This window comes from Bacillus sp. z60-11 (assembly GCF_046464135.1).
GTDB classification, from domain to species: domain Bacteria; phylum Bacillota; class Bacilli; order Bacillales; family Bacillaceae; genus Bacillus; species Bacillus sonorensis_A.
Genome location: NZ_JBIYSN010000007.1, coordinates 1 through 115,343, shown reverse-complemented (window position 1 = coordinate 115,343; position 115,343 = coordinate 1). Strand labels below are relative to the sequence as shown.

Sequence of the window (115,343 nt, the reverse complement as noted above, 5' to 3'; positions counted from 1 at the left end):
TTGCTGGCACAGGTAGTGCGCAGATCCTTTGTGACGATATTATCCTTGATTCCGATCGGCATCCCGAAAAGAAGGCCGTGCTCGCCCCGTGTCTCAAGCGCTTCGTCCAATTCTTTGGCGTAGGCGCGGGCTTTTTCTTCATCAAGCTGCAAAAAGGCCTGTACCTTTCCGTCAACTTCCTGAATCCGTTTGTAAGATTCATCGACTAAATCTGATATGCTGATCTCTTTATTATGTATGAGACGTTTTAATTCAGATATTTTATGGTCAAACAATGACATGTTCTCTCGCTCCCTCCTTTATTTAGTCCAAGATTGACGGCACGCGGATATAGCCGTCTTTATGATCAGGCGCGTTTTTGACGACATCTTCAACCGGAAGGCCTTTATCAGGAACGTCTTCCCTCATGATATTCTTCATTTGCAATACATGCGTTGTTGGTTTAACATTCTCTGTATCGACTTCATTCAGCTCTTCTGCAAATGAAATAATGCTGTCCAGCTGTTCAGTAAACATCGCCGCTTCCTCGTCCGTAATCGCCAGTCTGGCAAGATGGGCGACATGTTTTACTTCTTCTATAGAAATACGTGACATAAAAAACACCTCCATGATGATTCTCGTTTAGTCATATAATACTGATCATATCAAATACCAGCCTGCTAAATCAACAAAACCGCGATTTCAGCCCTTTTTCATTGTATACGAAAATCCCGGACAAGACATCTCGTCCTAGTATTCAGAATATTTTTACTTTGAATAATAATTGTAAGCGCTTTCATTAGGATGCTTATCAGGCCCTTTGCTTCCTTTTGTCAAAAAATAATGGGCTTATAACGGTTGATTGATTTCCAATAGTTTGATAGGTTAGTTAACTAAGTACGATCATATTGGCAGCGCCTTAATTATTCCAATACTTGATCCTTAAAAAGAAGGCTCTGCAATCATTCTTCGTACGCATAAAATCAGTATTGTCGAAAATTCTAAAGAGGTGATGCCACATTATTTTTAAAGAGGAGAGATATGAAACGTGAGTGTTGAAATATTTATTTCGTTGGGGATTTATTTTGCCACTATGCTTTTAATCGGTTGGTATTCCTACAGAAAAACATCCAATCTGAACGACTATATGCTTGGCGGCAGAGGTCTCGGGCCCGCTGTTACGGCTTTATCGGCCGGCGCTTCTGACATGAGCGGATGGATGCTGATGGGACTCCCAGGGGCCATGTATGTATCAGGACTATCAAGCGCCTGGCTTGCAGTTGGTTTAACGATAGGAGCTTATGTGAACTATTTAGTCGTTGCTCCCCGTCTGCGCACATATACGGAAGTAGCGAACGACGCGATAACAATTCCGGACTTTTTTGAAAACCGGTTCAATGATACAACAAGAATCTTGCGCCTGGCATCGGCCATTGTCATCATCGTGTTTTTCACACTGTACACGTCAGCCGGTATGGTATCTGGAGGACGGCTGTTTGAAACGGCGTTTGGCCTTGATTACAAAGTCGGTTTATTTGTAACGGCCGCAGTCGTGATCGCTTATACGCTGTTTGGAGGATTTTTGGCTGTCAGTCTGACGGACTTTCTGCAAGGTTTGATTATGTTTATCGCTTTAGTGCTCGTGCCGATCGTTGCCTTTACTCAATTAGGCGGAGTTACGCCGACTTTAAATGTGATAGAAGAAATCGATCCGAGCTTGCTTGATTTCTTCAAAGGAACGACCGTCATTAGCATTATTTCCTTCCTTGCCTGGGGACTCGGCTACTTCGGGCAACCGCATATCATCGTCCGCTTTATGGCGATTTCATCCGTAAAAGAGCTGAAGCCAGCCCGACGCATTGCGATGGGCTGGATGATTATCTCTGTCATCGGCGCATTGCTTGTCGGACTGATCGGAGTGGCGTATATCCATGAGACGGGTGCAAGTCTGAAAGATCCTGAAACGATCTTCATCGTCTTTTCAAAGGTATTGTTCCATCCGTTGATTACAGGATTCCTGCTTTCCGCATTGCTTGCGGCTATCATGAGTACTGTATCGTCCCAGCTGTTGGTGACGTCTAGCGCCATGACGGAAGACTTTTACAGAACGTTCTTCCGCCGCAAAGCTACCGATAAAGAGCTTGTCTTTGTCGGCCGTCTGAGCGTTCTCCTGGTCGCTGTCATCGCCATTCTTCTGTCCATAAGCCCAAATGACACGATCTTGGATCTCGTCGGCTATGCTTGGGCAGGGTTTGGATCCGCCTTTGGACCCGCCATTCTTCTCAGCCTGTACTGGAAACGAATGAACCAGTGGGGCGCATTAGCGGGTATGATTACAGGGGCTGTCACCGTGTTGATTTGTATTATTTTCGGACTTCAAGAGGCAACCGGCGTATATGAAATGATCCCTGGATTCTTCCTGAGTCTGCTTGCCGTTATCGTTGTCAGTCTGACGACGAATAAGCCGGCTAAAGTCGCTTCTGACATGTTTGAGGAAATGGAACAGACGCACGAGGATAATCATTCTTAATCATCAACAAAAAAGCTGCCAGATATATGTCCTGGCAGCTTTTTTATTTTCATCATCGTCCCGGCTTTGCTTCTCTTTTTTTCTTCATGGAATTCTTTTGCGGTTTGTCCGGCAATATAATCAAAAGGGGTATAGTGGTTTTGAATGGTTTTTTTGCGGATCAACATATTGCAGGCAGCAGCCAAGATGATGACGGAAACCGCCAGTGGAAACATGAGTGATAAAAACATCAGCATGCAAAGTCCCGCCTTTCAAAAATGGTTGTCTGTCGGTCATGTCTGTGAGAAAATCATATCAATCAGCTCAGTGAGAAAGGAGGTCCGAAGGCATGGATTGGCATATCGACCTTGATACGGTCCTGAAGCTGGGAACAGCGACATTGATCGGCATGGTCATCGGTCTTGAAAGGGAATTGAAAAACAAGCCGCTCGGCTTGAAAACCTGTATTGTCATTGCGATCAGCTCATGCGTCCTGACATTGGTGAGCATTGATGCAGCCTATCATTTTCCGAAATCAAACAGGATTATGATGGACCCGTTGCGGCTGCCGGCGCAAATTATTTCCGGCATCGGCTTTATCGGGGCCGGCGTCATCTTAAGAAAAAGCAATGATGTCATATCCGGCCTGACCACCTCTGCGATGATCTGGGGTGCGGCAGGTCTCGGCGTTGCGATTGGCGCCGGTTTTTACAAAGAAGCATTTATCAGTCTGATCTTTATATTAGTGAGCGTCGAGTTTTTGCCATGGCTGATCGGGAAAATCGGTCCGGACCGTCTCCAGGAAAAAGAAATCCGCATTCGCATGTCGCTGTCTGATAAGGATAAAATGACCGATATCCTCAAGGAAATGAAAGCGAAAGACATCCGGATTCACTCCGTCCGGATCGATGATATGCGGGAAAAAGACTTCCCGATTATGGAAACGAAAATCATGGTCCATAAGAAGAGGTATGTCACTGATGTTTATTACGACATCAAAGCGATCGACGGTGTCGTCGGGGTGAAATGCGATACGCTTTAAGTGCGAAAAGAAGCAGCCTTATCCAGCTGCTTCTTCTTTTATGAATCATAAATATGAACGGTCGGTTCTTTGTCTCCCGGCTTTTTGAGGATGAGGGCTTCCTGTCCGTCAGATGACGTAATGTTGATTTCCACATTCAGTCCGCTCTTACCGTAGTAATCCATCACTTCACCGGTCAGAAATTGCGTAAAGGCAATGACTTCGCTTTTCCCGTAAAACTGCATCGGGATATTGATTTTCATCTCCTGCATTTCGCCGTCTTTATACAAGGCTGTGCCGACAACACCTGTGTAGTTCGGGAAATACGTATCGACTTTATTTTTAAACCGTTTAAAAAGCTCTGAGTCATCCGGGTGCTTTTCCTTCCCTTCATCTGATGGGAAGAAGGTGTATTCTTCATTGATATTGTCCCAGCCGCTGATTTCGCTTGAACCTGCTTTCACTTCGGTTTTTGCGATAAAGTTTCCAGGCACGATCGATGATTTCGGCGCCTGTTTGTATAGGACGATCGTCATCGGAATATTCTTCAGATCATCCATGTTGCGGATTCGTTTTGCGACTTCCTGCGCGATCTTTTCACCTTCTGTTTTCAATTTTTTATCGCTGATTGTCACTTCTTTTTGCGGATCGCCGACATTTTCGCGGTAATAGTAAACAGAATTGAGCGCCAGACCGATGACAACACCGCCCAGCTCGATCGTGTCTTTGTCTTTGCGGACAAGGTAATCGTGCTCAAGCATATGAGCGAGATAGATCGGGCTTTTCTCGTTTTGCTCTTCCTTTGACCCGCTTCCGGAAAGAGGCGGATTCAGCCCGAGATTTTCAAAATTCTTATCTTCTTTCTGCGCCTTCTTCAGGTCATCGCCCGTTTTTTTCCGTGCCAGCCAGCTTGTCACAGTATCTTCATCCAAATATTGACCTTCCTGAAAAAGGTAATCGTCCGTAGGGAAAGAATTCTGTGCGAGGCGCATCATGCCTGTTTCAAATTCATCGATGTCAAGCCTCGTATTCAGCCGCTCTGTCGTCAATCCCCGGGCTTTTCCGGCTTTAAAAGGAAGAACCATTTTATAATAAGAATCAGAGATGTTGTATTTCGGAATGATCGCTTTTTCTTTTGACTTTTCCGTCTTTTGGACCATCTCCTGTTCTTCTTCTCCCCCAAAATTCGGCGCACAGGCTGAGAGCATCAGCATACCCGCAGCAGCCGCCAAACATAATATCTTTTTCAATAGAACACACTCCTCTTATTTCTTTAGCTCACTGATCAGCCTTGCTTCATCCCAGACTTCGATGTTCAGCTCTTCAGCTTTGGCCAGTTTGCTGCCTGCCGCTTCGCCGGCAATGATAAGATCGGTTTTTTTGCTTACACTGCCTGTGATTTTTCCCCCGAGCGCTTCAATTTCCGCTTTCGCGTCGTTTCGCGACATCTCGCTGAGCTTACCGGTCAGCACGATCGTTTTTCCGGCAAAATAGGAATCGCTGTCTTCGGCGGCCGCTTTTTTCGGGCCTTTGTAAACCGTATTGACGCCGAGCTCTTCCAGCTCAGCCAACAGCTTCAGAATCTCTTCTTTTTCAAAATAAGTGACGAGGGCGTCCGCCATCTTATCGCCGATTTCTTCCACTTCGATTAATTCTTCTTTTGATGCTTTTTTAAGCCTGTCGAGCGTTTCGAAATGCATGGCGAGCGTTTTCGCCGCTTTCTCGCCGATAAAGCGGATGCCGAGGCCGAAAAGCAGCCGCTCCAATGAATTTTCCTTCGATTTGTCGATGGAGGCCAACAGGTTGTCGGTCGATTTTTCGCCCATCCGTTCAAGCTTGATCAGCTGATCCTTTGTCAGCTTGTAAAGGTCTGCGACATTGTGGACCAAATCCTCACGGAACAGCTGGGTGATGACACGCTCACCGAGCCCCTCTATATTCATGGCATTGCGGGAAACGAAATGAATCAGGCCTTCCCTGATCTGTGCCGGACATTCCGGATTGATGCAGCGAAGCGCGACTTCGCCTTCGATTCGGACGAGTTCGCTTCCGCATTCCGGACATTCCTCCGGCATATTGAACTCCTTTTCCTCACCGGTCCGCTGTTCAACAAGGACATTGACAACCTCAGGGATGATGTCGCCCGCTTTTTTGATGACGACTTTGTCCAAAAGCCGGATGTCCTTCTCCTTAATTAAATCTTCGTTGTGAAGGGAAGCTCTTTGGACCGTCGTTCCCGCCACTTTCACGGGCTCCAGGATCGCCGTCGGCGTCACAACGCCTGTGCGGCCGACGCTCAATTCAATATCCAACAGCTTTGTGACAACCTCTTCAGCCGGAAATTTGTAGGCGATCGCCCAGCGCGGGCTTTTCGCCGTATAGCCGAGCTCATCCTGTTGGTGAAGGGAATCGACTTTAATGACGATCCCGTCAATTTCATACGGGAGGTCGGCCCGTTTTGTCTTCAGCTCTTCAACGATTTCGATGACTTCTTCGATCGTGCTGCATTTTTTTCGTTCGTGATTCGTTTTAAAGCCGAGTTCATCGAGAAAATCGAGCCCCTGGCTCTGCCTTTCGACACCCATTTCGTCAAGCTCCGCTATACTGTAGACGAAGATATCAAGATTTCGTTTCGCGGCAATTTTCGGATCAAGCTGTCTTAAGGAGCCGGCAGCCGCATTGCGCGGGTTTGCAAACGGCTCTTCGCCCCTTTCATGCCGCGCTTCATTCAGCAATTCGAAGGAGCGTTTCGGCATGTAGGCTTCCCCGCGCACTTCAATCGAAAGGTCGCGCTTCATTTTGAGGGGAATGGTTCTGATCGTCTTCAAATTCTCTGTGATATCCTCGCCGGTCGTTCCGTCGCCCCTTGTCGCACCTCTGACAAATACGCCGTTTTCATACCGCAATGAAACGGCAAGACCGTCAATTTTGAATTCAACGTTATATTCAACGTCTCCGACCGCCTGGCGCACCCTGCGGTCAAAGTCGCGCAGATCTTCGTCGTTAAACGCGTTGCCGAGGCTCAGCATCGGCGTTTTGTGCTGCACTTTTTGAAAAGCGTCCAAAACGGCTCCGCCGACGCGCTGTGAAGGAGAGTCGGGCGTTTTCAGATCAGGGTGCTCCTCTTCTATTGAAATGAGCTCCTTCATCAGCTTGTCGTATTCGGAGTCGGGCACGCTCGGATCGTCAAGTGTGTGATATTCATAGTTGTATTGGTTGATCAGTGCACGCAGTTGTTCCACACGGCGTTTCGCTGCTTCTTTTTCCATTGATTTCGTCCTTTCATTTCAGGTCTTTTGCCATTATTGCTTTTCAATTGGCGCAAAGGCCGCGAGAAGACGCTTCACTCCGATCGGGCTCGGAAAGGCGATGTCAAGCTCTGTCGATTCGCCGGATCCTTTGACGCTGACGACCGTTCCGACACCCCACTTTTTATGGGAAGCTTTGTCGCCGACGGCCCAATTGACGCCGTCTCCGCCCGTTTTGCTGTAGGATGCGGCGGCTGGTCTCTTCACCGGTCCCCTCCGCTCAGGTCTTCTTGCGAACGGACTTTTCAGATCTTTCTTCTTCTCATTTAGATTGTCCAATAATTCTTCCGGTATTTCCGCGATGAACCTCGATTCCGGATTCATATTCGTTCTGCCGAATAACGTCCGCATTTTCGCGTTTGTCAAATAGAGCTCTTCCTCAGCCCTCGTAATGCCGACATAGGCGAGCCTGCGCTCCTCTTCCATTTCCGCTTCCTCCATCAGGGAGCGGCTGTGCGGGAAGACCCCTTCTTCAAGACCCATCAGGAAAACAACCGGAAATTCAAGCCCTTTTGCGGCATGGAGCGTCATTAAAATGACGGCGTCTTTATTTCCGGACTCTTCTTCTTTTTGATCAAGCTGGTCGATATCGGCGATGAGCGCCAAATCCGTCAAAAAGGCGACGAGCGATTTGTCTTCGCTTTGCTGCTCAAAGTTTTTCGTCACGGATAAAAACTCGTCGATATTTTCGAGACGGCTCTGGGCTTCCAGAGATTTTTCCGCTTTCAGCATTTCGCGGTATTCGGTTTTTTCAAGAATTTCTTCCGTCAGCTCTGTGACGGATAAGTATTCCTGCATATTCGTCAAGTTTTCGATCATCTGTCTGAACTCGTCAAGCGCGTTGGCTGCTCTGGCACTGAGGCCGATAAAATCAACCTGGCCGAGCGCTTCAAATAAAGACATCCCGTTCATATCGGCATACGCCGCGATTTTATCGACGGACGTCGCACCGACGCCGCGCTTCGGCACATTGACGATCCTTGCGAAGCTGATATCATCATCAGGATTTGCCACAAGGCGCAAATACGCGAGAATGTCTTTGATTTCTTTTCTGTCGTAGAATTTCGTGCCGCCGACAATATTATAGTTGATGTTCGCTTTCATCAACGTTTCCTCGATCACACGGGACTGGGCGTTCGTCCGGTACAAAATCGCGATGTCTGAAAGGGATCGTTTTCCGGAGCCGGCAAGCTCCCTGATTTTGCCCGCGACAAATTGGCCTTCGCCAAATTCATTGTCGCCTCTGAAGTAAGAGATTTTCGCACCTTCATCATTTTCCGTCCAAAGGTTTTTCGGCTTTCTGTTTGAATTGTGTTGGATCACTTCATTCGCCGCATGCAAAATCCGCTTCGTCGATCTGTAGTTTTGTTCAAGCAGAATGACGCTTGCGTTCGGATAGTCTTTTTCAAATGAAAGAATGTTGGCGATGTCCGCCCCGCGCCATCTGTAAATCGACTGGTCCGAATCCCCGACGACGCAGATGTTTTGGAAGCGCTGCGCCAGCTTTTTGACGAGCAGGTACTGCGCTCTGTTTGTATCCTGATACTCATCGACATGAATGTATTGAAATTTGCGCTGATAGTATTCGAGCACTTCGGGAACCCGGTCGAACAGACGGATCGTCGTCATGATCAAGTCGTCAAAATCGAGCGACTGATTTTTCCGCAGCTTTTTCTGATAATCCGTATACACGTCGCTGACGACCTGATCAAAGAAGCCGCCCGCCGTTTTCTCGTATTCCTCCGGTTCGATCAATTCGTTTTTCGCGCCGCTGATCGAACCGAGAATGCTCCGCGGGTCGAATTTTTTCGGATCGATGTTTCTCTCTTTTAAAATACCTTTAATCACGGAAAGCTGATCTGAGGTGTCCAAAATTGAGAAATTTCGGTTGATCCCGATCCGGTCGATATCTCTCCGCAAAATTCTGACGCACATGCTGTGGAATGTCGAAATCCAAATGTCATCGGCTCCCGGCCCAAGAATGCTTTCCACACGTTCTTTCATTTCTCTGGCCGCTTTGTTCGTAAAGGTAATCGCCAAAATATTCCAAGGCGCGACACGCTTTTCCGCCATCAGGTAGGCGATCCGATGTGTCAGCACCCTCGTCTTGCCGCTTCCCGCGCCGGCCATGATCAAAAGCGGCCCATCCGTTGTCCTGACCGCTTCCTGCTGCACTTTATTCAACCCATTTAATAATTGGTCGCTAATATAATTCAAAATCCGTTCACCGCCTATTCAAAACATATGTTCTATTATAAACCAATCCGATTCGTTTCGCCTTACTCTTTTACGGCTTTTACCGTTTTCAGCGCTTGTCCGAAATTTTCATAAACCGCGTTTCCGACGACGATCACATCGGCATGCTCAGCCATTTTCGCCGCTGTTTCCGGATCTTTAATCCCGCCGCCGTAAAACAATGTCGTACGTTGCAGCACAGACTTTGCTTCTTTAACCGCCTCGGCGTCTCCAAACATGCCGCTGTATTCCATGTAAAAGACGGGCAGCCGGAAAAGATGCTCAGCCATTCGCGCGTATGCTTTAATGTCTTCAAGATCAAGCGAAGCATCAGCATTTGTCAAAGCGGCCGCCTTGCAGTCTTGATTCAAAATACAGTAACCTTCAACAACGATTTCTTCAGGCGACATCAGTTCGCCGTACTCTTTCATCGCCTCTTTATGTAAACCGACAATCCAGTCGCGGTCCCTGCTGTTCAGCACCGTCGGGATAAAATACAGGTCAAATCCCGGAACGATCGCGCCAATCGTTGACACCTCAAGGATGCATGGGACTAAAAAACGGCGAACCTTTGACATCAGCCGCAGGACATTGTCCTCTGTGACATTGTCGCTTCCGCCGATCAAAATCGCATCTGTGCCGGATTCACACAGCTGTTCAAGCTGATCATCCGTTATCTCTTTATCGGGATCGAGTTTAAAGACGTGCTTCCACTCGGTAATATCGTACATGAAAAAAGCTCCTCCAATCGTTCTTACCATTTAAATATTATAACAAATTCATTCTCTTTGGAAAAACGGATCGTGCAGAAAGATGAAGGAGGAATCATACAACGGAGGCAAAAGTTGACGGACATGAAAAGACCGCCAAGCCAGGCGGTCCAAGTGTACATCACGAAGATGATTCAGATTCTTTTTCTTTTACACGGTCCAGGGCCATGATATAAGCGTCGTTTCCGTAGTTCAGGCAGCGCTTCACCCTGGAAATGGTCGCCGTGCTCGCTCCGGTTTCCGTCTCAATTTTGTGATACGTGTTGCCGTCGCGAAGCATCCTGGCCACTTCGAGCCGCTGAGCCAGTGACTGAATTTCATTTATCGTGCACAAATCATCGAAAAAGCGATAGCATTCTTCGAGATCTTTTAATGACAGAATGGATTGAAAAAGCTGGTCCAGCTCTCTCCCGCGCAATTTATCGATCTGCATCGTTAACACCTTCTCCTTTACTAATAGAAACCTTGCTGAGATCGGGAATGATATTGATCCATGTTTTACCCGGCACGAATGGAACGGTTTTTCCGTCATCAACAGGGATGATTCGGCCGTTTTCGTTTTTCCAGTTGATCTGACGGACTTCTCCGTTTTGCAAAAGCAGCCCTTTTCCGCCGGACATGAGGTCGATTTCCCTTCTCCCGTACGCATCCTTTTGATGATGTTCGGCTTCCGCTATTAGAATGTTTTGAAGAATAACCGGTTTGTCTGTTTCAAGATCTGTTGTGACAGCGCCGTTTGACGTTCTCACATAGCCGTCAGCCTTCTGATCATAACCGTATTCCACACGGTTTGCAACAGATGTTGTTCCATAATCCAACCGGATGGAATAAAGCGGCTTTGAAGGCTTTTTGCGGCTTTCTGTAAAAGGAAGCGAATCTGTGCGGGCTTTTAGGGCATATCCTTTTTCTTCAGCTGCTTGTTTGATGTTTTCGAATGACGTGTACGAATTATGCGGCGCTTGTCGAAAATCCGCTCTCCAAAACAGACTGCCGTCATAATCCATTCCATTGACATAATCGGCTTCACCGCTTTCAAGCCGGCTTTTCGCACCAGGACTCCAGCCGTGGTGCACAAATACGGCGTCAAAGCCGAGAGCCAAATCAATGAAATACTCCCGCGCGCTTCTGACAGGACCGACCGCTTCAGGCATTTCACTCTGGAAAATCGCCAGAAACCTGGTAATCCGTCCTTCAGCGAGCGCCTCAATCACAATGTCGGCTTTGCTTAAACCGGACTGCGGCCTTGCTTTCGAATGATTATTGACCACGACAGCAATCGGCCGCTTTTGGATGTCCCCGTCCGTTTTCATTCCCGAAAGCGGATATCGTTTCTCTCCAGACTCCTGCTTATTCTGCTGCTGGCATGATGCAAGCAAACATACACAGGCAAAACACAGCAGCACTCTTACATATCGATTGATCATCAAATAGCTCCCGCTCTTTTATATTTTAACGCATTATCGATGGAAAGAGTACAGTTTTTTTCATGACATCAAAGATCCCTTTCGGCGTCACTCTGATGTAAGGGAGATGCGTGCTTTGCAGAAAAAGAAGCGTGTAGACAGGATCGCTGAATGTATAGCCTCTTTCGAAAAGAAGTTCTTTTAATGTTTCTTCCCTTTCAAGCACCTTCTCATACGTCTCATTTGATGCGCCGCCGCTTAAATGCAGAGGAATCTCGTGCAGTATTTTTCCGTTTTCGGCTAAGACGATTCCCCCTCCGATTTCTTTCATCCGTTTAAAGGCAAGCAGCATGTCTTCCTTGTTTTTGCCGATTGCCACAATGTCCCCCGTTGTTGAGTATGAGCTGACAAACCCTTGAACCCGGGTCGCGAATCCTTTCAGCATCGTATTGACCCGCCATTTTCCGTTTTTGTCAAACATGGAAAGATAGCTTTCATCATGGTCAAAAGAGAGCTGATTGACGGAATTGTCAATCTCAATTGTATAAGGTTCCATAATGACCGAATTCCTCATTTTCAAGCCGAGCGGCATCGAAAACTGCAAATCATCCATCGTTAGATCATATGAAAGGTTGAGAGGGACAAGACCCCCTTTTTGCCAATCCGGCTCTGTAAACGCCTTCATATCAATGCCGTCCGCCTTCAAGATTCGCCCCTTCGCAAGAACCGTCACGGGATCGGGTTTTTCAGGACTCTCCAAAATGTTGAGTGTCGCGTATCTTCCCGGTGCGACAACGCCGAGAATGTCTTCCATATGATAATATTTGGCGATGTTAAATGAGGCCATATTATAAGCGTCAATCAACGGCACTCCTTCATCAATGGCAATTTCGATCAGCTTGTTCGTCATGCCTTCCTTATAAAAGTTCGGTGTGGCGCCGTCCGTCGTATAAAACAAATGGTCATAATGGCGAAAGCCTTCTTCATGAAGCTCGCGCAAAATCTTTCGCAGGTCAGGCCTGATGGAAGAATTCCTCAGCCCCACATGATACCCAAGCTCAAGCCGCTTGAGCACTTCCTTTCCCGTCATGGCTTCATGATCGGCGTCAGCGCCGAAAAGCTTCATTTTTGTTAATGTTTTTTCCGATGCGCCCGGAAAATGGCCTTCAATTCGCTTCCGCCTTCTTTTCGTGCACTGCATGCAATGCAGGATCAGATCATCGCCGTCCAAAAGGCGCGGCCAGCTTGTCATTTCTCCTCCCTGTATCACATCCGGATGTTCTCCCCAATGTTTTCGGTAATCGATCGATAAGATTTGATCTTCATTCAAGACTTCGGTCTGCAGGTCATACCTTGACCACCAGTAGTAGTGGACAGGCTGTTTTTTCAGTTCCTCCAATATAGAAAACGCTTTCTTTTTTCCGCAATGCAAAAGCAGAAATAAGTTGTCATTCACGAATGTCGTCGTGCCAAACTGTGACACATATTCAGCCAATGTTTGGGGATTATAAATTTGAAAAGGATGCACATGAGGCTCAATATACCCGGGTACAATGTATTTTCCTTCACAATCTATTGTAGTTTTAACAGCCGATTTAGGCAAATCTCGGCCGACATAGACGATTCTGTCATGATGAATCCATACGTTTGCTTTGATCCATTGCTTTAAAAACGGGTTCAGTACGGATGCATTTCGTAAAAGGAGCGTTGGGAGCAGCCTTGAACTTACAACATCAACTTGCGATCTGATGTGCTTGTTTTTCCAAATTAAGGTGCGTTCGAACATTCACATACTCTCCTTTACATGTAATGATCCTATGTTAACACATTTACTATAGTCACGCATTACCAACACGTTACAATTTTTCGAATAAACACTTTATTTAATTATTTTAATCGGAGGAATTGATCATGAAGCAAAACATCGGACTGTTTGACGCCGTATTTCGCATCGCCTGCGGACTGACGATCCTGTCGGCGGCAGCGGCAAAGTTTACGAGAAAACCGTGGTGCAGAATGACGCTTTTCTGCATGTTTATGGGCGCGCTGAAAGCCGCTTCCGGCATTTTACGATTTTGTCCCATGACATATGTTTGCCAAACTTATATGAAGCAACAGGGACAGACTGGCGAACAGCCGTAAAAAAGCACCCGGTTAGGGTGCTTTTTTCATGATTGAAAAGGCGCCGATTCTCCGGCGGGCTTCACGCGGAGGCGGAAATGTTTCAGACCGTACATGCTGGTGTTTGCCATCGGTGTAATCGAGAGCTTTTCCATTGAAGCATATTGTTTCAAAAGCGCCGTCAGCGCGATTTTGGCTTCCAGCCGTGCCAGCGGGGCGCCGAGGCAGAAGTGAATCCCGTGGCCAAATCCGATGTGCGGGTTCGGATGGCGGTGAATATCAAATTCGTGCGCCCTTGCAAATTTGGATTCATCCCGGTTGGCTGAAGCAAGAAAAGCGATGACACCTTCTCCCTTTTTCAACCGTGTCCCCCTGATCTCAATATCCTGCTTGACATAGCGGACGATCATCGGGGCGGGAGCGCGAAAGCGGACAGCTTCCTCGACAGCCTGCGGAATCAGATCGGGTTCATTGCCCAGCGCATCGTATGTACCCGGCTTTTCAAGAATGCTGTATACCGCATTTGAAATCAAATTCGTCGTCGTCTCATTGCCGGCCAGCAAAAGCAGATTGCAAAACGGCACAAGTTCATCTGGCGAAAGCTTTTCCCCTTCTTGTTCAGCTTGAATTAAGAGCGAAATGATATCGTCTCCTAGATTCTGTCTTTTCTCTTGAATGATGTCTTCAAAAAACGCACTCAGCTCTTTTTCTCCTTGATCTCTCGCATTTATCCACGCCAGCACGTCTTCCTGATGATCACTCTTTGGCAAACTGACCAACAAATCGGACCATTCCTTGAATTTCTCCTTATACTGAGCAGGAACGCCCAGCATTTCAGAAATGACGATGACGGGCAAGGGGTAAGAAAAATCCTGCACAAGATCGATTTCTTCCCGTCCGCGAGTCTCTTTCAGCAGTTCATCCGTCAGCTCCTGAATCCGCGGCTCCCAAGCTTTCATGACGCGCGGGGTAAAAGCCTTGTTGACGATCGACCTGATCCGGGTATGTTTTGGCGGGTCCATGCTGACCATTGTTTTGGCAAATGTATTGGTACCTTCAGTGTGGGGAAATTGATTGGAAAAGAAGTCTTTGTCACTGATCACCTTTTTGACATCCTCATACAAAAACACGCTCCACACTTCGCTGTCTTCATCATAGTGTACAGGCGATTCCTTGCGCATGCTTTCATACCATGGAAACGGATCATACGGGTCCTGGCTGTTCTTTCCGTTAAGCAGCGCTTTTTGAATGGGGTTCTGCTGTTTTGCTTGTTTCACTCGCTTCACTCCTTCTTTTGTTTAGCTGATTCATTTTTACAAATATGTTAGTTTAAAATTAAAAGAATCAGCTGGATGATTCAACCAACAGATGAGAAAGAAGTGTCGAAAAAGTTCGGAGGAGGAGGCTTGATGGACAGCTACCGCGGGGACAAGCGGGTGACGCAATCGAAAAACCGTTTAAAAATGGCCCTTTTTCACCTGCTTGCTGAAAAAGAATGGGAAAAGATATCCGTACAGGACATTACAAAACAGGCAAACTTGAATCGAACGACATTTTATCAGCATTACCAAGACAAATATGATTTGCTGCTCCAAAATGTGAGCGAGATGTTTGCAGCCATGCAAAAAGAGATTTTCTCGCCCCTTGATGCTGAGCTCTCCGGGGACAAGCCCGAAGCGTACTGGTATGTGCTGCGTTTCTATCAGCATTTAAAAAAGAACAGCCCTGATTTTACGATCATCATGAACAGACGGTATGAACTGAATATTAAGGAATTGCTTCAGGATTTTTGGAATGACAGCTTTTTGACGGGCATTAAAAAAGCTGCAGCCGGTGAAGTTGAACATACAGTGCCCTTGGACATTCAGCGGCAGTTCGTGATTTCCGCTTATGCGGGTACGGCGGCATGGTGGCTTGAAAACGGAATGCCTTATACACCGGAATTTATGGCGGAATCCATGATCAGCCTGATCCAAAAAAAGCCGATATAAAAAAAGAGACAAAATGCGCTTCCCATTTTGTCTCTCTTCATGTTTATTGTTGCGCGGCTTTCAAAGCGCGCGAACCGATATCCGTCCGGTAAAAGAGCCCCGGCTTGGCAATTTGTTTTACTGCTTTATAGGCTGTTTCCCTTGCGGCTTCAAACGTATCGGCAAACGCCGTGACATTGGCGACGCGGCCGCCGTTTGTCACAAACTGCCCGCCGCTTTTTTTCGTTCCTGCATGAAAGACGACCGTCTCTTCCTCAGCCGGTGTCAAGGCACCGATCGGTGTGCCTTTTTCATAGCTTTCCGGGTAGCCTTCGGATGCGAGGACGACGGTGACCGCCGCCGTGTCTTTCCACTTGAGCTCGACTTGGCGGTCTTCCAACAGATCAAGCATCACTTGCACAAGGTCTGATTCAAGGCGCGGGAGGACGACCTGTGTCTCCGGATCACCGAATCTGGCGTTGAATTCGATCACTTTTGTTCCTTTTTCGGTCAGCATTAAGCCGGCATATAAGATGCCCGTAAACGAACGTCCTTCATTGACCATCGCCTTGGCGGCGGGCTCAAGGATTGTTTTGACGGCATCCCCGACGACCGCGTCGGAAATCTGCGGCACAGGAGAATAGGCGCCCATCCCCCCTGTATTCGGGCCTTTGTCTCCGTCAAAAGCCCGCTTGTGATCCTGTGCGATTACCATCGGATACACTTTTTCACCTTTGACAAAAGCCATCAGTGAAAACTCTTCACCGCTTAAAAATTCTTCGATAACGACGGATGCGCTGGCTTCGCCGAATTTTTCGTCTTCGAGAAAGTCGTGCAAACACTGAATCGCATCTTCCTCTGTCATCGCGACTGTGACGCCTTTTCCGGCGGCAAGCCCGTCCGCTTTAATGACAATCGGCGCGCCTTTGGCTTCGACATAGGCTTTCGCTTGATCAAATGATGTAAATGTGTCGTATTCGGCTGTGGGAATCTGATATTTCTTCATCAGATCTTTCGCAAACTGTTTGCTGCCTTCGATCTCCGCGGCTTTGGCGGAAGGGCCGAATACCGGCAAGCCCGCTTTTTCAAATTCATCGACAAGACCTTCAATCAAAGGGACCTCAGGACCGACGATCGTCAGTCCGATGTTGTTTTCCTTTGCAAAAGCGATGAGTCCCTTGTGGTTTCCTTCATCAAGATCAACGAGTTCGGCCGTCCCGGCCATTCCGTCATTTCCGGGCGCCGCGTAGACGGTGCCGACAAGAGGGCTTTGCGCCGCTTTCCAGGCGAGTGTATGCTCTCTTCCACCTCTACCGATAATCAATACATTCACACTGGTCACTCCCCTTAATGTTTGAAATGGCGGATTCCGGTGAACACCATCGCAATTCCGTATTCATCCGCTTTTTGAATCGAATCTTCATCACGCACCGAACCGCCCGGCTGAATGATCGCCGTCACACCGGCTTTAGCCGCTTCTTCGACCGTATCAGGCATCGGGAAAAATGCGTCTGATCCGAGCGCGCTGCCCTTCGCTTTTTCGCCGGCCTGTTCGATCGCGATTTTTGCGGAGCCGACACGGTTCATTTGCCCGGCGCCGACGCCGATCGTCATGTCGTCTTTTGCGAGAACGATGGCGTTTGATTTGACGTGTTTGACGACTTTCCAGGCAAGCTTCAGATCGGCCCATTCCTGTTCGGTCGGCTCTCTTTTTGTCGGAATCGTAATCTCGGCGTCATCAAAACCGTGCATATCCAGATCCTGAATCAAAAGCCCGCCTTGAACAGATGTCAGCTGCTTTTCGTTTTTGACAGGCTGATTGACATCGAGTGTGAGCAGACGGAGGTTTTTCTTGGACGTTAAAATCTCAAGCGCTTCTTCGCTGAATGAAGGGGCAATGATGATCTCCAAGAAGATTTGCTGAAGCACTTCAGCCGTCGCTTTGTCGACTTCGCGGTTAAGGGCGATAATCCCGCCGAAAATCGATGTTTGATCAGCTGCATACGCTTTGTTGAACGCTTCTGCAATCGTTTCTCCTGTGCCTACGCCGCACGGGTTCATATGCTTGACGGCAGCGGCTGCCGGCTCTGAGAATTCACGGACGATTTGGACCGCGGCATCCGCGTCTTTAATGTTGTTGTAGGAAAGCTCTTTTCCGTGCAGCTGATTCGCTGAAGCGATCGATCCTTTCACAGGGATGGCGCTTTGATAAAAAACAGCTTCCTGATGCGGGTTTTCCCCGTAGCGGAGCGATTGTTTTTTCTCGAATGTCACGGTGAACTGCTCTGGCTCTTTTTCACCTGTCACATTTGTTAAATAGTCTGCGATCAAGGCGTCATATGCCGCCGTGTGGCGGAATACTTTCGCCGCAAGCTCGCGTTTTTTCTCAAGGGAGACGCCGCCTGATTCCTTAATGTCGTTCAATACAGGGCTATAGTCGCGGGGATCGACGATGACGGCCACATCCTGGTGGTTTTTCGCCGCGGCGCGAAGCATGCCCGGTCCGCCGATATCGATGTTTTCAATCGCTTCTTCGTAAGTGACGCCTTCTTTTGAGATCGTTTCTTTAAATGGATATAGGTTGACGACCACAAGGTCAATCGGCTTGATTCCTTGTTCATTCAGCTGAGCCATATGTTTTTCATTGCCGCGGACGGCAAGAAGCCCGCCGTGAATATTCGGATGAAGGGTTTTCAGACGGCCGTCCATGATTTCCGGAAAGCCCGTCACTTCAGAAATGCCGATGACATCAACACCGTTTTCCTGAAGAAGTTTGCTCGTGCCGCCTGTAGAAATTACCTCAACGCCAAGCTCTGTCAATTCTTTTACAAAAGGGACAATGTTTGTTTTATCAGATACGCTGATCAATGCGCGTTTGATCGTCATTCCTTCTCACCTCTGCCATTTAGTTCAAGAAGCTCTTTGATGACTTCCGGATAAAGTTCGTGTTCCAAATTGTGAATCTTTTCTTCCAGGGATTCCAATGTTTCGTCTTTTTCAAGCTCAAGGGCCCGCTGAGCGATGATCGGTCCTGTATCCATGCCTGCATCAACATAATGAACTGTGATTCCGGCTACTTTCACACCGGCTCTGTACGCTTGTCCGATCGCGTCAATTCCCGGAAAAGCCGGGAGGAGCGACGGATGGATGTTGACGATTTTGTTCCGGTATGCCGAAAGAAGCGTGTCACCGATCAGCCTCATGTAACCCGCCAGTACGATCCACTCCGCCCCGTGGAGACGCAGCTGTTCGACGATGATCTGTTCAAAAGCCGCTTTGTTTTCGAACGATTTCGGCTGGAAGGCAAATGACGGGATTCCGGCTTCTTCCGCTCTTTCAAGCACTTTCGCCTGCGGCTTGTCACAGACGACAAGCACGATTTCGGCATCCCAGTTTTCTTCTTTCATCTTCTTTAAGATCGCTGCAAAATTCGTTCCGCTTCCTGATGCAAAAACCGCAAATTTTTTCATGAAAGTCCGGCACCGCCAAACGTCACGCCGCTTCCGCTTTTCACCCGGCCGATCAAGTATGCTTTTTCTCCATTGTTTTCGAGCGTTTGAATGATGTCTGTCATATGCTCTTCTTTGACCGCCAGCACAAAGCCGATTCCCATGTTGAAGACATTGAACATTTCTTCTGATTTCAAACCGCCCTTTTCCTGAATAAACGGGAAGACGGGAGGAACGGGCCATGAGCCGTTGTCGATTTCAACGCCAAGGCCGTCGGGCATCATCCTCGGCAGATTTTCATAAAAACCGCCGCCCGTGATATGGGCCATGCCGTCGACTTTCCCTGTTTTGACCGCTTCAAGCACAGGTTTGACATAAATTTTTGTCGGCTCTAAAAGCTCTTCGCCAAGAGGCCGTTCAAAAGGTGGATATGTTTCAGAGAGGCTCAAGCCGGCATCCTCAAGAAGAACTTTCCGCACGAGTGAAAAGCCGTTGCTGTGAAGACCGCTTGAAGAGAGCCCGATTAAAAGATGCCCTTCCTGAATCTTTTCGCCTGTTACGATCCCGTCCTTTTCCGCGGCGCCAACTGCAAAACCGGCGATATCATATTCATCTTCGGTATAAAGCCCCGGCATTTCCGCCGTTTCCCCGCCGACTAGCGCCGATCCGGACTGCACACAGCCTTCGGCAACGCCTCCTACGATCTCTTCGATTTTGGCCGGATCTGCTTTTCCGAGTGCAAGATAGTCGAGAAAGAAGAGCGGCTCAGCGCCTTGAGCCAGTACATCGTTGACACACATGGCCACGGCGTCGATGCCGATCGTATCGTGTTTATCCATTGCAAAAGCCAGCTTCAGCTTCGTCCCGACGCCGTCCGTTCCGGAAATGAGCACCGGTTTTTTGTAAGGAAGCTCCGACAGGTCGAACATCCCGCCAAATCCGCCGAGAGAACCCATCACACCGATGCGCTTTGTCCGTTCGACGTGTTTTTTCATCCGTTTTACGGCTTCATAGCCCGCCTCAATATCAACCCCGGCGTTTTTATAGCTTTCAGACATCACAATCACTCCTTATTCCGCACTTGTCGATTTATACTTTCCAATTTCAAAAGAGCAGCAATCAAAGAGCTGCCCTTTATTCATTTCACCAGGCACTTTATTTTGTCAACACGGCTTCTTTCACGTGCGGAAGTTCAGTATCCTGATAAATTTCCGTCGGGTATTTTCCCGTAAAGCAGGCCATGCACTGGCCGCAGTTTTCGTCTTCATACTTTCTGCCGATTCCGGAAAGGAGCCCTTCAATGCTTAAGAAGGACAGCGTATCGGCGCCAATTTCCTGACGGATTTCTTCCACTGAATGCGAAGAAGCGATCAGTTCTTCGTGCGTCGATGTATCGATTCCGTAAAAGCACGGATGGGCGATCGGCGGAGAGCTGATTCTGACGTGCACTTCCGTCGCTCCGGCTTCGCGCAGCATCGTCACAATCCTGCGGCTCGTCGTCCCTCTCACGATGGAATCATCTACCATGACGACGCGCTTGCCTTCAACGACACCGCGCACCGCGGAAAGCTTCATTCTGACGCCTTGTTCTCTGAGCGACTGTGACGGCTGAATAAACGTTCTGCCGACATAGCGATTTTTGATCAGTCCGAGTTCGTAAGGAATGCCTGTCGCTTCGGCATAGCCGATTGCCGCCGAAATGCTGGAATCCGGGACACCTGTGACAACATCCGCTTCAACGCCGGATTCTTCGGCCAGCTTTTTGCCCAGGTTCTTTCTGGCGCTGTGGACATTGATTCCGTTAATATTGCTGTCCGGTCTTGAGAAATAAATGTACTCCATGCTGCAGATCGAGCGGTTGATGTTGATGGAGAACCGTTCAGATTTCATGCCTTCATCATTGATGATCAGCATTTCCCCAGGTTCAACATCGCGCAAATAGGTCGCGCCGACCACATCAAAGGCGCACGTTTCCGAGGCGACGACATACGCGTCGCCGAGCATGGCGATTGATAACGGTCTGAGGCCGTTCGGATCAAGGGCGACGATCATTTCCGATTCCGTCATGATCAAGAAAGCGTAAGCGCCTTTCAGCATGGAAAGAGCGTTTTTGATCTGATCTTTCAGCTCGAAGTGCCCGCTTCTTTTAATTAAGTGGGCGAGCACTTCCGTATCAGAAGACGTTTGAAAAATGCTTCCCTGATTTTCAAGCTGCTGCTTGAGTTGGCTGGCGTTCACTAAGTTGCCGTTGTGCGCCAGCGCCAGGCTGCCGTTATTTTGCGAATGGAACAGGAGCGGCTGCACATTTTCAAAGCCGCCACCGCCCGCCGTTGCATAGCGGACATGGCCGATCGCCCCTCTTCCCTTCACTTTTTCAAGCTCGCCGTTTTGGAAAACTTCTGTGATCAGCCCCAGCCCTTTGTGGGCGGACAGCTGTTGCCCGTCCGTCGCCACAATCCCGGCGCCTTCCTGACCTCTGTGCTGAAGGCTGTGGAGTCCGTAGTACGTAATCTGCGGTGCTTCATCATGCCCCCAAATCCCAAATACGCCGCATTCTTCATTTAAGCCTTTGATTTCAGCAAGCATGGGATAGCTCCTTTCCACGCGCTTTTCAGCTCTTCCGTCTGCGCATGAATCCATTGTTTTCCTTCCTGACCTTGGATGACAAGCGTTTCGTCTGATGTTACTTCACCGATAGGGACGGCGTCTTTCACGAGCTTTTCGAAAGATTCACGGTCTTCTTTTTTCACTGATACGATGAATCGTGATTGTGATTCGCTGAATAATAAAGCCGGCTCGCCTGCAAGTGCGACTTCGGCGCCAAGGCCGTCAGCAGACATGACGCTTTCGGCAAGCGCTACACCGAGTCCGCCTTCTGAGACGTCGTGCGCTGATTGGACAAGCCCTGAACGGATCGCTTTGAGGAGCGCTTTTTGCCGCGCCTCTTCAACCTCGAGATCAAGCGCAGGGGCTTTTCCATAGATCTTTCCTTCCGTCAGCTTTTGCAGCTCACTTCCGGCAAACTCAGGAAGCGTTTCTCCGATGACATAAATCAAATCGCCGGCTGCTTTGAACTGCTGTGTCGTGATGTGTGCCGTATCTTCGATCAGTCCGACCATACCGATGACAGGCGTCGGATAGATCGCACTTCCGTTCGATTCATTGTAAAGGGAGACGTTTCCGCCGATGACTGGTGTGCTTAAGACATTGCACGCCTCGCTGATGCCGTCAGCCGCTTTTTCAATTTGCCAGAAGATTTCCGGCTTTTCCGGGTTTCCGAAATTGAGGTTGTCTGTGACCGCGAGCGGCTCGGCTCCCGAGCAGACGATATTGCGCGCGGCTTCAGCGACAGCGATTTTCCCGCCGATTTCCGGATCGAGGTACAAATAGCGGGCATTGCAGTCCGTCGTCATCGCGAGCGCTTTTTTCGTGCCGCGGATTCTGAGAACCGCCGCATCAGAGCCAGGAGCGACGACCGTATTTGTGCGCACCATATAGTCGTATTGGTCATAAACCCATTCCTTGCTCGCAATCGTCGGCTGCTGTAAAAGTGCGAGAAGCGTTTCTTTCGCATCATCCACTTGTGGAGCAGGGACGTCTGTTTCAAGGAACTCTTTGTAGTATGCCGGAACCGTTGAAGGCTTGTGGTAGACAGGTGCCTCTTCTGCCAGCGCATCGACCGGAAGCTCGGCGACCTTTTCGCCATTATGGAAAAGACGGAGCATTTTATCGTCTGTCACCCGGCCCACGGCTACCGCTTCAAGGTCATATTTGTCGAAGATATCGATGATTTCCTGTTCACGGCCGCGCTCAATGACGAGCAGCATGCGCTCCTGGGACTCGGAAAGCATCATTTCGTAAGGTGTCATTCCTGTTTCCCGCTGCGGGATCAAGTCAAGGTTCATTTCGATGCCGGAACCGGCTTTGGACGCCATTTCCGCGCTGGAGCTTGTCAGTCCGGCCGCACCCATGTCCTGAATACCGACTAGAGCGTCGGATTTGATGACTTCAAGGCACGCTTCAAGAAGCAGCTTTTCCATAAACGGATCGCCGACTTGAACCGCTGAGCGCTTTTCTTCTGAAGTATCAGACATTTCCTCTGAGGCGAAGGTTGCGCCATGGATGCCGTCGCGTCCCGTTTTGGCACCGACGTACATGACGGTGTTGCCGACGCCTTTCGCCTGCCCTTTTTTAATGTCTTCATGGTTGATCAAGCCGACACACATCGCATTGACAAGCGGATTGCCTTCATAGCAGCTGTCAAACTGGACTTCCCCGCCGACGGTCGGGATGCCGATGCAGTTGCCGTAGCCGGCGATGCCTGCGACTACTTCTTCAAACAAGTACTTCACACGCGGTGAAGTGAGTTCACCAAACCGAAGAGAGTTCAAAACAGCGATGGGACGAGCGCCCATTGAGAAGACGTCGCGGATGATGCCGCCTACGCCTGTAGCCGCTCCCTGATAAGGTTCGATCGCTGACGGGTGGTTGTGCGATTCGATTTTGAAGACGACCGCCTGGTTGTCGCCGATATCGACGATCCCAGCGCCTTCTCCCGGACCTTGCAGAACACGCTCGCCTTTAGTCGGGAACTTTTTCAGGATCGGCTTTGAATTTTTGTAGCTGCAATGCTCTGACCACATGACCGAAAAAACCCCGATTTCCGTATAGTTTGGAAGCCTTCCAAGGATTGATTCAATCATGGCAAACTCGTCATCGCTGACACCCATTTGCTGATAGAGTTTCTCTTCCTTAATTTGTTCTTTACTTGGTTCAAGCAGTAGCGACATGAGTTTCCCTCCAATTTTTCACGATAGACTGAAACAGCTTAAGACCGTCGGCGCTTCCGAGCATAGAGTCGACAGCGCGCTCAGGGTGAGGCATCATGCCTAATACATTGCCTTTTTCATTGACGACGCCGGCAATATCGTCGACGCTTCCATTGATATTCGTTCCGTACGTGAAAGCAATCTGGTTGTTTTCTTTTAATCTTGCAAGCGTTTCTTCATCACAATAGAAGTTTCCTTCGCCGTGTGCGACAGGGATCGTAATCGATTCCCCTTTTCCATAAGAAGATGTAAACAGCGTTTCATCGTTTTGCACGATCAGTTCAACCGGGCGGCAAATAAATTTCAAATCTTTATTGCGTCTCATCGCACCCGGCAGAAGTCCGAGCTCCTGCAAAATTTGAAATCCGTTGCAGACCCCCAGCACCGGCTTTCCTTCTTCAGCCGCTTTTTTGACGGCAGGCATAATGTTTGCGAAGCGGGCGATCGCGCCGCATCTTAAATAATCGCCGTATGAAAAGCCTCCGGGAATCAGAACGCCGTCGTATTCGTCAAGACTTGTTTCCGTGTGCCAGACGTATTCAGCTTCTTCACCGAGCTCATCTTGAATGGCGTGGTACATATCGATATCGCAGTTTGAGCCCGGCAATACAATCACCGCAAATTTCACTGTGCGACAACCTCCTCAACTTCATATCTGTAGTCTTCGATCACCGTGTTTGCCAAAAGCTTTTCGCACATTTCTTTGACGAGAACGTCAAGGTCGCGGTCTGATTTTTCGATGGAAAGCTCCATGTATTTTCCGATGCGGACTTCCTGAACTTCTTTGTAGGACATGCTGTGCAAAGCATGCTGGACGGCACTCCCTTGAGGATCTAGGACACTTTCTTTTAAGCTGACATACACTTTCACTTTGTACATATTACATGCCTCCAAGTCTTTTGAAAATTTCTTCGTATGCATCAGTCAATCCGCCTAAATTTCTTCTGAACACGTCTTTATCAAGCTTTTCATTCGTTTCTTTATCCCAAAGCCGGCACGTATCCGGGGAAATCTCGTCGGCCAGCAGAACCTCACCCATAGCATCAAGCCCGAACTCAAGCTTGAAATCTATCAATCTCACATCACAGGCGGCGAAGATTTGCTGAAGCTCTTCATTGACCTGTCTGGTTATCAATTTGATGTTTTCCACCTGCTCAGGCTCAGCCGCTTGCAAAATCCGAATATGATCCTCTGTGATCAGCGGGTCGCCGAGCGAGTCATCCTTATAATAGAACTCGATGATCGGCTCTTTCAGCTCGGTGCCCTCCGGAATGCCGAGGCGTTTGGACATGCTGCCCGCTACGACATTGCGGACGACGACTTCAAGCGGGATAATCTTCACTTTTTTGATGAGCTGTTCGGTTTCAGATATTCGTTTTACAAAATGATTGCTGATTCCCTTCTCGTGAAGCCTTGTGAAAATCAGGCTGGAAATTTCATTATTCAAGCGGCCTTTTCCGTCAATCTCCGCTTTTTTTTCTCCGTTAAAAGCCGTTGCTGAGTTTTTGTACTCGACAAACAGAACATTGTCATCATCGGTCAGATAAATCTTTTTCGCTTTTCCTTCGTATAAAAGTTCATTTTTCACAATATTCACAGAAGGCCTCCTAACCCGAATGTTGGAAATATTTCAGCTCTTAGACCCCCGCCTGAAAAAGGCGGGCGTCTATTCTATGCCAAACCTAAACGCTCAAAGATGAAGTCGACGTTTTTTAAATGATAATTGTAGTCAAAGCAGTCATTAATCTGTTCTGGAGTCAGGCGTGACGTAATTTTTTCCTCAGCTTCGACAAGCTGGCGGAACGGCACTTGTTTCTCCCATGCTTCCATCGCTTTCGGCTGCACGGTGTCATACGCTTCCTCACGCGCCATGCCGGTATCAATGAGAGCGAGAAGGACGCGCTGAGAGTAGATCAAGCCGAGTGTACGATCCATGTTGCGCTTCATGTTTTCAGGAAACACGGTCAAGTTTTTGACGATGTTGCCGAAGCGGTTCAGCATATAGTTCAGCGCGATCGTTGCATCAGGCAAAATGATGCGCTCCGCTGATGAATGGGAAATATCGCGCTCATGCCAAAGCGGTACATTTTCGTAAGCCGTCAGCATGTAGCCGCGGATGACGCGGGCCATTCCCGTCATGTTTTCCGAGCCGATCGGATTGCGCTTATGCGGCATCGCGGATGAACCTTTTTGGCCTTTTGCGAAAAATTCCTCTACCTCGCGCGTTTCGCTTTTTTGCAGGCCGCGGATCTCAACGGCGAATTTCTCGATGCTTGTCGCCACCAGTGCAAGGGCGGCCATGTAGTCGGCGTGGCGGTCACGCTGCAGTGTCTGTGTGGATATCGGCGCAGCTTTTAGGCCGAGCTTCTCACATACGTATTGTTCAACGAATGGGTCGATGTTCGCGTACGTTCCGACGGCACCTGAGATTTTGCCGACTTCGATGCCTTCTTTCGCTTGCTTGAAGCGTTCGAGGTTGCGTTTCATTTCTTCATACCAGAGAGCAAGCTTCAAACCGAATGTCGTCGGTTCTGCGTGCACGCCGTGTGTACGCCCCATCATCACCGTATATTTATGTTCTGTCGCTTTTTCTTTTAAGATGTCAATAAATCTCTCAAGATCCTTGAGCAAAATGTCGTTCGCCTGTTTTAATAGGTAGGAAAGAGCGGTATCGACAACATCTGTTGAAGTGAGTCCGTAGTGAACCCATTTTTTCTCTTCGCCAAGCGTTTCGGACACGGCGCGGGTAAAGGCGACGACATCATGGCGTGTGTCCTGCTCGATTTCGAAAATGCGGTTGATGTCAAATGACGCGTTTTCCCGCAGAACCTTCACATCTTCTTTCGGAATCACGCCAAGCTCCGCCCATGCTTCACATGCCAAAATTTCAACTTCAAGCCATGCTTTGAATCTGTTTTCATCCGTCCAAATCGCGGCCATTTCCGGTCTTGAATAACGTTCGATCATTGTTTTCGTCCTCCATCTCTTTCGATCCACTTTTCGGTGATGCTCTCGATCCATTCCTGATCGGGTTTTCTTAAAAATGTGATATGCCCCATCTTGCGGCCTTGTTTCACTTCATGTTTTCCGTATATATAAAGCTTTGCTTCTTTTAAAAGCTCCGGGTCTTCTTCTGCCATGTACACTTCATCACCAAGCAGGTTGACCATCATCCCTTCTTTGAGAAGGTCTGTTTTCCCGAGCGGCAGTCCGCAAACAGCCCGGATATGCTGTTCAAACTGGCTTGTTTCGCACAGATCGAGTGTATAATGGCCCGAATTGTGCGGACGCGGCGCAAGCTCGTTGACGAGCAGCCCGCCGTCTTCCTTTAGGAAAAGCTCGACAGCAAGCGTTCCGACGAGCTGAAGCTTCTCCGCAAGCTTAAGTGCGAGTGATGCGGCTTTTTCCTGAATTGCATCATCGATTCTTGCCGGGACGATGCTTTGGAACAAAATGTTGTGCTTATGGATATTTTCGGCTGCGGGAAATACGGCTGTTTCTCCATTTACAGATCTCGTCACGATGACGGACAATTCCATTTTGAAAGGAACCCAGCTTTCCAAAATGCATGTAACATGCTGCAAGAGAGCGGCAGCCTCTTTGATTTGTGCCTCACTCTTGATCACATGCTGGCCTTTTCCGTCATATCCGCCGCGGCATGTTTTCAACACTGCGGGAAGCTCGAGCTCTGCCACGGCTGCTTCAAGCTCAGCATCATCGCGAATGATCCTGTACGGCGCCACTTTGCAGCCTGCTGATTCAATCGCTTTTTTCTCCGTCTCCCTGTTTTGCGTAAGGAGCAAAAGCTCGCTTCCCTGAGGAAGATAAGCATTTTCCTTTAGCCAGTTCAAGGCGTCATAGTCGATGTTCTCAAATTCATAGGTAATGACATCGCTCACTTCGGCCAGCTTCTTTATCGCTTCTTTATCATTGTAAGCCGCGGTGATTTCAATATCGGCGATCTGTCCGCAAGGCGAAGAAGGTACCGGGTCAACCACCGCGATCTTATATCCCATCTGTTTTGCGGCGACCGCCATCATTTTTCCAAGCTGTCCGCCGCCGATAATACCGATTGTTGCACCAGGGAAAATCGTCTGTTTATACAAGCTGATCACTGCTTTCCAAAACGGTTTGTCGAGTGTGTTCTCTTCGCTCATCCAAAACGCGAGCTATTTTCTCATCAAAAGCGGAGATCATCTGTGCCGCAAGCAGACCGGCGTTGACCGATCCGGCTTTTCCGATCGCAACGGTTGCCACCGGAACGCCTCCGGGCATTTGCACAATCGATAAAAGCGAATCCATGCCGTTCAGGGCCTTTGACTGGACAGGGACGCCGATAACAGGCAGCGTCGTTTTGGCTGCGACCATTCCCGGGAGGTGAGCGGCGCCCCCCGCTCCGGCGATGATCACTTTCAAGCCTCTCTCCCGCGCTCGTTCGGCATATTCAAACATTAAATCAGGCGTCCGGTGCGCGGACACGACCTTTTTTTCAAACGGAATCCCAAGTTCCTCGAGTATGCCGCAAGCATGCTTCATCGTTTCCCAGTCGGATGTGCTTCCCATAATAACGCCAACAAGAGGCTCCATATTATTGTCCCACCTTTAGCTGTCTTTTTTGCAAACAAAAAGCCCGGCATGTATTGCATTTGTAGGAAGCAACACAAACCGGGCATGGCGCGTGTATCGTCAGTTAGTCCGCTTCTCCGCGTTTTCCATGTCAGTTTATTGTCCACTTTCCTGCATAGTCCGATGATTTACGGTCATCGGGTAGAGACTTATGGGCCATATTCCCAAGATTATATGAGGTTCGTGTTTTCATGTCATGTTTATCTTAACAACGGACTGTTATAATGTCAACGACATTATCGAACGATAGTATATTTTGTTGTTTTAATGTTCGGGTTTAGAGTAATTTCCCTTCAAATATAATTTTTCTTCCGCACGGAACGGCCTGAATCGTTCCATTTTCTTTCTTTTCTTTGAATACCGGTTCCTCCATCCGGCGAACCGGTGTGTAGCCTTCTTGCTGCATCCGGTTCAACACGGTGTCGATCGTTTCCCCTTCCGCCACTTCAAAGCGTTTTTTCTTCGGCTTTGTCATCACTCTTTAATTCTCCTTTTCTTTACGGCTTTGACCCAGAAGCCGCCGTGTATCGTTTTCGGTTCATAGGAAATGATAAACGCCTTCGAGTCGATTGATTTGATGGTTTCGTACAATTGCAGCTCATACTTTCTCGGCGTCAAAATTTGCATCGCCGTTCTGTCTCCTTCAAGTCCGCCGACGACCCAGTGGGTGACGCCGTAGCCTTTTTCCCGAAGCTGTTTCGGAAGATCAAGATCGAGCTCTTTCGTAATCGCATTGACTGTAATATAGCCCAATGCGAGCTTTTCTTCAATTTTTGTGCCGACGATGATGCCTATCCCGAATCCGACTGCATAAGCGATCACGTTTTGGATTTGATTTAGATTATCTAAAACCAGTCCAAGCCCGACGACATAAACCAGCATTTCAATTGTCCCGATAAAAGCGGCCAGATACCGCTGACCTTTTAGTGTCAGTATCATTCGAAGGGTTAAAAATGTTACATATATAATATTGATAACCAGAATAATGCCAACCATACTCACAGCGTGTATAAATGCCGTGTGAAGCATTTGCAATCCCTCCTTTAGATCGAAAGCAATCATATTCTACTAGAGAAATTCAGCGTATACAATCCTGTAATGGCCCTGCTTCACCACAAAATTTTTCGACAATCGCAAAAGCCGGCCCGCATACGATTCAGTTTACCCTTAATCAAGCCGATTCAAATCTTTTCCGCCGATAAAAAGGCGCACGCAATCGCCCGGTCATATGGGTTCAGTGAACTGTGATCACCATAAAAAAAAGCCGGTTCCATAGGAACCAGCTTTAGTCGATTAAACCGGAATAAGCGATGACAGCAAATAGCCGGCCATGAATTTCCATGTTGCGCCGACAAATACCAATTCAATCAGCAAAACCGCGAAGACGCAGTACATCAAATCCGCCCGCTTTTTATCGCTTTTTTCATAAACCGATTGAATCAGCACAAATGCGCCGAATGTCAGCCCCAAAAACATCAAAATCGACAAAATCACCGTCATCGTTGTAAAATTGATGATCGCAAAAATCATCCAGAAAGCCGCGGGTATGATAAACGGTACTAAAAGAGAACCGAATTTCGCCGCCGTTTCATAAAAAGAGATGTTAACCCTCATCATAAACCTTGCTGCAGCCCAGATGGCCGCGACCACCCAGAACATGAAGATCATGCAGTATAGGAAAACAACAAAAAACACTTCAAAAAACGGCACATTCACACCGAAGCCGAGAACCCTGCCCCTGCCCGCCAGAAGCTGATAAAAGTTTCCGAGGGAAAAGAAGACAGCCAAAAGCATCATCGAAATAACGGAATATTTAAAATAAGTCCGGTCATGCTCATCTGCTGCACGTACAGGAGATTTCAAGACATCAAGCACAAAGCTGAAATAGCGGAACAAAGCAGCAATGACGCTTTGGAGAATCCTTTTGGCTTTTGACGCCGATGGATTTGGCTCCTTGCTTTTCCTCGTCTTCCGCGCATTTCTCGACATCCGTGATGCGGGTTCTTGTTCTATATCTTCTTCATTTCTTTTATGCTGTTCTTCAATCATATAAGCAACTCCTATCTATTCAAAAGCTTTACATCAATGAAAAGCACTTATATAAATTACATAAGCTGTTTAAAACAGTCAAGCCAAACCCATTCTTATCATAAGTGCTGCCGCCTTTATATATGACGAAAAACAAGAATCAAAGGTTCCACTTTTCATTTTTTTCCACATAAAAAAAGCCCCCGTGTAAACGAGGGCTATTCCGCTTCCTTTTTATTTCAGGAAAATAAAGTAACAGATGAACACGACAAACAGTCCGTACATAATCGGATGGATGTCTTTCGCTTTGCCTTTCATGATCATCGTGATCGGATAGAAAATAAATCCGATGGCGATCCCTGTGGCGATGCTGTAAGTCAGCGGCATCGCGATCATCGTTAAAAAGGCGGGAACAGCAATTTCAAATCTGCTCCATTCAATTTTATTGAGATTCGCCACCATCAGCACACCGACGATGATTAAAGCGGGCGCTGTCACATTCGAAGTGATGACGCTGAGAACCGGTGAAAAGAACAGCGACAATAAAAACAGCACACCCGTGACAACCGCTGCGAAACCGGATCTTGCCCCGGCAGCAACCCCGGCGCTAGATTCGATATATGACGTCGTTGTCGACGTTCCGAGGATTGCTCCGGCAACGGTCGCAGTCGAATCGGCAAGCAATGCTCGGCCTGCACGCGGCAGCTTGTTGTCTTTCATCAAACCGGCCTGTGAGGCAACACCAACCAATGTACCGGCAGTATCAAAAAAGTCGACGAATAAAAACGTTAAAATAACAACGAGCATCTGGATCGAAAAAACGTCAGGAAGATGCATAAAAGCCTGTCCAAATGTCGGCGCAAGACTCGGAACAGCGCCAACGATTTTCTCAGGCACGTCAATCAGGCCAAACATCATGCCGACAACGGCTGTGATCAGCATTCCGAAGAAAATCCCGCCATTGACGCGGAGGACCATTAAAATGACGGTAATGACCAAGCCAAATACAGTCAGCAGAACAGGGCCTGAATGAATATTTCCAAGAGCTACCACTGTATCGGGATTGGCAACGATAATTTTTGAACCTTGCAGACCAACGAAAGCGATAAACAGCCCGATTCCCGCCCCGACGGCCATTTTCAGCTCATACGGAATCGAGTTGATGATTTTTTCCCTCAGCCCTGACAGGGAAAGAACGATGAAAATAAGACCGGAAACCATAACACCGGCCAGCGCCGTCTGCCATGGAATCTGCATCGTTAAAATAACAGAAAAAGCAAAGAACGCGTTAAGCCCCATTCCCGGCGCAAGCGCAATCGGATATTTGGCTAATATCCCCATCACAAAACAGCCGATGGCCGCCGCAACAGCCGTAGCCGTGAAAACGGCGCTTTGATCCATTCGCAAAGCATCGGGAAAGTCTTGCACAGATGCCAGCGAAAGTGTGAGCGGATTGACGATCAAAATATATGCCATGGACAAAAATGTGGTGAGTCCGCCAATCATTTCTCTCCGATAGTTCGTACCCAATTCTTCAAACTGAAAGTAACGCTTCAAAATGGTATACTCCTCTCGATTTTCTGTCGTTTTTATTGTTTCATAAAGCTTTGTATTTAAACAAAAAACGCCCCAATTGGCGGGACGCTTGACTACGGCATATTTCATACTGAAAAAATGTATTTTTCACGAACAAAATAGTGTATACAAGCGTAGTCAAGCTATTTACGGTAGCTTGGTAGAAACTTATGGGCCATATCCCCATGATTATACGACAAGTCTTTTTTGAATTACTATACTATTGTAACAATACCTAACGCGGAACACAATACAAAAAACGAACATTAATACAAATAATATTCTCTTCGTTCGCTATTTTTCCATATTCTTACCGATGTACTTGTTATCATAAAAAAAGCCAGAACAGACCAAAAGCGCTTTAGACTGTTTACCAAACGGTTTAAAGCTATTCTTTTAAAATTAACAGAGTCTTATCCGAATAAGATAAATGGTAACCTCTTTGCCGTCAGTGAAAATATCCTTCCTGTCTCACGAAGAATCAATTTCATTTTCCACTTTCTCGGTGTTCCAAGAAAAAAAGCCTTTAAACCAATGTTTAAAGACTTCATTTTACATTCTATGTGATTCTGTAACATCGGCATTTGAACGTCTGCTCTGATCAAGATGCTTTTTGGCCAAAAATAAAGCTGGAATTCCCGAGGCTGTCGTTACAAACAAGATGAAGAATATATAAATAGACCCGTTCACCCCAAAATAGGAAAGAAGAAAACCGCCCAGCCATGGGCCAATCACATTTCCTAAACGGTTAAAGCCTGTTGCCCCAAAATATGTTCCTTTTAAACCTGGTTTTGCAATTTCATCCACCAACATATCAACCATTGAAAAAATCAAAACTTCCCCTATTGTGAAAAATATAACGATAATACCCCATATGACTGGATTAACTGAAAATGAAAAGAATAATAAACTGAAACTAATCAATATATTCCCCAGAATAATTGAATGAATCGGCGGAAACTTTTTCATGGTATTCACAATCGGATATTGAACGAGCAAAACAACAATTGCATTCAGAACCAAAAGCCATGAAAATACGGTCACCCCATCCTCCATTTTTGCGGCAAAATATTGGGGCAATGTTGTGGAAAAATGTGCGTATCCGGATATTGATAAAATCACTCCAAATAATGTGATAAGAAACACTTTGTCTTTTCTTATCACATGAAAAGCCGTAGCAATCGTCGTTTTATCTTCTTTTCGGTTATTCTCACCTATGTTAAATTTCCGAAATGAAAATATGAGGGACAGACCGTAAAGAAAATATGTAAGACCTGCGATCAGAAAAGGGAGAGCCGTTTTGGCGGCTCCCAGACGAAGGCCTATAAGCGGTCCAAAAACCACGCCTATATTGATCGCAGTATATCGCAAATTAAACATCTTCAAACGGTTTTCTTCTTTGCTTATATCTGATAACAAGGCTCTAGATGCCGGTTCAAAGATTGATTGGCACAGCCCGTTAAGCACATTGATGACAAAAAATGCAAGTACACTATCCGCAAAAACAAAGCTCACAAAAACAAATGCCCAACAAAATACAGATGTTATCATCACAATTTTTCTGCCAAAAAGATCCGATAAATAGCCTCCGTAAAAGCTCATTACAATCCCAGCCAGAGAACTTACCGATACAATGATGCCGGTCAAAGCTGGAGATACACCTTTGACTTGTGTAAGGTATATAGAAAGGAAAGGAATGCTCATTGAAACTGACATTCTGCTAAACAATGTTCCCAAAATGATATTCCAGCCCACCGGATGAATCCTGAATTGTTTCATTTTAAAAAAACCACCTGCCTGAACATTAGGTGCTGATTAGAAGGAGTGTTTTGGATGCCGGCCTGTTATACCTTAATGGCCAGCTGAGTTGTAAAGTTCTTTATTCTTTTCAACGCTTCTGTAATAAGATCCTTTGGAATTGCAAAATTCAAGCGGATGTTATTACGCTCTCCAAATGCTGTACCGGGAACAGCTGAAACATGCTGTTTTTCCAGCAGCAGATGGCAAAATGTCTCCGCATCAACGATTGTTTGATCTTCATATGTTGTTCCGATAAATCGCGAAACATTCGGAAATGCATAAAAGGCCCCATTTGGTTTGGCACAGCGGATACCCTGAATATGATTTAAACCCTCGACCAACAGATCACGTCTCTTTTTGTATTCTTCGACCAGAGACTGATCAAAACCGTTTAAAGCCGCTATGCCCGCATATTGAGAAATCGTTGACGGGCTACCTGTAGCATGGCTTTGAAAGCTGGCAATTGCTTCTGCTATATCCGCCGGGGCAGCGATATATCCAAGCCGCCATCCAGTCATTGCAAACACTTTAGAAAAACCATTCGTTAAGATAGTCCGGTCTTGTAATTCGGGAAAAAGGAACGGCAAGCTGACATGCTTGCCCTCGTACACAAACTGATCGTAGATCTCATCAGAAATAATAAAAATGTTCTTATAATCCTTTAACACATTTCCGATCTCTTTCAATTCGTCTTCAGAATAAACGGACCCTGTCGGATTATTAGGAGATGTAATAACGACAGCTTTTGTTTTAGGGGAAATCGCTGCTGCAAGCTTCTCCGGCGTCATTTTAAAATCAGTCGTTTCATCACATCTTACAATTACAGTCACTGCTCCCGACAGTTTGATTTGCTCTGGATAAGACACCCAGTAAGGGGATGGGAGAACCACTTCATCACCTTGATCACAAATTGCTTGAAAAACATTATATAACGGCTGTTTTCCCCCGGCTGATGCAATAATTTGATTCGGACTGTACTTAATTCCACGTTCATGCAACAAGTATTGTGCAATGGATGCTCTTAATTCAATCAGTCCTGTTGCCGGTGTATATCCGGTTTGGCCATTCACTATCGCTTGGATTCCTGCATGTGAAGCTTTTAATGGCGGCTGAAGATCCGGTTCACCTACACTCATATTAATCATATCTTTACCTTCTTTTATCATCATTTTCGTTTTGGCATTTAATGACATTGTAGCCGAAGGTTTGATATTCATGACTCTGTCAGATAATCTTTTATTCAATCGGAACACCTCCAGTTCTTATATATGGACATGCTAAAAAGTCAGAATAGAAAACCTTAAGTAGCCGGCTGTTTATGGATCAAACGCTCGAGCTGCTTCATCCCCGGTACGTCTTGAATATCAAATATTTCCTTGACACTCACTATGTCTTCTTCAACCTGCAAAGACGATTTATTGTTAATAATGCTTTCGAATGTATCATTTATAGCCTTAACAGAAGCACGCAAAGCCTGATTGGCATAGATGGAAACCTTCACTCCCAATTCCTCCAACTGTTCCATTGAGAGCGTCGGATATTTAGTCGGAACCACAACCAACGGTGCATCAACATCCCAATTGTTAACAAATTCAATAATCTCATCAGGCGATTGTTCTTTTGAATGAATTAAAATCGCATCTGCTCCCGCTTGAACATATGCTTTTGCTCTTGTATAAGCTTCTTCTTGACCCAATTTAGCAATTAAAGCTTCGACACGCGCAATCAATACAAAATCGTCATTTTGCTGAGCCATCTTTGCGGCTCTAATTTTTTCGCAAAATTCTTCAGTACTGACAAGAAGCTGTTGTCTATCGTCAAATGAATTTAATTTCGGATATACTTTATCTTCAATACAAACCCCGGCAATACCGGCAGCTTCATATTTTTTGATCATGCGGGTGACATTATGAATATTCCCGTATCCAGAATCACAGTCTGCTATGACCGGCAAATTGCATGATTCATTCATAATAACGGCAGCTTCAAGAAATTCAGTCATCGTTAATATACTGGCATCAGGTACAGTTTGCACAGCAGAGATTCCCAAACCGCTTGCCCATATGGCATTAAATCCGTTTTTCTCTGCTAATTTAGCGCTTAAGCCGTCATGAGCTCCCGCTACTTTCACCAATCCTTGACTATTTAAAGCGTTCCTCAAAATAGCTGATTTTCTGTTTCTCATCATCATTCTCCCCTTCACCTATGATTATTTTTATCTTGTCAACCGCATTATGTAATGCGTCATTGACTTCTCGCTCATTTTTCCCCTTTACAATCACCCATCCTGCTCTATCGTAGCTGTTTTTGATCGGCCCGATCGTATCACCAACATTGCAATTTATATGAAAATCGACTAAATTCCCCATCCTTTTCAGCTCACCTAGTCCTTCGATCGCGCTTACAACCCCTTGATTCGTTTCTAAAAAGCGAACGGCGCACACTTCATTTTGGGCAAGCTTACTTTCCGGTTGATATGGGACGCCCGCCAGTTCAGCAAAAATAGGTGTGTGCATATCACATTTCATGGCGATTTCGGTTATGGTCACTATGTTGTCTCCGCCATAGCGGGTGTGCACCTCACCTACCACAAATCCTTTATTTGTGTGATATCCCTCAATATGCAAGGGGCCAAATACGATCCCAACAGCATGAACGACTTCCATGACCAGATCCTTATAAAAGTCCTGATATTTTTTTTGACCTTGATAAGGCGATATGTGCCCCAATTCCACGAACGTTCCAGGATAAAGCTGCTTTTCGGTTACACCAAATATTCCGACCTTGCCTTGGCAGACAACGGCTTCTATAGAAATTTCCTGTCCTTCTATAAACTCTTCAGCTAATATTGATTCCTCATCGTCATGCTTTGAACATTCTTTAAAACACGCCTCTATGTCTTCTTGTTTCTCAACTTTAATAACACCCACACTACCTTGCCGAGATCTCGGCTTTAAAATGATAGGATGTTCAGATTTGTGCCAAAAATCATATACTTCTTCCACATTCCTGCACAATTTAAAACCAGGAGAGCATAGTCCCGCCTTTTTTAAAAGCTGCCGCGTTTTATATTTATCAAGACAAGCTTGTACCACAGACGGAGGATTTCCTTTCAAATGAAAGGCTTGCTGAAGTTTAGATACATTGAATAAACCGGCTTCTTTGAAAGTAAATATGGCATCTAATGGCTCTTTGTCATGGATCTCTTTGGCGACTGAGAACAGATTCTCATCATTCGTATAATCTAAAACGATTTTTTGATCAGCTTCCTTTATTAAATGCTCATAATTTTTCAATGAAGCTTCTGTATCTCCCAATATGACGTCAAAACCAAGTTGCTTAGCCCGCTTAATGGCCCTTTCGATATGTGTTTCAGGAATCCCGACCAGGAACAGTCTCTTCCGTTCCATTGATGAAACACCTCACTTTGGATAAAGCATCTTCAGCATATGTGATCGCTTTTTCTGTATCCTCGGCTTCTGTGATGACATAAGCAATCCGGGAATCATGAAATTTTTCAGGCGGCAGGCCAACATTATCGCCCTGTTGTTTTTCTAAAACAAATTCAACGACCCCAGGCATGTCTTTGATCGATTCAACACCTTCCCACTTTTCTATCACACCCTCACGGTCTGCAATCAAAAATCGGACGCAGGCAGCTCTTCTTTTCGAAGCTACAAAGCTTATTTTTTCTCCTAATACCGCCAATAGGTTTGCGCGTGTTATATCTATACCTTTGGCTAGAGGAACCAAATGTGTAGTAATAAAGTCGCCACCTAGACGACCATTGATCTCTATAATCTTACATCCTTTTTCTGTGATCATGATCTCGGCATGAAAACCACAATGATCCAGCCCCAAAGCTTTTATCCCATCACTGGTGATATTGAACAATTCACGTTCGACATCTTCCGACAGCCTGGCGGGAAATGCATGCTGGTATTCTTCGAAATACCGATCCGTCCATTTTTCTGTAACACCTGCAAAGTGAATGACTCCATCGGAAATTACTCCCTCAATGCTGACTTCTTGTCCATTCATAAACTCTTCAACCAGATACTCGTTTTGATAAAAAGAAAACATTTTATCATTTTCTGGAATCGCAGCGTTTAACATGTCCTGATAGGCGTGATATAAATCTTCCGGCTTTTCTATTCGGAACACGCCTTTGCTTGCAGAAGCACCCACAGGCTTAATGATTAAGGGGTATTCCATCTCAACGCTGGCATGATATAATTCGTTCCAATTTGTAAACCTGTGATAATTTGGATGCGGAACTTGTGCATGGTTTAAACAATGACGCATCTTCCATTTATTCCGGGCCCGTTCCGCCGCTTCCACCGGACTGCCCTTCAGGTTAAATTCTTCGGCAGTCACCGCCACAGGCACCACATCTCTATCCCAAAATGTAATGACTCCGTCAAAAGGATTTTCTTTGGCCGCTTCCTTCAGAACAGGTATGGTCTCATCCATCTGATAAGTATTTGCGCAAATGTAATGATCAACCAACGGGTGCGACCAACCTGGAAGTTCTGGCCCAACAACAGAAACCTTTAAGCCTAAGTCTTTAGCAGTCTCAAGAGTAGAAATTTTCTTAATATAAGTAGCATTAAAAAATAAAATATGTTTGTTCATCCTTTGAGCCTCTTTCAGTATTTTTTTCTCCATTTCAAAAACCTTATCCTGAACCTGAAGCACTGAATGCAGAAGGTAAAAAATGACGCTCAACATTATTGAGGGCATCATTTTTTATCATTCTTTTCTAACAAAGAACCCCTTGAAAAATTAAAAACACTATCTACTTTAAATTGTATATATTTATACTATCATACATTATTTGTAATTCAATGAATATTTTATGAATTCGATTTTATTTGACAAATGAATAGATGATGCAGGCTGGTGAAAACTAGGGATGTAACAGTTTATTCGTTTAATATGTTTTATAAAAAAAGCCTCAAATCTTTATAAAAAGATTTGAGGCTTTTTTCATTATTCCCACTCAATTGTCGCAGGCGGCTTGCTCGTAATGTCGTAAACCACACGGTTAATGTGCTTCACTTCATTGACGATCCGTGTCGAGATTGTCTCAAGGACATCCCAAGGAATTCTCGCCCAGTCGGATGTCATGCCGTCAATCGATGTCACGGCGCGAATACCGATCGTATAGTCATAAGTTCTTGCGTCTCCCATGACGCCGACGCTGCGGATGTCAGGAAGGACCGTGAAGTATTGCCAAATATCTTTTTCAAGATCAGCTTTTGCGATTTCTTCGCGAAGAATCGCATCAGATTCACGGACGATTTCCAGTTTTTCTTCCGTTACCTCTCCCAAAACGCGGATGCCGAGACCCGGGCCTGGGAACGGCTGGCGCCAAACGATCTCATCAGGAATGCCGAGCTCTGTTCCAAGCGCGCGCACCTCATCTTTAAACAAGGTGTTCAGCGGTTCGATCAGTTGAAACTGCATGTCTTCCGGCAGTCCGCCGACATTGTGGTGCGACTTGATCGTCTGCGCCGTCGCGGTGCCGCTTTCGATGATGTCTGTGTAAAGCGTTCCCTGTGCAAGGAAATCGATCCCTTTCAGCTTGTCCGCTTCATCATCAAACACATAGATAAATTCATTGCCGATGATTTTGCGTTTTTGCTCAGGGTCTGAAACACCTTTCAGCTTGTTCAGGAAGCGGTCTTTCGCATCAACTTTAATCACGTTCATGTTGAAGCCTTCACTGAATGTTTTCATGACGCCGTCGGCTTCACCTTTGCGAAGAAGTCCGTGGTCGACGAAAATACAAGTCAGCTGATCGCCGATCGCTTTATGGATCAACACCGCAACAACGGATGAATCGACACCGCCGCTTAGCGCGCACAGCACTTGCTTGTCGCCGACTGTTTCGCGGATCTTTTGCATTTCAATTTCAATGAAGTTTTCCATTGACCATTCTCCGGCACATTCACAAACACCGAAAACGAAGTTTTTCAACAGATCATTTCCGTATTCCGAATGGCGCACTTCCGGATGGAACTGAACACCGTACCATTTCTTATCCTTCTTGCTCATCGCTGAATTCGGGCAGTGATGGCTTGTCGCATCAACAGTAAAGCCTTCTGGAACTTCGACAACTAAATCACCATGACTCATCCAGACGACTTGTTCGTTTGGAAGATCTTTGAACAGGTCTGGTTCACCTTCAATGTGAATGTTCGCTTTTCCGTATTCACGCTGACTTGCCGCCTCAACTTTTCCGCCGAGGTAATGAGTCATCAGCTGCATGCCGTAGCAGATGCCGAGAACAGGGATATCCAGGTCAAAAATCTTCTCGTCGCAGCGGAATGATCCTTCATCATAAACGCTGTTCGGCCCCCCGGACAAAATAATTCCTTTCGGATTCATTTCCTTGATTTCTTCTGCCGTCAACGTATGCGGATGAAGCTCACTGTATACACCAAACTCACGAATGCGGCGGGTAATCAGCTGATTATACTGACTTCCAAAATCCAATACAAGAATCATTTCATTTACTAATTTCGTCATGGTGTCACCTCTTTATCAAATTGTTTTTTGCACAGAAAAAATGGCGGCAGACATATGGCCGTCCTGCCCCCATTCGCGGGACTAAGGCTCGGGGCGCAGCCGAGCCTGCCAGCAAGTATATATAAGGGTTTTTAATATTCACTTATTCTAACAATAGGACAGAAAGCGGTCAAGACTATCTCCTTTTAATTAAATTTTCCCATAACTCCGCTGACTCATTCCAAAGTTCTCCTGCATTTTCCTTGCGATACAGGGCCCGTTCATAACGAAGGGTTAAAGCCGTCATATCATGGTTGCCTGAGCGCTCATCCACCGCTTTCGCGAACTCACGGAGGGTCTGCCCTTCCTGCTTGATGATGCCTTTCCGCTGCAGCTGGCGGATAAGCTCCTCATATGCTTTGAAGAAAACCGCGTCATCGCGCCGTTTTTTCAGCCTGGCGATGATGATGACCGGCATCCATTTGGAACGTGTATAGTACAAACCGGCCGCAAGTGCCAACAGGAGAAAAAGAGCGGCTGCACTGTATAAGAGAACGCTGTTATTGCCGCTGTTGGCGGCACCTGAATCGGCTTGAGCTTCTTTATGTTTTTCCTTCTGGTCGTTTTTTTGCGGGCTTTCCTGTTTTTTGGCGGTCTGCTGCTGTTCATCTGCGGCATTTTCTCGTTCTTCTTCCTTTTTTTCTGCTGCGGCGCCGCTATGGCCGTTCGACTGTTCGATGAACTGCTCAGGGTTGACAAAACCTTTCGTCGGTTCAAATGTCACCCAGCCCTGCCCTTGAAAATATACTTCGACCCAGGAGTGGGCATTATTGTTTGTCACTTCATACATATTGCGTTTCCGGTCGGCTGTCGCTCCGGCGTACTGTCCGGATGTATAGCCTTTCACCCAGCGCGCGGGTATTCCGGCCGAACGAAGGAGAACCGCCATGGCCGTTGAAAAATTGTCGCAATAGCCGATTTTCGTTTCAAATAAAAACTGATCGACATAGTCCTGATCCTTGTTCGGCACGGCAACGTCTTTTGTATCATACCTAAATTCGGAAGAACCGAGATAGTCTTCAATCGCTTTTGCTTTGTCATAGACATTATCTTGATCCTTTGTTAGCTTCCCGGCGAGATCTTTCACCCGGTCAGGAAGTGTGTCGGGAAGCTGAAGGTACTTTTCATGGCTGCTGCTCCACTCCTTCTCCGATTCGATCGTGACTTGTTTAAGCTTGTTCACATCAAAAATGGGTGCTTTATAGGTTAATGTATAGCTTTCAAGATTCTGAACATCAGCCCCCGTCTTGCCGGCCGGGACGATTTTCTCCGTGTTTTCGTTCATATGCAGCGGAACAAAAAAGTTGTTTAAGGTGATATGCGTCGTCCCGATCGGATAAAGAACATGGTTATACCGGTAAGAAGGCTCCATATCGATAACCGCTTTGTGTGTCTCTGTTTTCACATTTTTTTCAAACCATTGATAATCAAGCCTGTCCAGATCGAGCTGGATGGATGAACCCGATTTCTCATCTTCAATCCAGCCTTTCCCTGTATAATGGCTTTTCGTTTCCGCCCTGAAGTAGCTTCTTTCCGTTCCCTGCCATGTAAATACCCAGGAATCATCTTTAGAAAATGGGCCGCCCAATGCTTCATCATTTGTGCCATAGCCGACTCTGCTCTTTCCCGGCGAATCAAGACCGCCGTTTGCAGCCGTTTTGATGAATGGCACCGGGTCAGGCCATACTGGATCTGTCTTGGGTGCCACCGTCCCGATGCCCACACAGGCGGCAGTCAAAAGCAGCAGCGGGGCAAACCATTTTAAAAACACCGTTTTCGAGGTTTGCAGCCTTTCACCTTCCCTCATTCGTTCAAAATAAAGGAGTCCCAATAAAAGAAAGCCGAACAAAACGATCCGCACGATCGCCCCTGAGGCGTCAAACGGCGTAAACGTGTCGATAACCGCGATATAAACGACGGTCATCATAAAAAAGAAAAGAATTCGGCGCTGATAAATGACCCAATAATGCAGCAAATACACAAGCAGCCAAAGCAAAATGTAAAAGAGAAGCGTCCGAAACAACGGCGACATATCCCGCCACATCCCGGAGAAGATGTGGGAAAGATTCCGGCCGATGTCTTGCAGAAACAGCGTGATCCACGAAGGCGAAAATAAAGACCCGTCGTAAAAAATCCAATGAAGGGCAAACAAAATAAATCCGAGGCTGACCGGAAATCTGATAAACCATGAGACCCTGAAAAATGTAAGCGAAAAAACAAGAGCGATAAATAAAATGAAAAAGTACGTATGCCCCGTATCCGTAAAGTATTGCAAGGGACGGAGCCATTCCCAAAGCAGCATAAACGTTAATACATAAAAAAACAGCAAACCGACCCGGCTGTATTGTCTACCGGTCCTCATGGTTTTCACCTCGCTTTCGCAAAAGCACGGGAAAAGCGCCCGCCATAAATGACGCTCACTTCCGTCCCCCGCGCTCTTAAATGTTCAACAGCCGCATTCTCTTCGCGTGAGACGTCCCCTCCCTTATCCTTGACAAGAAAAACGACAGGCGGGTTGTCTTTCAATGTGTGAGCCAAAACATTTGATAATTCCACCGTGATCCGGCTTGTCACCACATATGTCACCGCATTCCTCACGTCAGGCGAGTTTAACTCGCTGTCCATGAGCGTGTGGAACGGATAAAGAGCATCGCAATCCGCTACCGCCAAATAATGAAACAGATGCTGCAAATGCTCTTCTCCGTTCCGCGCCGGAAACCGGGCTTTTTCCTTTCCGCCGGCAACAAGCCCGGTGTTCGTCCCGTCCCGCAGAGCGGCGCGAACGATGGATGCGGTCAAGCTGACGATATCCTCAAACGCGTCAGACGGAGACTGATCCAAAAAGATCAGCAGATCATGGCCTTTAGTTTGTTCAAACTCCTTTGTCATCAGCTGATTTCGCCGAGCCGACGCTTTCCAGTCCACCCAGGCAAAACGATCACCGGGCTGGTATTCCCTGACGCCTGACGCCAATGTACTGTTCTTCCGCCGCAGGTCTGAGGCATACCCCGATTGATCATCAAACTTCCCCGACCTCGCATGAAATGCAATGTCTTGATATGAGGGCAAAACAAAGAAAGACGTTTCCACCTGTAGGGAAATTTCCTTTTCCACAAGTCCGAGCGGATCGCCTGTGCGGATCCTGATCTCTTTTAAGCGGTGATCTCCCCTCGGCACCGAATCTATTGTATAAGCCATTTTGATTTCCTTTTTGAACCAGGGAAAAAGAAATTGCTTCGCTCCGGCGGGATTTCCGTTTTTCAAAAGCGAATCAGAGAGACAGTCTTCCACGATCATAAACATGAGCGGAAACGGAACTTTTCGTTTTAAAGTGATGACGGGATTCAGCCGCTCTCCGGCTCTCAAATGCTCCCCGCTGATCTTTCGCACCGCCGTTATGCTGGACAGCGGGTAAATAGCAAACAGGAAAGCATACAACATAAAGGGGAGAAAAGCGAAAAACAAAAACCAGCTGACAAATCCCCCTTGAAACATGGCATAGCTGAACGCCGCCAGGGACAGAAGAAATAAAACAAACAGCTTCCACCCGTATTTCAACAGACCGATACGCTCTCTCATTATTTGTTCATCGGCCTTCCAACAGGAACTTCCGTTTTCGACATAATCTCCTGAAGAACCGTTTCAGGGCGCTTCCCTTCGAACTTAGCCTCCGGCCGCAAAATCATTCTGTGCTGGAGGGTAAAAGGCGCCAGGAATTGAATATCATCAGGAATACAATAGTCGCGACCGTGCAAAAATGCATACGCCTGTCCGGCTTTCATCAGTGCAATCGATCCGCGCGGACTGACACCTAAATATACGGAAGGGTGGTTCCTCGTTTTTTGCGTTATTTCAACAATGTACTCTTTAATTGAGGCGTCCACATAAACCATTTCCGCCTCTTTTTGAAAAGCCGCGAGCTCCTCCTTTTCGATGACAGGCTCAATCTCTTCAAGCGGACGGCGGTTCTCTTGAAGATCGAGGACCTGCAGCTCTTCACGGATGGTCGGATAGCCCATGCGCAGCTTAAATAAAAAGCGGTCAAGCTGTGCTTCAGGCAGCGGATATGTCCCTTCATATTCAACAGGATTTTGCGTCGCCATCACAAAAAAAGGCTTTGCAAGCGGCATTGTCACACCATCAACCGTCACACTGCCTTCTTCCATCGCTTCAAGGAGAGCCGATTGGGTTTTCGGCGAAGTCCGGTTGATTTCATCTGCCAGCACGATATCCCCCATGATCGGGCCTGAACGATACTCAAATTCCAATGTTTTCGGATTGTAAATGGAAACACCTGTTACATCCGAAGGCAATAAATCAGGTGTAAATTGGATTCTCTTGAATTCCGCACCGACTGATTTAGCCAGCGCCCGGACCATCATGGTTTTGCCGACGCCGGGTACATCTTCCAAAAGGACATGACCGTTGGCCAAAATGGCGGTCAGGCTCAAAACGGCTATATCTTTCTTTCCTACTATTACTTTATCTATATTATCGGCTACTTTTCCCAAAACAGGGTGCAGCGCTTCTTGATAAGCCATCCTCTTCCTCCTCATGCTGACGATTCGAATTGATTTAACTTTACCATAAACGATGTTTCAGCAGAAGACAACAAACCGATGAAAAAGTCTTTTTTTGCAAATCGAAAAAAATAGCCTTTCCCTGCTGGAAAAGGCTATTTTTCCTCAAAAGGCTCTATATGAACATGGGAATGAACGATCGAATGTTCTTCCTGCATCCTTCTTTCAATCTCATCAGCGATATCGTGACTTTCGGAAATATTCAGGTCCGACCTGACCTCGACAATGATCTCTACGTGGACGGCGCTTCCTAAATACCGCGCTTTTACATCCTTGATCCGGCCGACTCCCGGCACCTGTTGAATCGTTTCTTTATACATCGAAATATTTTTGATGTCAAAGCCGTCCGTCAAGGAATGGGCGGCATCCCTAAAAATGTCCCAGGCGGTTTTGCAGATCAATAAACCGATGATAAAGGCCGCCGCGGTATCGACCCAGGCGAGATTAAACTGCGAGGCAAAAATCCCCGCAAATGTTCCGATGCTGACAAAAGCGTCTGATTTATTATCAGCTGCCGCCGCATAAAGGGCCTGGCTGTTGACCTTCTGAGCCAGCCTTTTGTTATAAATGAACACGAGAAACATGATGATTGCACTTCCGGCCGCCGTCCAAGCCGCGATCATATCAGGCGTTGTTTCCCGAGGATGAAACAAGGTCTCACCTGAGCTGTACAACACTTGAAGACCGACAACCATCATGATAAAAGATGCAACGAGCGAGGCGATTGTTTCAGCGCGAAAATGTCCGTACGGATGGTCCTCATCAGGCGGCTTTTGTGAAATCCTGAGGCCGATCAGCACCGCTAAAGAAGCGATAATATCCGTCGTATTGTTAAGCCCGTCAGCTTTTAAAGCCTCTGAATGAAAGGCGTAGCCGATGAAAAGCTTCACAGCCGACAGCAAAAGGTAAGCGATGATGCTGACCCATGCCCCGGTTTCTCCTTTTTTCAATTCATCATACCGTTCCATAAAAAGCTTCCTTTCCCATCCGTGTTTTCGCCTTTAATCATACAAAGCCAAACTTGAGTGAGTCTATAGAAACATGATTCACTTCTTGCAGAAATATAGTCGGCATAGAACTTTTTTTAATGAGAGAAACAAATTTCAATGGAGCCAAACCCCCAATAAACCCGTTCCCGGCAAGGCTTTCCATAAATCGTCTGTTCCGTCCACAGCCGCCAAACCGAGCTGCAGCTCTTTTATTCTGAATATTTTTTCTTTGAAAAATCAAAACCTTGCAAAGTCTGCAAGGTTTTTCAGCACCTCCTTCTCCCAAGAAAAACCGGATACCGATTCAACACGATGATGCATGGAATCATGATGACCAGCGTCGCGATTGAATAAATCCCGCTCCATAAAAGCGAGCCGTATGTCTCATCAAGCGAAAAATCAAGCAAATAGTATATGACGGCTTTCAATATTCGAATCACCGGATAATGGAGAACAAGAATGATCAGCGAGTTTTTGCCGAGAAATCGAAGAAGCCTTACATTTTCCAAGTGAAAGCTCGTAAAAATGACACCGGCCGTACCCGAAAATGCCGTGATGTAAAAGATCGCCATATCACCGTATTCATTAGCTCTCATATCAACTCTGACATTCCAGCTTTGCAGATAGGCGACCACCGCGAAAAACAGAAATGAAAGCAGCAGTGTTCTTCGATTTCTCATTTTCAGCTCCCTCAAGCGTTTCCTCAGAAGAAAACCGGCCGAGTAGAAAACGATTGCGGTCAAGGCCACCTCGATATTCCACAGCAGTTTGATGTCGAGATACTGGTAATTATAATAACCCAAAGCGGCGGACAACATGACGAAACAGACGATAAAACGGTCGTTCAGCCATTTTTTCATACAGAAAAAAAGAAGTTCGACAACAAACAGGCATGTCAAAAACCACAGCGCCGGATTGTGTGTCAGCATGTAGTGATCGGGTATCGAATAAAAGATTCCTTTAAAAGGAATGATCGGATCGACATCAGAACTTCCGCTGAACTTGAAATGCCTCTCGATTAAAAACCAGAATGAATAAGCGAGGACGGAAAAGATGAAGTAAGGCAAAAGAAGCGTCTTCATTTTCTTATACAGAAAAGACTTAAAAGTCAGATTCGCATCATGATATACGACCCCGGACAAAAAGAAAAACAGCGGCATATGAAAAGCGAAAATGAACGTTTTCAGCCAATCCGTCGTCGGTGTATGACCCAACACGACGAGAATAATTCCCAAACCTTTCGACGCGTCAATCCAATCTATTCTTTTCTGCATCAAGACATCTCCTTTCTGACCGATTCGCTCCCTAAAAGTAAGGGTTCACGCATAACATACCATCATGAAATACGTCAGCTCCACTCTCATCCCCCGCAAAACCGATTTCAAGGCAATATTTAATCGTTTGGAAATATTCTGTTCATACTTTTGTAATCATCCGCCTTTTTTAGAGCATATTCGACCCGGAACTTAAAGTGAAAAGAAGGGGCAGCAGCCGCTGGGAAATAAACGGCTTTTAGCCCGCCCTTTTCCTCTCTCGGCAGGAACCTATCCACACACACCGTCTTATAATGTACTGATGCATTTATCAGAACTTAAGAGGACAGGTGAAACATGAAGCTTGAAAAATTCGTTGACAGTCTGCCGATTCCAAAAGTGATCAAACCTCATACAAAAAGCAAGACCAAAACGTATTATGAAGTGAAGATGGAAGAGTTTCACCAGCAGCTTCACCGCGATCTGCCGCCGACCCGGCTTTACGGATATAACGCAAGCTACCCCGGACCTACATTTGAAGTGAATAAAAATGAAAGGGTCGAAGTGAAGTGGCTGAACAACCTTCCAGATCATCATTTTCTCCCGGTCGATCATACGATTCATGAGGATGTCCGCCACGGACCTGAGATGAAGACCGTCGTTCACTTGCACGGAGGGAATACTCCGGCTGACAGCGACGGCTATCCCGAAGCCTGGTTTACGAGAGGCTTTAAAGAAACAGGGCCGTTTTTCAAAAGGGAGGTATATGAATATCCCAATCATCAGGATGCCGCCGCACTCTGGTATCACGACCATGCGATGGCGCTGACGAGGCTGAATGTATACGCCGGTCTGGTCGGGCTTTATTTCATTCGCGACCGGGAAGAACGGTCATTAAACCTGCCGAAAGGAGAATACGAAATCCCCCTGTTGATACAGGACAAATCGTTTCATGAAGATGGCTCATTGTTTTATCCGCGCCAGCCAGACAACCCTTCTCCCGAACTTCCGGATCCGTCTATTGTTCCCGCTTTTTGCGGAGATACCATTTTAGTCAACGGAAAAGTGTGGCCATATGCGGAAGTTGAACCGCGAAAATACCGGTTCCGCATTCTGAATGCTTCCAACACCAGATTCTATGAACTATATTTCGACTCCGACGATGTCTTCCATCAAATCGGAACGGACGGCGGCCTGCTCCAGCATCCGGTAAAAGTTCAGTCTATGACGATTGCGCCTGCTGAACGGTTTGACCTCATCGTCGACTTTTCGAATGCTGAAGGAAAAACCATCACCTTGAAAAACCGGATCGGCTGCGGCGGACAAGACGCTGATCCGGAAACCGATGCAGACATTATGCAATTCCGCGTCACAAAACCGCTGAAGCACAAAGATACGTCTTCAATCCCAAAAATGCTGAGAAAACGGCCTTATGTGAGAAGTCATAAAGTGGATACCATCAGGACACTGTCATTGGGAGCTTCCCTGGACCAATACGGAAGACCGGTTCTTCTTTTAAACAACACAAAGTGGCATGAGCCAGTGACAGAAACGCCTGCGCTCGGCAGCACCGAGATCTGGTCGATCGTGAATGCAGGAAGAGCTATACACCCGATCCATTTGCATCTCATTCAATTTTTGATCCTTGATCACCGGCCGTTTGACACAGCCCGCTATCAGGAAAACAAAGAACTCATTTTTACAGGCCCCGCCGTGGCCCCGGCACCGAACGAAAAAGGCCTCAAAGATACCGTAAAGGTCCCGCCCGGAACCGTTACCCGCATCATCGCCACCTTCAGCCCCTACAGCGGCCGATATGTATGGCACTGTCACATATTGGAGCATGAAGATTACGATATGATGCGGCCGCTTGAAGTCCAAGACCCGCGGCAACAACGATAAAGCCTCCCCATCAGGAGGCTTTTTAAAAAAGCACAAATCATCAAAAAAATCCACACGTAATCTTGTACAATAAAAGTAATCAAATGGTAAAGGCTGTGTATGACGATGGACTATTATGAACGAATTCAAAAAGCGGTTTATTTTATCGAAGAAAATCTTCAAGAGGAATTAAACATCATAGATATTGCGGCAAAATCGTATTTTTCCCCATTTCATTTTCAAAGGCTTTTCCAGGCGATTTCCGGCTTCTCTGTCAAAGAGTACATCCGCAACCGGCGGCTGTCTGAGGCCGCTGTGTCGCTCTTGGAAACGGACAGGCCCATCCTCGACATCGCGATGGATTTCCAATACGGATCACAGGAAGCATTCAGCCGGGCGTTCTCTCATTATTTCGGGATCACTCCAGCCAAATACCGCAAGGCAAAGGTCAAGCTGGACCATCAAGCGAAAATGAACTTTCTCGACTACAAAAACAAAATGAATGGAGAGCTGATCATGACCAAACCAAAGATCATGCATCTGGACGAGATCCATATCATCGGATATGAATATCGGACAAACTTAAACAATGAAACATATTTCGAAGAGATTCCGGGATTTTACTTTGATTTCGGACAAAATGAATATTATTTAAAGATCCAGAATAAAGCTGCTCCAAGTATGTCATATGGGATTTCATGCAACTTTCAAGATGAAGGGGAATTCTCTTTTATCATTGGAGAAGCCGTTCACGCCCCGGCGGAAGAAGTCCCGGAGCCACTGGTTTATTTTAAAATTCCTGAAGGTAAATACGCCATTTTTGATGTGAAGGGGCCGTCGGCATCGGTTCAAAACACACGCAGATTCATTTATGGGACATGGCTGCCGAATTCGAATTATGAAAGAAAAGAAGGACCTGATTTTGAAGTGACTGATGTTTGCCAATCTTCCTATCCGGATGATATGAGAATGAAAGTCTACATTCCCATTCGTTAAAGGCCTGGAACCAATGGTTCCAGGCTCTGTTTTTTTATATTGCTTTCAGCGCTTCAGCGACAGGCGTGTCTCCTGAAGTCAGATCAAAGGAACGGCGGTATGTATGCTCTTCAGTGAGCGCCGCTGCAATGGTTTTGGCGACATCTTCACGAGGAATCGCGACGCGATCAAGGTTTTCAGCGGCTTTCACCTTGCCTGTGCCAGGTTCATTTAGGAGGCCTCCCGGGCGGATGATCGTATACGTTAAATCGCTGTCTTCAAGAATTCGATCCGCATAATGCTTCGCAACATAATACGGTTTGAGCGCTTCGTTCCAATTTTCCCGATGGTGAGCCTGCAAAGTGCTGACCATGATAAACCGTTTGATTCCCGCTTTTTCAGCGGCTTCAATCGTTTTGACAGCTCCGTCAAGGTCAATCAGCAGTGTTTTGTCAGCGCCGGTTTTTCCGCCTGAACCGGCTGTAAAGACAATCGCGTCACATCCTTTTGCAGCTTGTGCAATATGATCCACTGTCCCCTCTAAATCGGCAAGAACGGCTTCTGTTCCAGATTGTTTCAGCTCTTCAGCCTGTTCCTGATTTCTAACCATCGCTCTGACTTGATGCACGCCGTCTTCATTCAATATACTGATCAGAAGGCGGCCAATTTGTCCATTTGCACCGACAATCAACACTTTCATCTGAATATGCTCCTTTCCATTCGGTTCTCCTTCCATTATTTCATTGTGGGACAACTTCTTCAAACGGCCTGCTCATATGGAAGTTTTAAGCAAATCAAAAAGACCTCCCACTTATCATGAGAAGTCTTTTCCCGTCCTATTCTATCCCGCCGATTTCATTAAAAGGAAAATAGCGGAATTCAACCTTGCCGACAACGGAGTCATGTGAGATAAATCCGAAAAACCGGCTGTCCCTGCTGTTTTGGCGATTATCCCCCATCACAAAAAAGTGATCTTTCGGGACTTTCTCTTTCCCCGTTAATTCTTTTAGTGTGAAGTTGTTTGTTAAATGTTCATGAACCGTCAGCTTTTGCTTATTTTCCTTTAAATACGGCTCATTATAAGCTTTTCCATTGACATAAAGAACATCGTCCTTCATTTCGACCGTATCCCCCGGGAGGCCGATCACCCGTTTGACATAGTTTTCGTCAGCATCAGGGGCATGAAAGATGATTTTGTCAAAACGCTTGATATCGCTGATTTTGCTGACCATGACCATGTTTCCATCCTGTAAAGTCGGATACATCGAATCCCCCAGGACGGTGGATGGTGTGAACAAAAAATATCGGCAAATGAAAACGATGATTCCGGCAATGACAAGGGTTTTCACCCAAGATAATATCTCTTTTTTTCTGCTGTTTTTCATAAAAATTTCTCCTTTGTTTCTGATTCATCTCGGCTTCTTTCGTATCATATCAAGCCGTCCGCCCAACATTTAAGACAACATTCGGGAAAAACGAATCTATATTTATATGAATTAGCGATTTTTACTAAAAATCCTCTATTCCAAGGATGATAAATCATGTCTTTCACGAGCTTCAAGAGCAAACCATTATAAATGCACAGGCAAAATCATCCCGCTTATAATACATTATCATATCCTAAATAAAAGGCGGTGACCTGAGCAAAATGTCCGGTTATGAAGATTACTATGACAATTACGATCCATACAGCCCAGAACGGCAAAGTGAGAGAAAGGCCCTAGCTGAAGGGCGCACCCCAAAACGAACCCATCATTCCGATCCCGATCCAGGTGATGATGATTCTCGCTTTAAATGCAGGCCCAGAAAGTGTCATTCAGATGATGACGACCGTTTCAAATGCCGCAGAAAGAAGTGCTGACAGCTGATTGTAAAAGCCGATCCTTTACATGATGATCGTGAATGAAAAATTTATGTTCAGTTGCCGTCCTCATTTGGAACATTCATCCAACAGGTGAATATCATACATCTAAAAGGGGATGAAAACATGGATCTTCCAAAAGGTGCAGTGACCTCTATGCCCCATCACCATCAAAGGTCTTTGCACGAACTTTGCCGCAAATATATGCACTATCATGTCGTTTTGCGAATGAAGGACGGCCGTTTGATCCACGGCATTCTTGAAGGGAGCAATTCTCAGGCAGCATCTGTTCTTGTGCCTGAAGACGTGCTCGAAGAAAAACAGGTCTATGGCAGCACGGGGTTTCCGCGGCGAAAACGGTTCCGACGGTTTAACAGAAAGATTTTTCCGTTTGTGATGCTGACGGCATTATACCCCTTCCCTTATGATGAAATATCAATATATCCGAATGCTGCGGCCGGAAGCTTTTCACACCCGTGACGCTCTCCGGCAGAAAAACGGCTTCGGATGCGGGCTGCTTTGGGACAAGCACGGCAGCCGTAACCATGACAAAAAACAGCCAGGCAGAGGCTGTCTAAAAAGTTCTCCCCGGCTGTTGTCCGCTGTTAATCCAAAACGGTAAAGCCGTTGATAATTCCATTTGGTTTCTCCCATTCTTTTCTCACTTCTTTTGTTTTGAGATGATAGGAGTAAATCGTTCTGACTTTAGCTTCACTGCCCGTTTCATCTTCAAGCAGCTTCGCATCTTTTGCCTCAGCAAGAAAATAGATTTTTTCCCCGTCCTTTGAGAATTGCGGCTGAGCTGACTCGATCAGTTTGAACGCCTGCTGATCGGAAATGACGGCTTGATATTTTCCGGTTTTCACATCCAGCGCATCAATCGCCGCCTTTTCGCCGTCAGCATCTGATTCCGTGAAAATGATCATCTTTCCTTCAGGAAATATCGCGATGTCATTGATAAATTTTGCGGCCGTTTTGACGGTGTGATTCCCTTTTTCATCCCCAAGAGAAATACGCATATTCGTCGGCTCGGGAGAAACCCCTTTGCTATTCGCTTCATCGGTTTTTTGATAGTCCTCTTCGACAGAATAATGAAGCAGAACGAACCGGCCGTTTTGTTGATTGTATTGATAATAGCTGACGCTTTCATCCTTGTTGTCCGGCTTCGGATAAAGAACGGCAAATTTCCCTTTTTTCACATCAAATGAGGCGAGATGAAAATTTCTTTCCGACGGAAGATTGTAGCGCATATACAGCTTTGAGCCGTCAGGGGACAAGCTCAGCCCGTCGACATACTCATCGCCTCTGTGCAGTGTTGTTTTTTTTCCCGATTTCAAGTCAAGCCTGATCAAGCGGCGCATATTGCTGTCTTTTGCGTTTGTGAAATAAAGCATTTGATTTTTCCGATCAAGCGCCATCGCCGGATAGTCGGTCATCTTTTCCTGATAGAGCTTCCTCTGATTTTCATAATAGGAAGTCACAAGCTTTTCATCTGTAAAGGAAACGAGCAGGTTTGAACCGGTGCCTGCCGTTTTCTGCTCCGCTTTTTTCGGAGAGGAAAAATAGACGGCAGCGTAAGCTCCCGCAGCTAAGGCGATCACTGCCACTAGAATGATTGCGATTTTTTTCATCGTCTGCCTCCGCAAATGGAAAGAAGCAAGAAAACAAGTTTTCTTGCTCCGCTTTTATTTTTTATAGGTGTAATGTCCTTTGACTTTGCCTTTGCTTGTCGGATATCCTAAAGCCCTGAAAGCCTTCGGGCTTACATCCAAGACGGCTCCCGGCATTCTGCCGACATCGTATTTATATACAGTGATTACTTTTTTTGGTTTCGCTTTTGAGTAGGCTCTTATTTTCGTGCCTTTTCTCGGAACATCAAAGCCGATTTTTGTGGCACAGTCCCAATGGCCGAGCCTTTTGCCGTCAGCGCCGATTTTCCCCACTCCATTGTACCAAGTGATATATCCGCTGACTTTCTTTGTTTTAGCGCTTGCCTCACCGGTAAAATTGAATGCCAAAATGAAGCTTGCAGCTAAAACGAAAACAGAAAACACGATCTTCTTCATAAAAAATATCCTCCGTAACTGGGATTTTTTTCTGACATTCAGATTATACCTTTTTTCATAGAAATGGGATTTTACAGTTTGTTTACGTTTAAAATGCAAATATTACGCATTGATCCTATGGAAAATAATCCAATTCCCCTATAAAATTTATGACACTATTTGATTCATTGATTCGTATCAAAAGGTGAAAATAAATAGAATAGGATGATTATGATGAAAAGATCAAAACGTTTAGCCTTCGGTATGGCCGTCATGCTTGCTGTTTTTATCATTTCAGGATGCTCTGAAGACGGTGCTGACCGTTCGCAGGACGTGGCCAAAGACAAATCAATCAAAAAATATGACCTCGTATGGTTTGATTATCTAAATGACAGCAAATCTGAAAAAGCGCCGCTATTAAAAGTCTCATATATGATAGACGGGAAACAAAAGACAAAGACATTCAAAAATTATGTAGAAAACATTGAAGACATAGAACAGCCCTACATCAAAATTCGCGATGATGAAGCATTTATCTACCGTCCGCCATACATAAAATACGACCAGGAACCGCTGGAAGGTGTCGTGAAGGACAAAATTGAACAAAAAAGCAGTGATGACAAGCGATGAAGAAACAGGCGATTCTGCTGATTGTCTTATCCTTGCTGATGCCGCTTCCGGGCCATCAGGCAGCGGCAGCCACAAGCAATGGTTCATCAGGGGGAACGAAGACGTCAAGCTCAGCTGCGAAAAGTGCTGCAAAAAGCCGCGCGGGGTCGGTCAATCACAGTTTGCGCAGCTATATGAGAACACAGGGAGCCAACAGGAGTCACGCAAGCAAAAACGCGCTGCAAAGAACATTACCTTCCAATGCGCTCTATAAAGGCAGTGTCAGGCAAACAATGAACCAAAATCCCGCAGGCTCAGCATTTTTGAATTATTACTTTCCATACTGGATGATCTTTCACAGAGGCGGGTACACAGCAGAACAAAAACAAGTGCTCAACACCGCCGGAATCAAAGAAAAGGAGCTGGCAAAACCGCGGGAAAAAAGATACTGGCTGCTGGTTGAGGATCAAAACGGCAAAGAACAAGCCGTGCTCGTATCGAAAAAACAATATGACAGCGTGCAAAAAGGAGATCATATTAAACTGATTCACAGAGGGCTTGTTAAGGATTAACAAAAGCGGCCGGCTCTTTGTACCGTTGTACAAAAAGGGCTTGAACCTGCCGGCAAACGGACATTTGTAAAATTGAAAACCGACAATTAAAAGACAGCCTCATCATGTTTGATGGGGCTGTTTGTCGTCAAAAGCACAGGCCGGTAGCCGATCTCCTGATATATGTTATTGGAAGTCGGATTGTCCTGATCGGTATATAAACAGCGCCTTGCTCGAGCGCCGCCATACAAGATGAGGCATAACCTTTTTTGCGGTCTAAAAACGAGATTGACGGTAACGCCGTTTTGCGTCAGTCTTGTCTTTTTCGCCATTGAAACAGGCTCCCGATCATCCCATAAAGAGAAGAGCTTTCAACCCCTTTGATGGTCATCCGTATGGGCGAGAAATGTCTCGAGACTGTTGAACCGCTTCACTTTTATTTGCTTTCCAGTCATTTGTCAAAAAGACCGCCAGCCGGAAACGATCCGAAAACAGCGGTCTTTCTTCGTCATTTATGCTTCTCTTTGCTTCCTTCATTCCCCTTCAACATCGAGAGCGCCGCCATCCTTCATTGAGCAGCCTAAACGACAAATCACGCGTATCATGGACAATCAGATCAGCCGCATGCATTGCTTTTTCATCACCGACGCCAACCGCGAACATCCCGGCGGCTTTGATCGCGGAGATGCCTGCCTCAGCATCCTCGATGGCGGCACATTCCGTCGGAAGGACGCCGAGAAGCGCCGCCGCGGTTAAAAAGATTTCAGGATCGGGTTTTCCCTTCGCAAGAGCAGCCGGGTCAACGACGGCGTGAAAGTCATCCGCGATTTTCAAGCGTTTTAATATCGCGGGAGCGTTGCGGCTTGATGATGCTAAAGCAACCTTGATCTTTGCGGCTTTCAGATCGCGGACGAGCCGCCCGATCCCGGGCAAAAGCTGCTCCGGCCCAATGTTTTCGATCAGCGTTTGATAATATCGGTTTTTTTCGGCCAACAGAGCTTGTTTCTCTGCCTTTGCATACCTTTCCGCCACACCGCCATGACCCAGCATCTTTTCCAGCGACTCTTCCCGGCCGATTCCTTTCAAGCTTTCATTAAAGCTTCTGTCGAATGGAATATGCAGCTGTTCGGCGATGCGTTTCCAAGCGAGAAAATGATACTCCGCCGTGTCTGTGATCACTCCGTCCAAATCAAAGATGACCGCTTTCATGATCCGTGTTCCTTTGTATCGTTGATGCACATCAAGGCTTCGTAGGGCTTCAGGTAAATCTTCCTCATGTCAGCCTGCTGCCTCGAGTAGTTGGAAAGGAGAACGTCCCACCGTTCAGCAAGCCGCTCCGGCGGTGCTTCAAACACTGCCTCCTCCTCCGACAAATTCGCGACGACGAAAAGCTTTTCTCCTTGATATTGGCGGATATAAGAAAAGATTTGCGGATCATCTTCGAGCAAAAGCTGAAAATCTCCGTGAACGATACTCTTGTACTGCTTGCGCAACCGAATCAGCTTCTGATAATAATAGAAAATCGAATCTTGATCATTCAAGGATTCTTGCACATTGATTTCTTGATAGCGGGAATTGACCGGAAGCCATGGTTTTCCCGTCGTAAATCCCGCGTGCTGCTTGTCGTCCCATTGCATCGGCGTTCTTGCGTGGTCTCTGCCTTTTTTGCCAACGGCTTTTAGAAAATCTTCCTCCGAGATTGTTTTGTTTTCGATGACAAGCTCCCTATAAGCGTTTCTGATTTCGAGATCATCATACACCTCGAGCGGCATCTCGCTGTTTGTCATGCCGATTTCCTCGCCCTGATAAATAAACGGCGTTCCCTTCATCCCGTGAAGAACCGTGGCGAACGCTTTGGCGCATTGTTTTCTGAGCTTTCCGTCATTGCCCCAGCGGGAAATCACCCTTGGCTGATCATGATTTTCAAAATAGAGCGTGTTCCAGCCGACATTCATCAACCCGGTCTGCCAGCGTGCCATCGTCTTTTTTAAAGCAATCAGATCAAACGGCTTCAGCTGCCATTTCCCATTTGGCGAATGTTGCTCTGTATCAATGTCCATATGTTCAAATGTAAAGATCATGTTCAGCTCTTGCCTGCTTGCGTCCGTGTACTTGATCGCCTCTTCAATATCAGATCCGTTTGCTTCCCCGACCGTCATGCAATCATAATGCGACAGCACTTCACGATTCATCTCCTGGATAAATTCATGAAGGCGGGGGCCGTTTGCATGATAATGGCCGACGACATAAGAGCGATTCTCGTCTGTCTCATAGTTCGGAAAATCGGTGTATTTGGAAATGGAGCCGATGACATCCATCCGCCAGCCGTCAACACCTTTATCCATCCAAAATTTCATTAAATCATACACTTCCCGGCGGACGGCTTCATTTTCCCAATTTAAATCAGGCTGTTTTTTCGAAAAGTAGTGCAAATAATACTGCCCTGTCCGCTCATCATATTCCCACGCCGACCCCGAAAAGATCGATCCCCAATTATTCGGCTCCGCTCCGTCCGGTGCGGGGTCCCGCCAAAAATAATAATCGCGGTAAGGATTGTCCTTCGATTTGCGGCTCTCGGCAAACCAGGCATGCTCGTCAGATGTATGGTTGACGACCAGGTCCATGATGATTTTCATTCCTCTTTGATGAACCTCATCAATCAACTGAAACATATCCTCGTTCGTTCCAAACTTTTCGTACATATTTCTGTAGTCCTTGATGTCGTAGCCGTTGTCATCCTGCGGGGAGTCAAACACCGGGCAGAGCCAGATCACATCTGCGCCGAGGTGTTTGATATAGTCCAGTTTTTGAATGATTCCCTGCAAGTCGCCGATTCCGTCGCCGTTTGCGTCAAAAAAGCTGCGCGGATAGATTTGATAAACGACAGCCTCTTTCCACCATTCACTCATCATCCATCCTCCTTTCGTAGCGTCCGCTCAAGAGAATCGGTTCCTGGCAGACCATCATCTGCAGCGGTTCGCCTTTTAACAGTTCAAAGACGACGCTTTTTTCCGCCGTCATCACACGGATCAGCCGTCCCCTGTAATTGATCTGGAACGAATAGCTTTCCCACTCCTTCGGCAAAGACGGAGCAAACGACAGCGTCTCATTCGCGGTGCGCATTCCCGCAAACCCCTGGACGATGGCCAGCCAGCTTCCCGTCATCGATGTGATGTGAAGGCCTTCATCTGTATCACGGTTGTAATTGTCAAGGTCAAGGCGGGCTGTTCGTTTCGTTAACTCAAGCGCCTTCTCCTCCATCTTCAGTTCAGCGGCAAGCACCGCGTGGACAGAAGGGGAAAGGCTTGATTCATGGACGGTCATCGGTTCATAAAACGCAAAATTGCGCCGTTTTTCTTCCAATGTAAAACGGTGGTTGAACAAATAAATGCCTTGAAGGACATCCGCTTGTTTGATAAAACTGGAGCGGAGAATTTTGTCCCATGACCAATTCTGATAGAGCGGCCGATCAGCCGGATCCAATTCATCCGCCGATTGCAGCTCTTTATCCAAAAACGTATCATGCTGAAGGAAAACCTCAAGTTCTTCACTGTACGGATAGTACATCCGCTCGATGATATCTCTCCATAGCTCAAATTCATCTTCGCACACACCGAGCCGGCGGCGTTTTTCCGCTGAAATGCTGCCGAGATTTTCAAGCGTATACTCAAGCGTCCAAGCTGCGATCACATTTGTATACCAGTTGTTGTTAACATTGTTTTCGTATTCATTCGGTCCTGTTACACCATGGATCATGTACTTGTTTTTCCGCTTTGAAAAATGAACGCGATCTGCCCAAAACCTGCTGATTTCCACGAGCACATCGATCCCGTACGCTTCGATATAATCGCGGTCGCCCGTATAATTGACATAGTTGTAGATCGCATAGGCAATCGCACCGTTCCGATGGATTTCTTCAAAGGTGATTTCCCATTCATTGTGGCATTCATCACCGACAAACGTCACCATCGGGTAAAGAGCCCCTTTCAGCCCCAATTTTGCCGCGTTTCGTTTGGCAGCCTCCAAATGGCGGTAGCGGTACAACAGCAGGTTTTTCGTCACTTCAGGATCGGCGGTCGCCAAATACATCGGTACGGCGTAGGCCTCCGTATCCCAATATGCCGCACCTCCGTATTTTTCGCCTGTCAATCCTTTCGGTCCGATATTCAAGCGTGCATCCGTCCCGTAGTAAGTCGAGAACAATTGAAATATGTTGTAGCGGATTCCTTGCTGAAGTTCATCATCCCCATTAATCTCAATATCCGCTTTTCGCCATCTTTCCTGCCATTCGGCGATGTGCCTCCGCCTCGCTTCTTCATACCCTTCCTGAAGCACACCGTCCAAAAGCTCCCGGCCTTTTGTGAGAAGCTCTGCTTCCTCGAAATCGCGGGAAGTCGTCACGATGATCAATTTTTTCAGCGAAGCCTTTGTTCCCGGCTTCATTTCATAGATGTAGCGGTTTTCCGCATACATCCGCTCCGTTTTATAGCTGTCACTGCTAAAGCCTTCCGTCACATTGGCCATCATGGCGGAAACGGTAAATCGCGGCGTTCCGAAAGGGTTTTCAATCGTTTTTGTTGTTAAATGGCCGCGGTGGGCACTGGCTCCTTTCGCTTCTTCCTGCCAAAAGCGCTCATCGTAGTTGGCGTCTTCATTTTTCACATCCCCGTCCAGGTAAGGAATGAGCGTGATGACAGCCTCATCCGTCAAGCACTCCGCTTCGTAATGAATCGCACAGAGCTCGCGAACGGCAAGGCTCAGAAACCGTTCAGACGCAATTCTGACCGTTTTATCCTGAATGCGGAATACAGCGCTTCTTCGCAAAATCCCTTCTTTCATATCGAGCTCTAAATCAAACGATTCGATCTCGTTTTCATAAAGGTCGACTTTTTCGCCGTCTATATAGACATCGATGCCGATCAAATTCATCGCATTGATCACTTTTCCGAAATATTCCGGATAGCCGTTTTTCCACCAGCCGACACGCGTTTTGTCCGGAAACCACACCCCTGCGATATATGTGCCTTGAAGGCTTGCGCCTGAATAGCTTTCTTCGAAATTCCCTCTGATTCCCATATAGCCGTTGGCCAAGGAAGTCAAGCTTTCCTGGAGGCGATTATGCTCCTTATGAAATATGCTGGTTTTGATTTTCCATTCATCAATCTCAAATAGCCGCTGATTTGCCATGATTTCCTCCTGACTGTAAATTTTCGTTTTGATGGCGGGTTTTGGACAAATGCCGGAAGATGAAAGAAATCATCAAGGCGGTGCTGCACGAATAGATCAGCAGCACGGCGATGAAATCAAAATGAATCATGCCGAACACCGCGGCGGCAAATGCCGGAAGCGCCGATCCGCAAACCGCCGCCGCGGCTGCTTCCTTGAATGACGCGATGCCGGTCATTTTTGATTTTTTTGTGATCCAGATGCCTCCGGTGAGAACTCCCGTCAAAAAAAGCGCAACGATGAAGATCACCGAATAGGCCAGCATCATGATCATCGGCTTATATTGGGCAAACCACAATGTTCCAAGCAACGTCTTTAAATCAAAGACATTCAGATCACTCAGCCGGACATCCTCTTTCACATAGCGGATGGAAAAACCCGTTCCGTTTTGATCACTGATGATCAGATGATCAGCCTGAAAAACAATCGCGTTTTGATAGCCTTCCACCTTCAGGCGCCCATTTTCACCGCTCGTTTTAACCTCGTGTTTCAGATCGACCGCCAGCAAAGCGCCTCCTTTTTCTATCCGATACAAATCGACCCCGCCTGTCAGTTTTCCGTTTCTGAATTGATATCCTTTTAATTGTTCGGCAAATGCCTGATCACTCTTTTGAACAACAGACGGCATGAAAAGTCCGACATTGAAGCGCTCCATTTTCATGAAGGAAACGGCAAACGGCACCATCAGGCAGCCGCTCAAAAACAGAAATAAAAAGGTGATGTGCAGCCAGCTGAATGTATTCCTGTAGCGGCAGACGCCTGTCGGAGATGCCGCGGCTTTCAGGAAACGAATGATCAAGCGGTCATGTTGCAGATTTCCCATCGGATCATCCCTTCGTTCCGCCGGTGGTCAGCCCGGACACAAAGTTCTTTTGGAGAAAAAAGAACAAGATGCAGATCGGCAGTGCCGCAAGGATCGCCCCTGCCGCAAACAGCGCGACTTTTTGCTGCTGCGGGTTTGATATGAACGACTGCAGCCCTACGGCGATGGTCAGACTTTCCGGAGAGCGAAGCAAAAACTTTGCCAGCAAATAGTCGCCGAACGGCCCCATAAACGCCCATAGCGCCTGCACCGCAAGCATCGGTTTGACAAGGGGCAGAACAACCGAAGCAAAGATTCGCAAGTGCCCCGCTCCATCGATCCGGGCGGCTTCATCGATTTCTCTCGGAACCGTGTCAAAATAGCCTTTCATCAGCCATGTGTTCATCGGAATGCCCCCGCCGATATAGATCGCCGTTAAAAACCAGAACTGGTCAAGCGCGCCGATCAGCATCGCCAGGACGTAAAAAGCGGTCAATGCCGCCATCGTCGGCACCATTTGAATAATCAAAAAGAAGACAAGGCTTTTTTTTCTGCCGCGAAACCTGTAACGGCTGTACGTATAGCCGGCAAGCGTCACGATCGTGACCTGGAGAATCATGACCGACAGCGCGATCACAAGTGTATTGCCGTACCAATTGGGATAAAGCGTATCTGCAAACAGCCGCCTAAAATGGTCCAATGTCCACGGGCCCGAAAAATCGAGCTTGAAAGCGGCCACATTTCCCGGTCGAAAGGCAGATGATGCCGTGATCACCAGCGGGTATATAATGACAATGCTCAACATCGCTAAAAAGAAATAGGTCCAGATTTTGTTCAGCATCCTTGCGGTCCGCGCATTTTTGAACATTCCCTTCATCTACATGACCTCCTCATTGCCAAAGGCATTCGATTTCTTAAACGCAATCAGGGAAACGCCGATGACAATGAAAGAAATCAGCAATGTGACTGCGGCCGCAACCGAATATTGCGGGGAGGTGCCTGTTGTCAGCTTATAGATCCAGGAGATCAAAATATCGGTTGATCCTGCACCGGCTCCCGCGCTGCCCGGTCCTCCCTCATTGAACAAATAGATGATCGAAAAGTTATTGAAATTAAACGTATACTGGGTGATCATCACGGGTGCGGTCGCAAATAAAATCATCGGCAATGTGATGTGCCGAAAACGCTGGAGAAATGACGCACCGTCAATCTTTGCCGCTTCATAAAGCTCGCCCGGAATCGCCTGAAGCACACCTGTTACCATGACATAAATGTACGGAAATCCAAGCCATGTCTGGATCATAATCAGGGCCGTCTTCGTCCAAAACGGGTCGGTTTTCCACGGGGCTGCCGGAAGCTCCACAAACGGAAGCTGATTCAAAAGCGGAATGACTTGCGCGTTCATAGCGCCTATGCTGTCGTTGAAAATGTTGGAAAAACTCATGATCGTAATAAAAGCCGGGACAGCCCACGGAAGCAAGAAGATGATTCGAAACATCCGCCTGCCTTTAATAAAATCCTGATTGACGATAAGGGCCGTCACGATGCCAAGGACAATTTGCAGTGTTGTCGCACAGATCGTCCAGATCACGGTCCAGCTCAGCACATCGAAGAATGTCTCCCGATAGGAGCCAAGGAAAAAGACGTTCAGGAAGTTTTTAAATCCCACCCAGTCAATGAGGCTTGCAGGCGGAATATGGTAAAAATCATAGTTTGTAAACGCGACAAACAGGGTGACCAGGACCGGAAAAATAATCACAAACACCATCATGATATATGCCGGCAATGTAAATAAATATGGGAACCCTTTATCCCCCAGATTCCGGATCATGTCCCGCGCTGTTTGGCTGACCTTCAATCCCGCCGCCTTCATTGCAGCCGTTTTTTGCGCATCATAAATATTAAAGATGTAGAACATCAGAAAAATCAGTGTCACAATCAATTGCAGAGTGCCTTCTATCAACAGAAACAACGAGTGGTCTTCCCCAGGGACGCTTCCCAAAGTCAATAAGCCGATCAGCGCGTCGATGCCGAATACCCCTAATTCACAAGCAAACAGCACTGTGACGGCCAGAAAAAGGATTCCTTTTGACAGCTGCCGATTGGCAATCTGTCCGGCCCCTGGAATGATCGATAAAAGCCCCGCTTTTCGCCTTTGTTTTGCACGTGTGTCGTCTATGTTCATGTTTTTCGCCCTCTATTCTTCCGGACGCTAACCCGCCGCTTTATTTCACATATTTCTCTTTAATATTTGCTTTCATGACCTTTACAGCATCATCCGCTGACTGCTGCGCAGATTTTTTGCCGGAAGCTGCATCAAATATCAAGCTTTCCGCTCCCGTCCATACTTCGGCCATTTCCGGAATATTCGGGGTCGGCGTCGCAGTTTCATACTGCTGAATGACGGCTGAGGTCAGCTCATCTTTTTGCTTGTCCGCTTTCATCCTCGCGGCTAAGTTGGCCGGAACCTCGTTTGTCTTTTCATAAAAAACATAGGCGTTTTGATCGTTTGCCGCATATTCAAGCCATTTTTGAGCGAGCTCGGGCTCTTTTGTATATTTTGAAGCCACCCAGCCTTTCCCGCCGGCAAACGGAGCATATTCTTTTCCATTTGGCAATGTCGGAATTTTGACCGCCCCGTAGTTCAAACCGGCCTCTTTATAATTGGCGGCCGACCACGGTCCGCCGATGACTGCCGCTGCTTTGCCGTCCATAAAGGTCTGCTGAATAAAATCGTCGGCGCTCGAATTGTCCTGCATGCCTTTCGGCCAATATGTTTTAAACCATTTTTCCGCGTACTCCACACCTTCTACAGATCCTTTGTTGTTCAAGCCGATGTCTTTGGCATCGGCACCATTTTTGCCGAACACATATCCGCCATATCCGGCCAGCAAGCCGTATGACATATAAAAATCGGTCCACTTCGCCAGAAATGCGGTTGATTTTCCTTTTTCCGAAGCGAAGGCAAACCGCTGATCATCCGTAAGCTTTTCAAGGTCCTGAAATGTTTTCGGCGGCGTTTTTAACAAGTCTTTGTTGTAATATAAGACAAGCGTTTCAATGACGAGCGGAATGCCGTAAATTTTCCCGTCGATCGTCACCTGGCGCATGTCTTTCTCAGCAAAGCTTTTCGTGTCGGACGGTTTGATGTCGAGCAGGTGCCCCTGCTGTCCAAGACCGCCGATACGGTCGTACGCCGCGAGCATGACATCAGGCGCATTGCCCGCCGGTCCATCAAGAGGAAGTGCTTCCAGCTGATCAAACATCGGTTTTTCAACAATCTTTACCTTCACATCATTCTCTTTCTCAAAATCTGTTTTGATGCTTTCAACATATTCTTTATATGTTTCTTCAACAGACACCGTCAGCACCTTTTTCCCATCAGAGCTTGCCGCTTCTTTTGAACCCGAGCAGGCGGAAAGGCCGAATGTCAGGACTGAGGCCAGCATTAAGGCAAAACCTTTTTTGAAATGTGTCATCTTTTTCCCCCTCCTATCAAGAATCTAATCCAATTGTAAGGCGCTTCCGAAAGCGGTTACAATAGCTTTCACGATTGTTACCGGTAACAGAATTTACCCCGCGCCCAAAATAAAAAATTCTCCCGGATGAACGGCAATCTCATCACTGTGGTTAAGCGTCTTCTCTGTCCAGGCATCATAGATTTTCCAAGCGCTGTTGATCTCCAAATCTTTTAAACTGACATGGCGGGCCGCTGTCCCCTGATTAAAGAAATAAATCAATTTTCTCTCGCCGTCAGTCCGCAAAAAGCTGAAAAAATCGTGTTGATCATCAAGGATGTCCCACTCAAGTCTTCCATACGTCAGGAGTTGATGCTCCTGTTTTCGCAAAGCGATGAGCCGCTTCATAAACTTAAGCATCGCTTGATTTTGCTTTTCTACTTCCCATATCATGCACTTCCGGCATAATGGATCATTTCCCCCGTCAAGGCCGATTTCCGTACCGTAATAGATGCATGGCGAACCCGTCTGGGCAAACATAAACGCCAATAAAGACCGCACCTTTTTCTCATCATCACCGCACCTTGTCAAAATCCGTTTTGTATCATGACTGTCAAGCAGGTTAAACATCGATTCATTGACCTGCTGCATTCCGCTCATCAAATGCGCGTTGAGGCGGCTCGCCATTTGCGAGGCAGTCATGCGGCGATCCGCAAAATATTCAATCATCGGCTCTGTGAAAGGATAATTCATCACCGCGTGAAATTCGTCTCCTCTAAGCCAAGGGTCGGCCTGATGCCAGATCTCTCCTAAAATATAAACGTCGGGCTTTTCAGCGGTTACCGCTTGCCGGAATGTCTTCCAGAAAGCGTGATCCACTTCATTGGCCACATCCAAGCGCCAGCCGTCGATGTCAAATTCGCGAATCCAATACAGCGCGATATCGAGCAGATATGCCTGGACTTCCGGATTGGCCGTATTCAGTTTCGGCATGTCCGGCGTAAAGGCAAAACGATCATAATTGTCTTCTTTGACAGGAAAGGAATGAATATGGAACCAGTCCTTGTAGCGGGATTGCTCACCATTTTTCAAAACATCCTGCCACTGCATCGACGCGCTGCCAATATGGTTAAAAACGGCATCCAGCATGATCTTCATCCCCCGCTGATGAAGGCCGTCGACCAATGTGCGAAAAAGCTCGGCATCCCCAAAATGCGGGTCGATGGTGTAATAATCCAATGTATCGTATTTATGATTGGAAGGTGCGGAAAAAACCGGCGTCAAATAGATGCCGTTCACACCCAAATCCTCCAAATAATCAAGCTTATCGATGATTCCCTGCAAATCCCCGCCGAAAAAATCATTGACACCGGGCTCTTTGCTTCCCCACGGCAGCACGTTTTCCGGTGATAGGTCGTCTCTAGCGTTGGCAAAGCGCTCCGGAAAAATTTGATACCAAATCGTTGATTTGACCCATTCAGGTGCTTGAAACGCATCGACCTCATGGACAAATGGGAATTTAAAAAAGTGCTGGATCGTCTCAAGCGTTTTTTCATGATATGGATGTACGCCTGAGCTGCCGTAAAAGACGTCTTCATGATCAGCGTCTGTTAGTACAAAAGCATATTGCAGGCGCCGATACGGCGGCGCCACTTCCGCAAACCAATAATCATGCAAATCTGTCGCGGCGATTTTCTTCATCTGCATCTCCTCTGCCGCCCACCTGCCGACTCCTTTTTCTTCCACATATTGATAAGGGTCTCCCCAGATGAGGCGGACCTGCTTGGCATCGCCTTTTTTGGTGCGGATCTTAATATGCACTCTCCTCCCGTCATAAGCATAAGCATCAGAGCTGAACGGCTGATGATGAATCGCTGCATACTCCATCATGACTCCCCCTTTTCCATTTCATATGTTGAAATTATCATGGTGAAATCTGAGGAACAATCATTTTCAGCTTGTTAACGGTAACAGAATGAGACGCTTACAAAGTCGACTCGCGCACGATGAGCTCCGGCTCAAAAAATTGATTGCCCTGGACGGCGCCGTCCTCATTTATTTTTTTCAGCAAAGTTGCCGCACAAGCCTCACCCATTTCGACCACAGGCTGTCTGACCGTTGTCAAGCGGGGCGAAGAGATGCGGTCAAGAAAAACACCGTCAAACCCGGTGACCAGAACATCTTCCGGTATTCTTTTGCCAAGCGCCTGCACCGCCCGGATCACGCCGATCGCGATTCGATCGGAAGCGCAGACGACCGCAGCCGGACTGCCCAAGGCTGGCAGCACTTCTCTCGCACAGCGTTCAGCTTTTTTCGAACTGTTTTCCATCCGGACAATATTCGCCTGGCCTGAGCATCCTTTCATCGCCTCTAAATAGCCTTTCTCCCTTGATCGTTCAAAAGGTTCGTCCAAATCAATACCGAAAAAGACAACATCGCGCGCCCCCAGCCCGATGACATGGCGGGTTGCCATAAACGCTCCTTTTTCATTGTTCACATCGATAAAATCATAGCCCATTTCATTTTGGCCGAACACGACGACCGGTTTTTCAAATGCTTTGATGAGCCCTTCATAATCCGCCCTTCTCAAGCCTGTGGCGATAATGCCGTCACATTGGCCGATGTTGAGAGATTTCCTTGTTACAAGCTGCAATGCATAATGATGGCGGTCCAGCTCCCGGCTGATACCAGTCAATAGATTCATATAATAAGGTTCTGTCGTATCCATTTCTTCTAAAATCAATAGTTTTACAACCTGTGTTCTGTTTTGCACGAGCGCCCTTGCCGCATAGTTTGGTATATAGTTCAGCTCTTTCATCGCGGAATGGACCAGCTCTTTCAATTCATCCGTCACCGTCTCAGGATGATTGATCACCCGCGACACCGTCATTTTTGATACATTTGCTCTCTTTGCCACATCCGACAATGTTGCCATTTTATCCCCGCCTTATTTTTGAGCTATTCAAACTGTCAGCAATCCGATTTTCGGAACTGATAACAATATTATAAGATGGAATCAGCGGGATTTTATGAAACACGGGAAATAAAAAAGCAGATTTCCTCAAGGAAATCTGCCCCATTCTCTTTCTACCTCTGAACATAAATGGAAACCGAACCGCCGTTCACACGGAATTCTCCCCAGCCGTTCGAATCGATCGCGACGGAGTCTGAACGGTTCCCCGTGATGTCATACCACGTTTCACCCGCATTCTCACGTCCGACATACATACGCTTTGATCCGCCGGGTCCGTCTGTTATTAATGCAGCTAGACCGGACTTCTGAATCGAACTGTCACCTTCCCTCGTCCAGCCGATGATATCATGATGGTCGAAATAGTCGTGCTGGGCGCCATATGCATAATGTTTGCGCGCTTTTAAAATCGGCTCGAGTTTGTTTTTAAGCACTGGAATTTCCCGTGATGTAGAACCCTTTGTCCCATACAGATCTCCGTAGAAAACCTGCGGGTAGCCGGACTTCCTTGTCATAATGAGACAATAGGCAAGCGGTTTAAACCATGGTTCGACAGTGGACTCAAGCGATTGTCCAGGCTGTGTATCATGATTATCAACAAATGTGACCGCCTTTTCCGGATATTTGGATACGACAGTACCGTTCAGCAATTGCCTCATATCATAGCCGCCCCCTTGCGATGATGCGGCATGCAAATTGTAGTGGAGCGGAACATCGAATACCGAATGTTGAAAATCGGTTTTCTTCAAGTAATTTTCAAGGGCGCCCTGGTCATTCCGCCAATACTCAGCTACCGCAAACATATCCTTCCCCGTCGATTCCCTGACTGATTTCAGCCAATCCCGCAAAAATGAAAATTTAATATGTTTCACGGCATCGAGCCGAAAACCGTCCAAGTTCAGTTCATTGGCATACCATGTTCCCCATTTTTTCAGTTCTGCCACGACATCGGGATGGTTGTAATCAATATCAGCATACATCAGGTAGTCATAGTTGCCGTTTTCGCTTGAAACCTCCCAATCCCATGCCTTGCCCTCTCCGCGAAACTTATAGATGCGGTTCAATTTCCGGGACTCGTCCCAATCTGTTCCATCAAAATGATACCAATGCCACTTAAAACCGCTGTAGGTGCTTCCGCGTCCTGGAAAATGAAACGCTGTCCACGCTTTGATTCGCTGCTCCCCGGACGTTTCCTGATTCCTGTCCCCCGGATTGACTTCAACAGCGGTGACGTCTTCCGTCCCATCAGCTCCTCCTTTATGATTGATGACGACATCCCCGTAGACGTGAATATTCTGGGAATGAAGACTGCCGATCGCAGATTGAAGCTCACCTTTTGTTCCGTATTTCGTTCGCACCGTCCCTTTTTGCTGAAACTCTCCTAAATCATACAAATCATAGGCGCCATAACCGACATCAGACTGACTCGTTCCCTTGTAGGCCGGCGGAATCCATACAGCGGTGACGCCGAGATCTGATAAATATGCCGCGTCGTTTTGTAAACGCTTCCAATGTTGACCATCATTGGGCAAATACCACTCAAAATACTGCATCAATGTGCCGTTAATGCTTTCCGCACTTGCTTTAGGCGGCGGAACCAGGAACATGAGCGTGACGAAAAACGAAACCATCCATGTGAAAAACCGTTTGTTTTTTCCCAGCATTTTTTCTCTCCTTTCATTTTACAGCCTGTTTAATCACAAAAGTCATTTTACAAATTTTTAGAATATTTAACAAATATCATTTTCCCTATATTTTGCTAAAAAAAAGAAAGTGCCGCTGCAGCACTTTCATTGTTCCCTTTGCTTTTTCACTTTCTCCAGCTGTGAAACAGTCACCAATTGATAGCCTTGCCGCTTCAACCTTCTGATAATCTCCTCGGCAGCATCGGCGGACGTTTGATAAATATCATGCATCAGGATGATTTTTCCATATCCGGCTTGGCTCATCACACGATTGACGATTTTTTGCTTATTTTTGACCTTCCAATCTTCAGGATCAACATCCCAAAGCGTGATGGAGAGCCCTGTCAGTCCCCGGACGGAGTCATTCACACCGCCGTAGGGCGGCCTTAAGCGGGTCGGTGTGTGACCGCTAATGTTTTCAATCACCTGCTGTGTGTCGTCGATTTCCTTATATGCCTTATCATTCGTAAGCCTCGTCAACAATGGATGATCCCACGAGTGATTGCCGACTTCATTCCCTTCTCTCATCATCCTTGTGATCGTTTCCGGATAGACTTGAGCTCTGCTGCCCAGCACGAAAAATGTCGCATGCCCTTCATATTTCTTTAAAGCATCCAATACTTTGTTTGTTGAAGACGGGTTCGGGCCGTCGTCAAATGTCAGGGCAATCACTTTTTCATCAGGATTGACTTTCGCTTCTTTTGGCAGAGGGATGGCCTCCTGCTTTTGCTTGTTATCAACGCGATTCTTTTTTCCTTCTCGATATTGATCTTTTAATATATCTTTCAACCATTCTTTTTTGATTTTAACAGACTGCTCAACACCTGTTTGCTCCTTGCCAAAATAGAATTCGATGTCGTTCTCAAGCAAGGCGAAACGGCTGAAGTTTTGTTCAAGGGGGCTTGTCCCTTTTTTCAGCAGTGCATCATCAGCTGCGGGATGGTCATTTTTCAATTGTTGATAGACAATGCCGGAAATTCTGTTCAAAAACCCGGCATCATCTATAAAAAGGTCATGAAGTGCGAGACATTTTTTTTGCTTCAAATCGGCGTTGAACGTTTTGATGGTCGTTTTTCCCGGCGCTCCGCCGCTTTCTATGTATTCATTCAGCACAATTGCAGCCGTTTGTTTTGTGTAATAGACAATCTTATACTTGATATTCAATTCGAACGGACCGTCTTCATTCCGAGACCGCGCACTTGCGCTGTCTTTTTTGAAGCGGCTCAGTTCATCTTTGACATAGCCTTTCAGCTTGTCATCGATCGCTTTGATATGAAAGATGGGGTAATGGATCGCATATCTCTCTTGTTCACTGTCGCTGACGAATGATCCGATCTCGATATCCGAATAATCTGGGTCTTTTTTCGGCTTAGGGGGAGGGGCCTCTTCATTGCTTGACACATGGTTGAAAGAGTACCCCGCAAAACCTATGAATATCGCTAAAAAAATCAATACATTGATCCATCGCCATGACCGTTTGCCAGACATCGCTTTTCACTCTCCTGTATTTATCAAAATCTTTTGCTCGCGTCTCCTGCCGGATGTCTGCTAACACACCAAGGCTAATATAAAAATGAAGAAGGAATCTTGATTTCCTGGTTCCCAGCAGCATAAGGCGCGATATCATACTGCTGAAATACAATGGAAATTCCGCTGTTTGTATAGTAGAAAGCAGTATTTTCGTCTAAGCTGATATCACTCTTTTGAATGTCAGAATAAAATCGGTCCGCATGTTCGGTTATATAGCTGTAAATATAGTTTTTGGCTTTCTCGATTTTAGCTTGATTGTTTAAAAGATCGGTCAGGAGCACCTGCTGATGCTTGTTCAAATCATAGTTGTAGGATGTGACGGTATACATCCCGTGCGCTCCGCCGGTATATTGGTAGTTGTAGATTAAAAAGCTCAGTTTGCCGCCTTCGTTGTATTTGACTTTATAGGACGTTTCATAGGCGCTTTCCTCGCCATCTTCCCCCTTCTCTTTCTTCACCTTTTCGTATTCCTTGAATGAGGCTTTCATATGAAGCTCGATCGCATCATGGACCAGCTTTTCATCACGGGCTTTTAAGCCGCTGAACACCGGATATGATAAAGAATCGATATTGTTGTATAGTTCTGTGTGAACTGCAGCTTTTCTGTTTTTAGCAGCATTTATTTGAGATGATCCTTTATTGATCATAAATAGCAGCGAGGCTGTAAGCACAAGAAACCCCAATATGGCTATTGCTTTTTTCATGAGCATACTCCTTTGTCAATCTCCTTTAAAACTCGTAACATATCATTTTCTTTTGTAACATAAATGTAATATTTATATCACATTTGTAATGATACCGGCTTTTAAATGCCCCGTCAACTTTTTTGGGTAAAAATTTCATTATTCGGCAAAAATAAGACACCCTCAGAAATCTGAGAGTGTCCTATTTTGCAAGATCAGATGCTTCTGGCTTTAATACAGAATATGAAAATGGTGATGGCGATCTGAATGATGACGGCGTATTGTCTGACGAATGATTGCTGACACGCTGTTTTCGGCCGCAAGCATTGCCATATTAGCGATCTTAGTGAGCAGTCGGAACGGAGTCTCCATTTGTATATTGGTTCAACATGTCAAATAATGTTTTCTTCATCTTTTCGATTAGCTGTGATGGTTTTTGAATGACCGCTTCCCGGCCAAATGAAATGAAATAATCCGCAAAAAAGTCAATATCCTTTGACGCAATCAAACCTGACAGTGTTCCGGAACCGTCTTTTCTGACATGCAGTTCAAGATGCGGCCATTCCAGGGATCCATGCCGCTCTACGCCTTGTTTCGTCAATTCCACGGATAGTTCCAGCATCTTCGGAGGAAGGGATAAAACCGAAAAACGGTTTTTTAAATTGATGTTTGACAAGTCCATCGGATCGGTATTTTCATCAAGTTCGGCAAATATCATCCGATCGCATCTGAACATACGGTAATCCTCTCTTAAAAAGCAATAAGCGGGACAATACCATTTGCCGTGATTCGCATAGATGCCGATCGGCTGAATTTTTCTTTCGTTTGTCACATCATTTGATTGATATTTGATGATTAAGACCTTTTGCTGAACCGCCGCTTCCAATAGCACCCTTAAAAACGGAATTTCTTCTTTTTGCTCATAAGCCGTATAAAAATCGACGCGGTCCTTCATGCTGTCAATCGCATCCCGAATATCGCCGGCGAGATTCAAGTAAAATTTTTTCTTGATTGAAGCATACTGTGCATCAAACGGCAGGGATATATAGTGCCTCAGTGCATGGATCGCAAAAAAGATGGCGATCGCTTCGTTCTCGCTCAAGGCGATGGGAGGAAGAATTCTTTCACTTAACACCTGATAGCCGCCATGGGGCCCCGTTTCTGAATAAAGGGGCACACCCATCTCGCTAAGCTCTTGCAGATCCCTGAGAACGGTTCTTTTTGACACTCCGAATTCCTGCGCCAATTCCCCGACCGTAAACCGTTTTTTTCGATTGACCATCATGATCATTTCATTTAATCTTTTCGCTTTTGACATTTAGAACCTCCCAAAGTGTTTAACCATGACATAAGTTGTCACCATTATAATATACAATTACCTTAAATCAACGAAAAAGGAGATGTTTTAAAGATGGAAATGCAATTCACCCCTTATATCCTGATGAACGGGAGAGCAAAGGAAGCGATTGAATATTATCGGGAAGTGCTCGATGCTGAAGTAAAATTCCAGCAGACATTTGGTGAAGGTCCCGCGGATGAGGCGAAGAATTTTAAGGAAGAGGAACAAGATCTGATTGCCCATGCTGTCCTAAACTTCGGCGGGGCCAGCTTGATGATCGCTGATATGATCCCGGAGGTGCCTTTTCAAAGCGGCAGTCAAATCTCCATCTGCATCACGGTCGGTGACGCGCAAACGGCTGAGCGGCTGTATGACAAGCTCCGGGAGCAGGGAGAAGTCAAGCTTGAACTCCAAAATGTATATTTCAGCCCAGCCTACGCGATTGTCACTGACCCATTCGGTGTGACATTTCAGATTTTTGCGGCGAGGGGTTGAAACGATTCATATCGTCTCTTGCTTCCCGTTCAGGGTTGGCCGGGCTTCATTACATCAAAAGGAGTGAGCTGTCATGCTCACTCCTTATCATGATTTTGGGGGATATTCAATCCAACCCTGTTTTGATGCCAAACCCCACCAGCACCAAACCGGCGGCTTTTTGAAAGACCTTCTGGAACTTCACGCTTCTCAGCCATTTTTTCGCGTAATCAATCAGATGGACGAGGATGAGAAACCAAAATACAGCCATCAAGGTTAGAATGAATGCGAGAATAATTAACTGCTGGTTGACGCTTTCCTTTAAATTGATAAATTGAGGCATGATCGTGATATAGACCAAAACAGTCTTCGGATTCAGAACATTGCTGAACAACCCTTGCATAAACGAATCTTTATAATGCCGCTTGGAAGAATGGCCAGGTTTGTTGTTGTCGGCTTTCATGTCCTCCAAAGAAAACATCTTTTTAGCAAAAAAACTTTTGACACCTAAGAAAATTAAATAAGCCGCTCCCAAGTATTTGATTGCATTGAACAGAAACACCGACTTCGCAATGACAACCGCCAAACCGAAAACGGCAATCAGCGTCCAGAACGACAGTCCCGTCGCCAAGCCGAGAACATTGCAGCGTCCGGCGTTCGGGCCGTATCGAAGCGTGTTTTTCACAACGAGCATCGTATCAGCTCCGGGAATCACCACCATCATGGCGGCGATCGATATGTATGACAGCAGGCTATCCATCAGATGTCTCCCTCCATACCTTTTCATATAGTGACTACCTTAGTAACTACTTATAAAAAGTGTATCAGCGCCCTTGAAATAAATCAATACATGAAGCAAAATATGAGTGACAAAGGTAGCGACTATTTTTTGAGGCTGGAGGATGTATGAAGAATTTAGACATACTGAAAAACCTGAACTTTACCGAATATGAATCGAAAGCATATCTCGCGCTCTTGGAAGAATCGCCTTTGACAGGCTATGCGGTGGCAAAAAAATCAGGTGTACCGCGTTCGAAAATATACGAAGTGTTGGAGAGCCTCGTGATTCGCGGCGATATTTTTGTAAGCTATGGCAACACCCCGCAGTACATTCCCGTTCCTGCCAAGGATCTGATCAAAAACCGCAGACAGAAAGCGGAGGAGACGTTTGAACAGGCAGAAAAATATTTTGAGAAATTTGCGCGTTCCGCAAATGATCGGGAAAATATTTGGAATATCACCGGGCGAACCGAAATACTCGACAAGGTTAAGACGTGTATATCCTCAGCCCAAAAAAGAATTCTCCTGGAAATATGGAAAGAGGACTTTCCGGATTTGGAGCCCGACCTGAGCGAGGCGGCAAACAATGGCGTCATCGTCACCATTATTGCATATGGAGAAATTGAAGCTGATTTCGCTGATGTTTATCTGCATGACAGCAGCCGGGAAATAACAGAAGAGTATGACGGACGATGGCTTGTTTTGAGTGTTGATGATTCCGAAGTCGTTGCCGGCATTGTCTCGCAGGGCAAAGACAGCCGCGCGGCCTGGACGATGCATGTGGGCTTGGTCATGCCGATTACGGAAGTGATGATTCATGATCTGTACCTCATGGAAATCTTGGAGAAGCATAGAGATGTTTTGGAGGAAAGTTTTGGTGAAAACCTGATCCATCTGCGCCGCAAATTTTCAATTCATCCCGATTTCAAAAAGCATTACATGAAATAAAAACGGCCCGCAAAATGTCCGGGCCGTTTATTCTTTAGGTTCTCTGCGACGCCTCCCAGCGGGAGACTTCCTCCCTGACGCGCGGCGCCGTCTCTCTTCCAAAAAGCTCGATCGCTTTCATGACATCGTCGTGAGGCATCGTACCGACCGGGACATGCAGCATAAATCTTGTGATTCCCACATGTTTGCGCAGATGGATGATTTTTTCCGCCACCGTCTGAGGGTCCCCTACATAAAGCGCTCCCTCAAAGCTCCGCGCAGCATCAAAGCTGGAGCGGCTGTACGGTCCCCAGCCCCGCTCCCTGGCGAGCGTGTTCATCGCCTGCTGAGTCGACGGGAAAAATTGATCTGCGGCCGTCTCGGTATCCTCTCCAATAAAGCCGTGTGAATGGGAAGCTACGGCAAGCTTTGATACATCGTGACCTGCATGCTCCGCCGCTTTGTAATAAAGCTGGACAAGCGGGGCAAAGTGCTGCGGACTTCCCCCGATGATGGCCAGAACGAGCGGCAGACCGAGCAGCCCCGCGCGAACGACGGATTCCTGGTTGCCGCCGCTTCCGATCCATACAGGCAACGGATTCTGCACTGGCCGCGGATAGACGCCAAGGTTTTGAATGGCGGGGCGATGCTTGCCGCTCCACGTCACCCTTTCCGACTTTTGCAGCGCCAACAGCAAATCGAGTTTTTCTTCAAACAGCTCTTCATAATCGTCTAAATCATAGCCGAACAGCGGGAAGGATTCGATAAAAGACCCTCGACCCGCCATGATTTCCGCCCGTCCGTTTGAAATCCCGTCAAGCGTCGCAAAATCCTGGAAAACGCGGACGGGGTCATCAGATGAAAGCACTGTGACTGCACTTGTCAGACGGATTCTCTCCGTCTGCGGCGCCGCTGCGGCCAAAACGACGGCGGGGGAAGACGCCGCATAGTCTTCACGGTGGTGCTCACCCACACCGAACACATCCAGTCCCACCTGATCGGCAAGGATGATCTCCTCAACTACCTCGCGCAGCCGCTGTGCATGGCTGATGATTTTTCCGGTCTTAATGTCCGGGGTTGTTTCTACAAAGGTGCTGATCCCTAGTTCCATTTCATATTTCCTCCACTTTTTCTCAAGGTTTATGGCAATTATCCTCTTATTTGATTTATGTTTGCCAGCCGTCAGCGGCTTCAATCCTTTTTCCTACCCGGACCTGCCAGTCAGGGCGCCGATCCGATTCTTCCGGCCCGCATCTATTGTTTCATTTATAGGATACGGCTCTTGAAACGATCATGCAATTGATGTGATTTTAGGCTGTTACTTCAGGTGGGAAGGCTCTGACCGGAATGACATATGAAGACCTATACAGGCAATCATGAAAAAAACGGCTCAAGCTTTTCCGTTCTTCAAACATCATAAGTCATGTCTCCCTGCATTCCACTAACACCTCGCCCAAAACCTATTTTTTGATACCAAGTGCTTTGTATGCAAGTTTGACACCGGACATGGCACTTTACCTCCCGCGCTCACAAGGCTGATACATAATGGCGGCGGCGTCAAAAACATGGTGAAATGCAGACATTATCAATACATATCAATCCGCCGGCTCCTGAACAAAAATATTCAAATATAAACAGAAATATAAAAGGTGAATCATTTGAATTTTGTGTTGATTTATTTTTGTTTTCTGAATAAAGTTATACTATAAGCAAAAATCTAAATGATTACAGCTTGAAACGGATGCGGAGGCAGACATGATCCCATTATAGTAAGCGCTTACAAAAACAGCTTAATATCCACATTTAGTCATCTGAAAAATCGGCTTTGAAAGGGGAGCGAAAAATGGCAGGGAGAACAACAGGCAGTTTAAAATCGACGATCACCGTTGCGATGTCCAACTATTTGGAGGCGGGGTCAATCGTCGCCGGGGCAGGCGGGCTTTCCTTATGGGTCGAATACCTGGGCCTGGATGATGCGAGAGTCGGTCTTCTCGGGGCATTGAGTGCAAACGGATTCGGTGCGGCGATCGGCGCTTTGCTCGGAGGTTTTTTAGTCGATCGCTACGGACGGAAATTCATATACAAATACGATTTGCTGGTCTATATGCTGGGCGTTTTGCTGATCACCTTATCAATCAACTTCCCGATGCTTTTAACAGGCTATATTGTAACCGGGATCGCGGTCGGTGCAGCCATTCCGGCGGCATGGACATATATCGCGGAAGAAGCGCCTGATCATGAACGGGCCGGACGCGTCGGCTGGGGACAGCTGGCATGGTCGATCGGACCGGCTCTGACATTGCTGCTGTCGGTCGCTCTGGCGCCGCTCGGATTAATGGGGAGCCGCCTGATTTTCGGACAATTATTCATTGTTGCGATCATCACCTGGATATTGCAGCAGCAAGTTCATGAATCCGCCATCTGGCAAGAGCAAAAACAAAAAGACGCCGCAGAAAAAGCGCAAGGAATCGGTGAGAAAGCCTCGCTCAAAGAGCTTTTTACAAACAAAGCAAACCTTCATGCCATGTTTCTGCTCATCGGCATCTATGCCTTTTGGAACCTTGTCGCCGGAACAATGGGGTATTTTATGCCGTATATTTATGAGACCGTCGGCGGTTTAAGCGCGGCACAGGCCAACCTGCTGCAGGCGTTCCTCTGGATACTGACGGTAGCGGCCACTTACTTTGTCTTTATCCGTCTCGGTGATCGGGTCAATCGCAAGCGGCTCTTTGGCGTAGGAGCTGCCATGGGAACCGTCGCATGGATCATCCTCACCTTCGGCACTATGAACATAACGGAGCTCTTATTGTTCGTCACTCTCTGGGGTATTTCCGCCGGTTTCGGCGCACAGGCGTTTTATGGATTATGGGCGGCCGAGCTTTTCCATACGAAGTACAGGGCAATGGCCCAGGGCTTCATGTTCTTCATCGTCCGCGTCGGTGTCGGGCTTATTTCATTAGTCGTTCCGATCATGATTACATCTCTAGGGTTTAAAATAGCCGGCGCCGTGATGATTACCTTCCTTGTCATTCATATGATCATCGGTCTTCTCATGGCGCCGGAAACGCGCGGAAAATCGCTCAAAGCCATTCAAAATGAACGGTATCAAAAAAGCGGTTGACCACAGGTCAGCGCTTTTTTGATACCTGTGGGTTCGGCACTGTCAACATCTTTCTCTTGTCTCTATACGGATCGCTTTCAAACGAAATCTCGTGATTGAAAATGAGCGTTTGTCGTGATTCTTCATGATATTCAGGCCAGCTGACATCATCGGTGCTCGGGTTTCCGAAGCGGGCAAAAGACAGCCAGGCACCCTGGATCTGTTGAACAAGCAGCAGCGTTTCTTCATTTACCTTTGTACCTGTCAGCCATTCCAGAATGTCCATATTTCCAAACACAAACGGGATTTCCAAACCGTGCGCCGCTTTGTTGAACGGCGGATGCTCCGAATCGGCATGCCAGTCAAACCGGTACATAAAGACGGGTGCATGTCGTGATTGCGCCGAAGCGAACACAACGGACGGATGCCAAAAGATCAGGTCTGTCATCATATCAACCTGGCCTTGCCATGATCTCGGATACAGCGCCGAGGCGATGTCAGCCGCCTCTTTCCCCAAGTATTCTTCTAAAACATCATAGATCTTGCTCTCAGGTAAAAGATCCGACTCAGGGGTGAAAAATAAGGCGCCTTCGTCACGGTTTGTTCCGATCAATAGATTGATTCCGTTTGCCGAACCCTTTGCGACGGCGATTTCCGGCTTCATCGGCATGGTCTTTTCGTCAACTACAGGCAGAAAGATCAATTCAAAAATATTTTCCCCCATAACAGCGCGCAGCTGATCGGCAGCTTGGAGAAGCTCTTGGTCAGATACATCGCGGAGGCGATCCGCATGATTGGAATCAATATTGAGAATGCTTAAGAACCTTTCCGTCGCAGCTTTGGCCAGCTTTGCGGACATTGTTGCGGATGCCCCGCTTTCCATAATGGCCTTTTGAAAAAGGCCTTTTGCTTTTGGCATCGCCAAAAGCGAAGCGATGCTCATGGAACCCGCCGATTCGCCAAACACCGTAATATTTTCAGGGTCTCCGCCAAAGGAAGCGATATGTTCTTTCACCCACTCGAGAGCCGCGATTTGATCCAACAGGCCGAGGTTGCTGCTGTAGGAATCATCAATCGACGAAAGGTGTAAAAAACCGAATGGGCCGAGGCGATAGTTGATGGTGACCACGATCACTTTGCCCTGCTTGGCAAGCTGAGTCCCGTCGTAGAGCGGTTCACTTCCGGCGCCGAGATAAAAAGCGCCTCCATGAATCCACACCATCACAGGCAGATCCCTGTCCGCCTCTTCAGATGTGTACACATTTAAATAAAGGCAATCCTCAGACTTGTGAACCCCCTCTATTGCTTGAGCCAATAACCCGTCTGGCTGGGGACAAACCGGACCAAATTCAAAAGCGTCCCGTTCCCCCTCCCAGGCGTCCATTCGCTGCGGTTTCCGAAACCTTAAATCGCCGACGGGAGGTTTTGCGTAGGGAACACCTTTAAAGACGCGAACACCGTTTTCCGCTCTGCCTTTCAGCTTTCCGAAGTGTGTTTCGACAATCGTTTCATACATTTTATTCCACCCCTTTCACTTTTCAATGATAATGGAATCGGAACATACCGTCTAATCAGAATACTTGCACTTTGGAAAATAAAGGGTCATTATAGAATCAGAAGAGATGTCCAACCAATTTTTTAGAAACTTAATAGAAAAGAGGGATTCCAATGGAACTGTCGGGAAACACAGTATTGATCACAGGCGGTGCATCAGGAATCGGCTTCGCTTTTGCCGAACGTTTTATAAAAGCGGGAAATACCGTTATCGTCTGCGGGAGAAGGGAAAGCAAGCTTAAAGAAGCAAAGGAAACATATCCGGAGCTGATCACGCGTGTATGCGATGTGACCGTTGAAACGGAACGACTGGCATTATTTGAATGGATCAAAGAACAGCACCCTGAGGTGAACGTGCTGGTGAATAACGCGGGCATACAGCAGCGCTACCACATTTTAAAAGCCGATGTTATAGACAATTGGGCTGACTACAATAAAGAAATCACCGTCAATATGGAGGCGCCGATCCATCTGGCCATGCTCTTTAGCCAATACTTTGCAAAAAAAGCCGGGAAAACAACGATCATCAATGTGACATCAGGTCTGGCATTTACACCGATGGCGATCGCACCGATCTACTCATCGACAAAAGCCGCTCTCCATTCCTTTACGATGAGCATAAGACATCAGCTCTCAGAGACCGGCGTTGAGGTGATTGAGGTCGCCCCTCCTGCGGTCAATACGGATTTAGGCGGTGTCGGACTGCATGATTTCGGAGCTCCTTTAGATGAATTTGCCGACGCGATTTTCAAAGGGCTGGAAGAAGGCCGGGTGGAAATCGGCTATGCCAGATCGGAAAAAGCCTTGCGGATGTCAAGAGATGAAATCGATGAAAGCGTCAGCCAAATGTACAGCTCTTTAAAAGATTCCATCGAATAAAAAGGGCTTTGGCATTGTCTTTTTCAAAAGTTAGAAGGAGTGATCCCGATGCCGATGGTTCTCCAGCGCATTTATCAGGAAAACCAGCAAACAGAAGGACGCCGCATTTTAATAGACCGGGTGTGGCCGCGCGGCATATCGAAAGAAAAAGCGAATCTTGACTGCTGGATGAAAGAAATCGCCCCAAGTCCTGAGTTAAGAAAATGGTTCGGTCATGATCCGAAAAAATTTGAATCGTTTAAAAAAGCCTATCAAAACGAAATCATACAAAACCCTGAAAAACAGAGCAAGCTCAAGGAATTAAAAGAAATGGCGGCGGACGAAACCGTTATTCTGCTTTACGGGGCAAAGGATGAACGCCATAACCATGCCATCGTTCTTTATGAGATGCTGAACGGACAAAGCCTTTGATCTTGAAACCTTTTTCAAAACCTTTCGTATTACAATTGAAGCAACACATGTGAAAAGGATGGGAAACATGGAGATAGACTTTTTTTGGCTTGCGCTTGGTTTAGCGGCTCTAGGCTATTTCATCGGTGACGGGTTGAAAAATTTCAAAAACCCAAAAGGGAATGATTCAGGCTATCCACATTTAATCAAAGAAAGAGACCTACAGTATTATTTAGGCTTAAGCAAAGAAGAAACGAAAGAAATGCTGCGCAAATATCCTGACATCCCTAAAATTGAATTAAATGGCACGACCTATTATCCTTACCAGCACTTGATGAAATGGATGTCGTCGGCCGACCTTTATATACATTAAAGCGCAGCATCCAAGCTGCGCTTTCTCTATTCCACTATTTCGATATAGCCCTCCGATCCGTTGAGCCTGATCTTTTGTCCATCCTTGATGATCTTTGTTGCATTGTCAACGCCGACAACAGCCGGAAGCCCGTATTCCCGCGCAATGACGGCGCCGTGCGTCATGAGGCCGCCCACTTCAGTCACCAATCCTTTGATCGAGACAAACAGCGGTGTCCAGCTCGGATCTGTGAAAGGCATGACAAGAATATCCCCCTCTTCGATATCGGCTTCCTCCAATTTCAGAATCACCCTTGCTCTTCCTTCGATGACTCCTGATGATACTGGGACACCTGCCAACGCTCCTGCCGGAAGGTTCTCTCCCAGGGCTTCTCCGGTGATGACCTCACCTTCTGATGTCATCATTCGCGGAGGCGTCAATTTTTCATAATGTTGATATTCTGCTTTTCTTTCTTTGATCGTCTTTACATCGAGACGATTGGTGTGAACGGCCTCTCTCAATTCTTCAAAGGACAGATAATAAATATCCTCCTTCGCTTGGATAAGCTTCTTTTTCTGCAAAATGGCGGCTTCTTTCATCAGCGCTTTCTTATAAATAAAATAGCGTTTGATCAGAGCATACTTTGGATATTCCCGGTAGCCGATAAAATTCCGCAGCACACTGATCATTTTCTTCGTTTTTTTCGCCTTTTTTCTGCCTCCTTTTAATGTTTGCAGACGGCTTAATAGATCCCTCTCCTTTTGCTCCGCTTCCAATCGCCCCTGTTCAAATTTGGACATTCGCGCACCAGGCGCAAAATTCTTGATGTTGCCCAAAATGATCGGAGCAAGAATCGAAGGCCGTTCACTCCAGCGCGTCTTGGTGATGTCGATCTCGCCCGTACAGCGCATGCCGTACTTCTCAAGGAATTCGCGCAATGCGCTGATAAAGGCGGGGCCGCCTTCAAGCTGTTTGAGATCTTCGAAAAAGGTTTCATCATTGGCATGCGCTAAATACTTCTGAACCTCGGGGTATCCTCTGGCAGCATCTGCTACATCCAAAAGGGCCAAGCCCATTTCAGAGGTGACATTGTTCAATACCGACTGGGAAAGAATATCGGCCGCACCCTTTTCCCCCAGCCATTTTTTCATTTTGCTGTTAAGCCAGTACGAGGCGTATAAACCAACCATGATGACGGCCATGCTCTGCGTGTCATACAGAACCTTTTTCAGCGCTTTTTGATCTTCTGCAATCGCTTCAAACAACGCTTCATCGGAGACCTTTTGCAGCCGCTGTTCAGCTTCTTTTATAGACGCCTCGGCTCTGGACATCAGCTGTTTGACGATGTCGATGTCATTTCTCCGGTATATTTTCAGCGTTTTTGCCGGAAGAGCCCATGACAGCCCTTCAGAGCCTAATGTAAACATCCGTTTTCCTTTCGGGAGTCTGTTGACGACCTCTTTTCTTTTCAAAAAGTTAGAAATCGCGCTGTACATCATCGGATCATTTTTGCCCATTGTCCCAAGGACCATTTTCCGTCCAATGGAAGATGCCAGATCATGTGATAAATCAATAAAAAGTCTGCCTCCGGCGAGAATCAGCTCAGAATCCGAGATCAACCCGAAGAACGATATCCCGAGCGGGTTGATCGGCTCTGTCATCATTTGCTGGTGCCCGACAGACATATAGACGCGCAGCTTGTCATCGCTTTGTTTCGAAAGAGGAAATAATGTCGTCACAGGCCTGTTCTGCACAAAGAAAAATTCGCCTTCAGTCAGGCACCATTCAATATCTTGAGGCGTCCCAAAATGCGCCTCAATCTTCCGTCCCCATGTTTCGAGCTGCAAAATTTGTTCGTCCGTCAGCGTTTGACGTTTCTGCCGTTCAATTTCAATCTTGCGTTCTTCTGTACCTCCATTTTCCAATGAATAAATCGCGTGTTTTTTCACAGAAATCGTCTTTTCGGCGATTTCCCCTTCACACACCTTGTAATTGTCGGCTGAGACCAATCCGGAGACGAGCGCCTCACCCAATCCAAAGCTTGCATCAATGGACAATACTTTTCTGTTGGATGTGACGGGATCAGCCGTAAACATGATTCCCGAAGCCTCGGGAATCACCATTTGCTGAACCAAGACGGCCAATTGAACACTGCGGTGATCAAAACCGTTTTGCATCCTGTAGATGACGGCGCGCTCAGTAAACAACGATGCCCAGCATTTTTTGATATGCTGCAAGATCGCTTGTTTTCCGATGATGTTCAAGTAAGTATCCTGCTGTCCCGCGAATGAAGCGTTCGGCAGATCTTCAGCCGTTGCACTTGAACGAACCGCATAAGCCTTATGTTCGCCAAGCTTGATGAGAAAGCGAAGCGTTTCTGCTTCGAGATCTTCAGCCATCACCGCGTGTTCAATTTCACTGCGAATCTCGCGGCTGATTTGGCTGATCTGCTCCCTGTCTGTCATCTTTAATGCCGAAAGCTCATCAAGCAGCTCCCCGACTCTTCGATTGCCGTCAACCATGTTTTGAAATGCCGGCGTGGCAACGCAAAATCCAGGCGGTACTTTTACGCCTTCAATCTTTGACAATTCAGCAAGATTCAGTCCCTTGCCACCGACGAGCGGCAAATCCGTTTGCTCGATCATATCAAAACCCAGCACATATTCCCGCACAAGGCACCCTTCCCTTCATTTCTTCTCAATGCCAAAACGAATCATATTCAAAAAGCGGCTTCTTTTTTCAAGGAGGCGTCTGTTATAATCAGGATCAAAATCACGCTGAGGCGGAACTTCAGCTAAAAACTTTTCCTCAAAATGCTTCATCATCACCATAACCAATTCAAAAGCCTCGTCGCGATCGACTCCTTCCTTTAAAGGAACTTGGGCAAATAGCTGTTTTAATATATGATTTCTGACCGCAAACTGCTCTCCGTATTTTTCTGCAATTTCATCCTTCAGCTCAGAAGGCGGATCATAGAAAGCGTCCATTGTCACCTTGTAAACATCAGGATATTTTTGAAAAAATGCAAGCTTCGCCAAGCTGATCTTTTCTTTTGCCGCAAAAAAATCCGTGTATTGGAGCAGGTCATCCAATGCAAGGTGGGCCTTCAATTTTTCAATGCAGTCATCCAAAACAGAAAGATACACATTCTTCTTGCTTTGAAAATGATGGAAAATGAGCGCTTTTGATATGCCGGCTGCTTCAGCCAGCATCCCTGTCGACGTCTTCGAATATCCATGGCGGGCAAAAACCCCAAGACAGGCATTCAGAATTTGTTCTTTTTCATATAGCTGCAAAGGCACAGAAATCATTCCTTTTCATTTATTGACCAATCGGTTAGTAAAGATTTTAACGCTTGCTGACCAATCAGTCAATATAAGATCTTTGCGGGACAAGCCCAAAAAAAAACCCCGAAATCAATTCAAGGGTTAATTTGGCCATCAGGGCCAATCTTCATGAGCTATAGGGATTGCAAATCAGATTTTTACGTATGTAAGGCTGACAAAATCAAAGAAATTCGAACAGATGTGGACACCGTATCCTTTTATTCCGATTATGATGTGTCTGAAATTACAAGGTCTTACACAGTGGTTTGGCACAGCTTCCATTAACGAGACGAATCTGGGTCATCAATTGTAGAGGAAGAACATATTGCGGGACATTGTTGAAGAAGCAAAACATTTGCAGGCTGAAACGATGCGATCCATAAAAAAGAGGGGGAGACCCCTCTTTTTACGATTGCCACTTTACTTTTTCAGGACGTCCATATTCAGTCACAAGCTGTCTGAATGAATGAAGCTCTTGATCAAATGCGAAAAAGCGTTTCGGTATCAAGATCAACTGGCCGCTGGAGGTTTTTATGTAGAATAGGCGTTTATATTCTGCTACTGCCGTCACTTCATGCCATTCAAACAACGTATAAGAATTTTTAGATTGAATCTGAATTCCCTGTGGATTGATGGTATAGTTTCTTTTTTGTTTTATCCGTTCATTTTTTCGATATCCAGCAGTCAGCCGAATATAATAAACACCAATGAAAAGCAATGTCAAAATCAACGAAATGACTGTCATGAGAATGCCGTTGAAGAGCAATTCGAGTGTTTCACTATAATAAACAGTTATCGGCAGCCCCTCAACTGAAAACACGAAGACAGACACCAGAAAAATAAAAATAAAATAAAAAATGACGGATTTTCTTAGCCCATAGAAAAAGAACAATCTCATATCTTGAAATGTAAGTTTTCCCTCAAGAAAGACACTATGCTGGATCATACGTTCACTGCACCTTTAGGATATATTTCCCTCTAACTTTAGCATAAAGGATTCATGTTGGACAGCCTAAAGCTTGTTAGATTAGAAGAATTGATGACAAAGATACCCCGAACCTTAACGGTTATGACTGACAAAAAAGTGGTGAACTAGGTAGAGCGGAGCATAAGAAATGGTCATTGTAGAAATTTTGATACTTTCTCGAAGAACTATATTAACATCAGGCAAACAGTGCCGATATATAAGTTATGTAAAATTTACATTGGAATAATATCACAAAATTTTATCCTCTTAGATGGTTAAACCATCTAATTGCATATAAATAAAATTTGATGAAGGGGTTTATAACATGAAGAAATGTTTTACATTTTTTACCGCATTGCTGACAGTCTTCATGCTTCTGACAGCCTGCAGCAACAATGAAGCATCGTCCAAAAACGAATCAGAAAAAAGCGAGGCCAAAACAAAAAGCAGTGAGGATTCATTGAAAACTGACGGTCCTTTGGAAAAAGTAGGCCAGTGGAGAAATGAAGACGACGGAACCAAAGTTACGTTAAAAAAGATCGCAAAACTGGACAAAACCTTTGATTTAGATCCAATCAAAATGAAAATTGACGATGTCAAGGTACTTGAAAGATCCAACCTTCAAGAGAAAGGAAAAAAATTGTTGGAACAAAAGGGCATTGAAGCCGATAAATATTTAACTATTCAAGTTTCATACAGCATCGAAAATACATCGGATAAAAATATCATGTTTAACGGAATTGATGTCATTACAACCAGTACAAAACAACAAATCGATGTCTCTAGTGAGGACATGGTGCTTACCCCGGCAAAAACGGGAGTCGGATCTTTTTACGGAAAAGTAGAAAAAGAAGGTTACATAGTTGTCCCTTACTTTAAGACGGATGCCGACGAATTAAAATATATCAACATTAAACTAAAAGATGTATACGATGACGAGGTTCCAACAAAATATCATGACGGGATTACAGAAAAAGTCGACTTTTAAACCGCATATAAGCGCCAAAGGGTGGCTCTCAAGCCACCCTCTTCATGGAAGCGCACGCCTTTCACCCGCCCCAAAAATTTCACCATTTCCGTTCAAAAGAAAATAAAAAAATCACAAACAGCCAAAACGTAAGCACCTCAAACAGACCGCTATTTAATATCGAAGCAATCGGCAGATTAAATGTAAAAAAGGTCAAGACGATAGCTCCCAAAAGCATCAGCAAAGTCTTCTTCATCATATGCTCCCCCTTTCCAGTCCGCAAGATATCATATTTTTTAGATCGCGGCAAAATGATTTTTTCAGGTAGAAAATGATAGAATAAACAAAAAAGGGTGATTTCATATGTGCGGGAGATTCACACTGTTTTCCGAGTTTGACGATATCATCGCTCGCTTTGCCATCAAGCAAATGACATCCGCAGAAGACTATATCCCCAGCTATAACATCGCGCCTTCCCAGAAAATCCTCGCTTGTATAAATGACGGTGCACATAACCGTTTAGGCCGGCTTCAGTGGGGGTTCATTCCTCCATGGTCAAAGGATGAGAAAATCGGCTACAAGATGATCAATGCCCGCGCTGAGACCTTGTCTGAGAAGCCAAGCTTTAGAAAGCCCCTTGTCAGCAAAAGATGCATCATTCCGGCCGACGGCTTTTACGAATGGAAGCGTGTTGACGCTAAGACAAAAAAACCGATGAGAATCAAGCTCAAGTCAGACGGCTTGTTTTCGTTTGCCGGACTATGGGAGAAATGGCAGCCCGCCGACGGCAAGCCCGTCTACACTTGCACGATTATTACGACAAAACCAAACGATTTAATGAAGGATATCCATGACCGGATGCCTGTCATCCTCAAGCCTGGTGATGAACAAGAATGGCTGCGCCCCGCCAATCAAGACATCCGGTATTTGGAAAGCCTATTAAAGCCCTATCCGTCAGATGAAATGAAGGCTTATGAAGTGCAGTCTCTTGTCAATTCACCGAAGAATAATTTTCCTGAGTTAATCAAAAAATCCCCTTCACAATGAAAGGGGAGATCAATGCTAATTTGTCAGTATATAAAATTCCCTGCTCAGCCCGATGCCTTCCCAAAAACGCAGGGCTGTTTTATTGTCTGGATCAACATAGACGTTGACGTAAGAAACACCTTGTCCATTCAGCCAGTTGATCAGATGTCCGGCTAAACGTTTTCCGATTTTAAGGCGGCGATACGGAGGCGCAATATAGATTTCATCGATTTGACCATACAGCATGTGACTGACTAAATCCTGCTTGATCGATGCCAGGCCGTATCCAATCGTCTGGCTGTTTTCATCTTTCACTGTCAAAACCGCTCCGAAAGCAGTTTGAACATATTGCTCCAGCTGCTTTCGGACCTCCTTTTTTTCTTGTTCAGCCAATTCGCAAGCCGCGGTCTCCAAAGCATTTTGACTCCACAATTCGACAATTTCATCAAGGCATTGCGGTCGCTCATCTTTTAAGTTATGGATTGATGCTTCCATTCTCTTTTCTCCTTTAAACCAATTTGGCCGTTTCTAACGTACAGTTTTGGAGGCTTTCCGAGCGGAGACGGTACGCGGCCGTTTTTTTCTTGGATTGTTTGACGACATCGATGTGATCATCATATCTGTACACAAACAGCCGGACATCATGTTTGCCCTTTTTCGCATCGATGACAAATGGACTCCCGCCGTTCTTTGGATTCAGATATAAATGCTCGTCTCCCGGATAAATATAGTAGCGCTCCATAAATATAGCTTGATTAAAATCTTCGATAAATTGCTTGTGATCCTGCCCCTTCAAGCGCCTACCGCCAATCGTGACGGCGCAACCGGCGGCATCCAGTTTGGAATGCACTTGAAATTTGCTTGTCATCCATTCGACGACACCAGTCGGAAGGCATGTCACTAATATTTTGAACAGGCTGATGAAAACAAGAAGCATCACAAAAACCCATGTCATATTTGATCATCCCCATACATTGTAATATATTACACAAGCTTTATACTAACATATGGAAGGAACCGTTTTTTTGGATATTGTGTGAACAAACAACCCCCGCTGTTGCGGGGGTCATCCTTTAAAATTCTTTGTTGTTTTTTTCTGTAATGTGTTTGACACCGTACCATTTCTTGCCGACATGTGAATATCTTGTATTCGTCATGACGACGGAGCTTGTATTGCTGTCGGTTCTGAAAATGGCTTCTTTCATATTTGTTATGGTGCAGTTGTCAATAAACACTTTGACATTAAAGGTCGTGCCGCCATTTTGACGAATGAATTTTCCGGCGTTATCGCTGGTGAAATTTTTCACCGTAAATGTACTCGGTTGATTGATTTGAAAAACTTTATCTGAACCGTTGCGTGCTGAGCCGCCGTCAATCGTCACGTTTCCTTGTTTTTTCACGGTCAGCGCATCCTCACCGATATCGGTCCAAACGACATTTTGAATCGAAACGTTTCCATAAGTGTGTACGCCGTCCGCAGCCGGTGCATCCAGCACGACATTTTTAAGCGTTGCACCATCTTCCACCTTGAAGAGCGGTTTTTGGTCTTCCCTCTGACTGCCGTCACCTATTTCAGAGCCAGCCTTAAAATGCTTGCCTTTCCCATCATAAGTCTGGCCTTTTTTGACAACGATCGTTTGATGGACAACCTCAGCCGCGGAAGCTTTTGCAGGCAAAGCTTGTCCAAGCCCCCCGGCAATCATCCCTGCCAGTAACACGACACCTGCTAATTTCTTCATTCCTTTCACCCTCCTGAAGTTTGGTATTTGAATGAAAGTAAAACAAATTCCGTTCCTTTTACATCATCTGCAGATGGTGTTTTCATTCTTTTTGCGTCATCTTGAGGACCTCATATTTAACTATAGGGGCGTTTCTTTCGTTTGTATATCAGCCATTTGAACTTTTGCTAAAAAGAGTAAATCAAACACAAAAAAGGGATTCAGTCGTTCTTTTTACGAGTCCTGCAAGGGCAGGCCTTACTATTTTCAGGCGAATAAATGAATGAATCATCGATAAATAACGATTCGGTAAGTCGACACGATCAGACATCGACATCGACAGCCGAATCGGATCGGGAAACTGGTCAATCAGAACCAGTTTCAAGCTTTACCTGAAGGTTAGACCTCAAAAAGGCATCACGATTTAGCAAAAATCGCCTGACTGTCATAAAATCGGTATGTGATCCAGCCTTAGTTCATGCGTTCGTTCAGAATCCAGGCACAAATCAACATTTGTTCCCTAAAATTAATTGCATTTTGCAAATAAATGAGTTATAACTAAGAAGAGGTGAAGGAACAATGGAAAATCTTCGTGAATTATTCCAAGTGATGACAAGACGTTTTGGTTTTTTAAACAAGAATTGCTGCAGTACAGGCGGTTATGATATTTCCCTCATTCAAAGCCATATCGTTTATGAAATTGACCGTCAGCATAAACCGTCCATACAGCAGATAGCAGAAACGCTCGGTACCGACATTACAACGTTTAGCCGCCAGGTGCAATCATTGGTGAAAATGAATCTGGTCAAGAAAACACCGGACCCGGACGATCGGAGAATCCAGATTCTTTCTTTGACGCCGGAGGGAAAAGATGTGGCTGCAAGCATTGATCAACAAATGAATGCTTTTTTAGATGAAGTCTTTTCACATATGAACGAATTTGAAAGAGAAACGGTCATTCGTTCGATTAAGCTTTTAAATGAAGCCATGGCGAAATCAAACAAATGCTGTGCATCACCTTTGGAGTAACCCCTTTTATCAGCAATGCACGCTTATGAACCTGAGCGGGAAAAGAAGAAGCACTTTTCCCTTTCTTTAATATCGAAAACTTGCAAATTGCAAATAAAAGGAGACATGTCATGGATATCATTCAAAGCTTTCTATCTATTTCGTTAGAATTAACGATTTTATTTGTTGCCATTTCCTTTCTGATTCACCTCATTTAAGGGGTCATCCCGTATGACAAATTGAATCAATACTTGAAAGGGAAAAATGTTCTTGCCGGTTCAGTGATGGCACTCGTCATTGCATTTGTTACGCCTTTTTGTTCATGCTCCACCATTCCTGTAGTCGTCAACCTGCTGCATAAACAGATCCGCTTCGGCATCGTGATGGTGTTTTTGTTTGCCTCTCCAGTTTTAGACCCGACCATCATCACGTTGATGGCCGCTTTATTAGGTATGAAAGTCGCCTTAGCCTACACAGTCATGACATCCGTTTTATCCATGGTCATTGGCTTAACCCTCGAAAAAATGGGATTTGCAAAATCTGTAAAAACCGTGGTGGTGAGCGGCTACAAGGAGAAACAAACAACATTCAGCTTGAAAGCCGCCTTGCAAGAAACACTTGTCCTTATGAAATCCGTCTATCCTTTCTTAATCATTGGCGCAGCCATCGGCTCTATGATTCATGGACTTGTCCCGACGGTTTGGATTTCATCTGTTTTTGGCGGGAATCAATGGTGGCTGGTCCCGATTGCCGCCATCATCGGCATACCGTTGTATATCCGGCTTTCTGCGATGATTCCTCTTTCACACATCTTCGTTTTGAAAGGAATGGCCATCGCTCCTGTAATGGCATTGATGATTAGTTCGGCAGGAGCGAGCTTGCCAGAATTGACATTGTTAAACAGCATCTTCAAGAAACGGCTGGTCATAGCGTTCGTCATATCCGTGATTTCGATGTCCACGATTTCAGGATTCCTATTCTATATGATGTAACTTAAAAGGAGGTGAAAAGGATGGGACTATTCGATAAAATATTTGGAAAAGACAATTCCGATACCAAAGCGGATAAACAAGACTGCTGTCATATTACTTTCGAAGAAGTGAAAGAAACCAATGAAACATGCTGCACGCAAAAATAAGAAAGTTTGCGGGGGATGTCTATGCACCATCTAAACGTTCGAAAAGCTGTTTGGCGTGACTTACCATGTATTCTGGCCGTTTATAATCAAGGGATCGAAGACCGGATGGCCACGCTTGAGGAAGATTCAAAAAATATAGACGATATGGAATCTTGGTTTCAGGAACATCAAGGGCGGTATTCCGTCCTTGTCGCCGAAACAGAAGGAAAAATTGCCGGCTGGGCGGCTTTAAACCCTTACTCGCACCGCTGTGCTTATCAAGGGGTTGCCGACCTGTCCATCTATGTCGACCGCTCCTGCCGCGGCAAAGGAGTGGGACGCCTTCTTCTCCAAGCTCTTGAAAAGACGGCTAAAGAAAACAGCTTTTATAAAATCGTCTTGTTTACGTTTCCATTTAATAAACTCGGGCAACATTTATATGCGAAAATGGGCTACAGGCAGGTCGGCATTTTCAAAAATCAAGGGAGGTTAGATGGGCGGTTTGTTGATGTGATGGCGATGGAAAAATTATTGCAAGATGAAGGGCCTTCCGAACTGTGAAGGTCCTTTTTTTGTCCCGGTTTTCAAGAAAGTCCTGCCTCTGTTCCATTCAGAAACTCCTCTGACTTCAAGCAATGTGTTTCTAAAATTTCTCCTCACTCGGGAAATAAACTGGACAACTGTTGTTACTTAATTCTCTTAAAAAACATAGAATACTAAAAAAGGATGCTGGAAGCATTTTTTAAAAAGGAGTTCTTGAGTATGAATTTGAATGGAATCAAAGGAGAATATAATGCTGTTTTCGGTTTGGGCCATCTTTGTTTAACAGCCCTTCAGCTTCGCAAAAACAATTTGCGTCCTTATGCTGGCCCATTAGACTGGGTCGGAACTTCTTCCCTTACAGACCTTAACTTTCTGTTAAAAAATCGTTTTTCTCATTTTATGGCACCTGAAAATCTTAGGGTGACGGGTTATTCGACCGGTGTCTATACAAAGGACCGTTACATCTCACTAACAGACGATTATTACCATGTCGATTCCGCCCATGATTTCAAGGCAGATCAAAACACACTGGAACATCTGGTCACATACCGCGAAGTCATGGAGAAATTCAACAGAAGAATTAACCGGTTTTTAGACAAAATGGCGACCGCTGACCGCATCCTCTTTATCAGAACGAAAGGTACTTACAAAGAAGCTCAGGAGCTTCAATCCGTATTATCAGATTTGGTTCAAAATGAATTTCGCGTTCTTCTGATCAATCATGCTGATGTTAAAGGGATCGTGGAGCAGAATTGGTCATTAGAAAGGGTGTGCGCGGTTCAACTTCCTGATAAGGAAATTTGGGAATCCAATGATCGGCTGTGGAGAAAAATGCTGAGCGGTGTGAAAATCGTTTAACACCGCAACACTGGCGGGGCAGCAAACATATTTTCCGTTAACAGCGGCCAATCTGCCGGGGGGCATGGCTCTCCGGATTTTGCCGATAAAGCATTATCATGATCGGTGTTGTGATGGGATATGGAATATTCGAGACAATTCGGCAAATGGATGTTCATAATGTCTTGGTGAATAATTTTCGCATTTGAATGTTGTGCGGTTTTTCGCTTCAGAATGCCGATAAACTTTTGGTTCATATTCCACTGCCAAAACCTTGCCGGCTCTCTCATTTAAAATGGTTGTCAAAGCCCCTGTTCCGGCTCCAAGCTCTAAAACCGTACCTTTTATGCTTACATTTGCCCGCTCTATCATTCATGAAGCAGTTTTTTATCGTTTATCAAATGCCGTCAGGAAAAATTAAGAAATTCTCCACAGCTTCGTTTTTTTCCGCTAACTTATGAATTTTTTTCACCATAACTTCCCTTCCTTTCAAAATAAAAAATCACAGGCTGTCTGCCTGCGATTCAGAGTACAAGGGAAGAGAACCCATCCTTATAAATGAGGGAAAACCAAATAAACCTTCCTTTTTTTCTAATCAAAAGAGGGGATAATTGTATAAAAAAAGAAAGGCAGAACGATCCGCCTTTCTACATTAATCACATATATTTCATAAAAAATGAAGATTAGTAAAAAAGGACAGACTGATCCCGTTTACTCTGCTATTCACAAACAGAGCCTTTGAACGTATTGAATTACTGGTTCAAAGCTGGGAATCGAAGTCTCATCGAATGTGTCATTTTTTAATAATCCTTCATAAAAGTGTAAAATACATGAGCATTATACGTCTGTTTGCAGTAATAGTCAAAATCAATTTCTGTGAGGCTCCTGCTCCGTGTTTGTGACGAGGCATTGTAAATGGTTCAACATCTGAGGAGTAAAGCATAACAACCATACTTCCCTATAGATCGTCAGCCCGAATCCATACCGGTTGGAATGACAAAATCCTAAAGCTTTAAAGTGTTTTAGGATTTTGTCAACAAGTGGTTTAGACTACACCATGCCGCCATGGAAATTCAAAGTATCAATGAATCGAACCAAAATGTTTGATTGTAACATTTTTAAAGATCGCTGTGCCGCCTTCGGAGAAAAAGGTGATTCCTTGATCATCAGGTTTTGGATATATTAAATTTGAATGTGTGAACTTTCCATTATCGACAAAGACTTCAATACTGCTTTTATCAACAATAATCTTTAAGTGAACTTGCTGTTTGCCAGCATCAAACGGTGTTGTGCTTTCCGTGAATTGATTACTTTTGTCAGAGTGGATTGTTGATGACCGATTGACATAAAAGTATTGTCCTTCTGCAAAAATGCCAACATCAACATGGCGTTCTTGATCCGCTGATTCCCTGAGCCTTAAACCTACATTTTTCAGTTCTGACCAAGAGATATCCGTCTCCAACTGGTATGCATCACCGGTTACATGAAGTGTTTTTGAGCCATTTACTTCAATTTGTTCATAGGTATCTGTCGTCTTTGTTAATTTATTCAAAGCGTTAATTGGTTGTGAGATTAGATGATATTTATTGTCTTTGTCATGCTTTAGTTCAATTTGGCGAACAATCGAGTCCATTCCGTTAAACCCTTCTCGCATTGTTGGCGTTTGATGGGCATAATCCCAATTATTCATCCAGGCAAAGGCATAACGTTTATTGTATTTATCGCTTTCTTTTCCATCCTCAAACGTTACTCCGCCGTACCAGTCAAAGCCATAGTCTAACCATTGAGGTTCATGGTGATCCGGAAAGAACTCCTTTCCATCAAAGTTTCCGGTCCAGTAAGCGTAAGTATTGGGCTTGTCTCGCGATTTACCATTTGCACTAACACCAAGCACCCATTTTAATATCCCGTTATTGGCACGCATGACATAAAGATCAGGACACTCTACAATTCCGATATGTTCCGTAACAAAACTGCTCATATAATTCCATTCTTTTAAGTTTTGAGATTCATAAAAGCCTATTTTTGTTCCTTCGGCCATGACCATGATCCATTTATGGCTGCTATCATCCCAAATGATTTTCGGATCTCGAAAATCTTTTGTTCCCGGATTTGACATGATCGGATCATCACGATATGAGGTAAATGTTTTTCCGTGGTCATTACTGTACCATAAAAACTGTTCCTGCTTTCCTCCATCCTTAGAGGGCTGTGTCACAATCGCAACGAGAGCGCCTTTTCCAAACCCCGCTGTATTTTCCTTATCAATCACGACTGATCCTGACCATGGATCTCCATTTTCGTTTGTATATTTCGGAATAGCTATTCCTTCATCATTCCAGTGCACCAAATCCTCTGATGTGGCATGTCGCCATTCAGTTCCATTTCCATTTGGATAATCACCATTATAGAGGTAATAGTAACGATATTTTCCATCCAAATAGATCGGTCTCTGGGGATCATTTTTCCATTTGTCAGGTGTAGTGAAGTGGTAATTTGCCCGGTATGACGGCTTTTTATGTGTATGAGCCGATTCCTGAGACTTATTTGTTTGTTGTTCAACTGTCGGTTCACCAGACTTAAAAACAAGGTGATCTACGAATCCGATGGCAGTTATGATCAGTAAGCCCGCAATAAAAAAAACCAACAGCTTATATCCCCTTTTATTTTTTACTCGTTTGTCCAATCAGACTCACCGCCCTCGAAAAAAGTCAAAGCAAAAAGAAAATGCCAATCATGATTGACATTTTCTTGTTTTACAATATTATTCGTTAATTGTGATTTGTCCTTGTTCAAGGATACTATCTTTTACAACAGATGTTTTTGGTCCTTCAATATTCAGTAAAAAGCTTGGTGCAAACGTAGAGTGATGATCCTCAAAGTAACCTCTGTTTGTCATGTAGCTTGTTACAACCACATTGTCGCTATCCTCTTGTGGGATCGCATAATGAGCGTAATTCCAAGTAATATCATAAGGATCAAGATCATGGTGTAATACAAGTCCGGTTTTATTGAGCGGCTTGTATGGTCCGGTTAAGGAATCGGACACATAACCTAACAAGTAAATGTCTTCGTCATCAATACCGTCAATTGTCATTTTAGATCCTCTTGAGCTAGTGAATAAATACCATTTGCCATCCTTTTTAAAGATGTTCGGACGCTCGATTTCATCTGTTACTGTATTTGAAACAACCAATGGTTTCATTACTTTTTTCAGAGTATAATCATCATTGATTTCAATAATCCCTATTGCGCCATTCGCTAGAGTAGCCAGCTCTTTTTTCGAGCTTTTCAACAGCTTATTCTTTTCAGCTTGGAAAAATTTATTGCTTCCGCCATAGTAAGCTCTATTGTATAGTGATTCCTCACCTTCATCACCATATTCCGTTCCCGTATTTGCTTCAAAGACAAGATACTTATGACCATTATCTTCAATATAATGAGGATCTCTTAATGTATGGTTATTCATGAAATTACCTTCACTGAAAGCTTGATCGACATTTTGATAAACTTTACCGTCTCCACCTTCGAAGATGGATTTAAAATCTTCAACACCTTTAATTTTTAGTGTATCAGCATCTGGTTGAGATAGATTCACTTGAGCTGTTGTTAACGTTTGTTTACCGAAGTGTTTTTCCCCATCCCATGGGTGGCGATTTGTGTAAAATAGGCGAACTTCTCCGTCAGACGTTAAAGTTGCCGATCCTGACCATTCCTCTGCTTGATCTTTTAAATACGGATCGTTTGCAGCGTATTTATCACTATCCTTAAAAACTCTGCCGGCATTTTTCCAGCTATCAAGTGAATGATCACCAACTTTTTTATAGAACATGTATATAAAAGTGTCGCTTCCATTGTCAGGGTCTCCTGCTAAACCGAAAACGATATGATAGCCTTTATATTCCGCCACTGTTCCATCAGCGTTTTGAAGCGGCCAAGTGTCCCATACGTCTATATCCATTAGCTTGCCATTCTCATCATACTTTTTTGCTGAAGGAATGTTTTTAATGGTGGATGCATCGAATTGCGGAACTTCAAATTTTGGATTATCATGCTGCTTGATGATGTCGTACATGTCTGAACGAGTGATTTGAGAAGTCCCATACGTTTCTTTGTGATCCAATGAATCTTTTTGTTTTGCAAAAGATATTGAAGCCCCCCCTCCTACTAGAATTGCTGTACCAAGCGTTACAACTGTTGCTTGTTTAACAAGACTTTTGATTCTCATCTTCTTCCTCCCTAAAATTGTTTTGAAGGTTTACTTGAAACCCAGCCGTAGTCAAACCGTGTTTACAAACTTCATTATAGTTGAGGGCGAATTTTGTGGATATGGCTTATATTGATTAGAATATTGTCTTAAATTGATATCGTATTTTCGGGCAGATTATAAAAAAAATGCCTGCTAAAAATGCGGGCATTTTTTTTATATAATCAAGACTAGTCAGCGGGTTGATCAACTTTTGAGAAGAATTATTTGCTTTTAGCATGATCCCACGATTTCTGAAACTCTTGCAGCAATTGCTCGCGATTCAGCTGTTTTCCGACGTATAGCTGCATTGCAGCGCCAAACTCAGCTTTTACTCCCACAGGAAAACGAAACCAGTTGGAAGATAACGTCTTTCCGGCTTGAGAGTAACGAATCATTTCATCCGCGAGCGGTCCTAAATGGTCAGTCTCGATGTTTTCAAACGCAGGAACATATTTAAAACGTTCCGTCATAAACGTTTTTCCTTGTTTTGAAGAAACCATCCAGTTTAAAAATTTCTTCGCTTCTTTTTTCTTTTCTGGTGTTGCTTGTTTGTTTACAACCCAGTAATTCGGGACACCGACAACTAAGGCATCATTGTTAGGCTCGTCATTAATTGGTATTGGCAGCATTCCTATATTCATATTTGGTGATAGTTGATCAATCATCGGCTGAATCCAGTTTCCTTGCAGTATCATCGCGGCTTGTCCCTTTGCAAATAAGTTCAATTCCATGTTGTAATCTGTTGCGAGCGCACTGTTGTTTCCATATTTCATTGTGACATCGAGCAACTTGATTACATCTTTGAATGTTTGATTATTCTCGATTTTTCTCGTCCCATCATTTAGACCTTTAATAAAAGCAACTGGATCTTCTTGTTGTGCAAAAGCAATACTCAACAGGTGGTCACCCAATTTCCACCCTTCATAATAACCGTTTGCAAAAGGCGTGATCCCTGCTTTTTTCAACTTTTCCGCTGCTGCTATTAATTCAGTTAGCGTATTCGGCAACGTATCAATGCCTGCCTGACGAAATAAATCCTTATTATAAATGAATCCAAAACCTTCTAAATTAAACGGCATTCCGTAAATTTTTCCATTGAATTTCATTGGGGTTAACGTATCTTCATATGCATGTTCAACCCATGGTTGGTCCGTAAGATCCTCCAAATATTCACGCCATTGTTTGCCATGTTCGTATCCAGTGTTTGTGAAGATAGCAGGACCATGACCAGCAGCCATCTGTGCTTTCAGGCCAGAAAGGTCATCGGCAGCCCCGCCTACGGTGTGAATCTGAATATCTACGTTTGGATTTTTCTTTTCATAAACATTGACCATTTGTTCGAACTGTGTGGATATTTCCACTTTCGGATTTCGAACCTTTAATATGATTTTTTCCTCCGCACGTTCCGGCTCTTTTGATATCGGTACCTTCTTCGTCTTCGTCTGACATTCCGAAAGAGATAAGCTTAGTATGCCGACTAAAAACATGTGAAACATCCCTTTTTTCATCGATTCACCCCAATAGTCAAAAGATATCGATCACCTGCTCCCAACTTTCAGCTTCTTCCCGTCGTTGCGGTACTCAAAAGGTGTCATGCCAACGACCTTTTTGAATAATTTTGAAAAGTATTTCTCGTCCTGATAGCCAAGCATTAAGGAAATGGAATAAATACTTTCTTCCGTTTCACTTAACCATCGTTTTGCTTGATCGATTCTTAGTTTCATGATGTATTTGGAAAGAGTCATTCCCGTTTCTTGTTTGAACTTTCTGGATATGTGTTCACGGCTCAAAAAGAACCGGCTTGATAGTTTTTCCAAACTCAATTCCTTCATGTAGTACATGTCAACATAAGAAACAATGTCCTTCATGCGACGGGCGTCATCCAGATCATTTAAACGATGAATCGATCTGAAGTTTTGTTCTTCCACTGCTTTTAGTAAAGACTGAAACGATTTCGGGATCTCTTCCAATGATTTGATTGGTTGACCGGTAACAAGACGAACAGGAATATCAAATTCATGACTTATCCATTCCTCAACAGATAACCATTCGCCCTGTACAGTCATAGCTAAACAAAGACTTTGATCATTCTGAAGCGTAAACGCATTTCCAAGCCCCTGATCGACAAGCTGATCAGCAAGCCGCTGAATGTATGGATCAGAATGGTGCATTTGATAAAAGGAAATGAGTGTAAGGTCGTACTCCTCGGCTGGGGGAAGACATAAAGCCATTTCATTCATGTCGAAAGGTTCCCCGTTGCAAGCGTCGGTAACGAACTGATTCATACGAAGCCTTTTAACATCCTCATAAACACCTGCTTCTTTATATAGACGATCCTCCTCTTCACTCGCCCAGCATTTAACAGCTTCTTCCAACGTTTCATTAAATGCATCAGCTTCAATCGGCTTCAATAAATAATCGAAACTGCCGCACTTAATTGCTCTGCGCATATATGAATAATCGTCAAAACCTGTGATTAAAATGACTTTCCCGGGATAAGACATGGCGTCTAACCACTCCATTAATTCTATACCGCTTATTCCAGGCATTTTCACGTCTGTAAAGACGATCTCCGGATTATCTCTTAAAATCACTTTTTTGGCCTCTTCTCCATTGCTTGCTTCGAAAATATCAGTAATACCGTACTTTTTCCACTGTCCCAAATGCCGGATGACATCACGCACATTAAATTCATCATCTACAATTAGAGCCTTCATACTTTTTCTCATCCTCCTTACAAGATACCAAGTGAACATTTTCTGTTTGGATGACTATGAAACAATCTCTTCTTTTGCAATCTTTGAATCTAAAGGAATCATGAGTCGAACGAAAAATCCATGTCCTTGCTTCCGATCCAGCTCTAGTCCAGCACCTTGTCCATAATTTAGAACTAATCGGTCATGAATATTTTTCAAACCAATATGCTCGTGGGAGTACGTTCCTTCATCAGAAGCCGTATAGATATTTTCCCTTAATGTTTGCAGCTCTTTATGTGTCATACTAGGTCCGTCATTTTCTACCACGAGACTTAACATTTCTCCTTGGATTTCTCCATAAATGTTTAAATGTGAGTGATAGAAACCTTCCTCATAACAGTGTTTAAAAAAGTTTTCAACAAGCGGTTGAAGAATCATACTTGGAATCTTCATTGCCAGGATTGTTTCATTTATTTGAATAGAATAATTTAAACCGCTTCCAAAACGCTCCATTTGAAGGGATAAGTATGATTGTATATACTCTACCTCTTCTCGAACCAATACCCACTGATCTGCCCGAATCGAGTACCGCATCATTTTCGATAAGTGCGTGACCAATTGGTAAACTCTCGGAGAATGGTCTCTTAAGGCAACCGCCCCTATTGATTGTAATGCATTAAATAAAAAATGCGGGTTTACCTGGGATTTGAGCGCTCTGAATTGGTTTTTCCGATTTTCAATTTCCAGTTTATATTCACGTTCAATATGCAGATTGATTCGGTCCATCATGTCCTTCATATGATTTTCTAATAGACCGATTTCGTCTTCTCTGCTGTCATCAAAAGGGACATCCGTATGTCCACCTTCAATTGATTCCACTTTCCTGCTGAGAAGTTTAATCGGACTCGTTATTTTATAAGTAATAATACTTATCATCATTAATCCCAGCACCCCTACTCCTATCCCGACAAGTATGTTTGTGTATGCGGTCTGCCTGACATCTTGAAATAATACGTGACTAGGAGTTATCTTGACCAGTTTCCATTGATTTAGTGGCTCTGATAAGGTTTTGGATAGGATAATATCTTCTTCCCCAACATCTTCAGCTGCATCGATCCTCTTCAGCAAACTAGGGGGAACGGACTGACCTATAAGTGCTTGATTATTTGCATACATGACACGATGATTTGAATCTATCAGTAATACGGATTCTTCTTCATGCTGAGCAACACTTTTGCATATACGTGCATACCCATCTAAATCGAAATCAATTGTAATGATTCCGAGAAATTCATTCGACAGCACATCTACTAATTTATGATGAATCGTCATCACCATTGCGGTATCTGCTTCAGGAACAATTGCGGCATTATTATAATTCTCAATCCGATGCGGAGGCTCAATCATATACTTTACGTTTGAGTTATAAAGTTTCCTCATTGATTGTTCCTTTAATAAATCCGGTTGAGATTTACGTGCACTGACCATCGTATTGTAAACAGTAAACGATTCTTTATCCTTATCAATATAAAAGCGGACCTGACGTATTTCGTTTCGCATGAGAGAAAAAGTTTCAATGCTTTTTTCAACAGCAGCCGGATTAAAATAAATGGAATCCTCAAAACCATCTTGAAAAATTCGGTATAAATCAGGAGTCCGATATAAATTATATGGAAGATTGATCTTGTCATGAAAATATTGCTGCAGCTCCTCCGACAATGTCTCCATTTGATCATGACTAACTTCAAGCTCGTGCTCTTCAACACTTTTTTTCGTATATTCATAAATCAAAAAAACGGAAACAAAATACGGCAGGATAATAAAGGTAAACAGCATGAACAATAAACGGCTTCGAATACTTTTCATTTAAAATACTCCTTTCGTGAAAATGGAGTCCAAATTAACATGCCTTTTTCATAAGAGAATTAGAAAGTATGCAAATGACATATAATGAACCTCCATCAAAAGGAGTTCTATTAAAATCAGCAAATTTAAATTGAGTATTTAAAAAAATGTTTTTTAACGATTGGGCATCCTAATACTTTTTATTTAAATTTATTTGAATATGTATGTCAACATAGGACAAATAGGTTAAAAAAACATAAAGGATTATAAAATTTCCTTGTTACAGCGGATTTCGAAAGCGGTTACCAAAATAAACGAAACCGCTGTCATCATAAGCGAAATGAATCTTACTTACTAGAAAAGTAATTGATTGTTACAATAATGCAGGAAAATATAATTAGTTGTTGTAACAATCTTAATAAATTCCCCATAAAAATATAATTTGTTACGAAATGATGTTATTTTGGGATAGAAACAGTCGTTTGTTTTTAGATATAAAGCGAATGGAGAGATTCTTGGATGAAGTGTTGAAAGAGGCGAAGTGTTGAAAGAGGCTCAAGGTGTTGCTGAGGATGTTAGCAACGCAAAAATAATATTGAAAAAGAGTAAGAATAAAGAGTTTATTTTAACTGGTTATCCTATAAAATAAAGGAGCTCTAAAAATGTTCGATAATAATTATGATATTCTTGAAGAATTAAGTGATTTCTTTGCTGGAAGGTTTCATCAAGATATGGGTTCTCCAGACCAAGCACTTGAAGAGTTTATTACAGAATCCAGCAAAGAATGCTTGGTTTTCACAATAAAAATTTGTGAAGAATTTTTAAATAGTGACAAATCCGATCAAAAAAAAGAAGACTTTATAAAATCGAATTCGGAGATTTATTATCCTGCAATCGGATTAACTCCTTTACAATGGTTGAAAAGTATAATAGAACAAATGAAAAAAGCTATTTGAAAGAAAACTTGAAAGGCCCTTCTTAATGAAAGGGCCTTTTTTATTTACTTCAATAACGCCGCGAGTTTTGCTTTAGTTTTAGGCCCGTATATTCCATCAGCAGATAACCCGTACATCAGCTGAAACCGTTTGACCGCGTTCGCCGTTTTCGGACCGTAATAGCCGTCAATCCCGTGATTCTTGGCGTTCCTGTTCGGGTAGAAATAAAGACTCGCCAGCGCCTCCTGAATCTGCCGGACAGCCGTTCCTTTCATCATCGGACTTTTCACTTTATAGATGCCGGACGGCAGCTTGTAGGATGATTTTTTTCCGCTTAAAGATGACTTTTTCTTTTTCGCTTCAATGTCCTGCAAAACGTTTTCTGTTGCCGATCCATAAATGTCATCAACCGCTATTCCAGCTTTCAATTGATGGTAAACTATATAATCATAAAGGTTGGAAAGTAGATGAAGTGATTGATGTTCCAGACGAACTTGTTCCAATAAGGATGGTAGCTATATCAGAACAGCACCCCAACGAGGTGAATAATAAATGATTGAAATAAAAGTTTCTGATCCTGTATATCAATTTCTCGGAGGGATTTTCCACCAAGACATTGAATCACCAGAGTCAGCACTTGAAGAGTATTTAGATCAGGTATCCCAAAAGGAACAAGAAGACGATGTAATAGCTCTAACAGAGTTTATAAACAGTGAGTATTCAGAAGAAGAAAAGAATGATTTTATAGAGGAAGCTGCCGATGGTGTAGATTTCCTTAGTTATGAAGTAGCTCCATTAATGTGGCTTAAACAAGTTACTCAAAAAATAAAAAACAATACTTAAATTTTGTAATCACTTACGAGCCCCTTGAAGATTCAAGAGGCCATTTTTATTTCAATAATGCTTCAAGTTTTGCCCTTGTCTTTGGTCCATCAATACCGTCCACAGACAGCCCGTGCATCAGCCGCATCAGCTGTCTTCGGTCCATAATAGCCAGCAGCCCCATACCAGCGAAAAGCCCGCTGCAATCATACAGGTTTTGCAGCGCCTCTGACAATCTCTTTTTTCAGGATAGTTCCTGTGGATTTACTTGTTTGTCTGAAACACGTTTTTTCCCTAGCGTACTGTCGACTTTTTTTGGAATGCATCCAGTTTTTGGCTTGAGTCGCTCCCCTAGGACGCTGAGTGAAAAATGATCAGGAGCTTTTTTTGTAAATAAGAAAAACCCCTTGATTTCTCAAGAGGTTTTTCGCGGAAGCTGGGCTTACATCATGCCGCCCATGCCACCCATTCCGCCCATGTCAGGCATTCCTGCGCCGCCGCCTTTGTTTTCTTCAGGCTTATCGGCAACAACTGCTTCAGTTGTCAGGAACATGGCCGCAACAGATGCTGCGTTTTGCAGAGCTGAGCGCGTCACTTTTGTAGGGTCAACGATACCTTTGTCGATCATGTTCACCCATTCGCCTGTTGCAGCGTTGTAGCCGACACCGATTTCTTCATTTTTCAGGCGTTCAACGATGACAGATCCTTCAAGACCGGCGTTGTGCGCGATTTGACGGATTGGTTCTTCAAGGGCGCGAAGAACGATGTTGATACCAGTCAGTTTGTCGCCTTCTGCATCAAGTGCGGCAACTTTATTGTACACATTGACAAGAGCTGTACCTCCGCCGGATACGATTCCTTCTTCTACCGCGGCGCGTGTAGAGTTCAGGGCGTCTTCAATGCGAAGCTTGCGTTCTTTCAGTTCAGTTTCAGTCGCAGCGCCGACTTTGATGACAGCTACGCCGCCTGCAAGTTTAGCAAGTCGCTCTTGTAATTTTTCTTTATCGAACTCAGAAGTTGTTTCTTCAACTTGAGCGCGGATTTGGTTGACGCGGGCCGCGATTTGTTCCGTGTCTCCTGCGCCTTCAACGATCGTTGTGTTTTCTTTTGTGACAACGACTTTAGAAGCGCGTCCCAATTGTGTGATTTCAGTTGATTTCAGGTCTAGGCCTAAATCTTCTGTGATCACTTGCGCACCTGTCAGGATCGCGATATCTTCAAGCATCGCTTTGCGGCGGTCACCGAATCCAGGAGCTTTTACAGCCACTGCATTGAACGTTCCGCGAAGTTTGTTGAGAACGAGTGTCGCAAGTGCTTCACCTTCTACATCTTCAGCGATCAGAAGCATAGGTTTGCCTTGTTGCACGACTTGCTCAAGCACCGGCAGGATTTCTTGGATGTTTGTGATTTTCTTATCTGTCACTAAGATGTACGGATTTTCAAGAACCGCTTCCATCTTATCAGAGTCAGTCACCATGTAAGGAGACGCATATCCGCGGTCAAACTGCATACCTTCAACCACTTCAAGCTCAGTCGTGAAGCCTTTGGATTCTTCGATTGTGATGACACCGTCGTTGCCGACGCGTTCCATCGCTTCTGCGATCAGGCTGCCGACTTCCTCATCAGCCGCTGAAATCGCAGCAACCTGTGAGATGGACTCTTTGCCTTGGATTGGTTTAGAGATTTCTTTCAGGCTTTCAACCGCTACAGCCACAGCCTGCTCGATTCCTTTACGGACGCCTACAGGATTTGCACCGGCTGTTACGTTTTTAAGACCTTCGCGAATCATCGCTTGGGCAAGAACTGTCGCTGTCGTTGTACCGTCACCGGCAACATCGTTCGTTTTGCTGGCAACTTCAGCAACAAGCTTCGCACCCATGTTTTCGAAAGCATCTTCAAGCTCGATTTCTTTCGCGATCGTTACACCGTCGTTTGTGATTAATGGAGAACCGAATTTTTTCTCAAGAACGACGTTGCGTCCTTTAGGTCCCAACGTTACCTTTACAGCATCCGCCAATGCATCGACACCGCGCAGCATTGAACGGCGGGCTTCTTCGCTAAACTTAATATCTTTTGCCATGTTATCCGAACCTCCTATAATATTGTGTAATGTTTATTTAAGACTTAGCCGATGACAGCTAAAATGTCGCTTTCACGTAAGATTAAGTAGTCAGTACCTTCATATTTCACTTCGGTACCTGCATATTTTGAGAAGATGATGCGGTCGCCTGTTTTAACTTCTAATGCCACGCGCTCTCCGCTCTCTAATACACGGCCTGAACCGGCAGCAACCACTTTACCCTCTTGGGGTTTTTCTTTTGCGGAGTCAGGAAGTACGATTCCGCTAGCAGTTTTTTCTTCAGACTCAACGAGCTCAATGACAACGCGATCACCTAATGGCTTTAACAATGAAACAACCTCCTCAATATTTTCATATGTAATTTTAGCACTCGCATCTGTTGAGTGCTAACACAATTCTTATAATAAAGAATCTCCCAGCTAATTTCAAGTGATAAGGTGAAAATTTTTTACGCTTACATTTTTCCCGTGATACCTTCAGCGACCTATAATTTCAAAAAGGTGTGTTACAATAAACATAGCCTGTTTAGATTTTAGAAAAGGAGTACATACGGCTTGAAAAAACAATACTGGTTTATTATTTTGACATATGTCCTCATGCATCTGTCATCTGTTGTCGGCATTCCCCTCTTGTACTTTTTCGGAGTGGGAAGAGGCATGGAACCCGCTCAAGCGGAGCTTACACTTTCAGGTATTTGGCTGATCATCGCCTTTTCGCTCTGTCTTGTCATCGTGCTGTTGATCTTGAGGACGGCGCCGAAAACGACGCTTCGCAACGGCAAGAAAGCATCTGCCGGCGCATCTATTGCCTGGGCGGTAGGCGGCGTATTCCTCGCTCTGTTTGCCCAGTCGATTGCCGCTTCAATCGAAATGAACCTGCTTGGGGTCAAACCGGAATCGGAAAATACGCAGCACATTATGCAGCTCATTAACACAATACCGCTGATGATATTCGTCTCTTCCGTATTCGGTCCGATTCTCGAAGAAATCATTTTCAGAAAGATCATTTTCGGCGCTATTTACGAAAAAACGAATTTCTTCATTGCCGCTCTGTTCAGTTCAGTGCTTTTCTCGGTTGTCCATATGGATTTCTCACACCTGCTCATTTATGCGGCAATGGGATTTACGTTCGCCTTTTTATACGTCAGAACAAACCGGATTATCGTTCCGATTTTCGCCCATGTCGCCATGAATACGCTCGTTGTATTGATTCAGACTTTCCAAGGGCCTATTGAAGAATATTTGGAACGGCTCGAGAAAATGCAATTGATTATTGGAGGATTTTTATGATGAGAAGCCCTGTGTTTTGGGGGTTCATTTATTTATTGACAGGCGTGCTGTTTACTTACCTGGCATCCACCTCACCGGGAGGCATATGGTCTTTTTACACCATTCTGTTGATGCTTTTCGCCGCCTATAATATCAGTATTTCCTTCAAAATGTTCGCCTTGTCGGGCAGAATGAAGCGAAAAAAATAAAGAGCCCTTTCGAAAAAGATGAGCCATTCCCTTTCCGCGGGAATGGCTCTTTATTTGCTCTGGTCTTTCAAAAATGCCTGGTTTTCCTCCTGGATGATCGTTTTTTGCGCCTGTCTGTAAGAGATTCTTGAAATCACGATACTGAGCTCATAAAGCAGCAATAAAGGCACAGAAACCATTAAATGAGACAATACTTCAGGCGGTGTGATGAGCGCCGCGATAACAAACAAAACAAAATAGGCGTACTTTCTGATTCTGGACAAAAACATGGGCGTCACCAAACCGAGCCTCGTGATAAACATGATCACGACAGGCATCTGAAACAATAAGCCAAAAGGAAGCGTTAATTGCAGCAAAAACTGAAAATATTCATGAATTCCGATGACCTGATTGACGTTCAAATCATCGGAGATCCTCGTCATAAAATCGACGACAAACGGAAATAAAATAAAGTAAGAAAAGGCAATGCCGCCTAAAAAAAGTATGATCGATACCGGAATATAGCTGAGCGTCACTTTACGCTCTTTTTGATACAGCCCGGGGCTGACAAAAGCCCACAGATGATATAAAAGAAGCGGCGAAGTCAAGACAGCGCCGATGATGAAAGCAAACTGCACATACACAAACAAAGGGTCAGTCAGCTTAAACGCGTTAAGCGTGAGCAGCTTTGCTTCATCCGTCTGCTGCAGATAAATGATCAGCGGCTTTGCCAAAAAAAAGCCTGCTGCAACAAAAACGACAAAAAAGAAAAAAATCATCATGAGTCGTCTTCGAAGTTCTGTAATATGTTCTACCAGCGACATTTCTTTTCCCTTCATAAATGTCATCCTATCTTACTGATCTTCCTTCTTTTTATCCGTATCGTCGTCAGCCAACCCTTTTGTCGCATTTTTAAATTCCCGCAGCGTATTTCCGGCCGCTCTTCCAAGCTCCGGAAGTTTTTTCGGGCCGAATACTAAAAGCGCCACCACGACGATTAAAATAAAGCTTCCAGGACCGATTGGCATCAATGCCTGCCCCCTTTCCTTTACTTTTAAGCTTCCCGTTTTTCACTTGTCATTCATTGAATAATGCTTCAGAAAATACACGAGTGACTGCAGTTCAACCGCCAAATCTATATGATGAATTCGAATGTGGTCCGGCACATTCAAACGAGCCGGCGTAAAATTTAAAATCCCTTTAATGCCCAGCGCGACCAGCCTGTCTGTGATGGATTGCGCGGCTTGGGCCGGAACCGTCAAGATGGCGACGGGAATGTCATCCGTCATATGTTCTTCAAGGGCGTTTAAGTCATAGACCGGAACGCCGCCCACCTCGGTGCCGATTTTATTCTCATTGATGTCAAAAGCCATGGCAATTTTCGTATTGTTGTTTTTGATGAAATTGTAATGGAGAAAGGCTGTCCCTAAATTCCCCACACCGATGAGTGTTACGTTTGTCATTTCATCCTGATCAAGCGTCTTTCTGAAAAAGGACAACAGATAATTGACATTGTAGCCGTAACCTTTTTTGCCGAGGGCGCCAAAGTAGGAAAAATCCCTGCGTATGGTAGCGGAATCGACCTTGACGGCATCGCTCAGCTCAGCGGATGATACACGCTGTTTTCCGGATGCATGAAGGTTTTTTAGAAAACGATAATATAACGGCAGCCGTTTTGCTGTCGCTTGCGGAATTTTTGAATGATCCATGTTCATAGACGATCCTCCATGTTTACATCAGCTTTTTCCCTTTTGTAGTCACCGTTTTTCCCGCCAGTCTTTTCGAGAAGACATGTCGGTCCTATCACCATTCCCTTATCCGCCGCTTTGCACATGTCATAGACGGTCAACGCACAGACGGAGGCGGAAGTTAACGCTTCCATTTCCACACCTGTACTCCCTCTCGTCTTGACTCTAGATTGAATATGCAGCACGCTTTTCTGTTCTTTTTCCTCCCACCGAAAGGCAATATCAACTCCCTTGAGCGCGATCGGGTGGCACATCGGGATGATGGCGGAAGTTTGTTTTGCCGCCATGATTCCGGCAACCTGAGCCACTGCCAGCACATCGCCTTTCCCGATTTCCCGGTTGTTGATTTTTTCATGTACTTCTTTATTCATGGACACACTTGAGACGGCTACTGCGGTGCGGACTGTAGCTTCCTTTTCACTGATGTCAACCATCCTCGCTCTGCCCTGTTCATTAAAATGTGTAAATTCATTCATGATCAAAACTCTCCTTATAACGATCATACACTATTTTTTTCGTTCTGTCTTTTTCTTTTGGTTAAAATCTTCCAGACTTCACTTAATTGTTTGCTGACTGCCGGTTGATAGGCTACACTTAAAATAGCAGACAAGAGGTGAAATATCATGATGATCTTGCAAGTCAATCAGCTCGCAAAATCGTTTGGGGCTGATACTATTTTAACGAATATAAAGCTGGAAGTCAGATCAAAGGACAGGATTGCGATCGTCGGACGCAACGGAGCCGGAAAATCGACTTTCTTAAAAATCATCGCAGGAAAGCTGTCATATGAAAAAGGTGAAATCATCAAGCCGAAAGATTTAACGATGGGCTACCTGGACCAGCACTCAGGGCTTGATTCAAAGCTGACGATTAAGGAAGAACTGCTGTCGGTATTTGAATTTCTCAAGAAAATGGAACAAGAGATGCGTTCGATCGAAGAGCAAATGGCGCATGCTGATCCGGGCAAGCTGAACTCTTTAATGAAAACTTATGACAGGCTGCAGCAGGAGTTTAAAGACAAGGGCGGCTACCAATATGAAGCCGAAGTCAGATCCATCATGCACGGACTTGGTTTTGCCGGGTTTGATGATAACGCCCGCGTTCAGGACTTGAGCGGAGGACAGAAAACGCGGCTCGCTCTCGGTAAAATGCTTTTGACAAAGCCCGATCTCCTCATTCTCGATGAGCCGACGAACCACTTGGACATCGACACGCTGACATGGCTTGAACAATATTTGCAAAACTACAGCGGAGCGATTTTAATCGTGTCCCATGACAGATACTTTCTCGATAAAGTTGTCACACAAGTTTACGAGATTTCCCGCTCCCAGAGCAAAAAATATATCGGAAACTACAGCTCTTATCTTAAATTGAAGGCAGAGCATCTTGAAAAAGAAACGAAGCTGTATGAAAAACAGCAGGATGAAATCGCCAAGCTGCAGGACTTCGTCGACCGCAATTTAGCCAGGGCTTCAACGACAAAGCGCGCACAGAGCAGAAGAAAGCAGCTTGAACGGATGGAAGTCATGGATAAACCGCTGGGTGATGAAAAGTCGGCGTCCTTTCGCTTTGACATTTCAAGGCAAAGCGGAAACGATGTGCTGCGGGTTCAGGATTTAACCGTCAGCTATCAGGATCAGCCCCCGCTTCTCCGCTCGCTCGATTTCCACATTACCCGCGGTGAAAGTGTGGCGCTCGTCGGACCAAACGGAATCGGCAAATCGACTCTGCTTAAAACGCTGGTAGATAAACTGAAGCCTGTATCGGGAGCGATTGCGACAGGCTCGCATGTCACAATCGGCTACTACGATCAGGAACAGGCTGAACTGACATCGTCAAAACGCGTGCTCGACGAGCTTTGGGACGACTATCCCGAGATGAATGAGAAAGACATTCGAACTTGTCTCGGCAACTTTCTATTCTCCGGAGACGATGTGTTAAAGCCGGTACACGCTTTAAGCGGCGGGGAAAAAGCGCGGCTCGCTCTCGCCAAGCTGATGCTCCAAAAAGCCAATTTTCTTATTCTTGATGAACCGACAAACCATCTTGATTTAGACAGCAAAGAAGTATTGGAAAACGCTTTGATCGATTATCCGGGAACGATATTATTCGTGTCTCATGACCGCTATTTTATCAATAGAATCGCTACGAAAGTATTTGAGCTCTCCCCTGAAAAAATCGAGGAGTATCTGGGAGACTACGATTACTACACAGAAAAAAAAGCACAGCAGCTTGAGCTCGAACAGCTGGAAAAACAAAAAGCAGATGAGCCCAAGAAAACAGCTTCTGAAAAAGCGGGCGCGAAACGCAGCTATGAAGAAGAAAAGGAATGGAAAAGAAAAGAACGACAGCGACAGCGCCGCATTGAAGAAATCGAAACAAGAATTACGGGTATCGAAGGGCAAATCGAAAAAAATGAAGAACTTCTTTGTGAACCGGATGTCTTTCAAGACCATGAAAAAGTTCAGGATATCCACTCCGAAAACGAAAAGCTCAACCTCGAGCTTGAACAGCTGTTATCGGAATGGGAAGCACTTTCTACAAATGAATAAATGAAAAGCAGACCGCTTCATATTATGAAGCGGTTTTTTGTCCACAAAAGAAAACCTTTGTTATTAAGAAAGAAAACGTTTTACCCACAATATCCACAAAAAACATAATGTTTATACACATTATCAACAAGTAAAAAAGGTCTATAAAATAGGCTTTATTAAATTATACACAAGGCTGTGGATGTGTGTTAATAATTTGTTAATAACTTTTACCGCGTAAAAAAACCCCACTTACGTGAGGTTTTGATAAGAAGTCAGCTCAAGGCCGGGGTTGCCATTCATATCATATCTTCCCCTGATTCCTTTTTCAAAAGCGACGGTTCCTGCCGCGGCGATCATCGCTGCATTATCTGTGCATAGCGAAAGAGGCGGAATCAGAAGCTCAATCTCCGGATGGTTGCTGAATGTCTGTTCAAGCGCCGTTCTAAGCCCTTTGTTTGCCGCAACCCCTCCGGCCAGCAAAACCTGTTTGACGCCATAAGCCTTTGCCGCACGTTCCGTTTTGGTTACGAGCACATCAATGACGCTTTTTTGAAAGCTTGCGGATAAATCCTCCGGCGATATGGTTTCACCTTTTTGCGAAGCATTGTGAAGCGTGTTGATAACCGCTGATTTAAGTCCGCTGAAGCTGAAATGATATGAGCCCTCTTCAAGCCATGCACGCGGCAATGGCACGTTTGCATCACCCTGATGTGCGAGCTTGTCTATATGCGGACCTCCCGGATATGGCAGCCCCATTGTTCTCGCTACCTTATCATAGGCTTCACCCGCCGCATCATCAAGCGTTTCTCCTATGACTTCAAACGATCCGTGTTCCTTCATATACACGAGTTCTGTATGCCCTCCGGAGACGACGAGTGCAAGCGCCGGAAAATCCATTTCCTGAACAAGACGGTTCGCATATATATGACCGGCAATATGGTGAACACCTACCAACGGAATGTTGCGGGCGAAGCTCAGCGCTTTTGCCGCATTTACCCCGATTAATAGTGCGCCGACAAGACCGGGTCCTTCCGTTACCGCAATCGCATCAATGTCATCAAAATCCATTCCCGCCTGTGAAAGAGTTTCCTCCAGCACAATCGTGATTTGCTCCACATGATGACGGGACGCGATTTCCGGAACAACGCCCCCAAACCGCTTGTGGCTTTCAATTTGCGATGCGACAACATTAGCGACAATCTCTGTTCCATTTTTCACAATCGCTGCGGCGGTTTCATCACAGCTTGTCTCAATTCCCAATACATACAGATCTTTTTTATGATTCATTTAGTCTCACCCACATGATCAACGCATCTTCTCCATTATCAGTATAGTAATTTTTGCGAATGCCTCCCGGCTGAAAACCGAGTTTTTGGTACAAGCTTTGCGCAATATGATTCGATACCCTCACCTCTAATGAAAGCTGCTCCGCCTTTTTCATCCGGCACAGCTTCATGGCGGCTTTTAACAGAGCCTCGCCAAAACGGCGGCCCCTGTGTTCAGGTGAAACGGCAATATTCGTAATCTGTGCATCATCCATCACGATCCAGATGCCGCAGTAGCCAATGACTTGTTCTTCGATTTCAAGAACAAGGTAATGTGCATACATATTGTGATCAAGCTCATGGTGAAAAGACTCTTTTTTCCACGGTGATGAAAAAGAGCGCCTTTCAATTTCAAACACTTGATCCACGTCTTTTGGCGTCATTTCACGTATGACCATTTGTGTATTCATGGCTTCACCCGTTTATTTTTGTTTTTCCAGCCAAACAGCTTCCGCTTCGGCCAGCCGAATATAGTTTGGAACAAGGCCGTGTACAGGTTCAGGCTCTTTAAGCTCTCCGATCAATGCCAGCTCAGAAGGACGCGGAAGCTGCAGGGCAGGCCCTGCAATCACCGCTTGGTCGCCCATTATCTGCTTAATCAAATCTTTGTGGATGTCCGTATCATGGCCCAGGAACAGGACTTGCTGCTCCATGTCTTTCAGCTGTTTAAGCCAATCTTCAAGCAGGATATTTTGATCTTCTTTTAAAGCCCGCAATACACAGTTTTGATCATATTGATACAGCCCTGTATAAACCTGTCCGCGTCTTGCGTCAAACAATGGACAAATCAGTCCGGAGAAAAAACGGCCGCCCGCAGCCAGCACCTCAAGGCTGGAAACAGCTGCAACCGGAATATTTAACGACCAGGCAAGCGTTTTGGCTATCGTGACGCCAATCCGGACGCCTGTATAAGATCCAGGTCCTTTGGCAACGACAATTTTGCTCAAGTTCCCTGGCTCAAGTCCGCATTCCTTCAACAGCTCATCAATCGCCGGCATTGCCCTGACCGAATGATTTTTTTTCAAATGGGAAATATGCTCGGCCATCACCTTTCCATCCCTTGTTAAGGCAACACCAAGCGTTAAATTGGATGTATCAATCGCAAGTATCGTCATGTTCGCTTATCTCCTTGCAAAGATTTTCGTATCTGGCGCCTCTTGGAGAAAAGGTCAGTTTTCTCTCATCATCACCTATCCGTTTGATGACGATGTCAAGCCGTTCTTTCGGAAGCTGCTCCTCAATCAGATGGGCCCACTCCACTAGGCAGACGCCGTCTCCTTCAAAGTACTCATCTAGTCCGAGATCTTCGGCCTCATCTTCAACTCTGTAAACATCCATATGATACAGGGGAAGAGCGCCGTCGCGGTATTCTTTTATGATGGTGAAGGTCGGGCTGCTGACAACCCGCTGGATGCCGAGTCCTTCCGCAAACCCTTTCGTAAAAGTCGTTTTCCCGGCTCCAAGATCGCCTTCTAATGTCATGACATCGCCAGGCTGAACGTATCTTGCAGTCAATCTGGCAATGTCTTTTGTCTGTTCAGGTTCTGTCGTTTTCCATTCTACTGTTTTCACCTTTATGTCACCTGTCTTATTTAAAATGATTATATCCTTTTTTCTCAAGGAGTACGCAATCTTGTCCGCTGTGATAGAAAACTTGGGCATCCCCGGATTGACGAATGCGCCCGATTTGACAAACCGGGATCCGATGCTTAGAGCATTCTTCGTAAAAATGCTCCCACTGATCGCTTGAAATCGTACCGACAAGTTCGTAGTCTTCGCCGCCGAACAAGACCCACTCTTCCCATCCGTTGTGCAGTGTATGTAAATCTGAATGTACAGGGATTAAATCTTGATATATGTCAATTGAAACACGGCTTGCTTCAGCAATTTCATTGAGCTCGCTGGCAAGTCCGTCGCTGATATCATTAAGCGCCACATGTTGATAGCGCGAACAAATTAAACCGGCTTCGACTTTCGGTGTCGGCCTTTTATGACGTGCAATAAAATATTGCGCCTGCCGCTCATCTTTGACCGGTATTTTCTCTAATAAAAAGGACAGCCCGGCCGCTGATGAACCGAGTTCCCCTGTTACAAAGACGACATCCCCCGGCTGAGCGTGGCTTCTGAGGCAGGCTGTGCCCTTTTTGATCTCACCGATCACCGTTACGGTTATCACCATTTGTCCGTTCGTCGCTACGGTGTCACCGCCGATTAAATCCATTTGGTATAGTTTCGCCAGCTGGTTCATTTCTTCATACATCGCCTCAATATCCGCGTCGTTCCATCCGGAAGGGACGGCGATTGAAACGAGATAAAATTTCGGAAAGCCTCCCATAGCAGCAACATCACTTATATTCACAGCCAATGCTTTATAGCCGATTTCAGCCGGTGTTGAATGCGAGGAAAGAAAATGGACACCGTCGACCATGGTATCGAGGCAAACAATCTCCTGATATCCGTTCTTTGAATGGTAAACAGCGGCATCGTCTCCAATGCCGATTTCGATTTCCTGATGAGAAAGCGAACGGGGCGCAATCTTGTGAATCAGCTCAAATTCATCCATAAGATAACATGCTCCTTTGCTGTTAAAAGCGGCAAATCAAATACTATCACTAGTTTATCGAATTTACTGCAATAAAGAAAGCTTGGCAGAGCCAAGCTTTAAAAATTATGGGAAAGAAGACATAAAAAAAAACGAAATATCTCGATTTCGTTTGTGTACAACATGGCGGTCCGGACGGGACTCGAACCCGCGACCTCCTGCGTGACAGGCAGGCATTCTAACCAACTGAACTACCGGACCATTTCGTTATGTTTAACATTTTGGCTGTTAATTTAAATTTGGTTGCGGGGGCAGGATTTGAACCTGCGACCTTCGGGTTATGAGCCCGACGAGCTACCGAACTGCTCCACCCCGCGATAATATGAAGTTCGGCTTGGCGGCGTCCTACTCTCACAGGGGGAAGCCCCCAACTACCATCGGCGCTGAAGAGCTTAACTTCCGTGTTCGGCATGGGAACGGGTGTGACCTCTTCGCTATCGCCACCAAACCTT

Annotated in this window: 108 protein-coding genes, 2 tRNA genes, 1 rRNA gene, 5 pseudogenes and 2 riboswitches (1 of these 118 running past the window's edge); of the genes and pseudogenes, 27 read left to right on the top strand and 89 right to left on the bottom strand. The window is 45.5% G+C overall.

Features of this window, described 5'->3' with window-relative positions; genetic code table 11:
• Positions 1-281, bottom strand: partial view of an Asp-tRNA(Asn)/Glu-tRNA(Gln) amidotransferase subunit GatA gene (gene gatA / locus ACINLD_RS18545; protein WP_026589672.1) — the 5' portion only. It extends 1,177 nt beyond the left edge of the window; the window shows 281 of its 1,458 coding nt (coding positions 1-281); its start codon is at positions 279-281; its stop codon lies beyond the left edge, outside the window.
• A 22-nt stretch (positions 282-303) separates the two neighbouring features.
• Positions 304-594, bottom strand: coding sequence for an Asp-tRNA(Asn)/Glu-tRNA(Gln) amidotransferase subunit GatC (gatC, locus tag ACINLD_RS18540; protein ID WP_003179590.1), 291 nt, complete (start codon positions 592-594; stop codon positions 304-306).
• A 433-nt stretch (positions 595-1,027) separates the two neighbouring features.
• On the opposite strand from gatC, the gene putP reads away from it, so the two are divergent.
• A complete protein-coding gene (gene putP, locus ACINLD_RS18535) occupies positions 1,028-2,509 on the top strand; it encodes a sodium/proline symporter PutP (RefSeq protein WP_026589673.1) in 1,482 nt (493 codons plus the stop codon).
• On the opposite strand, the gene ACINLD_RS18530 is transcribed toward putP, so the two are convergent.
• Positions 2,506-2,745: a DUF3951 domain-containing protein gene (locus tag ACINLD_RS18530; protein WP_035428791.1), complete on the bottom strand. Its 240-nt coding sequence runs from the start codon at positions 2,743-2,745 to the stop codon at positions 2,506-2,508. The genes putP and ACINLD_RS18530 overlap by 4 nt on opposite strands.
• Positions 2,746-2,837: 92 nt before the next feature.
• On the opposite strand from ACINLD_RS18530, the gene ACINLD_RS18525 reads away from it, so the two are divergent.
• The gene (locus ACINLD_RS18525) at positions 2,838-3,530 is read left to right on the top strand and encodes an MgtC/SapB family protein (RefSeq protein ID WP_026589674.1); all 693 of its coding nucleotides are present in this window, start codon (positions 2,838-2,840) and stop codon (positions 3,528-3,530) included.
• 38 nt (positions 3,531-3,568) lie between these two features.
• Here the strand turns inward: ACINLD_RS18525 and ACINLD_RS18520 are convergent, their stop codons facing one another.
• From ACINLD_RS18520 to ACINLD_RS18490, 7 genes are all read right to left on the bottom strand, one after another.
• Entirely contained in the window at positions 3,569-4,759 is a 1,191-nt protein-coding gene (locus ACINLD_RS18520; RefSeq protein ID WP_026589675.1) for a CamS family sex pheromone protein, read from the bottom strand.
• Between the two features lie 15 nt (positions 4,760-4,774).
• Positions 4,775-6,778, bottom strand: a complete 2,004-nt coding sequence (gene ligA, locus ACINLD_RS18515) for an NAD-dependent DNA ligase LigA (RefSeq protein WP_026589676.1) — start codon at positions 6,776-6,778, stop codon at positions 4,775-4,777.
• 33 nt (positions 6,779-6,811) lie between these two features.
• Positions 6,812-9,034 (bottom strand): DNA helicase PcrA, encoded by a 2,223-nt coding sequence (pcrA, locus tag ACINLD_RS18510; protein WP_026589677.1) that lies wholly within the window; start codon positions 9,032-9,034, stop codon positions 6,812-6,814.
• Positions 9,035-9,096: 62 nt separating this feature from the next.
• A complete protein-coding gene (locus tag ACINLD_RS18505) occupies positions 9,097-9,783 on the bottom strand; it encodes a heptaprenylglyceryl phosphate synthase (RefSeq protein ID WP_409445284.1) in 687 nt (228 codons plus the stop codon).
• Positions 9,784-9,943: 160 nt separating this feature from the next.
• Complete coding sequence (locus ACINLD_RS18500) at positions 9,944-10,255, bottom strand: YerC/YecD family TrpR-related protein (RefSeq protein WP_026589679.1); 312 nt, start codon at positions 10,253-10,255, stop codon at positions 9,944-9,946.
• A complete protein-coding gene (locus tag ACINLD_RS18495) occupies positions 10,242-11,243 on the bottom strand; it encodes a DUF3048 domain-containing protein (RefSeq protein ID WP_026589680.1) in 1,002 nt (333 codons plus the stop codon). Before ACINLD_RS18495 ends, ACINLD_RS18500 begins: the two co-directional genes overlap by 14 nt.
• A gap of 28 nt (positions 11,244-11,271) precedes the next feature.
• Entirely contained in the window at positions 11,272-13,011 is a 1,740-nt protein-coding gene (locus ACINLD_RS18490; protein WP_026589681.1) for an adenine deaminase C-terminal domain-containing protein, read from the bottom strand.
• Between the two features lie 125 nt (positions 13,012-13,136).
• Between ACINLD_RS18490 and ACINLD_RS18485 the strand changes: the two genes are divergently transcribed.
• Entirely contained in the window at positions 13,137-13,367 is a 231-nt protein-coding gene (locus ACINLD_RS18485; RefSeq protein WP_026589682.1) for a DUF2892 domain-containing protein, read from the top strand.
• Positions 13,368-13,393: 26 nt separating this feature from the next.
• Here the strand turns inward: ACINLD_RS18485 and ACINLD_RS18480 are convergent, their stop codons facing one another.
• The gene (locus ACINLD_RS18480) at positions 13,394-14,623 is read right to left on the bottom strand and encodes a cytochrome P450 (protein ID WP_409445283.1); all 1,230 of its coding nucleotides are present in this window, start codon (positions 14,621-14,623) and stop codon (positions 13,394-13,396) included.
• Between the two features lie 75 nt (positions 14,624-14,698).
• Between ACINLD_RS18480 and ACINLD_RS18475 the strand changes: the two genes are divergently transcribed.
• A complete protein-coding gene (locus ACINLD_RS18475; protein ID WP_306291997.1) occupies positions 14,699-15,337 on the top strand; it encodes a TetR/AcrR family transcriptional regulator in 639 nt (212 codons plus the stop codon).
• 43 nt (positions 15,338-15,380) lie between these two features.
• Here the strand turns inward: ACINLD_RS18475 and purD are convergent, their stop codons facing one another.
• The 27 genes from purD to ACINLD_RS18340 all read right to left on the bottom strand — a co-directional run bounded on the left by purD (position 15,381) and on the right by ACINLD_RS18340 (position 47,039).
• Positions 15,381-16,649 carry a phosphoribosylamine--glycine ligase gene (gene purD / locus ACINLD_RS18470; RefSeq protein ID WP_026589685.1) on the bottom strand — a complete coding sequence of 423 codons (1,269 nt, stop codon included), beginning with the start codon at positions 16,647-16,649 and terminating at the stop codon, positions 15,381-15,383.
• A 14-nt stretch (positions 16,650-16,663) separates the two neighbouring features.
• Positions 16,664-18,202, bottom strand: a complete 1,539-nt coding sequence (purH, locus tag ACINLD_RS18465; RefSeq protein WP_077735359.1) for a bifunctional phosphoribosylaminoimidazolecarboxamide formyltransferase/IMP cyclohydrolase — start codon at positions 18,200-18,202, stop codon at positions 16,664-16,666.
• Entirely contained in the window at positions 18,199-18,786 is a 588-nt protein-coding gene (gene purN, locus ACINLD_RS18460; RefSeq protein ID WP_077735360.1) for a phosphoribosylglycinamide formyltransferase, read from the bottom strand. The genes purH and purN overlap by 4 nt, the downstream gene beginning before the upstream one ends.
• Positions 18,783-19,823 (bottom strand): phosphoribosylformylglycinamidine cyclo-ligase, encoded by a 1,041-nt coding sequence (purM, locus tag ACINLD_RS18455; protein WP_026589688.1) that lies wholly within the window; start codon positions 19,821-19,823, stop codon positions 18,783-18,785. The genes purN and purM overlap by 4 nt, the downstream gene beginning before the upstream one ends.
• A gap of 97 nt (positions 19,824-19,920) precedes the next feature.
• On the bottom strand, positions 19,921-21,351 hold the full coding sequence (purF, locus tag ACINLD_RS18450; RefSeq protein ID WP_026589689.1) for an amidophosphoribosyltransferase: 1,431 nt from the start codon (positions 21,349-21,351) through the stop codon (positions 19,921-19,923).
• On the bottom strand, positions 21,327-23,555 hold the full coding sequence (gene purL, locus ACINLD_RS18445) for a phosphoribosylformylglycinamidine synthase subunit PurL (protein WP_026589690.1): 2,229 nt from the start codon (positions 23,553-23,555) through the stop codon (positions 21,327-21,329). Before purL ends, purF begins: the two co-directional genes overlap by 25 nt.
• A complete protein-coding gene (gene purQ, locus ACINLD_RS18440; RefSeq protein ID WP_026589691.1) occupies positions 23,539-24,222 on the bottom strand; it encodes a phosphoribosylformylglycinamidine synthase subunit PurQ in 684 nt (227 codons plus the stop codon). Before purQ ends, purL begins: the two co-directional genes overlap by 17 nt.
• A complete protein-coding gene (gene purS / locus ACINLD_RS18435) occupies positions 24,219-24,473 on the bottom strand; it encodes a phosphoribosylformylglycinamidine synthase subunit PurS (protein WP_026589692.1) in 255 nt (84 codons plus the stop codon). Before purS ends, purQ begins: the two co-directional genes overlap by 4 nt.
• 1 nt (position 24,474) lies before the next feature.
• Positions 24,475-25,191 carry a phosphoribosylaminoimidazolesuccinocarboxamide synthase gene (gene purC, locus ACINLD_RS18430; RefSeq protein WP_409445282.1) on the bottom strand — a complete coding sequence of 239 codons (717 nt, stop codon included), beginning with the start codon at positions 25,189-25,191 and terminating at the stop codon, positions 24,475-24,477.
• A gap of 74 nt (positions 25,192-25,265) precedes the next feature.
• Positions 25,266-26,561, bottom strand: coding sequence for an adenylosuccinate lyase (gene purB / locus ACINLD_RS18425; protein WP_026589694.1), 1,296 nt, complete (start codon positions 26,559-26,561; stop codon positions 25,266-25,268).
• The gene (gene purK / locus ACINLD_RS18420; protein WP_409445292.1) at positions 26,558-27,700 is read right to left on the bottom strand and encodes a 5-(carboxyamino)imidazole ribonucleotide synthase; all 1,143 of its coding nucleotides are present in this window, start codon (positions 27,698-27,700) and stop codon (positions 26,558-26,560) included. The genes purB and purK overlap by 4 nt, the downstream gene beginning before the upstream one ends.
• Positions 27,693-28,181, bottom strand: a complete 489-nt coding sequence (gene purE / locus ACINLD_RS18415) for a 5-(carboxyamino)imidazole ribonucleotide mutase (RefSeq protein ID WP_026589696.1) — start codon at positions 28,179-28,181, stop codon at positions 27,693-27,695. Before purE ends, purK begins: the two co-directional genes overlap by 8 nt.
• Positions 28,182-28,316: 135 nt before the next feature.
• A riboswitch (purine riboswitch) is annotated at positions 28,317-28,418 on the bottom strand.
• 79 nt (positions 28,419-28,497) lie between these two features.
• Entirely contained in the window at positions 28,498-28,695 is a 198-nt protein-coding gene (locus tag ACINLD_RS18410; protein WP_026589697.1) for an NETI motif-containing protein, read from the bottom strand.
• Positions 28,695-29,249 carry a DUF2179 domain-containing protein gene (locus tag ACINLD_RS18405; RefSeq protein WP_077735367.1) on the bottom strand — a complete coding sequence of 185 codons (555 nt, stop codon included), beginning with the start codon at positions 29,247-29,249 and terminating at the stop codon, positions 28,695-28,697. The genes ACINLD_RS18410 and ACINLD_RS18405 overlap by 1 nt, the downstream gene beginning before the upstream one ends.
• A gap of 264 nt (positions 29,250-29,513) precedes the next feature.
• A complete protein-coding gene (locus ACINLD_RS18400) occupies positions 29,514-30,269 on the bottom strand; it encodes a hypothetical protein (RefSeq protein WP_026589699.1) in 756 nt (251 codons plus the stop codon).
• Positions 30,270-30,482: 213 nt separating this feature from the next.
• A complete protein-coding gene (locus tag ACINLD_RS18395) occupies positions 30,483-31,805 on the bottom strand; it encodes an NCS2 family permease (RefSeq protein WP_026589700.1) in 1,323 nt (440 codons plus the stop codon).
• 133 nt (positions 31,806-31,938) lie between these two features.
• Positions 31,939-32,040: riboswitch (purine riboswitch) on the bottom strand.
• A gap of 335 nt (positions 32,041-32,375) precedes the next feature.
• Positions 32,376-33,602, bottom strand: coding sequence for an MDR family MFS transporter (locus tag ACINLD_RS18390; RefSeq protein ID WP_409445281.1), 1,227 nt, complete (start codon positions 33,600-33,602; stop codon positions 32,376-32,378).
• Between the two features lie 65 nt (positions 33,603-33,667).
• Positions 33,668-34,876: a pyridoxal phosphate-dependent aminotransferase gene (locus tag ACINLD_RS18385; protein ID WP_236251156.1), complete on the bottom strand. Its 1,209-nt coding sequence runs from the start codon at positions 34,874-34,876 to the stop codon at positions 33,668-33,670.
• A gap of 47 nt (positions 34,877-34,923) precedes the next feature.
• Positions 34,924-35,808: an isocitrate lyase/phosphoenolpyruvate mutase family protein gene (locus ACINLD_RS18380; RefSeq protein ID WP_236251157.1), complete on the bottom strand. Its 885-nt coding sequence runs from the start codon at positions 35,806-35,808 to the stop codon at positions 34,924-34,926.
• Positions 35,765-37,033, bottom strand: coding sequence for an ATP-grasp domain-containing protein (locus ACINLD_RS18375; RefSeq protein ID WP_077735368.1), 1,269 nt, complete (start codon positions 37,031-37,033; stop codon positions 35,765-35,767). Before ACINLD_RS18375 ends, ACINLD_RS18380 begins: the two co-directional genes overlap by 44 nt.
• Positions 36,996-38,258 (bottom strand): ATP-grasp domain-containing protein, encoded by a 1,263-nt coding sequence (locus tag ACINLD_RS18370; protein ID WP_026589704.1) that lies wholly within the window; start codon positions 38,256-38,258, stop codon positions 36,996-36,998. Before ACINLD_RS18370 ends, ACINLD_RS18375 begins: the two co-directional genes overlap by 38 nt.
• A 357-nt stretch (positions 38,259-38,615) precedes the next feature.
• Complete coding sequence (gene guaA / locus ACINLD_RS18365; protein ID WP_026589705.1) at positions 38,616-40,157, bottom strand: glutamine-hydrolyzing GMP synthase; 1,542 nt, start codon at positions 40,155-40,157, stop codon at positions 38,616-38,618.
• A 175-nt stretch (positions 40,158-40,332) separates the two neighbouring features.
• Positions 40,333-42,558, bottom strand: a complete 2,226-nt coding sequence (locus ACINLD_RS18360; RefSeq protein ID WP_026589706.1) for a DUF4129 domain-containing transglutaminase family protein — start codon at positions 42,556-42,558, stop codon at positions 40,333-40,335.
• Positions 42,559-42,563: 5 nt separating this feature from the next.
• On the bottom strand, positions 42,564-43,775 hold the full coding sequence (locus tag ACINLD_RS18355) for a DUF58 domain-containing protein (RefSeq protein WP_026589707.1): 1,212 nt from the start codon (positions 43,773-43,775) through the stop codon (positions 42,564-42,566).
• Positions 43,775-44,737 (bottom strand): AAA family ATPase, encoded by a 963-nt coding sequence (locus ACINLD_RS18350; protein WP_026589708.1) that lies wholly within the window; start codon positions 44,735-44,737, stop codon positions 43,775-43,777. The genes ACINLD_RS18355 and ACINLD_RS18350 overlap by 1 nt, the downstream gene beginning before the upstream one ends.
• Before the next feature lie 134 nt (positions 44,738-44,871).
• Entirely contained in the window at positions 44,872-45,744 is an 873-nt protein-coding gene (locus ACINLD_RS18345; protein ID WP_026589709.1) for a cation diffusion facilitator family transporter, read from the bottom strand.
• A gap of 287 nt (positions 45,745-46,031) precedes the next feature.
• A complete protein-coding gene (locus ACINLD_RS18340) occupies positions 46,032-47,039 on the bottom strand; it encodes an acyltransferase family protein (protein ID WP_035428799.1) in 1,008 nt (335 codons plus the stop codon).
• 336 nt (positions 47,040-47,375) lie between these two features.
• Between ACINLD_RS18340 and ACINLD_RS18335 the strand changes: the two genes are divergently transcribed.
• Both ACINLD_RS18335 and ACINLD_RS18330 read left to right on the top strand, forming a co-directional pair.
• Entirely contained in the window at positions 47,376-48,920 is a 1,545-nt protein-coding gene (locus tag ACINLD_RS18335; protein WP_077735401.1) for a multicopper oxidase family protein, read from the top strand.
• Between the two features lie 105 nt (positions 48,921-49,025).
• A complete protein-coding gene (locus tag ACINLD_RS18330; protein ID WP_026589713.1) occupies positions 49,026-49,895 on the top strand; it encodes an effector binding domain-containing protein in 870 nt (289 codons plus the stop codon).
• Positions 49,896-49,929: 34 nt separating this feature from the next.
• On the opposite strand, the gene ACINLD_RS18325 is transcribed toward ACINLD_RS18330, so the two are convergent.
• Together ACINLD_RS18325 and lepB are read right to left on the bottom strand one after the other, a co-directional pair.
• Positions 49,930-50,574 carry an SDR family oxidoreductase gene (locus ACINLD_RS18325; protein ID WP_026589714.1) on the bottom strand — a complete coding sequence of 215 codons (645 nt, stop codon included), beginning with the start codon at positions 50,572-50,574 and terminating at the stop codon, positions 49,930-49,932.
• Between the two features lie 136 nt (positions 50,575-50,710).
• On the bottom strand, positions 50,711-51,259 hold the full coding sequence (gene lepB / locus ACINLD_RS18320) for a signal peptidase I (RefSeq protein WP_026589715.1): 549 nt from the start codon (positions 51,257-51,259) through the stop codon (positions 50,711-50,713).
• Positions 51,260-51,861: 602 nt separating this feature from the next.
• Between lepB and ACINLD_RS18315 the strand changes: the two genes are divergently transcribed.
• The gene (locus tag ACINLD_RS18315) at positions 51,862-52,215 is read left to right on the top strand and encodes a hypothetical protein (RefSeq protein WP_051290492.1); all 354 of its coding nucleotides are present in this window, start codon (positions 51,862-51,864) and stop codon (positions 52,213-52,215) included.
• Positions 52,216-52,340: 125 nt separating this feature from the next.
• On the opposite strand, the gene ACINLD_RS18310 is transcribed toward ACINLD_RS18315, so the two are convergent.
• Together ACINLD_RS18310 and ACINLD_RS18305 are read right to left on the bottom strand one after the other, a co-directional pair.
• Positions 52,341-53,366 (bottom strand): hypothetical protein, encoded by a 1,026-nt coding sequence (locus ACINLD_RS18310; RefSeq protein ID WP_410207106.1) that lies wholly within the window; start codon positions 53,364-53,366, stop codon positions 52,341-52,343.
• Positions 53,367-53,420: 54 nt separating this feature from the next.
• Positions 53,421-53,801 carry an RlpA-like double-psi beta-barrel domain-containing protein gene (locus ACINLD_RS18305; RefSeq protein WP_026589717.1) on the bottom strand — a complete coding sequence of 127 codons (381 nt, stop codon included), beginning with the start codon at positions 53,799-53,801 and terminating at the stop codon, positions 53,421-53,423.
• A 213-nt stretch (positions 53,802-54,014) separates the two neighbouring features.
• Here ACINLD_RS18305 and ACINLD_RS18300 point away from each other — a divergent pair, with 213 nt between their 5' ends.
• Together ACINLD_RS18300 and ACINLD_RS18295 are read left to right on the top strand one after the other, a co-directional pair.
• A complete protein-coding gene (locus tag ACINLD_RS18300; protein ID WP_026589718.1) occupies positions 54,015-54,410 on the top strand; it encodes a hypothetical protein in 396 nt (131 codons plus the stop codon).
• Complete coding sequence (locus tag ACINLD_RS18295) at positions 54,407-54,961, top strand: hypothetical protein (protein ID WP_026589719.1); 555 nt, start codon at positions 54,407-54,409, stop codon at positions 54,959-54,961. The genes ACINLD_RS18300 and ACINLD_RS18295 overlap by 4 nt, the downstream gene beginning before the upstream one ends.
• 86 nt (positions 54,962-55,047) lie before the next feature.
• Here ACINLD_RS18295 and ACINLD_RS18290 read toward each other — a convergent pair.
• The 14 genes and pseudogenes from ACINLD_RS18290 to ACINLD_RS18225 all read right to left on the bottom strand — a co-directional run.
• Positions 55,048-55,311, bottom strand: a pseudogene (locus ACINLD_RS18290) (GNAT family N-acetyltransferase); the annotation flags it as partial.
• Positions 55,312-55,483: 172 nt separating this feature from the next.
• Positions 55,484-56,149, bottom strand: coding sequence for a beta-phosphoglucomutase (pgmB, locus tag ACINLD_RS18285; RefSeq protein WP_077735412.1), 666 nt, complete (start codon positions 56,147-56,149; stop codon positions 55,484-55,486).
• The gene (locus ACINLD_RS18280) at positions 56,146-57,849 is read right to left on the bottom strand and encodes a glycoside hydrolase family 13 protein (RefSeq protein WP_077735414.1); all 1,704 of its coding nucleotides are present in this window, start codon (positions 57,847-57,849) and stop codon (positions 56,146-56,148) included. Before ACINLD_RS18280 ends, pgmB begins: the two co-directional genes overlap by 4 nt.
• Complete coding sequence (locus ACINLD_RS18275) at positions 57,842-60,127, bottom strand: glycoside hydrolase family 65 protein (protein WP_077735417.1); 2,286 nt, start codon at positions 60,125-60,127, stop codon at positions 57,842-57,844. Before ACINLD_RS18275 ends, ACINLD_RS18280 begins: the two co-directional genes overlap by 8 nt.
• Positions 60,105-60,989: a DUF1189 domain-containing protein gene (locus tag ACINLD_RS18270; protein WP_077735419.1), complete on the bottom strand. Its 885-nt coding sequence runs from the start codon at positions 60,987-60,989 to the stop codon at positions 60,105-60,107. The genes ACINLD_RS18275 and ACINLD_RS18270 overlap by 23 nt, the downstream gene beginning before the upstream one ends.
• A 4-nt stretch (positions 60,990-60,993) precedes the next feature.
• Entirely contained in the window at positions 60,994-61,845 is an 852-nt protein-coding gene (locus ACINLD_RS18265) for a sugar ABC transporter permease (protein WP_026589725.1), read from the bottom strand.
• Positions 61,846-63,153: a carbohydrate ABC transporter permease gene (locus ACINLD_RS18260; RefSeq protein ID WP_026589726.1), complete on the bottom strand. Its 1,308-nt coding sequence runs from the start codon at positions 63,151-63,153 to the stop codon at positions 61,846-61,848. It lies immediately after the preceding gene.
• 40 nt (positions 63,154-63,193) lie between these two features.
• Positions 63,194-64,447: an extracellular solute-binding protein gene (locus ACINLD_RS18255; RefSeq protein WP_026589727.1), complete on the bottom strand. Its 1,254-nt coding sequence runs from the start codon at positions 64,445-64,447 to the stop codon at positions 63,194-63,196.
• Between the two features lie 93 nt (positions 64,448-64,540).
• A complete protein-coding gene (locus ACINLD_RS18250) occupies positions 64,541-66,316 on the bottom strand; it encodes a glycoside hydrolase family 13 protein (RefSeq protein ID WP_035428802.1) in 1,776 nt (591 codons plus the stop codon).
• Between the two features lie 94 nt (positions 66,317-66,410).
• A complete protein-coding gene (locus ACINLD_RS18245; protein ID WP_026589729.1) occupies positions 66,411-67,361 on the bottom strand; it encodes a LacI family DNA-binding transcriptional regulator in 951 nt (316 codons plus the stop codon).
• A gap of 152 nt (positions 67,362-67,513) precedes the next feature.
• Complete coding sequence (gene amyS / locus ACINLD_RS18240) at positions 67,514-69,028, bottom strand: alpha-amylase (protein WP_256860179.1); 1,515 nt, start codon at positions 69,026-69,028, stop codon at positions 67,514-67,516.
• A gap of 159 nt (positions 69,029-69,187) precedes the next feature.
• The gene (locus ACINLD_RS18235) at positions 69,188-70,570 is read right to left on the bottom strand and encodes a polysaccharide deacetylase family protein (protein WP_077735424.1); all 1,383 of its coding nucleotides are present in this window, start codon (positions 70,568-70,570) and stop codon (positions 69,188-69,190) included.
• Between the two features lie 74 nt (positions 70,571-70,644).
• Positions 70,645-71,316, bottom strand: a complete 672-nt coding sequence (locus tag ACINLD_RS18230; protein WP_026589732.1) for a DUF3298 and DUF4163 domain-containing protein — start codon at positions 71,314-71,316, stop codon at positions 70,645-70,647.
• Positions 71,317-71,638: 322 nt separating this feature from the next.
• Positions 71,639-72,613, bottom strand: a complete 975-nt coding sequence (locus ACINLD_RS18225) for a helix-turn-helix transcriptional regulator (protein WP_077735427.1) — start codon at positions 72,611-72,613, stop codon at positions 71,639-71,641.
• Between the two features lie 93 nt (positions 72,614-72,706).
• Here ACINLD_RS18225 and ACINLD_RS18220 point away from each other — a divergent pair, with 93 nt between their 5' ends.
• The gene (locus tag ACINLD_RS18220; protein ID WP_026589734.1) at positions 72,707-73,129 is read left to right on the top strand and encodes a VOC family protein; all 423 of its coding nucleotides are present in this window, start codon (positions 72,707-72,709) and stop codon (positions 73,127-73,129) included.
• Positions 73,130-73,235: 106 nt separating this feature from the next.
• Here the strand turns inward: ACINLD_RS18220 and ACINLD_RS18215 are convergent, their stop codons facing one another.
• Positions 73,236-73,868 carry a homoserine/threonine efflux transporter gene (locus ACINLD_RS18215; protein ID WP_026589735.1) on the bottom strand — a complete coding sequence of 211 codons (633 nt, stop codon included), beginning with the start codon at positions 73,866-73,868 and terminating at the stop codon, positions 73,236-73,238.
• Between the two features lie 146 nt (positions 73,869-74,014).
• Here ACINLD_RS18215 and ACINLD_RS18210 point away from each other — a divergent pair, with 146 nt between their 5' ends.
• The gene (locus tag ACINLD_RS18210) at positions 74,015-74,836 is read left to right on the top strand and encodes a TrmB family transcriptional regulator (RefSeq protein WP_026589736.1); all 822 of its coding nucleotides are present in this window, start codon (positions 74,015-74,017) and stop codon (positions 74,834-74,836) included.
• Positions 74,837-74,870: 34 nt separating this feature from the next.
• On the opposite strand, the gene ACINLD_RS18205 is transcribed toward ACINLD_RS18210, so the two are convergent.
• On the bottom strand, positions 74,871-75,926 hold the full coding sequence (locus ACINLD_RS18205; RefSeq protein WP_077735457.1) for an LLM class flavin-dependent oxidoreductase: 1,056 nt from the start codon (positions 75,924-75,926) through the stop codon (positions 74,871-74,873).
• 732 nt (positions 75,927-76,658) lie between these two features.
• On the opposite strand from ACINLD_RS18205, the gene ACINLD_RS18200 reads away from it, so the two are divergent.
• The gene (locus ACINLD_RS18200) at positions 76,659-77,936 is read left to right on the top strand and encodes an MFS transporter (protein WP_026589738.1); all 1,278 of its coding nucleotides are present in this window, start codon (positions 76,659-76,661) and stop codon (positions 77,934-77,936) included.
• 7 nt (positions 77,937-77,943) lie between these two features.
• Here the strand turns inward: ACINLD_RS18200 and ACINLD_RS18195 are convergent, their stop codons facing one another.
• Complete coding sequence (locus tag ACINLD_RS18195; RefSeq protein ID WP_026589739.1) at positions 77,944-79,431, bottom strand: carboxylesterase/lipase family protein; 1,488 nt, start codon at positions 79,429-79,431, stop codon at positions 77,944-77,946.
• A gap of 152 nt (positions 79,432-79,583) precedes the next feature.
• On the opposite strand from ACINLD_RS18195, the gene ACINLD_RS18190 reads away from it, so the two are divergent.
• The 3 genes from ACINLD_RS18190 (at position 79,584) to ACINLD_RS18180 (ending at position 81,111) form a co-directional block, all read left to right on the top strand.
• Complete coding sequence (locus ACINLD_RS18190) at positions 79,584-80,348, top strand: SDR family oxidoreductase (protein ID WP_026589740.1); 765 nt, start codon at positions 79,584-79,586, stop codon at positions 80,346-80,348.
• Positions 80,349-80,396: 48 nt separating this feature from the next.
• Positions 80,397-80,759: a DUF488 domain-containing protein gene (locus ACINLD_RS18185; protein ID WP_026589741.1), complete on the top strand. Its 363-nt coding sequence runs from the start codon at positions 80,397-80,399 to the stop codon at positions 80,757-80,759.
• A gap of 67 nt (positions 80,760-80,826) precedes the next feature.
• On the top strand, positions 80,827-81,111 hold the full coding sequence (locus tag ACINLD_RS18180; RefSeq protein WP_410207105.1) for a DNA-binding protein: 285 nt from the start codon (positions 80,827-80,829) through the stop codon (positions 81,109-81,111).
• A gap of 26 nt (positions 81,112-81,137) precedes the next feature.
• Here ACINLD_RS18180 and ppsA read toward each other — a convergent pair whose 3' ends face one another.
• From ppsA to ACINLD_RS18165, 3 genes are all read right to left on the bottom strand, one after another.
• A complete protein-coding gene (gene ppsA, locus ACINLD_RS18175; protein WP_410207104.1) occupies positions 81,138-83,762 on the bottom strand; it encodes a phosphoenolpyruvate synthase in 2,625 nt (874 codons plus the stop codon).
• A 15-nt stretch (positions 83,763-83,777) separates the two neighbouring features.
• A complete protein-coding gene (locus tag ACINLD_RS18170) occupies positions 83,778-84,392 on the bottom strand; it encodes a TetR/AcrR family transcriptional regulator (RefSeq protein WP_026589744.1) in 615 nt (204 codons plus the stop codon).
• 430 nt (positions 84,393-84,822) lie between these two features.
• Positions 84,823-85,236 carry a YcxB family protein gene (locus tag ACINLD_RS18165; protein WP_256860173.1) on the bottom strand — a complete coding sequence of 138 codons (414 nt, stop codon included), beginning with the start codon at positions 85,234-85,236 and terminating at the stop codon, positions 84,823-84,825.
• A 472-nt stretch (positions 85,237-85,708) separates the two neighbouring features.
• Here ACINLD_RS18165 and ACINLD_RS18160 point away from each other — a divergent pair, with 472 nt between their 5' ends.
• Positions 85,709-86,371: a hypothetical protein gene (locus ACINLD_RS18160; protein WP_051290494.1), complete on the top strand. Its 663-nt coding sequence runs from the start codon at positions 85,709-85,711 to the stop codon at positions 86,369-86,371.
• Between the two features lie 79 nt (positions 86,372-86,450).
• Here the strand turns inward: ACINLD_RS18160 and ACINLD_RS18155 are convergent, their stop codons facing one another.
• Positions 86,451-86,606, bottom strand: a complete 156-nt coding sequence (locus ACINLD_RS18155; protein WP_179115637.1) for a hypothetical protein — start codon at positions 86,604-86,606, stop codon at positions 86,451-86,453.
• A 107-nt stretch (positions 86,607-86,713) separates the two neighbouring features.
• On the opposite strand from ACINLD_RS18155, the gene ACINLD_RS18150 reads away from it, so the two are divergent.
• Positions 86,714-87,397, top strand: coding sequence for an SOS response-associated peptidase (locus tag ACINLD_RS18150; protein WP_409445267.1), 684 nt, complete (start codon positions 86,714-86,716; stop codon positions 87,395-87,397).
• 15 nt (positions 87,398-87,412) lie between these two features.
• Here ACINLD_RS18150 and ACINLD_RS18145 read toward each other — a convergent pair whose 3' ends face one another.
• The 3 genes from ACINLD_RS18145 to ACINLD_RS18135 all read right to left on the bottom strand — a co-directional run bounded on the left by ACINLD_RS18145 (position 87,413) and on the right by ACINLD_RS18135 (position 89,079).
• Complete coding sequence (locus ACINLD_RS18145; RefSeq protein ID WP_026589748.1) at positions 87,413-87,871, bottom strand: GNAT family N-acetyltransferase; 459 nt, start codon at positions 87,869-87,871, stop codon at positions 87,413-87,415.
• A gap of 13 nt (positions 87,872-87,884) precedes the next feature.
• On the bottom strand, positions 87,885-88,331 hold the full coding sequence (locus ACINLD_RS18140) for a YfmQ family protein (protein WP_409445266.1): 447 nt from the start codon (positions 88,329-88,331) through the stop codon (positions 87,885-87,887).
• 118 nt (positions 88,332-88,449) lie between these two features.
• The gene (locus ACINLD_RS18135) at positions 88,450-89,079 is read right to left on the bottom strand and encodes a pectate lyase (RefSeq protein WP_372708719.1); all 630 of its coding nucleotides are present in this window, start codon (positions 89,077-89,079) and stop codon (positions 88,450-88,452) included.
• A 594-nt stretch (positions 89,080-89,673) separates the two neighbouring features.
• On the opposite strand from ACINLD_RS18135, the gene ACINLD_RS18130 reads away from it, so the two are divergent.
• From ACINLD_RS18130 to ACINLD_RS18110, 5 genes and pseudogenes are all read left to right on the top strand, one after another.
• A complete protein-coding gene (locus tag ACINLD_RS18130; protein WP_026589751.1) occupies positions 89,674-90,123 on the top strand; it encodes a MarR family winged helix-turn-helix transcriptional regulator in 450 nt (149 codons plus the stop codon).
• Between the two features lie 110 nt (positions 90,124-90,233).
• A pseudogene (locus tag ACINLD_RS18125) lies at positions 90,234-91,094 on the top strand (permease).
• Between the two features lie 20 nt (positions 91,095-91,114).
• Entirely contained in the window at positions 91,115-91,240 is a 126-nt protein-coding gene (locus ACINLD_RS18120) for a hypothetical protein (protein ID WP_256860174.1), read from the top strand.
• Between the two features lie 21 nt (positions 91,241-91,261).
• Positions 91,262-91,780 (top strand): arsinothricin resistance N-acetyltransferase ArsN1 family A, encoded by a 519-nt coding sequence (locus ACINLD_RS18115; protein WP_077735440.1) that lies wholly within the window; start codon positions 91,262-91,264, stop codon positions 91,778-91,780.
• A 201-nt stretch (positions 91,781-91,981) separates the two neighbouring features.
• A complete protein-coding gene (locus ACINLD_RS18110; protein ID WP_026589754.1) occupies positions 91,982-92,620 on the top strand; it encodes a DUF1796 family putative cysteine peptidase in 639 nt (212 codons plus the stop codon).
• 67 nt (positions 92,621-92,687) lie between these two features.
• Here the strand turns inward: ACINLD_RS18110 and ACINLD_RS18105 are convergent.
• The 7 genes and pseudogenes from ACINLD_RS18105 to ACINLD_RS18075 form a co-directional block, all read right to left on the bottom strand.
• Positions 92,688-93,074 (bottom strand): annotated as a pseudogene (locus tag ACINLD_RS18105) (rRNA adenine N-6-methyltransferase family protein); the annotation flags it as partial.
• 277 nt (positions 93,075-93,351) lie between these two features.
• The gene (locus ACINLD_RS18100) at positions 93,352-93,396 is read right to left on the bottom strand and encodes an erythromycin resistance leader peptide (RefSeq protein WP_121128006.1); all 45 of its coding nucleotides are present in this window, start codon (positions 93,394-93,396) and stop codon (positions 93,352-93,354) included.
• A gap of 284 nt (positions 93,397-93,680) precedes the next feature.
• On the bottom strand, positions 93,681-95,246 hold the full coding sequence (locus tag ACINLD_RS18095; RefSeq protein ID WP_409445291.1) for a glycoside hydrolase family 32 protein: 1,566 nt from the start codon (positions 95,244-95,246) through the stop codon (positions 93,681-93,683).
• Positions 95,247-95,363: 117 nt separating this feature from the next.
• Positions 95,364-96,827 (bottom strand): glycoside hydrolase family 68 protein, encoded by a 1,464-nt coding sequence (locus ACINLD_RS18090; RefSeq protein ID WP_026589757.1) that lies wholly within the window; start codon positions 96,825-96,827, stop codon positions 95,364-95,366.
• 242 nt (positions 96,828-97,069) lie between these two features.
• Positions 97,070-98,356, bottom strand: a complete 1,287-nt coding sequence (locus tag ACINLD_RS18085) for an ABC transporter substrate-binding protein (protein ID WP_410207103.1) — start codon at positions 98,354-98,356, stop codon at positions 97,070-97,072.
• Between the two features lie 30 nt (positions 98,357-98,386).
• Positions 98,387-99,565, bottom strand: a complete 1,179-nt coding sequence (locus tag ACINLD_RS18080) for a helix-turn-helix domain-containing protein (protein WP_077735441.1) — start codon at positions 99,563-99,565, stop codon at positions 98,387-98,389.
• A 54-nt stretch (positions 99,566-99,619) separates the two neighbouring features.
• The gene (locus ACINLD_RS18075) at positions 99,620-101,410 is read right to left on the bottom strand and encodes a sensor histidine kinase (RefSeq protein WP_277692462.1); all 1,791 of its coding nucleotides are present in this window, start codon (positions 101,408-101,410) and stop codon (positions 99,620-99,622) included.
• Between the two features lie 641 nt (positions 101,411-102,051).
• On the opposite strand from ACINLD_RS18075, the gene ACINLD_RS18070 reads away from it, so the two are divergent.
• Complete coding sequence (locus ACINLD_RS18070; protein ID WP_077735443.1) at positions 102,052-102,345, top strand: contact-dependent growth inhibition system immunity protein; 294 nt, start codon at positions 102,052-102,054, stop codon at positions 102,343-102,345.
• Positions 102,346-102,389: 44 nt separating this feature from the next.
• Here ACINLD_RS18070 and ACINLD_RS18065 read toward each other — a convergent pair.
• Positions 102,390-102,755, bottom strand: a pseudogene (locus ACINLD_RS18065) (peptidoglycan-binding domain-containing protein); the annotation flags it as partial.
• A gap of 121 nt (positions 102,756-102,876) precedes the next feature.
• Here ACINLD_RS18065 and ACINLD_RS18060 point away from each other — a divergent pair.
• Positions 102,877-103,167 (top strand): contact-dependent growth inhibition system immunity protein, encoded by a 291-nt coding sequence (locus ACINLD_RS18060; RefSeq protein WP_077735444.1) that lies wholly within the window; start codon positions 102,877-102,879, stop codon positions 103,165-103,167.
• A 46-nt stretch (positions 103,168-103,213) separates the two neighbouring features.
• Here the strand turns inward: ACINLD_RS18060 and ACINLD_RS18055 are convergent.
• The 3 genes and pseudogenes from ACINLD_RS18055 to groES all read right to left on the bottom strand — a co-directional run.
• Positions 103,214-103,328, bottom strand: a pseudogene (locus tag ACINLD_RS18055) (peptidoglycan-binding domain-containing protein); the annotation flags it as partial.
• Positions 103,329-103,588: 260 nt separating this feature from the next.
• A complete protein-coding gene (gene groL, locus ACINLD_RS18050; protein WP_026589780.1) occupies positions 103,589-105,226 on the bottom strand; it encodes a chaperonin GroEL in 1,638 nt (545 codons plus the stop codon).
• 44 nt (positions 105,227-105,270) lie between these two features.
• The gene (groES, locus tag ACINLD_RS18045) at positions 105,271-105,555 is read right to left on the bottom strand and encodes a co-chaperone GroES (RefSeq protein WP_003179248.1); all 285 of its coding nucleotides are present in this window, start codon (positions 105,553-105,555) and stop codon (positions 105,271-105,273) included.
• 225 nt (positions 105,556-105,780) lie between these two features.
• On the opposite strand from groES, the gene ACINLD_RS18040 reads away from it, so the two are divergent.
• Together ACINLD_RS18040 and ACINLD_RS18035 are read left to right on the top strand one after the other, a co-directional pair.
• Positions 105,781-106,515: a CPBP family intramembrane glutamic endopeptidase gene (locus tag ACINLD_RS18040; protein WP_026589781.1), complete on the top strand. Its 735-nt coding sequence runs from the start codon at positions 105,781-105,783 to the stop codon at positions 106,513-106,515.
• Complete coding sequence (locus ACINLD_RS18035) at positions 106,515-106,703, top strand: YdiK family protein (protein WP_026589782.1); 189 nt, start codon at positions 106,515-106,517, stop codon at positions 106,701-106,703. The genes ACINLD_RS18040 and ACINLD_RS18035 overlap by 1 nt, the downstream gene beginning before the upstream one ends.
• A 50-nt stretch (positions 106,704-106,753) precedes the next feature.
• On the opposite strand, the gene tatC is transcribed toward ACINLD_RS18035, so the two are convergent.
• Genes tatC through moaC form a run of 4 tightly spaced genes read right to left on the bottom strand, consistent with a single transcriptional unit; the run spans position 106,754 to position 108,906 of the window.
• On the bottom strand, positions 106,754-107,530 hold the full coding sequence (tatC, locus tag ACINLD_RS18030; RefSeq protein WP_142246033.1) for a twin-arginine translocase subunit TatC: 777 nt from the start codon (positions 107,528-107,530) through the stop codon (positions 106,754-106,756).
• Positions 107,531-107,536: 6 nt separating this feature from the next.
• Entirely contained in the window at positions 107,537-107,710 is a 174-nt protein-coding gene (locus ACINLD_RS18025; protein WP_026589783.1) for a twin-arginine translocase TatA/TatE family subunit, read from the bottom strand.
• Positions 107,711-107,752: 42 nt separating this feature from the next.
• Entirely contained in the window at positions 107,753-108,397 is a 645-nt protein-coding gene (locus ACINLD_RS18020; protein ID WP_026589784.1) for a redox-sensing transcriptional repressor Rex, read from the bottom strand.
• Positions 108,394-108,906, bottom strand: coding sequence for a cyclic pyranopterin monophosphate synthase MoaC (gene moaC, locus ACINLD_RS18015; RefSeq protein ID WP_026589785.1), 513 nt, complete (start codon positions 108,904-108,906; stop codon positions 108,394-108,396). The genes ACINLD_RS18020 and moaC overlap by 4 nt, the downstream gene beginning before the upstream one ends.
• A gap of 147 nt (positions 108,907-109,053) precedes the next feature.
• Between moaC and ACINLD_RS18010 the strand changes: the two genes are divergently transcribed.
• A complete protein-coding gene (locus ACINLD_RS18010) occupies positions 109,054-110,982 on the top strand; it encodes an ABC-F family ATP-binding cassette domain-containing protein (RefSeq protein WP_026589786.1) in 1,929 nt (642 codons plus the stop codon).
• A 231-nt stretch (positions 110,983-111,213) separates the two neighbouring features.
• Here the strand turns inward: ACINLD_RS18010 and tsaD are convergent, their stop codons facing one another.
• From tsaD to rrf, 8 genes are all read right to left on the bottom strand, one after another.
• Positions 111,214-112,251: a tRNA (adenosine(37)-N6)-threonylcarbamoyltransferase complex transferase subunit TsaD gene (tsaD, locus tag ACINLD_RS18005; protein WP_410207102.1), complete on the bottom strand. Its 1,038-nt coding sequence runs from the start codon at positions 112,249-112,251 to the stop codon at positions 111,214-111,216.
• Positions 112,241-112,699: a ribosomal protein S18-alanine N-acetyltransferase gene (gene rimI / locus ACINLD_RS18000; protein ID WP_026589788.1), complete on the bottom strand. Its 459-nt coding sequence runs from the start codon at positions 112,697-112,699 to the stop codon at positions 112,241-112,243. Before rimI ends, tsaD begins: the two co-directional genes overlap by 11 nt.
• A gap of 12 nt (positions 112,700-112,711) precedes the next feature.
• Complete coding sequence (tsaB, locus tag ACINLD_RS17995; protein WP_026589789.1) at positions 112,712-113,404, bottom strand: tRNA (adenosine(37)-N6)-threonylcarbamoyltransferase complex dimerization subunit type 1 TsaB; 693 nt, start codon at positions 113,402-113,404, stop codon at positions 112,712-112,714.
• The gene (tsaE, locus tag ACINLD_RS17990) at positions 113,385-113,861 is read right to left on the bottom strand and encodes a tRNA (adenosine(37)-N6)-threonylcarbamoyltransferase complex ATPase subunit type 1 TsaE (RefSeq protein ID WP_026589790.1); all 477 of its coding nucleotides are present in this window, start codon (positions 113,859-113,861) and stop codon (positions 113,385-113,387) included. Before tsaE ends, tsaB begins: the two co-directional genes overlap by 20 nt.
• A gap of 16 nt (positions 113,862-113,877) precedes the next feature.
• Entirely contained in the window at positions 113,878-114,852 is a 975-nt protein-coding gene (gene thiL / locus ACINLD_RS17985; protein WP_026589791.1) for a thiamine-phosphate kinase, read from the bottom strand.
• Positions 114,853-115,015: 163 nt separating this feature from the next.
• Positions 115,016-115,092 (bottom strand) — tRNA-Asp (locus ACINLD_RS17980).
• Between the two features lie 39 nt (positions 115,093-115,131).
• Positions 115,132-115,208, bottom strand: a tRNA-Met gene (locus ACINLD_RS17975).
• Between the two features lie 15 nt (positions 115,209-115,223).
• Positions 115,224-115,339 (bottom strand): 5S ribosomal RNA (gene rrf / locus ACINLD_RS17970).
• Positions 115,340-115,343 lie beyond the last annotated feature (4 nt).

What these genes read in the sequence shown, in the direction of transcription:
- lepB (WP_026589715.1), bottom strand. Translation starts at nt 51,259, where the DNA reads ATGAAAAACAGCAGAAAAAAAGAGATATTATCTTGGGTGAAAACCCTT.
- ACINLD_RS18035 (WP_026589782.1), top strand. Translation starts at nt 106,515, where the DNA reads ATGAGAAGCCCTGTGTTTTGGGGGTTCATTTATTTATTGACAGGCGTG.
- ACINLD_RS18250 (WP_035428802.1), bottom strand. Translation starts at nt 66,316, where the DNA reads ATGATGGAGTATGCAGCGATTCATCATCAGCCGTTCAGCTCTGATGCT.
- ACINLD_RS18370 (WP_026589704.1), bottom strand. Translation starts at nt 38,258, where the DNA reads ATGAACAAACATATTTTATTTTTTAATGCTACTTATATTAAGAAAATT.
- purE (WP_026589696.1), bottom strand. Translation starts at nt 28,181, where the DNA reads ATGGAGCCTCTTGTTGGCGTTATTATGGGAAGCACATCCGACTGGGAA.
- ACINLD_RS18110 (WP_026589754.1), top strand. Translation starts at nt 91,982, where the DNA reads ATGAATTTGAATGGAATCAAAGGAGAATATAATGCTGTTTTCGGTTTG.
- amyS (WP_256860179.1), bottom strand. Translation starts at nt 69,028, where the DNA reads ATGGTTTCGTTTTTCGTCACGCTCATGTTCCTGGTTCCGCCGCCTAAA.
- ACINLD_RS18530 (WP_035428791.1), bottom strand. Translation starts at nt 2,745, where the DNA reads ATGCTGATGTTTTTATCACTCATGTTTCCACTGGCGGTTTCCGTCATC.
- guaA (WP_026589705.1), bottom strand. Translation starts at nt 40,157, where the DNA reads ATGACGAAATTAGTAAATGAAATGATTCTTGTATTGGATTTTGGAAGT.
- ACINLD_RS18245 (WP_026589729.1), bottom strand. Translation starts at nt 67,361, where the DNA reads ATGGCAACATTGTCGGATGTGGCAAAGAGAGCAAATGTATCAAAAATG.
- ACINLD_RS18310 (WP_410207106.1), bottom strand. Translation starts at nt 53,366, where the DNA reads ATGAAAAAAATCGCAATCATTCTAGTGGCAGTGATCGCCTTAGCTGCG.
- ACINLD_RS18230 (WP_026589732.1), bottom strand. Translation starts at nt 71,316, where the DNA reads ATGAAAAAAGCAATAGCCATATTGGGGTTTCTTGTGCTTACAGCCTCG.
- ACINLD_RS18270 (WP_077735419.1), bottom strand. Translation starts at nt 60,989, where the DNA reads ATGGGAAATCTGCAACATGACCGCTTGATCATTCGTTTCCTGAAAGCC.
- ACINLD_RS18350 (WP_026589708.1), bottom strand. Translation starts at nt 44,737, where the DNA reads ATGGCTTATCAAGAAGCGCTGCACCCTGTTTTGGGAAAAGTAGCCGAT.
- ACINLD_RS18205 (WP_077735457.1), bottom strand. Translation starts at nt 75,926, where the DNA reads ATGGAACTAGGGATCAGCACCTTTGTAGAAACAACCCCGGACATTAAG.
- ACINLD_RS18360 (WP_026589706.1), bottom strand. Translation starts at nt 42,558, where the DNA reads ATGAGGACCGGTAGACAATACAGCCGGGTCGGTTTGCTGTTTTTTTAT.
- ACINLD_RS18200 (WP_026589738.1), top strand. Translation starts at nt 76,659, where the DNA reads ATGGCAGGGAGAACAACAGGCAGTTTAAAATCGACGATCACCGTTGCG.
- ACINLD_RS18210 (WP_026589736.1), top strand. Translation starts at nt 74,015, where the DNA reads ATGAAGAATTTAGACATACTGAAAAACCTGAACTTTACCGAATATGAA.
- ACINLD_RS18500 (WP_026589679.1), bottom strand. Translation starts at nt 10,255, where the DNA reads ATGCAGATCGATAAATTGCGCGGGAGAGAGCTGGACCAGCTTTTTCAA.
- purN (WP_077735360.1), bottom strand. Translation starts at nt 18,786, where the DNA reads ATGAAAAAATTTGCGGTTTTTGCATCAGGAAGCGGAACGAATTTTGCA.
- ACINLD_RS18215 (WP_026589735.1), bottom strand. Translation starts at nt 73,868, where the DNA reads ATGGATAGCCTGCTGTCATACATATCGATCGCCGCCATGATGGTGGTG.
- ACINLD_RS18380 (WP_236251157.1), bottom strand. Translation starts at nt 35,808, where the DNA reads ATGAGAAACAGAAAATCAGCTATTTTGAGGAACGCTTTAAATAGTCAA.
- ACINLD_RS18185 (WP_026589741.1), top strand. Translation starts at nt 80,397, where the DNA reads ATGCCGATGGTTCTCCAGCGCATTTATCAGGAAAACCAGCAAACAGAA.
- ACINLD_RS18405 (WP_077735367.1), bottom strand. Translation starts at nt 29,249, where the DNA reads ATGCTTCACACGGCATTTATACACGCTGTGAGTATGGTTGGCATTATT.
- gatC (WP_003179590.1), bottom strand. Translation starts at nt 594, where the DNA reads ATGTCACGTATTTCTATAGAAGAAGTAAAACATGTCGCCCATCTTGCC.
- ACINLD_RS18120 (WP_256860174.1), top strand. Translation starts at nt 91,115, where the DNA reads ATGGGACTATTCGATAAAATATTTGGAAAAGACAATTCCGATACCAAA.
- ACINLD_RS18300 (WP_026589718.1), top strand. Translation starts at nt 54,015, where the DNA reads ATGAAAAGATCAAAACGTTTAGCCTTCGGTATGGCCGTCATGCTTGCT.
- ACINLD_RS18390 (WP_409445281.1), bottom strand. Translation starts at nt 33,602, where the DNA reads ATGAAACAATTCAGGATTCATCCGGTGGGCTGGAATATCATTTTGGGA.
- ACINLD_RS18485 (WP_026589682.1), top strand. Translation starts at nt 13,137, where the DNA reads ATGAAGCAAAACATCGGACTGTTTGACGCCGTATTTCGCATCGCCTGC.
- ACINLD_RS18075 (WP_277692462.1), bottom strand. Translation starts at nt 101,410, where the DNA reads ATGAAAAGTATTCGAAGCCGTTTATTGTTCATGCTGTTTACCTTTATT.
- ACINLD_RS18085 (WP_410207103.1), bottom strand. Translation starts at nt 98,356, where the DNA reads ATGAAAAAAGGGATGTTTCACATGTTTTTAGTCGGCATACTAAGCTTA.
- ACINLD_RS18505 (WP_409445284.1), bottom strand. Translation starts at nt 9,783, where the DNA reads ATGTACGATATTACCGAGTGGAAGCACGTCTTTAAACTCGATCCCGAT.
- ACINLD_RS18335 (WP_077735401.1), top strand. Translation starts at nt 47,376, where the DNA reads ATGAAGCTTGAAAAATTCGTTGACAGTCTGCCGATTCCAAAAGTGATC.
- ACINLD_RS18345 (WP_026589709.1), bottom strand. Translation starts at nt 45,744, where the DNA reads ATGGAACGGTATGATGAATTGAAAAAAGGAGAAACCGGGGCATGGGTC.
- purM (WP_026589688.1), bottom strand. Translation starts at nt 19,823, where the DNA reads ATGTCTGAAAGCTATAAAAACGCCGGGGTTGATATTGAGGCGGGCTAT.
- ACINLD_RS18060 (WP_077735444.1), top strand. Translation starts at nt 102,877, where the DNA reads ATGATTGAAATAAAAGTTTCTGATCCTGTATATCAATTTCTCGGAGGG.
- ACINLD_RS18260 (WP_026589726.1), bottom strand. Translation starts at nt 63,153, where the DNA reads ATGAACATAGACGACACACGTGCAAAACAAAGGCGAAAAGCGGGGCTT.
- ACINLD_RS18225 (WP_077735427.1), bottom strand. Translation starts at nt 72,613, where the DNA reads ATGTCAAAAGCGAAAAGATTAAATGAAATGATCATGATGGTCAATCGA.
- tsaD (WP_410207102.1), bottom strand. Translation starts at nt 112,251, where the DNA reads ATGAATCATAAAAAAGATCTGTATGTATTGGGAATTGAGACAAGCTGT.
- ACINLD_RS18315 (WP_051290492.1), top strand. Translation starts at nt 51,862, where the DNA reads ATGGATCTTCCAAAAGGTGCAGTGACCTCTATGCCCCATCACCATCAA.
- ACINLD_RS18145 (WP_026589748.1), bottom strand. Translation starts at nt 87,871, where the DNA reads ATGGAAGCATCAATCCATAACTTAAAAGATGAGCGACCGCAATGCCTT.
- ACINLD_RS18220 (WP_026589734.1), top strand. Translation starts at nt 72,707, where the DNA reads ATGGAAATGCAATTCACCCCTTATATCCTGATGAACGGGAGAGCAAAG.
- ligA (WP_026589676.1), bottom strand. Translation starts at nt 6,778, where the DNA reads ATGGAAAAAGAAGCAGCGAAACGCCGTGTGGAACAACTGCGTGCACTG.
- ACINLD_RS18325 (WP_026589714.1), bottom strand. Translation starts at nt 50,574, where the DNA reads ATGAAAGTGTTGATTGTCGGTGCAAATGGACAAATTGGCCGCCTTCTG.
- moaC (WP_026589785.1), bottom strand. Translation starts at nt 108,906, where the DNA reads ATGAATGAATTTACACATTTTAATGAACAGGGCAGAGCGAGGATGGTT.
- ACINLD_RS18190 (WP_026589740.1), top strand. Translation starts at nt 79,584, where the DNA reads ATGGAACTGTCGGGAAACACAGTATTGATCACAGGCGGTGCATCAGGA.
- ACINLD_RS18355 (WP_026589707.1), bottom strand. Translation starts at nt 43,775, where the DNA reads ATGAGAGAGCGTATCGGTCTGTTGAAATACGGGTGGAAGCTGTTTGTT.
- ACINLD_RS18255 (WP_026589727.1), bottom strand. Translation starts at nt 64,447, where the DNA reads ATGACACATTTCAAAAAAGGTTTTGCCTTAATGCTGGCCTCAGTCCTG.
- ACINLD_RS18010 (WP_026589786.1), top strand. Translation starts at nt 109,054, where the DNA reads ATGATGATCTTGCAAGTCAATCAGCTCGCAAAATCGTTTGGGGCTGAT.
- ACINLD_RS18135 (WP_372708719.1), bottom strand. Translation starts at nt 89,079, where the DNA reads ATGATTGCCGGGGGGCTTGGACAAGCTTTGCCTGCAAAAGCTTCCGCG.
- ACINLD_RS18340 (WP_035428799.1), bottom strand. Translation starts at nt 47,039, where the DNA reads ATGCAGAAAAGAATAGATTGGATTGACGCGTCGAAAGGTTTGGGAATT.
- ACINLD_RS18080 (WP_077735441.1), bottom strand. Translation starts at nt 99,565, where the DNA reads ATGAAGGCTCTAATTGTAGATGATGAATTTAATGTGCGTGATGTCATC.
- ACINLD_RS18180 (WP_410207105.1), top strand. Translation starts at nt 80,827, where the DNA reads ATGGAGATAGACTTTTTTTGGCTTGCGCTTGGTTTAGCGGCTCTAGGC.
- ACINLD_RS18070 (WP_077735443.1), top strand. Translation starts at nt 102,052, where the DNA reads ATGTTCGATAATAATTATGATATTCTTGAAGAATTAAGTGATTTCTTT.
- tsaB (WP_026589789.1), bottom strand. Translation starts at nt 113,404, where the DNA reads ATGACGATACTTGCGATTGATACATCCAATTTAACGCTTGGTGTTGCC.
- purH (WP_077735359.1), bottom strand. Translation starts at nt 18,202, where the DNA reads ATGACGATCAAACGCGCATTGATCAGCGTATCTGATAAAACAAACATT.
- purF (WP_026589689.1), bottom strand. Translation starts at nt 21,351, where the DNA reads ATGCTTGCTGAAATCAAAGGCTTAAATGAAGAATGCGGCGTATTTGGG.
- pgmB (WP_077735412.1), bottom strand. Translation starts at nt 56,149, where the DNA reads ATGAAAGCGGTCATCTTTGATTTGGACGGAGTGATCACAGACACGGCG.
- thiL (WP_026589791.1), bottom strand. Translation starts at nt 114,852, where the DNA reads ATGGATGAATTTGAGCTGATTCACAAGATTGCGCCCCGTTCGCTTTCT.
- ACINLD_RS18140 (WP_409445266.1), bottom strand. Translation starts at nt 88,331, where the DNA reads ATGACATGGGTTTTTGTGATGCTTCTTGTTTTCATCAGCCTGTTCAAA.
- ACINLD_RS18025 (WP_026589783.1), bottom strand. Translation starts at nt 107,710, where the DNA reads ATGCCAATCGGTCCTGGAAGCTTTATTTTAATCGTCGTGGTGGCGCTT.
- groL (WP_026589780.1), bottom strand. Translation starts at nt 105,226, where the DNA reads ATGGCAAAAGATATTAAGTTTAGCGAAGAAGCCCGCCGTTCAATGCTG.
- ACINLD_RS18235 (WP_077735424.1), bottom strand. Translation starts at nt 70,570, where the DNA reads ATGTCTGGCAAACGGTCATGGCGATGGATCAATGTATTGATTTTTTTA.
- ACINLD_RS18400 (WP_026589699.1), bottom strand. Translation starts at nt 30,269, where the DNA reads ATGATTGAAGAACAGCATAAAAGAAATGAAGAAGATATAGAACAAGAA.
- ACINLD_RS18410 (WP_026589697.1), bottom strand. Translation starts at nt 28,695, where the DNA reads ATGACAAAGCCGAAGAAAAAACGCTTTGAAGTGGCGGAAGGGGAAACG.
- ACINLD_RS18130 (WP_026589751.1), top strand. Translation starts at nt 89,674, where the DNA reads ATGGAAAATCTTCGTGAATTATTCCAAGTGATGACAAGACGTTTTGGT.
- tatC (WP_142246033.1), bottom strand. Translation starts at nt 107,530, where the DNA reads ATGACATTTATGAAGGGAAAAGAAATGTCGCTGGTAGAACATATTACA.
- ACINLD_RS18330 (WP_026589713.1), top strand. Translation starts at nt 49,026, where the DNA reads ATGGACTATTATGAACGAATTCAAAAAGCGGTTTATTTTATCGAAGAA.
- ACINLD_RS18295 (WP_026589719.1), top strand. Translation starts at nt 54,407, where the DNA reads ATGAAGAAACAGGCGATTCTGCTGATTGTCTTATCCTTGCTGATGCCG.
- ACINLD_RS18265 (WP_026589725.1), bottom strand. Translation starts at nt 61,845, where the DNA reads ATGAAGGGAATGTTCAAAAATGCGCGGACCGCAAGGATGCTGAACAAA.
- ACINLD_RS18115 (WP_077735440.1), top strand. Translation starts at nt 91,262, where the DNA reads ATGCACCATCTAAACGTTCGAAAAGCTGTTTGGCGTGACTTACCATGT.
- ACINLD_RS18490 (WP_026589681.1), bottom strand. Translation starts at nt 13,011, where the DNA reads ATGTTCGAACGCACCTTAATTTGGAAAAACAAGCACATCAGATCGCAA.
- rimI (WP_026589788.1), bottom strand. Translation starts at nt 112,699, where the DNA reads ATGAATACACAAATGGTCATACGTGAAATGACGCCAAAAGACGTGGAT.
- ACINLD_RS18090 (WP_026589757.1), bottom strand. Translation starts at nt 96,827, where the DNA reads ATGAGAATCAAAAGTCTTGTTAAACAAGCAACAGTTGTAACGCTTGGT.
- ACINLD_RS18020 (WP_026589784.1), bottom strand. Translation starts at nt 108,397, where the DNA reads ATGAACATGGATCATTCAAAAATTCCGCAAGCGACAGCAAAACGGCTG.
- ACINLD_RS18280 (WP_077735414.1), bottom strand. Translation starts at nt 57,849, where the DNA reads ATGAGTGAATGGTGGAAAGAGGCTGTCGTTTATCAAATCTATCCGCGC.
- ACINLD_RS18150 (WP_409445267.1), top strand. Translation starts at nt 86,714, where the DNA reads ATGTGCGGGAGATTCACACTGTTTTCCGAGTTTGACGATATCATCGCT.
- purL (WP_026589690.1), bottom strand. Translation starts at nt 23,555, where the DNA reads ATGTCGCTACTGCTTGAACCAAGTAAAGAACAAATTAAGGAAGAGAAA.
- ACINLD_RS18155 (WP_179115637.1), bottom strand. Translation starts at nt 86,606, where the DNA reads ATGAAGAAGACTTTGCTGATGCTTTTGGGAGCTATCGTCTTGACCTTT.
- purS (WP_026589692.1), bottom strand. Translation starts at nt 24,473, where the DNA reads ATGTACAAAGTGAAAGTGTATGTCAGCTTAAAAGAAAGTGTCCTAGAT.
- ACINLD_RS18275 (WP_077735417.1), bottom strand. Translation starts at nt 60,127, where the DNA reads ATGGCAAATCAGCGGCTATTTGAGATTGATGAATGGAAAATCAAAACC.
- ACINLD_RS18475 (WP_306291997.1), top strand. Translation starts at nt 14,699, where the DNA reads ATGATTCAACCAACAGATGAGAAAGAAGTGTCGAAAAAGTTCGGAGGA.
- ACINLD_RS18160 (WP_051290494.1), top strand. Translation starts at nt 85,709, where the DNA reads ATGAAGAAATGTTTTACATTTTTTACCGCATTGCTGACAGTCTTCATG.
- ACINLD_RS18525 (WP_026589674.1), top strand. Translation starts at nt 2,838, where the DNA reads ATGGATTGGCATATCGACCTTGATACGGTCCTGAAGCTGGGAACAGCG.
- ACINLD_RS18195 (WP_026589739.1), bottom strand. Translation starts at nt 79,431, where the DNA reads ATGTATGAAACGATTGTCGAAACACACTTCGGAAAGCTGAAAGGCAGA.
- ACINLD_RS18375 (WP_077735368.1), bottom strand. Translation starts at nt 37,033, where the DNA reads ATGGAACGGAAGAGACTGTTCCTGGTCGGGATTCCTGAAACACATATC.
- purB (WP_026589694.1), bottom strand. Translation starts at nt 26,561, where the DNA reads ATGATCGAACGTTATTCAAGACCGGAAATGGCCGCGATTTGGACGGAT.
- ACINLD_RS18305 (WP_026589717.1), bottom strand. Translation starts at nt 53,801, where the DNA reads ATGAAGAAGATCGTGTTTTCTGTTTTCGTTTTAGCTGCAAGCTTCATT.